101 protein-coding genes and 1 tRNA gene (2 of these 102 only partly in view) are annotated in these 114,660 nt (G+C 71.6%); 55 read left to right on the forward strand and 47 right to left on the reverse strand.

The window, feature by feature from the left end; translation table 11 throughout:
• Together F4556_RS19755 and phoP are read left to right on the forward strand one after the other, a co-directional pair.
• On the forward strand, positions 1-897 hold the 3' portion of the coding sequence (locus tag F4556_RS19755) for a sensor histidine kinase (RefSeq protein WP_184917958.1). 372 nt of this gene lie to the left of the window's left edge; 897 of the gene's 1,269 nt are visible here — the last part of the coding sequence; its start codon lies beyond the left edge, outside the window; it ends in the stop codon at positions 895-897.
• Positions 894-1,589 (forward strand): two-component system response regulator PhoP, encoded by a 696-nt coding sequence (phoP, locus tag F4556_RS19760; protein ID WP_184917961.1) that lies wholly within the window; start codon positions 894-896, stop codon positions 1,587-1,589. The genes F4556_RS19755 and phoP overlap by 4 nt, the downstream gene beginning before the upstream one ends.
• Positions 1,590-1,647: 58 nt before the next feature.
• On the opposite strand, the gene F4556_RS19765 is transcribed toward phoP, so the two are convergent.
• On the reverse strand, positions 1,648-2,334 hold the full coding sequence (locus F4556_RS19765; RefSeq protein WP_184917964.1) for a DUF461 domain-containing protein: 687 nt from the start codon (positions 2,332-2,334) through the stop codon (positions 1,648-1,650).
• 373 nt (positions 2,335-2,707) lie between these two features.
• Between F4556_RS19765 and F4556_RS19770 the strand changes: the two genes are divergently transcribed.
• The 7 genes from F4556_RS19770 (at position 2,708) to F4556_RS19800 (ending at position 9,450) form a co-directional block, all read left to right on the forward strand.
• A complete protein-coding gene (locus tag F4556_RS19770) occupies positions 2,708-3,190 on the forward strand; it encodes a CarD family transcriptional regulator (protein WP_030244332.1) in 483 nt (160 codons plus the stop codon).
• A 238-nt stretch (positions 3,191-3,428) separates the two neighbouring features.
• Positions 3,429-4,202, forward strand: a complete 774-nt coding sequence (gene ispD, locus F4556_RS19775) for a 2-C-methyl-D-erythritol 4-phosphate cytidylyltransferase (RefSeq protein ID WP_313068367.1) — start codon at positions 3,429-3,431, stop codon at positions 4,200-4,202.
• Positions 4,192-4,683: a 2-C-methyl-D-erythritol 2,4-cyclodiphosphate synthase gene (gene ispF / locus F4556_RS19780; protein WP_184917970.1), complete on the forward strand. Its 492-nt coding sequence runs from the start codon at positions 4,192-4,194 to the stop codon at positions 4,681-4,683. Before ispD ends, ispF begins: the two co-directional genes overlap by 11 nt.
• A gap of 98 nt (positions 4,684-4,781) precedes the next feature.
• Entirely contained in the window at positions 4,782-5,174 is a 393-nt protein-coding gene (locus F4556_RS19785; RefSeq protein WP_184917973.1) for a PPOX class F420-dependent oxidoreductase, read from the forward strand.
• A 72-nt stretch (positions 5,175-5,246) separates the two neighbouring features.
• Entirely contained in the window at positions 5,247-6,641 is a 1,395-nt protein-coding gene (cysS, locus tag F4556_RS19790; protein WP_184917976.1) for a cysteine--tRNA ligase, read from the forward strand.
• Between the two features lie 119 nt (positions 6,642-6,760).
• Complete coding sequence (rlmB, locus tag F4556_RS19795) at positions 6,761-7,756, forward strand: 23S rRNA (guanosine(2251)-2'-O)-methyltransferase RlmB (RefSeq protein ID WP_184917979.1); 996 nt, start codon at positions 6,761-6,763, stop codon at positions 7,754-7,756.
• A 182-nt stretch (positions 7,757-7,938) separates the two neighbouring features.
• Positions 7,939-9,450, forward strand: coding sequence for a DoxX family protein (locus tag F4556_RS19800; RefSeq protein WP_221503654.1), 1,512 nt, complete (start codon positions 7,939-7,941; stop codon positions 9,448-9,450).
• A 64-nt stretch (positions 9,451-9,514) separates the two neighbouring features.
• On the opposite strand, the gene F4556_RS19805 is transcribed toward F4556_RS19800, so the two are convergent.
• The 3 genes from F4556_RS19805 to F4556_RS19815 form a co-directional block, all read right to left on the reverse strand.
• Positions 9,515-10,261: a nucleotidyltransferase family protein gene (locus F4556_RS19805; protein ID WP_184917985.1), complete on the reverse strand. Its 747-nt coding sequence runs from the start codon at positions 10,259-10,261 to the stop codon at positions 9,515-9,517.
• A 64-nt stretch (positions 10,262-10,325) separates the two neighbouring features.
• Complete coding sequence (locus tag F4556_RS19810) at positions 10,326-10,763, reverse strand: hypothetical protein (RefSeq protein ID WP_184917988.1); 438 nt, start codon at positions 10,761-10,763, stop codon at positions 10,326-10,328.
• A 204-nt stretch (positions 10,764-10,967) separates the two neighbouring features.
• Positions 10,968-12,059, reverse strand: coding sequence for an ABC transporter ATP-binding protein (locus F4556_RS19815; RefSeq protein ID WP_184917991.1), 1,092 nt, complete (start codon positions 12,057-12,059; stop codon positions 10,968-10,970).
• Positions 12,060-12,340: 281 nt separating this feature from the next.
• Between F4556_RS19815 and F4556_RS19820 the strand changes: the two genes are divergently transcribed.
• Positions 12,341-12,414 (forward strand) — tRNA-Thr (locus F4556_RS19820).
• A gap of 98 nt (positions 12,415-12,512) precedes the next feature.
• Here the strand turns inward: F4556_RS19820 and F4556_RS19825 are convergent.
• From F4556_RS19825 to F4556_RS19835, 3 genes are all read right to left on the reverse strand, one after another.
• Positions 12,513-13,502 (reverse strand): HNH endonuclease, encoded by a 990-nt coding sequence (locus F4556_RS19825; RefSeq protein ID WP_184917994.1) that lies wholly within the window; start codon positions 13,500-13,502, stop codon positions 12,513-12,515.
• A gap of 66 nt (positions 13,503-13,568) precedes the next feature.
• The gene (locus F4556_RS19830; protein WP_184917996.1) at positions 13,569-15,167 is read right to left on the reverse strand and encodes an SNIPE associated domain-containing protein; all 1,599 of its coding nucleotides are present in this window, start codon (positions 15,165-15,167) and stop codon (positions 13,569-13,571) included.
• Positions 15,168-15,274: 107 nt separating this feature from the next.
• On the reverse strand, positions 15,275-16,903 hold the full coding sequence (locus F4556_RS19835) for a PLP-dependent aminotransferase family protein (protein ID WP_184917999.1): 1,629 nt from the start codon (positions 16,901-16,903) through the stop codon (positions 15,275-15,277).
• A gap of 112 nt (positions 16,904-17,015) precedes the next feature.
• On the opposite strand from F4556_RS19835, the gene F4556_RS19840 reads away from it, so the two are divergent.
• Positions 17,016-17,507, forward strand: coding sequence for an Lrp/AsnC family transcriptional regulator (locus F4556_RS19840; RefSeq protein WP_313068368.1), 492 nt, complete (start codon positions 17,016-17,018; stop codon positions 17,505-17,507).
• Positions 17,508-17,529: 22 nt separating this feature from the next.
• Here the strand turns inward: F4556_RS19840 and F4556_RS19845 are convergent, their stop codons facing one another.
• Both F4556_RS19845 and F4556_RS19850 read right to left on the reverse strand, forming a co-directional pair.
• Positions 17,530-18,324 carry a hypothetical protein gene (locus F4556_RS19845; RefSeq protein WP_184918004.1) on the reverse strand — a complete coding sequence of 265 codons (795 nt, stop codon included), beginning with the start codon at positions 18,322-18,324 and terminating at the stop codon, positions 17,530-17,532.
• Positions 18,321-18,830, reverse strand: coding sequence for a SigE family RNA polymerase sigma factor (locus tag F4556_RS19850; protein WP_313068369.1), 510 nt, complete (start codon positions 18,828-18,830; stop codon positions 18,321-18,323). The genes F4556_RS19845 and F4556_RS19850 overlap by 4 nt, the downstream gene beginning before the upstream one ends.
• A 193-nt stretch (positions 18,831-19,023) precedes the next feature.
• On the opposite strand from F4556_RS19850, the gene F4556_RS19855 reads away from it, so the two are divergent.
• The 6 genes from F4556_RS19855 (at position 19,024) to F4556_RS19880 (ending at position 29,569) form a co-directional block, all read left to right on the forward strand.
• The gene (locus tag F4556_RS19855; protein WP_184918010.1) at positions 19,024-20,421 is read left to right on the forward strand and encodes an extracellular solute-binding protein; all 1,398 of its coding nucleotides are present in this window, start codon (positions 19,024-19,026) and stop codon (positions 20,419-20,421) included.
• Between the two features lie 73 nt (positions 20,422-20,494).
• Positions 20,495-21,418 (forward strand): carbohydrate ABC transporter permease, encoded by a 924-nt coding sequence (locus tag F4556_RS19860; protein WP_184918013.1) that lies wholly within the window; start codon positions 20,495-20,497, stop codon positions 21,416-21,418.
• A gap of 3 nt (positions 21,419-21,421) precedes the next feature.
• Positions 21,422-22,306 carry a carbohydrate ABC transporter permease gene (locus F4556_RS19865; RefSeq protein WP_184918016.1) on the forward strand — a complete coding sequence of 295 codons (885 nt, stop codon included), beginning with the start codon at positions 21,422-21,424 and terminating at the stop codon, positions 22,304-22,306.
• A 73-nt stretch (positions 22,307-22,379) separates the two neighbouring features.
• Positions 22,380-24,005, forward strand: a complete 1,626-nt coding sequence (locus F4556_RS19870; RefSeq protein WP_184918020.1) for a glycoside hydrolase family 13 protein — start codon at positions 22,380-22,382, stop codon at positions 24,003-24,005.
• 181 nt (positions 24,006-24,186) lie between these two features.
• Positions 24,187-28,398, forward strand: a complete 4,212-nt coding sequence (locus F4556_RS19875) for a galactose-binding domain-containing protein (RefSeq protein ID WP_184924845.1) — start codon at positions 24,187-24,189, stop codon at positions 28,396-28,398.
• A 157-nt stretch (positions 28,399-28,555) separates the two neighbouring features.
• Positions 28,556-29,569 (forward strand): LacI family DNA-binding transcriptional regulator, encoded by a 1,014-nt coding sequence (locus F4556_RS19880; RefSeq protein WP_221503655.1) that lies wholly within the window; start codon positions 28,556-28,558, stop codon positions 29,567-29,569.
• Positions 29,570-29,627: 58 nt separating this feature from the next.
• Here the strand turns inward: F4556_RS19880 and F4556_RS19885 are convergent, their stop codons facing one another.
• The 4 genes from F4556_RS19885 to F4556_RS19900 all read right to left on the reverse strand — a co-directional run bounded on the left by F4556_RS19885 (position 29,628) and on the right by F4556_RS19900 (position 34,589).
• Positions 29,628-32,483 (reverse strand): discoidin domain-containing protein, encoded by a 2,856-nt coding sequence (locus F4556_RS19885; RefSeq protein WP_184918026.1) that lies wholly within the window; start codon positions 32,481-32,483, stop codon positions 29,628-29,630.
• A 132-nt stretch (positions 32,484-32,615) separates the two neighbouring features.
• Positions 32,616-33,734, reverse strand: a complete 1,119-nt coding sequence (locus F4556_RS19890) for a carboxylate-amine ligase (RefSeq protein ID WP_184918029.1) — start codon at positions 33,732-33,734, stop codon at positions 32,616-32,618.
• Between the two features lie 119 nt (positions 33,735-33,853).
• Positions 33,854-34,027: a DUF6126 family protein gene (locus tag F4556_RS19895; RefSeq protein WP_184918032.1), complete on the reverse strand. Its 174-nt coding sequence runs from the start codon at positions 34,025-34,027 to the stop codon at positions 33,854-33,856.
• A gap of 28 nt (positions 34,028-34,055) precedes the next feature.
• On the reverse strand, positions 34,056-34,589 hold the full coding sequence (locus tag F4556_RS19900; protein ID WP_184918035.1) for a DUF6197 family protein: 534 nt from the start codon (positions 34,587-34,589) through the stop codon (positions 34,056-34,058).
• 119 nt (positions 34,590-34,708) lie between these two features.
• On the opposite strand from F4556_RS19900, the gene F4556_RS19905 reads away from it, so the two are divergent.
• Complete coding sequence (locus F4556_RS19905) at positions 34,709-35,266, forward strand: methylated-DNA--[protein]-cysteine S-methyltransferase (protein WP_184918038.1); 558 nt, start codon at positions 34,709-34,711, stop codon at positions 35,264-35,266.
• 25 nt (positions 35,267-35,291) lie between these two features.
• On the opposite strand, the gene F4556_RS19910 is transcribed toward F4556_RS19905, so the two are convergent.
• Positions 35,292-36,410 carry an ATP-grasp domain-containing protein gene (locus tag F4556_RS19910; protein WP_184918041.1) on the reverse strand — a complete coding sequence of 373 codons (1,119 nt, stop codon included), beginning with the start codon at positions 36,408-36,410 and terminating at the stop codon, positions 35,292-35,294.
• Between the two features lie 438 nt (positions 36,411-36,848).
• Here F4556_RS19910 and F4556_RS19915 point away from each other — a divergent pair, with 438 nt between their 5' ends.
• Together F4556_RS19915 and F4556_RS19920 are read left to right on the forward strand one after the other, a co-directional pair.
• The gene (locus F4556_RS19915) at positions 36,849-38,288 is read left to right on the forward strand and encodes a family 2B encapsulin nanocompartment shell protein (RefSeq protein ID WP_376775794.1); all 1,440 of its coding nucleotides are present in this window, start codon (positions 36,849-36,851) and stop codon (positions 38,286-38,288) included.
• A gap of 61 nt (positions 38,289-38,349) precedes the next feature.
• A complete protein-coding gene (locus F4556_RS19920; protein ID WP_184918047.1) occupies positions 38,350-39,402 on the forward strand; it encodes a family 2 encapsulin nanocompartment cargo protein polyprenyl transferase in 1,053 nt (350 codons plus the stop codon).
• Between the two features lie 51 nt (positions 39,403-39,453).
• Here F4556_RS19920 and F4556_RS19925 read toward each other — a convergent pair whose 3' ends face one another.
• On the reverse strand, positions 39,454-40,461 hold the full coding sequence (locus F4556_RS19925) for an NAD-dependent epimerase/dehydratase family protein (RefSeq protein WP_184918050.1): 1,008 nt from the start codon (positions 40,459-40,461) through the stop codon (positions 39,454-39,456).
• Between the two features lie 168 nt (positions 40,462-40,629).
• Here F4556_RS19925 and F4556_RS19930 point away from each other — a divergent pair, with 168 nt between their 5' ends.
• The 4 genes from F4556_RS19930 (at position 40,630) to F4556_RS19945 (ending at position 44,772) form a co-directional block, all read left to right on the forward strand.
• Positions 40,630-41,988 carry a DUF1254 domain-containing protein gene (locus F4556_RS19930; protein WP_184918053.1) on the forward strand — a complete coding sequence of 453 codons (1,359 nt, stop codon included), beginning with the start codon at positions 40,630-40,632 and terminating at the stop codon, positions 41,986-41,988.
• A complete protein-coding gene (locus F4556_RS19935; RefSeq protein ID WP_184918055.1) occupies positions 41,985-43,280 on the forward strand; it encodes a DUF1254 domain-containing protein in 1,296 nt (431 codons plus the stop codon). The genes F4556_RS19930 and F4556_RS19935 overlap by 4 nt, the downstream gene beginning before the upstream one ends.
• 108 nt (positions 43,281-43,388) lie before the next feature.
• Positions 43,389-43,895, forward strand: coding sequence for a SigE family RNA polymerase sigma factor (locus F4556_RS19940; protein ID WP_184918058.1), 507 nt, complete (start codon positions 43,389-43,391; stop codon positions 43,893-43,895).
• Between the two features lie 73 nt (positions 43,896-43,968).
• Positions 43,969-44,772 (forward strand): hypothetical protein, encoded by an 804-nt coding sequence (locus tag F4556_RS19945; protein ID WP_184918061.1) that lies wholly within the window; start codon positions 43,969-43,971, stop codon positions 44,770-44,772.
• 217 nt (positions 44,773-44,989) lie between these two features.
• Here F4556_RS19945 and F4556_RS39490 read toward each other — a convergent pair whose 3' ends face one another.
• Positions 44,990-46,630 carry a BACON domain-containing protein gene (locus tag F4556_RS39490; protein WP_184918064.1) on the reverse strand — a complete coding sequence of 547 codons (1,641 nt, stop codon included), beginning with the start codon at positions 46,628-46,630 and terminating at the stop codon, positions 44,990-44,992.
• Between the two features lie 302 nt (positions 46,631-46,932).
• On the opposite strand from F4556_RS39490, the gene radA reads away from it, so the two are divergent.
• Together radA and disA are read left to right on the forward strand one after the other, a co-directional pair.
• Entirely contained in the window at positions 46,933-48,444 is a 1,512-nt protein-coding gene (gene radA / locus F4556_RS19955) for a DNA repair protein RadA (protein WP_184918067.1), read from the forward strand.
• A gap of 123 nt (positions 48,445-48,567) precedes the next feature.
• Positions 48,568-49,674: a DNA integrity scanning diadenylate cyclase DisA gene (gene disA, locus F4556_RS19960; RefSeq protein ID WP_313068370.1), complete on the forward strand. Its 1,107-nt coding sequence runs from the start codon at positions 48,568-48,570 to the stop codon at positions 49,672-49,674.
• Positions 49,675-49,729: 55 nt separating this feature from the next.
• On the opposite strand, the gene F4556_RS19965 is transcribed toward disA, so the two are convergent.
• Positions 49,730-50,347, reverse strand: coding sequence for a winged helix-turn-helix domain-containing protein (locus F4556_RS19965; protein WP_184918071.1), 618 nt, complete (start codon positions 50,345-50,347; stop codon positions 49,730-49,732).
• A gap of 120 nt (positions 50,348-50,467) precedes the next feature.
• Between F4556_RS19965 and F4556_RS19970 the strand changes: the two genes are divergently transcribed.
• Entirely contained in the window at positions 50,468-51,772 is a 1,305-nt protein-coding gene (locus tag F4556_RS19970; RefSeq protein ID WP_184918075.1) for an MFS transporter, read from the forward strand.
• A gap of 65 nt (positions 51,773-51,837) precedes the next feature.
• Here F4556_RS19970 and F4556_RS19975 read toward each other — a convergent pair whose 3' ends face one another.
• The gene (locus F4556_RS19975; RefSeq protein ID WP_184918078.1) at positions 51,838-52,689 is read right to left on the reverse strand and encodes a hypothetical protein; all 852 of its coding nucleotides are present in this window, start codon (positions 52,687-52,689) and stop codon (positions 51,838-51,840) included.
• A 69-nt stretch (positions 52,690-52,758) separates the two neighbouring features.
• A complete protein-coding gene (locus F4556_RS19980) occupies positions 52,759-53,061 on the reverse strand; it encodes an EF-hand domain-containing protein (protein ID WP_184918081.1) in 303 nt (100 codons plus the stop codon).
• A 157-nt stretch (positions 53,062-53,218) separates the two neighbouring features.
• On the opposite strand from F4556_RS19980, the gene F4556_RS19985 reads away from it, so the two are divergent.
• Positions 53,219-54,112 (forward strand): iron-sulfur binding domain-containing protein, encoded by an 894-nt coding sequence (locus F4556_RS19985; RefSeq protein WP_184918085.1) that lies wholly within the window; start codon positions 53,219-53,221, stop codon positions 54,110-54,112.
• A gap of 58 nt (positions 54,113-54,170) precedes the next feature.
• Here the strand turns inward: F4556_RS19985 and F4556_RS19990 are convergent, their stop codons facing one another.
• Positions 54,171-55,742 carry an MDR family MFS transporter gene (locus tag F4556_RS19990; protein ID WP_184918088.1) on the reverse strand — a complete coding sequence of 524 codons (1,572 nt, stop codon included), beginning with the start codon at positions 55,740-55,742 and terminating at the stop codon, positions 54,171-54,173.
• A 207-nt stretch (positions 55,743-55,949) separates the two neighbouring features.
• Between F4556_RS19990 and F4556_RS19995 the strand changes: the two genes are divergently transcribed.
• Entirely contained in the window at positions 55,950-56,570 is a 621-nt protein-coding gene (locus F4556_RS19995) for a TetR/AcrR family transcriptional regulator (RefSeq protein WP_184918091.1), read from the forward strand.
• 38 nt (positions 56,571-56,608) lie between these two features.
• On the opposite strand, the gene F4556_RS20000 is transcribed toward F4556_RS19995, so the two are convergent.
• The 5 genes from F4556_RS20000 to F4556_RS20020 all read right to left on the reverse strand — a co-directional run bounded on the left by F4556_RS20000 (position 56,609) and on the right by F4556_RS20020 (position 63,164).
• Positions 56,609-58,879, reverse strand: a complete 2,271-nt coding sequence (locus F4556_RS20000; RefSeq protein WP_184918094.1) for an MMPL family transporter — start codon at positions 58,877-58,879, stop codon at positions 56,609-56,611.
• 102 nt (positions 58,880-58,981) lie between these two features.
• Positions 58,982-59,638, reverse strand: coding sequence for a hypothetical protein (locus F4556_RS20005; protein ID WP_184918097.1), 657 nt, complete (start codon positions 59,636-59,638; stop codon positions 58,982-58,984).
• Positions 59,639-59,657: 19 nt separating this feature from the next.
• A complete protein-coding gene (locus F4556_RS20010) occupies positions 59,658-60,398 on the reverse strand; it encodes an SDR family NAD(P)-dependent oxidoreductase (protein ID WP_184918100.1) in 741 nt (246 codons plus the stop codon).
• 137 nt (positions 60,399-60,535) lie between these two features.
• Entirely contained in the window at positions 60,536-61,246 is a 711-nt protein-coding gene (locus tag F4556_RS20015; protein WP_246511050.1) for a response regulator transcription factor, read from the reverse strand.
• A gap of 379 nt (positions 61,247-61,625) precedes the next feature.
• The gene (locus tag F4556_RS20020; protein ID WP_184924851.1) at positions 61,626-63,164 is read right to left on the reverse strand and encodes an MDR family MFS transporter; all 1,539 of its coding nucleotides are present in this window, start codon (positions 63,162-63,164) and stop codon (positions 61,626-61,628) included.
• Positions 63,165-63,425: 261 nt separating this feature from the next.
• Between F4556_RS20020 and F4556_RS20025 the strand changes: the two genes are divergently transcribed.
• Positions 63,426-64,022 (forward strand): TetR/AcrR family transcriptional regulator, encoded by a 597-nt coding sequence (locus F4556_RS20025; RefSeq protein WP_184918103.1) that lies wholly within the window; start codon positions 63,426-63,428, stop codon positions 64,020-64,022.
• A gap of 44 nt (positions 64,023-64,066) precedes the next feature.
• Here the strand turns inward: F4556_RS20025 and F4556_RS20030 are convergent, their stop codons facing one another.
• A complete protein-coding gene (locus F4556_RS20030; RefSeq protein WP_184918106.1) occupies positions 64,067-65,206 on the reverse strand; it encodes an FAD-dependent oxidoreductase in 1,140 nt (379 codons plus the stop codon).
• A 388-nt stretch (positions 65,207-65,594) separates the two neighbouring features.
• Here F4556_RS20030 and F4556_RS20035 point away from each other — a divergent pair, with 388 nt between their 5' ends.
• Genes F4556_RS20035 through F4556_RS39500 form a run of 12 tightly spaced genes read left to right on the forward strand, consistent with a single transcriptional unit; the run spans position 65,595 to position 74,442 of the window.
• Positions 65,595-66,695, forward strand: a complete 1,101-nt coding sequence (locus tag F4556_RS20035) for a cytochrome P450 (RefSeq protein ID WP_184918108.1) — start codon at positions 65,595-65,597, stop codon at positions 66,693-66,695.
• A 10-nt stretch (positions 66,696-66,705) separates the two neighbouring features.
• Entirely contained in the window at positions 66,706-66,900 is a 195-nt protein-coding gene (locus F4556_RS20040; RefSeq protein WP_184918110.1) for a ferredoxin, read from the forward strand.
• Positions 66,900-67,580 (forward strand): TcmI family type II polyketide cyclase, encoded by a 681-nt coding sequence (locus F4556_RS39495; RefSeq protein WP_184918112.1) that lies wholly within the window; start codon positions 66,900-66,902, stop codon positions 67,578-67,580. The genes F4556_RS20040 and F4556_RS39495 overlap by 1 nt, the downstream gene beginning before the upstream one ends.
• Positions 67,577-68,848: a beta-ketoacyl-[acyl-carrier-protein] synthase family protein gene (locus tag F4556_RS20050; RefSeq protein ID WP_184918115.1), complete on the forward strand. Its 1,272-nt coding sequence runs from the start codon at positions 67,577-67,579 to the stop codon at positions 68,846-68,848. The genes F4556_RS39495 and F4556_RS20050 overlap by 4 nt, the downstream gene beginning before the upstream one ends.
• Positions 68,845-70,038 carry a ketosynthase chain-length factor gene (locus F4556_RS20055; RefSeq protein WP_184918117.1) on the forward strand — a complete coding sequence of 398 codons (1,194 nt, stop codon included), beginning with the start codon at positions 68,845-68,847 and terminating at the stop codon, positions 70,036-70,038. Before F4556_RS20050 ends, F4556_RS20055 begins: the two co-directional genes overlap by 4 nt.
• Before the next feature lie 49 nt (positions 70,039-70,087).
• Positions 70,088-70,351 (forward strand): acyl carrier protein, encoded by a 264-nt coding sequence (locus tag F4556_RS20060; RefSeq protein ID WP_184918119.1) that lies wholly within the window; start codon positions 70,088-70,090, stop codon positions 70,349-70,351.
• Positions 70,352-70,393: 42 nt separating this feature from the next.
• Entirely contained in the window at positions 70,394-71,179 is a 786-nt protein-coding gene (gene fabG / locus F4556_RS20065) for a 3-oxoacyl-ACP reductase FabG (protein ID WP_184918121.1), read from the forward strand.
• Between the two features lie 42 nt (positions 71,180-71,221).
• A complete protein-coding gene (locus F4556_RS20070; protein WP_184918123.1) occupies positions 71,222-72,172 on the forward strand; it encodes an aromatase/cyclase in 951 nt (316 codons plus the stop codon).
• Positions 72,169-73,068 carry an alpha/beta hydrolase gene (locus tag F4556_RS20075; protein WP_313068376.1) on the forward strand — a complete coding sequence of 300 codons (900 nt, stop codon included), beginning with the start codon at positions 72,169-72,171 and terminating at the stop codon, positions 73,066-73,068. Before F4556_RS20070 ends, F4556_RS20075 begins: the two co-directional genes overlap by 4 nt.
• Positions 73,065-73,457, forward strand: a complete 393-nt coding sequence (locus F4556_RS20080) for a lipocalin-like domain-containing protein (RefSeq protein ID WP_184918125.1) — start codon at positions 73,065-73,067, stop codon at positions 73,455-73,457. Before F4556_RS20075 ends, F4556_RS20080 begins: the two co-directional genes overlap by 4 nt.
• On the forward strand, positions 73,457-73,657 hold the full coding sequence (locus tag F4556_RS20085; RefSeq protein WP_184918127.1) for a hypothetical protein: 201 nt from the start codon (positions 73,457-73,459) through the stop codon (positions 73,655-73,657). Before F4556_RS20080 ends, F4556_RS20085 begins: the two co-directional genes overlap by 1 nt.
• Complete coding sequence (locus tag F4556_RS39500; protein ID WP_184918129.1) at positions 73,654-74,442, forward strand: 4'-phosphopantetheinyl transferase family protein; 789 nt, start codon at positions 73,654-73,656, stop codon at positions 74,440-74,442. Before F4556_RS20085 ends, F4556_RS39500 begins: the two co-directional genes overlap by 4 nt.
• 344 nt (positions 74,443-74,786) lie before the next feature.
• Here the strand turns inward: F4556_RS39500 and F4556_RS20095 are convergent, their stop codons facing one another.
• The gene (locus F4556_RS20095; protein ID WP_184918131.1) at positions 74,787-75,557 is read right to left on the reverse strand and encodes a M23 family metallopeptidase; all 771 of its coding nucleotides are present in this window, start codon (positions 75,555-75,557) and stop codon (positions 74,787-74,789) included.
• A 423-nt stretch (positions 75,558-75,980) separates the two neighbouring features.
• Here F4556_RS20095 and F4556_RS20100 point away from each other — a divergent pair, with 423 nt between their 5' ends.
• The 4 genes from F4556_RS20100 to F4556_RS20115 are packed head-to-tail and all read left to right on the forward strand — an operon-like array spanning position 75,981 to position 80,829.
• Entirely contained in the window at positions 75,981-77,531 is a 1,551-nt protein-coding gene (locus tag F4556_RS20100) for an aldehyde dehydrogenase family protein (protein ID WP_184918133.1), read from the forward strand.
• Positions 77,532-77,572: 41 nt separating this feature from the next.
• On the forward strand, positions 77,573-78,688 hold the full coding sequence (locus tag F4556_RS20105) for a threonine aldolase family protein (protein WP_184918135.1): 1,116 nt from the start codon (positions 77,573-77,575) through the stop codon (positions 78,686-78,688).
• 54 nt (positions 78,689-78,742) lie between these two features.
• Complete coding sequence (locus tag F4556_RS20110; protein WP_184918137.1) at positions 78,743-79,435, forward strand: response regulator transcription factor; 693 nt, start codon at positions 78,743-78,745, stop codon at positions 79,433-79,435.
• Entirely contained in the window at positions 79,432-80,829 is a 1,398-nt protein-coding gene (locus F4556_RS20115; RefSeq protein WP_184918139.1) for a sensor histidine kinase, read from the forward strand. The genes F4556_RS20110 and F4556_RS20115 overlap by 4 nt, the downstream gene beginning before the upstream one ends.
• Here the strand turns inward: F4556_RS20115 and F4556_RS20120 are convergent.
• A complete protein-coding gene (locus F4556_RS20120) occupies positions 80,792-81,286 on the reverse strand; it encodes an SgcJ/EcaC family oxidoreductase (RefSeq protein WP_184918148.1) in 495 nt (164 codons plus the stop codon). The genes F4556_RS20115 and F4556_RS20120 overlap by 38 nt on opposite strands.
• A gap of 147 nt (positions 81,287-81,433) precedes the next feature.
• Here F4556_RS20120 and F4556_RS20125 point away from each other — a divergent pair, with 147 nt between their 5' ends.
• Together F4556_RS20125 and F4556_RS20130 are read left to right on the forward strand one after the other, a co-directional pair.
• Complete coding sequence (locus tag F4556_RS20125; RefSeq protein WP_313068379.1) at positions 81,434-81,742, forward strand: trypco2 family protein; 309 nt, start codon at positions 81,434-81,436, stop codon at positions 81,740-81,742.
• A 2-nt stretch (positions 81,743-81,744) separates the two neighbouring features.
• Complete coding sequence (locus F4556_RS20130) at positions 81,745-84,708, forward strand: NACHT domain-containing protein (RefSeq protein WP_184918150.1); 2,964 nt, start codon at positions 81,745-81,747, stop codon at positions 84,706-84,708.
• Positions 84,709-84,779: 71 nt separating this feature from the next.
• On the opposite strand, the gene F4556_RS20135 is transcribed toward F4556_RS20130, so the two are convergent.
• Together F4556_RS20135 and F4556_RS20140 are read right to left on the reverse strand one after the other, a co-directional pair.
• On the reverse strand, positions 84,780-87,065 hold the full coding sequence (locus tag F4556_RS20135) for an immune inhibitor A domain-containing protein (protein WP_184924861.1): 2,286 nt from the start codon (positions 87,063-87,065) through the stop codon (positions 84,780-84,782).
• 441 nt (positions 87,066-87,506) lie between these two features.
• Positions 87,507-90,023, reverse strand: a complete 2,517-nt coding sequence (locus F4556_RS20140) for an ATP-dependent Clp protease ATP-binding subunit (protein WP_184918152.1) — start codon at positions 90,021-90,023, stop codon at positions 87,507-87,509.
• A gap of 451 nt (positions 90,024-90,474) precedes the next feature.
• Between F4556_RS20140 and F4556_RS20145 the strand changes: the two genes are divergently transcribed.
• The gene (locus F4556_RS20145) at positions 90,475-90,936 is read left to right on the forward strand and encodes a hypothetical protein (RefSeq protein WP_184918154.1); all 462 of its coding nucleotides are present in this window, start codon (positions 90,475-90,477) and stop codon (positions 90,934-90,936) included.
• A gap of 7 nt (positions 90,937-90,943) precedes the next feature.
• Here F4556_RS20145 and F4556_RS20150 read toward each other — a convergent pair whose 3' ends face one another.
• From F4556_RS20150 to F4556_RS20215, 14 genes are all read right to left on the reverse strand, one after another.
• On the reverse strand, positions 90,944-91,294 hold the full coding sequence (locus F4556_RS20150; RefSeq protein WP_184918156.1) for a histone-like nucleoid-structuring protein Lsr2: 351 nt from the start codon (positions 91,292-91,294) through the stop codon (positions 90,944-90,946).
• Between the two features lie 114 nt (positions 91,295-91,408).
• Complete coding sequence (locus F4556_RS20155) at positions 91,409-91,936, reverse strand: amino-acid N-acetyltransferase (protein WP_184918158.1); 528 nt, start codon at positions 91,934-91,936, stop codon at positions 91,409-91,411.
• Positions 91,937-91,954: 18 nt separating this feature from the next.
• Positions 91,955-92,359 (reverse strand): BlaI/MecI/CopY family transcriptional regulator, encoded by a 405-nt coding sequence (locus tag F4556_RS20160; RefSeq protein WP_184918160.1) that lies wholly within the window; start codon positions 92,357-92,359, stop codon positions 91,955-91,957.
• A 102-nt stretch (positions 92,360-92,461) separates the two neighbouring features.
• Positions 92,462-92,611, reverse strand: a complete 150-nt coding sequence (locus F4556_RS20165; protein WP_184918162.1) for a hypothetical protein — start codon at positions 92,609-92,611, stop codon at positions 92,462-92,464.
• 4 nt (positions 92,612-92,615) lie between these two features.
• Entirely contained in the window at positions 92,616-94,187 is a 1,572-nt protein-coding gene (gene lysX, locus F4556_RS20170; RefSeq protein WP_184918164.1) for a bifunctional lysylphosphatidylglycerol synthetase/lysine--tRNA ligase LysX, read from the reverse strand.
• Between the two features lie 95 nt (positions 94,188-94,282).
• Positions 94,283-94,975 (reverse strand): hypothetical protein, encoded by a 693-nt coding sequence (locus F4556_RS20175; RefSeq protein ID WP_184918166.1) that lies wholly within the window; start codon positions 94,973-94,975, stop codon positions 94,283-94,285.
• A 113-nt stretch (positions 94,976-95,088) separates the two neighbouring features.
• A complete protein-coding gene (locus F4556_RS20180) occupies positions 95,089-95,883 on the reverse strand; it encodes a type III pantothenate kinase (RefSeq protein ID WP_184918168.1) in 795 nt (264 codons plus the stop codon).
• Positions 95,884-95,908: 25 nt separating this feature from the next.
• Positions 95,909-96,883 carry a carboxylating nicotinate-nucleotide diphosphorylase gene (gene nadC / locus F4556_RS20185; RefSeq protein WP_184918170.1) on the reverse strand — a complete coding sequence of 325 codons (975 nt, stop codon included), beginning with the start codon at positions 96,881-96,883 and terminating at the stop codon, positions 95,909-95,911.
• Between the two features lie 105 nt (positions 96,884-96,988).
• Complete coding sequence (locus F4556_RS20190; RefSeq protein WP_184918173.1) at positions 96,989-98,641, reverse strand: L-aspartate oxidase; 1,653 nt, start codon at positions 98,639-98,641, stop codon at positions 96,989-96,991.
• 13 nt (positions 98,642-98,654) lie between these two features.
• Positions 98,655-99,104, reverse strand: a complete 450-nt coding sequence (panD, locus tag F4556_RS20195; RefSeq protein ID WP_184918174.1) for an aspartate 1-decarboxylase — start codon at positions 99,102-99,104, stop codon at positions 98,655-98,657.
• Between the two features lie 47 nt (positions 99,105-99,151).
• Positions 99,152-100,051 carry a pantoate--beta-alanine ligase gene (gene panC, locus F4556_RS20200; protein ID WP_184918176.1) on the reverse strand — a complete coding sequence of 300 codons (900 nt, stop codon included), beginning with the start codon at positions 100,049-100,051 and terminating at the stop codon, positions 99,152-99,154.
• The gene (locus F4556_RS20205) at positions 100,051-100,998 is read right to left on the reverse strand and encodes a Rossmann-like and DUF2520 domain-containing protein (protein ID WP_376775730.1); all 948 of its coding nucleotides are present in this window, start codon (positions 100,996-100,998) and stop codon (positions 100,051-100,053) included. The genes panC and F4556_RS20205 overlap by 1 nt, the downstream gene beginning before the upstream one ends.
• An 84-nt stretch (positions 100,999-101,082) precedes the next feature.
• A complete protein-coding gene (locus F4556_RS20210) occupies positions 101,083-101,772 on the reverse strand; it encodes a response regulator (RefSeq protein WP_184918177.1) in 690 nt (229 codons plus the stop codon).
• 10 nt (positions 101,773-101,782) lie between these two features.
• Positions 101,783-102,976, reverse strand: coding sequence for a sensor histidine kinase (locus F4556_RS20215; protein WP_184918179.1), 1,194 nt, complete (start codon positions 102,974-102,976; stop codon positions 101,783-101,785).
• 105 nt (positions 102,977-103,081) lie between these two features.
• Here F4556_RS20215 and F4556_RS20220 point away from each other — a divergent pair, with 105 nt between their 5' ends.
• Together F4556_RS20220 and F4556_RS20225 are read left to right on the forward strand one after the other, a co-directional pair.
• On the forward strand, positions 103,082-104,086 hold the full coding sequence (locus F4556_RS20220) for an SAM-dependent methyltransferase (protein WP_184918181.1): 1,005 nt from the start codon (positions 103,082-103,084) through the stop codon (positions 104,084-104,086).
• Positions 104,083-105,246 (forward strand): NADH-quinone oxidoreductase subunit D, encoded by a 1,164-nt coding sequence (locus tag F4556_RS20225; RefSeq protein ID WP_184918184.1) that lies wholly within the window; start codon positions 104,083-104,085, stop codon positions 105,244-105,246. The genes F4556_RS20220 and F4556_RS20225 overlap by 4 nt, the downstream gene beginning before the upstream one ends.
• A 40-nt stretch (positions 105,247-105,286) precedes the next feature.
• Here F4556_RS20225 and F4556_RS20230 read toward each other — a convergent pair whose 3' ends face one another.
• Together F4556_RS20230 and F4556_RS20235 are read right to left on the reverse strand one after the other, a co-directional pair.
• The gene (locus F4556_RS20230) at positions 105,287-107,728 is read right to left on the reverse strand and encodes a NosD domain-containing protein (RefSeq protein ID WP_184918186.1); all 2,442 of its coding nucleotides are present in this window, start codon (positions 107,726-107,728) and stop codon (positions 105,287-105,289) included.
• 50 nt (positions 107,729-107,778) lie between these two features.
• A complete protein-coding gene (locus F4556_RS20235) occupies positions 107,779-108,570 on the reverse strand; it encodes a DUF3109 family protein (protein WP_376775795.1) in 792 nt (263 codons plus the stop codon).
• 226 nt (positions 108,571-108,796) lie between these two features.
• On the opposite strand from F4556_RS20235, the gene F4556_RS20240 reads away from it, so the two are divergent.
• The 3 genes from F4556_RS20240 to F4556_RS20250 all read left to right on the forward strand — a co-directional run bounded on the left by F4556_RS20240 (position 108,797) and on the right by F4556_RS20250 (position 113,530).
• Entirely contained in the window at positions 108,797-109,144 is a 348-nt protein-coding gene (locus tag F4556_RS20240) for a hypothetical protein (RefSeq protein WP_184918188.1), read from the forward strand.
• 91 nt (positions 109,145-109,235) lie between these two features.
• Entirely contained in the window at positions 109,236-112,253 is a 3,018-nt protein-coding gene (locus tag F4556_RS20245; RefSeq protein ID WP_184918190.1) for a toxin glutamine deamidase domain-containing protein, read from the forward strand.
• Entirely contained in the window at positions 112,250-113,530 is a 1,281-nt protein-coding gene (locus F4556_RS20250; protein WP_184918192.1) for an SUKH-4 family immunity protein, read from the forward strand. The genes F4556_RS20245 and F4556_RS20250 overlap by 4 nt, the downstream gene beginning before the upstream one ends.
• 142 nt (positions 113,531-113,672) lie before the next feature.
• Here F4556_RS20250 and F4556_RS20255 read toward each other — a convergent pair whose 3' ends face one another.
• Entirely contained in the window at positions 113,673-114,425 is a 753-nt protein-coding gene (locus F4556_RS20255) for an alpha/beta fold hydrolase (RefSeq protein ID WP_184918195.1), read from the reverse strand.
• A gap of 128 nt (positions 114,426-114,553) precedes the next feature.
• Here F4556_RS20255 and F4556_RS20260 point away from each other — a divergent pair, with 128 nt between their 5' ends.
• On the forward strand, positions 114,554-114,660 hold the 5' portion of the coding sequence (locus F4556_RS20260) for a Ppx/GppA family phosphatase (RefSeq protein ID WP_184918198.1). 850 nt of this gene lie beyond the right edge of the window; the window shows 107 of its 957 coding nt (coding positions 1-107); the start codon lies at positions 114,554-114,556; its stop codon lies off the right edge, out of view.

Consider the following 114,660-nt stretch of genomic DNA (forward strand, 5'->3'; position numbering starts at 1 on the left):
CCCAGGCCGGGCGCGGCCCGGGCCACCGACCCGCTGGCGGTCTCCGTCCGGGTCGCCCCGCTCGGCTCCCGGCTGGTCCTGGTGCTGGTCGAGGACCTCACCGAGCGCCGCCGGATCGAGGCGGTCCGGCGGGACTTCGTGGCCAACGTCTCGCACGAGCTGAAGACCCCGGTCGGCGCGCTCTCACTGCTCTCCGAGGCGGTCGCGGACGCGTCCGACGACCCGGAGGCGGTGCAGCGCTTCGCCGGCCGGATGCAGATCGAGGCCACCAGGCTGGCCAGCCTGGTGCAGGAGATCATCGACCTGTCCCGGGTCCAGGACGACCAGCTGATGGTCGACCCGGAGCCGGTCCCGGTGGACACCCTGATCGCCGAGGCGATCGACCGCTGCCGCCAGCCCGCCGCCGCCAAGCAGATCCACATCGCGGCGGGCGGCATCGGCGGCCTCTACCTGCACGGCAACCGCGGCCAGCTGGCCGCCGCGCTGGGCAACCTGGTGGAGAACGCGGTCAACTACAGCCCGCCCCGAACCCGGGTGGCGATCGCCACCCGGCGGATCTCCAGCGCCGCCGCCCTCGGTGAGGCGGACGGCGAGCTGATCGAGATCTCGGTGACCGACCAGGGCATCGGCATCTCCGAGAAGGACCGCGAGCGGATCTTCGAACGCTTCTACCGCGTCGACCCGGCCCGCTCCCGCGCCACCGGCGGAACCGGCCTCGGCCTCTCCATCGTCAAGCACGTGGCGGCCTCCCACGGCGGCACCGTGTCGGTGTGGAGCGTCGAGGGCCAGGGTTCCACCTTCACCGTCCGACTTCCCGCCGGTCAGGCTCCGGCGGCGAGCCAGCAGAGCCCAACCACTCTCCCCAACCCCCTTCCTGCCCCGGAGGCCCGATCGTGACCCGAGTACTGGTGGTCGAGGACGAGGAGTCGTTCAGCGACGCCCTGTCGTACATGCTCCGCAAGGAGGGCTTCGAGGTGGCCATCGCCGCCACCGGCCCCGACGCGCTGGAGCAGTTCGAACGCAACGGCGCCGACCTGGTGCTGCTCGACCTGATGCTCCCCGGCCTGCCCGGTACGGAGGTCTGCCGTCAGCTCCGGGTCCGCTCCAACGTCCCGGTGATCATGGTCACCGCCAAGGACAGCGAGATCGACAAGGTGGTCGGCCTGGAGATAGGTGCCGACGACTACGTGACCAAGCCCTACTCCACCCGCGAGCTGGTCGCCCGGATCCGCGCGGTGCTCCGCCGCCGTGGTGAGGACGGCAACGGCGGTGCGGACGGCGGCGGCCCCGGCGCGCTGGAGGCCGGCCCGGTCCGGATGGACGTGGACCGGCACGTGGTCACGGTGGACGGCGCCAAGGTCGACCTGCCGCTCAAGGAGTTCGACCTGCTGGAGATGCTGCTCCGGAACGCCGGCCGGGTGCTCACCCGGATGCAGCTGATCGACCGGGTCTGGGGCGCCGACTACGTCGGTGACACCAAGACCCTGGACGTCCACGTGAAGCGCCTGCGGGCCAAGATCGAGCCGGACCCGGGTGCCCCGCGCTACCTGGTGACGGTCCGTGGCCTGGGCTACAAGTTCGAGCCGTAAACCGACGTACCGAAGGCCCCCGCTCGCACCGAGTGGGGGCCTTCGGCATGACGCGGTGTCAGTGCGAGGCAGCCGCGGTGGTCGACGCCGAGGCACCGGCGGACGGCGACGCCGAGCCGGAGGCGCCGGCCGAAGCCGAAGCCGAAGCCGAAGCGGAGGCCGAAGCGGAGGCCGAAGCGGACGGCGAGGCCGAGGCCGACCCGGAGGCGGACGGGGTCGCCCCGTGGTTGGCGGTCGGGCCGAAGTCCTCGTACAGGCCCTTGGCCGGGTGCACCTGGGCCTCGGTGGAGACCTTGCCGGCCTTCGCGAACGAGAACGAGGCGGGGGTGAAGCCACCCACCTCCAGCTTGGCCGAGGTGACCTTGGCGACCGGCTGGCCCTCGCCGCCGATCAGCACGGCACCGCCGGCCGGGATGACGATCTCGGACAGCGTGGCGCCCTTGGCGTCCGCGAAGGTCGCCGCGACGCCCTCGCCGACGGTGATCGACTGCAGGGTCTCGGCCTTGTCGCCGGCGTTGCTGATGTTCACCGTGAGCTGGGCCGGACCGGCGTGCTCGGAGCTGGACCCGGCCGCGGTCACCACCACGATGTTGTTGAGCTTGAGGTTCTCCCCGATCGACGTCGCGGCGTTGTCCGGCTTGATCTGCAGGGTGTCCGGGGAGTTCCCGGCGGCACAGGCGGACAGCGGGAGGATCGCGGCGAGGGCGATCGCGGCGATCGCGCCGCGTCGAAGGCTGCGGCTCACGGCGGCGGCATCTCCTTGGAATCTCGGGTCGGTGGTCAGGGTCAGATTACCGACCGCGATTGTCCGGTCCTCACGGGGTGGCCCCGTGTCGCGGGTGGAGTCCCGGCGAGGATGGTCGGCGAGGCCCGCCGGGGGCCGCGACCGCGTATACGGCAAAAACCCATGATCCAATCATGGTTTCGGGAGTGTTGCCAGAGGTTTCGTCAGGTGTGTATACCGCCTCCGACCTGCGGGAAGGCCCCGTCGAACACCGGTCGCAGCACGCCGGAGGGGCCCTTGTCAAGCCCCGAGACCGGCTCTGACCTGCGAAAACGCCCTTCGGGTGGGCCGAGAACCATGTTATTCTGGTAAGCCACGGAAGGGGCCCTGTCACATGACGTTCAAGGTTGGCGACACGGTGGTCTACCCCCATCACGGGGCTGCGCTGATCGAGGCCATCGAGATTCGCCAGATCAAAGGTGTGGACAAGACCTACCTGGTGCTGAAGGTGCAGCAGGGAGACTTGACGCTGCGCGTGCCCGCGGAGAACGCGGAGTTCGTCGGTGTGCGCGACGTAGTCGGTCAGGAAGGCCTGGACCGGGTGTTCGAGGTGCTGCGGGCACCGTACACCGAGGAGCCGACCAACTGGTCGCGCCGGTACAAGGCGAACCTCGAGAAGCTCGCCTCCGGCGATGTGATCAAGGTGGCCGAGGTCGTCCGCGACCTGTGGCGTCGCGAGCGTGAGCGCGGTCTCTCGGCCGGAGAGAAGCGGATGCTCGCCAAGGCGCGCCAGATCCTGGTCAGCGAGCTCGCACTCGCGGAGAACACCAACGAGGACAAGGCGGAGACGCTGCTCGACGAGGTCCTGGCCTCGTAGTACAGCCCCCCGCATGTCGAAGCGCCCGATGCCGGTGCGTCACCATGGTCACGTACGTGACCCGGGTGGTCACCCGGCACCTCGGGCGCTTCGGCGTACCCGGGCGCCGGTGGCGTACCCGGGCGGTGGTCCGAACGGCCTGACGGAGCCCGGTGCTTTCGGAAGGGACCGAGGCACCGCCGGGTGTTCGCCAGGGCCATACCCATCGCGCCGAAGGCGCGAAACCTGACCGCGAAACTTGGAAGAACCGGCACAGCGCCGAAGGAGCGAAACCCTGAACGGCACAGCAGCAGTCGCAGCAGCCGTGGTCCCCGCCGCCGGGCGGGGCGAGCGGCTCGGCCCCGGAGCCCCGAAGGCCCTGCGCGAGCTCGGCGGGGTGCCCCTGCTGGTGCACGCGGTCCGGGCGCTGGCGCGCAGCCGGGCGGTCGGCCTGGTGGTGGTGGCGGCCCCGGCGGAAGGGGTGGCCGAGGTGATCGCCCTGCTGGACAGCCACGGGCTGGACGGCAAGGACATCCGGGTGGTGGCCGGGGGTGACACCCGGCAGGAGTCGGTCCGGCTCGGCCTGGCCGCGATCCCGGCCGAGGTCGGCATCGTGCTGGTGCACGACGCCGCCCGGCCGCTGGTCCCGGTCGAGGTGGTGGACGCGGTCGCCGCGGCCGTCCGGGCCGGGGCCGAGGCGGTGGTGCCGGCGGTGCCGCTGGCCGACACCGTGAAGCTGGTCGAGCCGCAGAGCGGTGGCCGCCCGGAGCCGGTGCTGGACACGCCCGACCGTTCGGCGCTGCGGGCGGTTCAGACGCCGCAGGGCTTCCGTCGGGACGTGCTGGCCGCCGCGCACGAGCGCGCGCTCACCGAGCCGGTGGCGGTGACCGACGACGCCGGTCTGGTGGAGCGGTTCGGCGGCCGGGTGGTCGTGGTGCCGGGCCACGAGGAGGCGTTCAAGGTGACCCGCCCGCTGGACCTGGTGCTGGCCGAGGCCGTACTCGCCCGGAGGAGGGCCTCCGATGGCTTCTGACGCTCCGCTGATCCCGCTGGTCGGGATCGGCACCGACGTGCACGCCTTCGAGGTCGGCCGCCCGCTCCGGGTGGCCGGGCTTGACTGGCCGGACGCCGAGTTCGGGCTGGCCGGGCACTCCGACGCGGACGTGGCGGCGCACGCCGCCTGCGACGCGCTGTTCTCGGCGGCCGGGGTGGGCGACCTGGGCGCGCACTTCGGCACCGACCGCCCCGAGTGGTCAGGCGCCTCCGGCGTCACACTGCTCGCCGAGGCGGCCCGGATCGTCCGGGCGGCGGGCTTCGAGATCGGCAACGTCGCGGTCCAGGTGATCGGCGTCCGCCCGAAGATCGGCAAGCGCCGGGCCGAGGCGCAGGCCGCGCTCTCGGCGGCGGTCGGCGCGCCGGTCTCGGTCTCCGGCACCACCACCGACGGCCTGGGCCTGACCGGCCGGGCCGAGGGACTGGCGGCGATCGCCACCGCGCTGGTGTACCGGGCTTAGCCCGTTCGGTGGCCTGACGGGTGTTCAGTTCCCGTGGGTGACGCCCGGTTCACTAGCGTGGCCGGTGAAACCGGGCGTACCGACGGAAGGGGCCCCGCATGGCCGTCCAGCTCTCCGACCAGGCCAAGGCGCTGTTCGACGCCAAGTCCTTCGTCACCGTCTCGACCGTCCAGCCGGACGGCAGCCCGCAGTCCTCGGTGGTCTGGATCAAGCGGGACGGTGACGACGTGCTGTTCTCCACCGTCGAGGGCCGTCGCAAGCACCTCAACATGGTCCGGGACCCGCGGATCAGCCTGCTCGTCAACCCGCCGGACCACCCGTACCGCTACCTGGAACTGCGCGGCGAGGTGACCATGACCAGGGAGGGCGGCCGGGAGCTGATCGACGAGCTGTGCCGGAAGTACCTCGGCCACGACTACCGCAACGACGGCCCGGAGGACATCCGGGTGGTGGTCCGGCTGTCGCCCCGCAAGGCGGTCGGCAACGCCTGAACCCGGCGCAGTTGACGTCCGCGTGGGCGAAAGGTGGCGGGGCACCCCCCGCCGCCCACTACGCTTGACGCTGTGAGCCTTCGCCTGTACGACACCAGCACCCGCCAGGTACGCGACTTCGTCCCGCTTGTACCGGGCTGTGTCTCCATGTACCTGTGTGGCGCGACCGTCCAGGCGCCCCCGCACATCGGACACATCCGGTCCAACCTCAACTTCGACGTGATGCGCCGGTGGTTCGGCTACCGCGGCTACCAGGTCACCTTCGTCCGCAACGTCACGGACATCGACGACAAGGTGATCCAGAAGGAGCGCGAGCTCGGCACCCCGTGGTGGCAGATCGCGTACACCAACGAGCGTGCCTTCAACGAGGGTTACGCGGCCCTGGGCTGCCTGCCGCCGTCGGCGGAGCCGCGGGCCACCGGCCACGTGCCCGAGATGATCGAGATGATGCAGACGCTCATCACGAAGGGCCACGCCTACGAGTCCGAGGGCAACGTCTACTTCGCGGTGACCACGTACCCCGAGTACCTGGCGCTCTCCAACCAGGAGCTGGACAACCTCCGGCAGCCGGAGAGCACCGGCGAGACCGGCAAGCGGGACCCGCGCGACTTCGCGATGTGGAAGCGGTCCAAGGAGGGTGAGCCCAGCTGGGAGACCCCGTGGGGCCGCGGCCGTCCCGGCTGGCACCTGGAGTGCTCGGCGATGGCGCACAAGTACCTGGGCAAGGCCTTCGACATCCACGGCGGCGGGCTCGACCTGATCTTCCCGCACCACGAGAACGAGATCGCCCAGTCGAAGGCGTTCGGCGACGACTTCGCCAACTTCTGGGTGCACAACGCCTGGGTCACCATGAGCGGCGAGAAGATGTCGAAGTCGCTCGGCAACTCGGTGCTGATCTCCGAGATGCTCCAGCGCTGGCGTCCGATCGTGCTCCGGTACTACCTGGCCGGGCCGCACTACCGCTCGATGATCGAGTACAGCGAGGAGTCGATCCGGGAGGCCGAGACCGGTTTCGGCCGGATCGAGGGCTTCATCCAGCGGGTGATCGAGCGCTGCGGTCCGGTGGACGCGGCGCCCGAGGTGCCGCTGGCCTTCGCCGAGGCGATGGACGACGACCTCGGTGTGCCGCAGGCGCTGGCCGTCGTGCACACCGCCGTCCGCCAGGGCAACAGTGCCCTGACCGCGGACGACAAGGAGAACGCGGTGGCGCGGCTGGCCGAGGTCCGTGCGATGCTCGGTGTACTGGGTCTCGACCCGCTCGACGACCACTGGGCCGGCGCCGAACGCGGCGACGACCTGCACGGGGTGGTCGACTCGCTGGTCCAGCTGGTGCTGGAGCAGCGGCAGGCCGCCCGGGGCCGCAAGGACTTCGCGACCGCGGACGCGATCCGCGACCAGCTCGTGCTGGCGGGTCTGTCCATCGAGGACGGACCGACCGGCTCACGCTGGACGCTCAACAACCAGTAACCCCGCTCACCGGGGTGAGGGTGGGCCGTACCGGACCGGTACGGCCCATCCGCATGACGCAGAGCATGCCGTCGGCGGTCGCCGCCGGGGCGTGCGAGACAGACAAGGGAAGTACAGCCATGGCCGGCAACAGCCAGCGCAGGAACCGACGCAACCCCGACTCGAAGAAGGGCGCGAGTGTCGGCACCGGCGGGCACAGCCGGAAGGCGCTCCAGGGCAAGGGCCCGACCCCGCCCGCCTCGGCCCGCAAGGGTCACATCAAGCAGCGGCAGGCCAACGCCGCCGTGAAGCGCGAGATGGACGCCAAGTCGCGGGCCGGCATGCGCCGGGCCGGCGCGAGCGGCCGTGGCGGCCGTGGCGGTTCGGGCGCGGCCGAGCTGGTCTTCGGCCGTAACTCGGTGGTCGAGGCGCTGCGCGGCGGGGTGCCCGCCACCGCGCTGTACGTGCTGCAGTTCATCGACACCGACGACCGGGTGCGCGAGGCGCTGCAAGCCGCCACCGAGCGCGGTGTGCCGCTGATGGAGGCGCCGCGCGTCCAGCTCGACAACATGACCGGTGGGATGAACCACCAGGGCATGGTGCTCCAGGTCCCGCCGTACGAGTACGCGCACCCGGAGGACCTGCTGGCGGACGCCGCCGACAACGGCGAGGACCCGCTGGTGATCGCGCTGGACGGGGTCACCGACTCCCGCAACCTGGGCGCCGTGGTCCGTTCCGCCGCCGCCTTCGGGGCGCACGGCGTGGTGATCCCGGAGCGCCGGGCCGCCGGCATGACCGCCGGGGCGTGGAAGACCTCCTCGGGCGCCGCAGCGCGACTGCCCGTGGCGCGCGCCACCAACATGACCCGCGCGCTGGAGGCGTACCAGAAGGCCGGTCTGCTGGTGGTCGGCCTGGCGGCCGACGGCGAGGCTGAGATCGGCGATCTGGCGGCGCTCACCGGCCCGGTCGTGATCGTGGCCGGCAGCGAGGGCAAGGGCCTCTCCCGGCTGGTCTCGGAGACCTGTGACATCCGAGTGCGGATCCCGATGCCGGGTGCGACCGAGTCGCTGAACGCCGGTGTCGCGGCGGGCATCGTGCTCTACGAGGCGGCCCGGCTGCGGGCCAAGGGCGCCTGAAACACCGGAACCTGACGCTCATTTGTCGTAGTGAACCGATCGGGCCTGGTCAGGCCCGGTCGGTTTACTCATGATCACTTCAATCGGCGTCAGGAATCCACCCGGGAGAGTGTCCTAACCGGCCGTCACCCGGTTAGACGGGTGTGGACACCAGAACACCTCGGCGCCCTGCCCCGGGCGGCATGGCGGGAATAGATGCCGGCCCCGGCCTCAACACGGTCAAGGTGCCGTCCGACCCGGCTCGGCTCAGCAGTACCCAGGCCAGCTTCCGGGTCCGGCTGGCCGCCCCGGTGGCCCCGCTGATCGACGCCCCGGCGGGCGCGGCCTTCGGCGACCCGTACTCGATGGCGGCCTTCACCCCACGGCCGATGGTCACCCCCCAGGTCGTGGTCGGCGGCGTGCCGGTCCCGGCGCTGGCCGGTGCGGCCGGCGCGGTGGTGGCTGGTGCCGCCCCGGGCCGGCGCAAGGGGCGGGTCACCGCCGTCACCTGGACGGGCCAGGCGGCCCCCGGCGACCTGGCGGCCACCCAGCTGCTGGAGGCGGTCCGGCTCAACACCGTGCCGGCCCCGGCCGGGCCGGTCGGCGGCGAGGCCACCGAGCAGCTCCGGGCGTACCGGCAGAGCCCGGCCAGGCCGCCGGAGCCGGAGCCGGTGGAGAGCTGGGCCCCGGCGGGCGAACTGCCCGAGGTCTCGGCGACCGGCGCCGACTCCCGGCACGCCTGGTACCCGGGCCGCAAGGTCGACCTCGGCCTGGTGCTGCTGCCGCTGCGGATCGTGCTCGGCTCGCTCTCGGTCTACGCCGGGTTCAGCAAGCTCTGCGACCCGGTGTACTTCGACGGCGGCGACCGCGGCTCGATGATGCGCTGGCTCGCCTCGCTGCACCCGTGGGGGGTCGCGCAGCCGCTGCTGGACTTCGCGATGGCCCACCCGGTGGGCTCCGGGCTCGCGGTCGCGTTCATCCAGATCGTGGTCGGCGTGCTGTCGATCCTCGGGCTCTGGCAGCGGGCCGCGGCCGGCATGGCGATGGCGCTCTCGGCCGCGCTGCTGTTCACGGTCAGCTGGCGGGCGGTGCCGGTCTACGACACCCCCGACCTGATCTTCCTGGCCGCCTGGAGCCCGCTGCTGATCGCCGGGGCACCGTTCGGCTCGCTGGACGGCCGGATCGCGCTGGAGGCCTGGCGCCGGTACGGCTCCTCGGCCCCGGCCGCGCTGCGGCGGCGGATCCTGCGCCGCAGCGGCGTGGTGACCGCCGTGGTGGTCGGGCTGACCCTGCTGCTCGGCTCCATGCTCGGCGCGGCGGTCCGTACCGGCGGCCGTACCGACCCGGCCCCGGCCAAGCCGCCGACCGACTTCGGTTCGCCGATGTGGCCCGGCAACGGCCCCTCGCCGACGCCGGCCCCGGCCGGTCCGGCGCCGAAGACCCCCGCACCGACCCCGACCCCCTCGCCCAGCAAGAGCGGCAGCGGCAAGCCCCGCTCGACCAAGTCGGAGTCCGGGTCGGTCGCCCCGGTGCCGTCGGGCAAGGGCAGCACCGCCGGTACCGGTTCCGGCGGAAGCGCCGGCGCGGGCGGGACCGCGCCCAGGCCGGCCAGCAGCAGCAGTTCGAGCGGGCTGCTGGGCGGGGTGCTCGGCGCTCCGCTGCTGGTCGGGATGGGCTCGGGCTCGGGCTCGGGCCCGGCCGGGGTGGACGCCTGAGCTGAACACGCGGAAGCGCGGTGGGCCGGTTGGTACGGTCCACCGCGCTTCTGGTTTTCCTTCGTCAGGATGCCGTCGCCGCCAGCTCCTTGGCCGCCTCGGTGAGGTCCTTCGCGGTGTCGATCGCCCGCCAGTAGCACCCCTGCGGCAGCTGGTAGCCCGCCAGCCGCTTGCTGCGGGCGAGTTGGGGGAAAGTGGTGCGCTCGTGGTCGCCGACGTCCGGCAGCAGCTCCTGGAAGCCCGGCGCGAAGACGTACAGCCCGGCGTTGATCAGGAAGGGCGAGGGCGGCGCCTCGATGAAGTCCAGCACGTTGCCGAACTGGTCGGTCTCCACCGCGCCCCACGGGATCCGCGGCCGGGCCAGCGCGAGCGTCGCGACGGCGTCCCGCTCGTGGTGGAAGGCGGCCATGTCGCGCAGGCTGAACCTGGTCCAGATGTCGCCGTTGGTGGCGTACCAGGGTTCGGCGGGCCGGGGGAGCGCCTTGGCCGCGTGCTTCAGGCCGCCGCCGCGGCCGAGCGGGACGGTCTCCACCACGGTGCTGACGGCGAGCGGCAGGTCGGCCTGGTCGAGCCACTCCTGGAGCACCTCGGCGAGGTGCCCGCAGGAGATCACCACATCGGTCACCCCCTCGGCGGCGAGCCAGCCGAGCTGGTGGCCGAGGATGGGCATCCCGGTACCCGGGATCTCGACCAGCGGCTTGGGCCGGTCGTCGGTGTACGGGCGCAGCCGCGAACCCTGCCCGCCCGCCAGGATGACGGCCTGGGTCACGGCGGGGGAGTGCGGGTGCGATGCGGTCGAGTCAGCGGTCATGACAGCACTCTAGGGCGGCCGGCGTGACCGTACGGGCCGCGGGCCGCGCGGCCCGCGGTGGGGCTTAGCCGACCACGCCCGCCGCGAACGAGCCGTCGCAGACCGGGCGGGCGAACGAGCGGGCCCGCTGCGCGTCGCCCTGGTACTTGCGCACGGCGGCCTTGCCGAGGTCGGCGGCCAGCGTGCTGCAGTACGGGGTGAGCGCGGGCTTCTCCCGCATGGTGCGCTCCAGCAGGTCGAGCGCGGTGCCCGGGTTGTGGGTGCGCAGCTCGTCCATCAGGTCGACCCGGAGGGCGTCCTGCGGGGCCATGCCCTGCGTGTTGGTGGCGGTGGCGGTGCGGCCGATGGTGCCGTCTCCACTGGAGGCGGCCACCACCTGCTGGTCGAGGCCGGTCGGTGGCGCCCAGGGGACGCGGGTGACGGCGAGCGTCCCGGTGGTCACCAGGATCACGGGCAGGGTCAGGGCAACGGTCTGGCCGATGCGGCGCACGAGCTGCTTCACGGTCAGGAGCGTAGCGGTGTGTGGGGTCGAGGTCGCCCTCCGTTACCCCAATGAGTGACGCGTGTCCTGTTTCGTCCCGCCGTCCGGTTGACGCACGGCGCACGGACGACCGAACCCCCGACCGGTGAGGCCCCGGTCGGGGGTTCGTGATGTCGACAAGTCGTCAGACGCTCAATGGGCGCCGACGGGTCGTCAGACTGGTTGTCAGGCGCTCAGGCGGGCACCGGTGGTGGTGTTGAAGACGTGGGTCTCGCCGCCGGTCGGGACCACGTGGATGGTCTCGCCCTTCGCCGGGATCTGGCGGCCGTGCACGCGCACGACGATGTCCTTGTCGTCGCCACCGATCTTGGTGGTGCCGTAGACGAAGCCGTCCGCGCCGAGCTCCTCGACCACGTTCACGGTCACCGCGACGCCCTCGATGCCGCCCGCCGGGACGATCTCGAAGTGCTCCGGACGGATGCCGACGGTCACGCTCTTGTCGGTGCCGGCGCCGGCCAGCTCGTCACGGGAGATGTTGATGACCGAGCCGCCGAACTTCACGCCGCCGTCCACCAGCGGGACGTCGACCAGGTTCATCGCGGGCGAGCCGATGAAGCCGGCCACGAAGAGGTTGGCCGGGCGGTCGTACATGTTGCGCGGGCTGTCGACCTGCTGCAGCAGACCGTCCTTGAGCACCGCGACGCGGTCGCCCATGGTCATGGCCTCGACCTGGTCGTGGGTCACGTAGACGGTGGTGATGCCCAGGCGGCGCTGGAGCGACGCGATCTGGGTACGGGTCGAGACGCGGAGCTTGGCGTCCAGGTTCGAGAGCGGCTCGTCCATCAGGAAGACCTGCGGCTCGCGGACGATCGCGCGGCCCATCGCGACACGCTGACGCTGACCACCGGAGAGCGCCTTCGGCTTGCGGTCCAGGTAGTCGGTCAGGTCGAGGATCTTCGCGGCCTCCTCGACCTTGGCGCGGATCTCGGCCTTGTTCACGCCGGCGATCTTGAGCGCGAAGCCCATGTTGTCCGCGACGGTCATGTGCGGGTAGAGCGCGTAGTTCTGGAACACCATCGCGATGTCCCGGTCCTTCGGCGGCAGGTGGGTGACGTCGCGGTCGCCGATGCGGATCGCACCGCCGTTGACGTCCTCCAGGCCCGCGAGCATCCGGAGGCTGGTGGACTTGCCACAGCCGGAGGGGCCGACCAGGACGAGGAACTCGCCGTCCTCGACGTGCAGCTCCAGGGCGTCCACGGCGGGCTTGGTGCCGCCGGGGTACAGCCGGGTCGCCTTGTCGAACGTGACAGAAGCCATGGTTCTTGCACTCCTTCACCGGCAGGAACGTGCCGGACGATCCGAGTAAAGGTTGGGTTGTCGTCCGCCGCCCCGGTCAGTGGTCTGAACCACCACCGCGACGACTTCTCGCGACGGTACCCGGCGGATCGTCGGATTGTCAGCCCTCCGGGCGGCCGATTTCGGCATCAGTCCGATCACGGGCCTGTAGTTCGGTGATCGATATCCCTCCCCATCAGGGCACCCCCGCCCGGTACACTGCCCACTGGTGCCGCCGTGGCCTCGCCGCGGACGGTCACCGCGCCTCCTTAGCTCAGTTGGCCAGAGCACCGCTCTTGTAAAGCGGGGGTCGTCGGTTCGAACCCGACAGGGGGCTCCGGATTCGAAGCGTCGCGAGACGCCCGAAGGGCCAGCTCCCCGGGGTGACCCCGGGGAGCTGGCCCTTCGTCGTTGCTCGAGCGGTGATGGCTGTGACTATGGACGCTGGCGGGCCATCAGGGCTCGAAGCTCCTGTGGCGTAGGCCATGGCGCGCGGCGGTGGACCATGCGGTGGCAGTTCGCGCAGATCAGAGCCAGGTCTGAGAGCTTCGTACGCCCTTCTCCTGCTTCATGCAGGGGGACTACATGGTGGCACTCGATGTATCCCATGCCGCGGTCGCCGTATGCGCGTTGGAAGTCGAAGTCGCAGACTTCGCAGGCGAGTCGGGAACCCTGGCCAAGCACTGCGTTGATCTTCCGTTGGCGAAGCCCACGGTTGCGCTCACGGGCGAAGTGCTTGCGGACCAAGAGGCGGCCCTCTGGAGCGTCGAACTCGTCGGCTTCCTCGTCGGCTGGCGGCAGCTCTCGCAGTTCCCCGCTCAGGATGCCTGCTCGGACGAGTTCCGCGGCGGCGGCCATCTCGAGCGGGCTGTCCAGGAAGGCTTTGAGGACCGCAACGTCCCTCGCGCCGCCGTTGGTGGGCTTACCTGTGTAGTCCGGATGGTGAGTGGCGATGTCGAAGGTCTTGCGCGCTACGCCGTTGTTGTTGCGGAAGGTGTCGTTCCGGGAGGATAGATCGTGGATTGGCATGAGTTGAAGCAACTCAGAAACCTCGATCACGCGCGGGTCTGTCGCACCCAGCCCCTTCCAGCCGTTGTCTGCCGTGATGGCGCAAGCCAGCAGGATCTCGTCCCAGACCCAGTCGGGGTTTCGGATTGACTTCACCTCAAATCCGGCCCGCTTAAGCCACGCCACGGCTTCCTGGAGGCCGCCATGAAAGGCGTGCGGTCCTAGGGCCTGGCCGTACTCGTATCGGTGGGCTACCCCGGCAATCGCCTTCGAGTCATACTCCTTGGCGTCATGGACGAGAAGGTAGTCCCGAGCCGGACGGTAACCGTATGTGGTCAGGAAGGTCTCCTGGCCCACGCGGTCGTATTCATCGATGGCTTTGAGGACTGACTCGCGCGTGAACTCTCCCTTACGCATGTTGCCCAGCATAGGAGTTGGCCCGAAGGGCAGCGGCAGGCACTGCGCCAGAGGCGAGGCCGCGTCCTAGGCCGCGCCGCTCGCTCTCCACTCGGGGGCATCGGCCTCCTCGTGGAACTCCAGCAGGTGCTCGCCGGCGAAGCGTTCCAGGGCGGTGCGGACTTCGGCGGGGGTGACGTAGAAGAACTCTCGGCGCAGGTTGATGCGGTTCACCCTGCTGGCATCGAACTCCTGGTGCAGGCGGCGTTCTAGGCCCACGGCATCCGCGCTGAAGATCAGCGCGTGTACGTCGAAGCGGAACGGGACCGATGCGTCGCCCAGCTCGTTCACCCGGTCCATGGGTTCCAGCCGCCGGGTCATCCCGATCTTCACCATGTGCTCGCCGAAGGCGCCGATGTTGGAGATCACATAGACGTAGCCGGCCCGGATGTTCGCCTCCCGGTAGTCGACGGCCTGGAGGGCAGCGTCGATCTCGGCGAGTTTGGACTCTAGGTCGTCGATGGATGCCGGATTCGCCAGTGCACCGGAGGCACGTAGTCGCTGGAGGGCGCTCAGGTGGTGGCTGCGCTCCTTGTCCAGCCGGGCCCGCTCGCGTTCGATCTCGCGGTTCAGTGCCTCCTCCTCGCGCTGCTGTGCGCGCAACTCCCGGCGGTACTCTTTCTCCGCCTCCTGCTTGGCGAGGTAGTCAGCCGTCAGCTCCAACTCGCGTACCCGCAGGCGGTGGTACGGGTCGCTGATCCGGATCTGCATGGTCGCGCCGAGCCGGGCGATGGTCTGCCGGGACTTCTCCAGCCGGTCGACCAGGGACTCCAGCCGGTGCGGGCGCATGCTCCGTACTGCGTAGTCGACTTCAGCGTTGTATGCACGCAGCAGCAGCTTGGAGAAGTCCCGCACCATCTTGCGGCCCTCGGCGACGGACCCGTTGACCTGCCAGTTGGTGGCGGACAGCACGGCCTGTCCGCTCCGTGCCATCGTGCTGACGGAGTCCTTCAGGTCCGCGAGCACGGCTTTGTACGCGACCGCGTCCTCCAGCCGGTGCCGATACGCGTAGATCCCGACTTCCTGAAGCATCGCCACATCTTCCGTGAGGACGATGCCCTGCCGTGCGTGCCGGAGTTGTCGTTCGGCCTGTTCGGCCTCCCGCAGCGCCTCGTCCCGCTGGTGCCGTGCTGAGGCCAGTTCCGAACCGAGCTGCTCCGAGGCCCTTTCGGTCTTCTCCAGCAGCAGATCGTCCTGACAGGCTGCGTCGGCTGCCCATGCCGCTCGTTCCAGCGCGGTTTGCTCGCTCAGCCGCTGATGAACGGATCGGAGCCTCTCGGTCTCGGCTGCCAGCTGGACGGCGTCGAGTCCCCAGAGCCGGGTCAGTTGGGCCTGCAGGCTCTCCACCTCCGCCGTCAGCCGGGCGTTCTCGGTGCGCACCTGCTCGGCGTCGGCTTCGGCCTGCCTACGGCGCCGCCCGAACGGGTTGCCGGCTGCACCCGTCGCAGCTGGAGGCTCGCTGGGACGGGACGCAGATGCGGCCTCCGAGCCATCGGGGAGTTCCGTCCACCACTTCCAGCCAGGGGGTGCCGGAGGCAGTGCCGGGTCGGGTTGCCACCCCTGTGGAGGTACCCACCCGGGTGGTGGCTGCGGCCACGACGGCGGTGGATTGAAGCGGTAGGCCATGACACGCACCCTTCGGGAAGGGGCAGGGGATCGGAACATGTCCGCCACTTACATGATGCGTGTCCCGGGCAGATCCGGGCAGTTCGGAGGGGACTGTGGCCGGTCGGTCAGCCTTCCGCGGACGCGGCGCCGAGGATGACCCGGTCGTGGGCCAGGTCGTGGAGGAGGGCGTCGAGCTTGGGGCGGTCGACGGAGGACATCAGGAAGACGTGGGCGTAGCTGCGGCGGGTGGATTCGTCGCCGGGGGTGGTGAGGACGTCCTGGGAGGAGAGGGACCACTTCTCTACCAGGGCGGGGCTGGGGGTGCGGAAGCGGACGGTGATGGCGCCCGGGGTGCGGGCGGGCCAAAGGGTGAGGTTGTGGGAGAGCTCCAGGGCGTGGAGTTGGTGTTCCAGGTAGGCGGCGAGGTGTTGGGCTCGGCGGATGCGGTCTATCTGGTCCTGGTGGGAGTGGCGGGAGAGGTGGTCCCAGAGGATCAGGGGGGAGAAGCCGTTGCGTGAGCCGGCGAAGGTGGTGTCGGGGGCGCCGGTGTAGTCGGGTTGGGACGGCGGGGTGATCTGGTACTTGACCTTGGTCATGTAGATGCCGCAGGGCCAGGGGGCGCCGGGCCACTTGTGGCCGCTCATGGCGATGGAGGAGACCATGTCGAGGTCGCCGTGCTCGCGGGTGGGGAGGGTGAGGCCGAAGTCGAACTCGGGGAGGTCGGTGTCGGGGGTCCAGCCGTGGGTGGGGTCCGCGGTGGCCATCCGGACGAACGGGGCGTAGCCGGCGCCGAGGGCGCCGTCGACGTGGATCCAGAAGCGGCGGCGCAGGTCGGTCAGGGGTTCGCCGGTGTGCGGGTCGCGGCCGTGGGTGACCTGACCCTGGATCAGGCCGTGGCGTTCGAAGACCGGGAGCAGGCGTTCGCAGGCGGTGCGGACGTCGTCGTGGGCGCCCTTGAAGGTGCTGCCGAGGTTCAGGCTGATGAAGATCGGGTGGCCCTTGGCGGCGAAGAACTCGACCAGGACGACCAGGGCGTCGATGTCGATCTCGCCGGTGCCGTCCCAGGAGTGGCCGGAGGGGCCGCTGCGGGAGGGGACTTCGGTGGGCCAGTCCCGGTCGAGCGGGCACTCGCCGGGGTACTGCTCGGTGCCCACCGCGTGGAAGGTGTCGACGCCCAGGACGCGGACCGCCTTGGCGAAGGAATAGTGAGTGTCCTCGGAGTAGAACGCCACCGGGTGGCGGGAGTTGGGGTTGACGGGGGCAGGTGGGAGGGAGGAGGTGGAAGGCTGGATGAGTTCTTTGCCGGTCAGGTAGTCGCGGGCGTTCCAGAGCGCGTACATGTTGCCCTCGGTCGAGCCCATGGAGAGGACGTAGCCCCAGTACGACTCCGGGTCGGCCGGGTCGTGCGGTCCGTTCGCGTGCCAGAGGGCGGCGTAGTAGTCGAGCACCGCACGTTCGACGACCTTGGTGTTCGGCTTGTAGCCGCCGCTCTGGAACGGGTCGCCGAGGTTGTTGATGTTGTGCTGCATGAACCGGCCGAGGTCGAAGGCGCAGCCGCCCATCTCCTGGGTGGCCTGGTAGCCGAGCAGGTTGCGGCGCTTCCTGGTCAGGTAGCCGTCCAGCCGGTCGAGGGCGCGCAGGCGCTGTCCGTCGCTCAGGCCGGCGGTGGGCAGGGCGAAGTCGGCGGAGTCCGGCTCCTCGGTCGGGGCCTGGGCGGGGAGGAGGGCGGGTCCGTCGAGGAGGGTTCGGCTCATGGGAGCTCAGGATGGAACCTGTGACGGTGACGGGGGAAGCCGTCCGAACAAGATTCGGAATCAGCCGCCGAAACCTTGTGGATCGTCGGAACGGTGGGCGAACCTGTGCGCTGTGCCGAACTATTCTCACGCCCACCGGGCGCCCCTCGACGACGTGGACCGCGCCATCCTGCGGATCCTGGTCGACAACGCCCGCACGCCGAACAACGCGCTCGCCGAGGCGGTGGGGATAGCCCCGTCGACCTGTCTGGCCCGGGTGCGGGCGCTGCGCGAGCGTGGGGTGATCCGCGGGTTCCGGGCGGAGATCGCGCCCGCCGCGATCGGGCTGCCGTTGCAGGCGATGATCTCGGTCCGGCTCCGGGCGCACACCCGGGAGCAGAACGAGAGTTTCCGCGACACGGCTCCCGACATGCCGGGTGTGGTGGCGGTGTTCCACATGGCCGGTTCGGACGACTACCTGCTGCATGTCGCGCTCGCGCACCCCGACGCGCTGCGCGACTTCGTGGTGGACCACCTCACCACCCACCCGGCGGTGGCCCAGACCCGGACCAACCTGATCTTCGAGCAGATCGCCGGCCGCCGGCACCTGACGCCGGAGCTGTGAGGCGAGGGCCGGAAGGCGAGGGTCAGGAGGCGGCGGGCAGGGCGGCCGCCACCTGGCCCCAGACCGGGTCGAGGGCGAGGGCGGACAGCTGCGCCCCGGTCAGCAGCGGCGGGTTCGGGTAGGGCGTCTTCCGGTCGGACCCCGGGCCCGGGATGTTGCCGGCACTGATCAGCACCAGGGTCCCGTCGGGTCGTAGCAGGGTGGCCTGCCAGTCCTGTTCGCCACCTGCGGCTCGGGGGGGCAGGTAGAGCGTCAGGAAGGCACCGTCGGGCTGCGTGGTGACGGTGCATCCCGGGATGTCGCACGGGGCGGGACGTACCGTCCCGTCCGCTGACGGGCGCGTGCGGCCGACCTCGATCCTGACGGTGCCCGTGCCGGTGCCGTCCGACGCGGTGTAGGCGGCCGTCAACTGCTTGAAGGGGAACCCCGAAGTACGGTCGAGCTGCCAGGGGTTGCTCAGCTGCAGGTTGGTGGGCAGCTTCGAGCGGAGCAGTTCCAGGAGCTGGGCCGTACTCGCCGGCACCGGAGGTGTGGCGGTGGTCGCCACAACCGACGGCGCGGCCGACGGCGTGGCCGGTGCGCTCCGGGCGGCCGAGGGCGGGGGTGGCTGGACCGTGGTGCCGGGGACGAGGGCGAGGGTCGCCGCGCAGACCAGGGCGAGGCCGCCCGCTCCGGCGGCGGTGCCGGTGAGGGTCCGCAGGCGTCGGGCGCGTCGGCCGCGGCGCAGCAGCTGCGCCAACGGTACGGGCCCGGTGGGCACCTGACGGTCCGTCAGGGCGTGCAGGGCGTGCGACATCCGTCCGTCGTCCTCGGTCACGGCGTGGTCTCCTGGTTCGCTAGCAGGGTGGTGCGCAGCCGGGCCATCGCCCGGGCGTTCTGGCTCTTCACGGTGCCGACCGAGCAGCCCAGGGCGGCGGCGGTGGCCTTCTCCGACAGGTCCTCGAAGTGACGCAGGACGACCACGGCGCGCTGGCGTTCGGGCAGTGCGCGCAGGGCGAGCTGGAGTTCGTCCAGCTCGTCGATCCGGCCGCCGAGCGGGTCCACGGGCCGGGCGGCGCTCTCGGGCAGGTCGGCGGTGAGCAGTTCCCGCCGCCGCCGGCGCCACCAGCTGACGTGGTTGTTGGCCAGCATCCGCCGCAGGTAGGCGTGCGGATCGTCGGTGGCTGCCCGGCGCCAGCGGACGTAGAGCTTGACCAGGCAGTCCTGGAGCAGCTCTTCGGCGCGGTGCCGGTCGCCTGTCAGCAGTGTCGCGGTGCGCAGGTGTCGGTGCCAGGCGGCCTCGACGAAGTCCGCGTACGCGGCGTCCTCGGTTTCTCGACTCACGAGGGACAGACGCGCGAGCGGTGGTGAAAGGTTGTCGGGCTCACCTACGGCAGAATGCAGTCGTCTTTTTGCGAAATCCTGTCGACATCTTGTGGTCATCTGTCGAGCAGTGGTTAAGTGACGGAGCCGCCGGGAGAAGCACTCAGCACTGCGGCACCCAACCCACCCATGCCCGCAGAAGGGTTCCTCCGTCATGAGCAGAACTGGGCTCGTCCGTAGATCCGTCGTTGTCGCCGTGGCCGCCGGGATGAGCATGTCCCTTGCCGCCTGCGGCAGTTCGGGTGGTACGGGCGGAGGTGACGGGGCAGCGAAGGGCAGCGGGTCGGCGACGCTGGACCCGGCGGCGAAGGTGACCGTCAGCGTGGACTGCCAGCCGCCGGTGACCAAGGCGGCGGAGCGCAAGCAGTGGGACCAGGACGTCGCGGCGTTCGGCAAGCTGTACCCGAACGTGACGATCAAGAGCAAGGACGCCTCGCCCTGCGAGGAGGCGGCGCCGTTCACCGCCCAGCTCAAGGGCAAGACGCAGACCGACGTCTTCTACACCTACTTCACCGACCTCAACCAGGTGCTGGACGCGGACGGTGCCGAGGACATCAGCGCGTACGTCAACGAGACCACCGTCCCGGCGCTGAAGGACATCGACCCGTCGGTACTGGCCACCCTCAAGGACGGCGGCAAGCTCTACGGCCTGCCGACCTCGAACTACAAGATGGGCCTGCTGTACAACCGCAAGCTGTTCAAGCAGGCGGGCCTCGACCCGGAGAAGCCGCCGGCCACCTGGGCGGAGATCCGGGAGTCGGCGAAGAAGATCGCGGCGCTCGGCAACGGGGTGAACGGGTACGGCGAGTACAGCGCGACCAACCAGGGCGGCTGGCACTACACGGCCGAACTGTACGGCCTGGGCGGCAAGATGGTGAGCGACGACGGCAAGAAGGCCGCGTTCAACACGGCCGAGGGCAAGCAGGTCCTGCAGAACCTGTACGACATGCGCTGGACCGACAACACCATGGGCGCCGCGCAGAGCCTCAAGTGGCCCGACCTGATGACCCAGATGGCGGCCGACAAGCTCGGCATGTACGTCGGCGCGCCGGACGACATCACGTACATGGTGCAGACGCTCAAGGGCGACTACGAGGCGTACGGCATGGGGCCGATGCCCGGGGCCAAGGCGGCGCTGCTCGGCGGCAACGACTACATGTTCAAGAAGGGGTCCAGCCCGGACCAGATCAAGGCGGGCATCGCCTGGATCAACTTCAAGTACCTGACCCTCGGCAAGGGCCAGTTCGACTACGCGCGGACCAAGACCGACGGGCTGCCGGTCGGCCTGCCGCAGCCGTTCTTCTTCACCGGCGCGAGCCTGGCAGCGGACAACAAGGCGAAGGCAGCCAGCGCCACCGTGCCGGTGCAGAACTACGCGCCGTACCTGGCCGTCGCGGTGCCCGGCAAGACCGAGCCGGCCAACGCGCAGCAGATCTACAAGGTGCTGGACAACCCGGTCTCGGCGGTGCTGACGGACAGGAACGCCGACGTCGCCAAGCTGCTCGCCGACGCGGAGACCCAGGTCAACCAGGTGCTGGCCAGCCTCCAGTAGCGGACCCCGGGGGCCGGCCGCCGGGCCGGCCCCCGCCGGGGGAGTACCGACGATCCAGCGGGAGAACGAAGCGATGGCAGCGATCAGTGTCGCCGGGAAGGCGGCCAGACCCACCACCCACGAAGGAAGGCTGTGGCGGAAGGTCCGTCAGAACCTCACCGCGCACGGCTTCCTGTTCGGCGCCCTGCTCTGCTTCGGCTTCTTCACCTGGTACCCGATGGTCCGTGAAGTGGTGATGAGCTTCCAGAAGACCAAGCGGGGGAAGACCAGTTGGGTCGGGCTGGACAACATCGACCAGCTGCTCCAGGACCCGGCGTTCTGGCAGGCCTGGCGGAACACCCTGCTGTTCACGCTGCTGGCGCTGGTGCTCGGCTTCGCGGTGCCGTTCTTCGTCGCCGTGCTGCTGAACGAGCTCCGGCACGCCAAGTCGTACCTGCGGATCCTGGTGTACCTGCCGGTGATGATGCCGCCGGTCGCCTCGGTGCTGCTCTTCAAGTACTTCTACGACCCGGACTTCGGGCTGTTCAACAGCATCCTGCGCGCTCTGCACCTGCCCACCTCGGCCTGGCTCAACTCGCCGGACACCGCGATGCTCTCGGTGGTGATCGCGTCCACCTGGATGAACATGGGCGGCGCCACGCTGATCTACCTGGCGGCCCTGCAGGGCATCCCCGGTGAGCTGTACGAGGCGGCCGAGCTGGACGGGGCCGGCCTGTGGCGCCGGGTCTGGCACGTCACCATCCCGCAGACCCGGCTGATCCTCTCGCTGCTGTTGCTGCTCCAAGTGGTCGCCACCATGCAGGTGTTCGTCGAACCCTTCCTGCTGACCGGCGGCAACGGGCCGCAGGGGTCCACCACCACGGTGGTCTACCTCGTCTACCAGTACGCCTTCAACTTCAACAACTACGGCGCCGCCTCGGCGCTCGGCCTGATCATGCTCGTCGTGCTGGCCGGATTCTCCGCCCTGTACGTGCGCCTGTCCCGGAAGGCTGACTAGACCATGGACGAGCCGCTGACCCGGACGCTGATCTCGCAGACCCAACTCGACCGTCCGCGCGGCAGGTTGCTGTACCGGACCGTGCTGGTGCTGACCGTGGCCGGCTTCACCGTGGTCTTCCTCGGGCCGCTGTACTGGCTGGTGACCGGTGGGCTGAAGTCCACCGCCGAGGTGATCCAGAACCCGCCGACGTTGTTCCCGGCCGAGCTGCACCCCGACACCTACGCCACCGCCTGGCGCCAACTCGGCATGGGGCGGCTGCTGTTCAACACGCTGTACTACGCCTTCGGGGCGCTCGCCCTCCAGCTGTTGTTCGACGTGGCGGCGGCGTACGCGCTGTCCAAGCTGCGGCCGGTGCTGGGGAACCTGATCCTCGGCATGATGCTGGCGACCCTGATGATCCCGGCGGCGGTGCTGATCGTGCCGCAGTACCTGACCGTGCTCGATCTGCCGCTGCTGCACGTCAACCTGGTCAACACGCCGTGGGCGATCTGGCTGCCGACGGTGGCGAACGCCTTCAACATCTTCCTGCTGAAGCGGTTCTTCGACTCCATCCCGGAGGACCTGATGGCGGCGGCCGCGATCGACGGGGCCTCCCCGTTCCGGGCGCTGTGCTCGATCGTGCTGCCGATGTCGCGGCCGATCCTCGGGGTGGTGTCGATCTTCGCGGTGGTCAACGTCTGGAAGGACTTCCTCTGGCCGATGCTGGTCCAGCCGGATCCGGCCAACCAGACGCTCAACATCGGCATCAAGTCGCTCTCGATGGGCGTGCCGCAGAACGTGATCATCGCCGCGCTGGCGATCGCCTCGGTGCCGACCGTGGTCTTCTTCCTGATCTTCCAACGCAACATCATGTCCGGGCTCACCTCCGGCGGACTGAAGGGCTGAGCCCGACTGAAGGGCTGAGACCGCAGGGCCGACCGGAGCCGAGCACGGGCGCCGACCCGAAAGGACCCCCACCGTGGGACAGCAATCCCGGCTCCCCTCCGAGCACCCGGACTGGTGGCGCGACGCGGCGATCTACCAGGTGTACCCGCGCAGCTTCGCCGACGGCGACGGTGACGGCACCGGAGACCTGGCCGGGGTCCGCGCCCGACTGCCCTATCTGGCCGAACTCGGCATCGACGCGGTCTGGTTCAACCCCTGGTACCCCTCGCCGATGGCCGACGGCGGCTACGACGTGGCCGACTACCGGGGCGTCGACCCGCTGTTCGGCACCCTGGACGAGGCCGAGAAGCTGATCGCCGAGGCGCTCGGCCTCGGCATCCGTACCGTGGTGGACATCGTCCCCAACCACGTGTCGGACCAACATCCGTGGTTCCGGCGGGCGTTGGCGGCGGCGCCGGGCAGTCCGGAGCGCGAGCTGTTCCACTTCAGGCCCGGCCGGGGGGAGAGCGGCGAGCTGCCGCCGAACGACTGGGTGTCGGAGTTCGGCGGCTGCCCGTGGACCAGGCTGCCGGACGGCGAGTGGTACCTGCACCTGTTCGCCACCCAGCAGCCCGACCTCAACTGGGCGCACCCGCTGGTGCGTTCGGAGCACGAGGAGATCCTCCGGTTCTGGTTCGACCGGGGCGCGGCGGGGGTGCGGATCGACTCGGCCGCGCTGCTGGCCAAGGACCCGGCGCTGCCGGACTTCGTCAAGGGCCGCGACCCGCACCCGTTCACCGACCGGGAGGAGCTGCACGGCATCTACCGCTCCTGGCGGGCGATCGCGGACGAGTACCCGGGCGAGCGGATCCTGGTCGGCGAGGTCTGGCTGCCGGACGCCGAACGGTTCGCCCGCTACCTGCGGCCGGACGAGCTGCACACCGCGTTCAACTTCGACTTCCTGGCCCGCCCCTGGGAGGCCCGCGCCCTGCGCGAGTCGATCGACGGCACGCTCGCCCTGCACGCCCCGGTCGGCGCCCCGGCCACCTGGGTGCTGTGCAACCACGACGTGACCCGGACGGTGACCAGGTACGGCCGCCGGGACACCCGCTTCGACTTCGCCAGCAAGACCTTCGGCACCCCCACCGACCCCGGGCTCGGCCGCCGCCGGGCCCGCGCGGCGGCCCTGCTCTCACTGGCCCTGCCCGGTGCGGTCTACCTGTACCAGGGCGAGGAGCTCGGCCTGCCCGAGGTCGAGGACCTGCCGCTGGACCGGCTGCAGGACCCGATGCACCTGCGCTCCGGCGGCACCGACCCCGGCCGGGACGGCTGCCGGGTGCCGCTCCCCTGGTCGGGCGACCGACCCCCGTACGGGTTCAGCCAGGCTCCGGCCGAGCCCTGGCTCCCGCAGCCGGCCGACTGGGCCGACCTCACGGTCGAGGCCCAGTCGGCCCGGGCTGACTCGATGCTCACCCTCTACCGCACCGCGCTCGGGCTGCGCCGGGCCGAAGTGGCGCTGCGCGGCGACAAGTTCGAGTGGCTGCGCAGCCCGTCGGAGGTGCTCGCGTTCCGGCGCGGGACCGACTTCCGGTGCGTGGTCAACTTCGGGCCCGAGCCCGTCCTGCTGCCCCCGGGGCAGCCGGTCCTGCTGGCCAGCGGGCCGCTCACCGAAGGCGGGCTGCTGCCCGCCGACACCGCCGTCTGGCTGCGCAGCCACTGAGGGGACCGCTGATGGCCCGGTCGCCACCCGCCCGGCAAGGTTCCCCCACTCCTCACCCCCACTCCTCACCCCCACCCATCGTTCGGACGACGAGACAGAGGAAACCGTGAGAACCCGAGCTCCGATCCCCCGGCTGGTGGCCACCGCGGCCACCATCAGCCTGCTCGCCCTGGCGGGCCCGATGCTGCCCACCACCGCCTCGGCGGCCGGTGGCCCCAACCTGGCGGCCGGCAAGGCCGTCGCGGCCAGCAGCTCCACCGGCGGCCAGGCCGTCGGCAACATCAACGACGGCAACCAGTCCACCTACTGGGAGAGCAGCAACGGCAGCCTCCCGCAGTGGGTCCAGGTCGACCTGGGCACCGCCGCCAGCGTGGACGAGGTGGTGCTCAAGCTGCCCGCCGCCTGGGGCAGCCGCACCGAGACCCTGGCCGTCCAGGGCAGCGCGGACGGCACCAGTTTCAGCACCCTGACCAACTCGGCGGGCTACAGCTTCGATCCGGGTGCCGCGAACACCGTGAAGATCGGCTTCCCGGCCGCCACCACCCGGTTCGTCCGGCTGGCGATCAGCGCCAACACCGGCTGGCCCGCCGCCCAGATCTCCGAGCTCGAGGTGCACGGCGCGACCGGCACCAGCGCCAACCTGGCCCAGGGCCGCAACCTCACCGCGAGCAGCTACAGCCAGACCTACACCGCGAACAACGCCAACGACGGCTCCCAGTCGAGCTACTGGGAGAGCGCCAACAACGCGCTGCCGCAGTGGATCCAGCTCGACCTGGGCGCCTCGGTCGCGGTGAACAAGCTGGTGCTCAAGCTCCCGGCGGGCTGGGAGAAGCGCACCCAGACGCTCGCGGTCCAGGGCAGCTCCAACGGCACCGACTTCACCGACCTGGCCACCTCCACCGGCTACGTCTTCGATCCGGCCACCGGCAACGCCGTGACCGTCGACTTCGGCACCGCGACCACCCGGTACATCCGGCTGAACGTCACCGCCAACACGGCCTGGCCGGCCGCCCAGCTGGCCGAGCTGGAGGCGTACGGGCCGACCACCGGGGACACCCAGGCGCCGTCCGCGCCCGCCAACCTGGCATACGGTCAGCCGAGTTCGGGTCAGATCAAGCTGACCTGGGACGCCGCCACCGACAACACGGGTGTCACCGGCTACGACATCTTCGCCAACGGCGAGCTGCTCACCAGCGTCGGCGGCAACGTGCTGGCCTACACCGACACCCGGCCCGACAGTGCCACCGTGTCGTACTTCGTCCGGGCCAAGGACGCGGCGGGCAACCAGTCCGGGAACAGCAACACCGTCACCCGTACCGGCGCGACCGGGGACACCCAGGCGCCGTCCGTGCCCGCCAACCTGGCGTACGGTCAGCCGAGTTCGGGTCAGATCAAGCTGACCTGGAACGCCGCCACCGACAACGTGGGTGTCACCGGCTACGACGTGTACGCCAACGGGGTGCTGCGGACCAGTGTCGGCGGCAGTGTGCTGACGTACACCGACAGCCAGCCGGACAGCGCCACCGTCTCGTACTACGTCAAGGCAAAGGACGCGGCGGGCAACCAGTCGGCGAGCAGCAACACCGTGCTGCGCAGCGGCAGCACCGGCGGCACCAACCTGGCGGCGGGCAAGGCGATCACCGCCTCCTCCTCGGTCTTCACCTTCGTCGCGGCCAACGCCAACGACAACGACACCGCCACCTACTGGGAGGCCAACGGGCAGCCCGGCACGCTGACGGTGCAGCTCGGTTCGAACGCCGCGGTGGACTCCGTGGTGGTCAAGCTCAACCCGGCCGCGGCCTGGGGCGCGCGGACCCAGACCATCGAGGTGCTCGGCCGTGACCAGGGCGCGAGTGGGGTCTCCAGCCTGGTGGCCGCGAAGAGCTACTCGTTCGACCCGGCCTCCGGCAACACGGTGGCCATCCCGGTCGGTGCCACCGCGGCCGACGTCCAGCTGCGGATCACCGCCAACTCCGGTGCGGGCGGCGGCCAGGTGGCCGAGTTCCAGGTGATCGGCACCCCGGCGCCGAACCCGGACCTCACCGTCACCGGCACCACCGCCACCCCGGCCAACCCGGTGGAGACCGACGCCGTCACGCTGGCCGCCACCGTCAAGAACGTCGGCACGCTGCCCTCGGCCGCCACCGCCGTGGACCTGTTCCTCGGGTCGACCAAGGTCGGCACCGCGCAGGTCGGCGCGCTGGCCGCCGGTGCCACCGGCACCGTCTCGGTCAACGCCGGGGCGCAGAACGCCGGCAGCTACCAGGTGAGCGCCAAGGTCGACCCGGCCAACACCGTGGTCGAGCGGGACGAGACCAACAACAGCTACACCGCCCCGGCCGCCCTGGTGGTCAGTCAGGTCGCCAGCTCGGACCTGGTGGCGGCCCCGGTCAGCTGGTCGCCCGGCAACCCGGCCACTGGCAACGCCGTCACCTTCTCGGTGGCACTGAAGAACCAGGGCACGGTGGCCTCGGCCGCGGGTGCGCACGGCATCACGCTCACCGTGGCGGACCAGAGCGGTGCGGTGGTCAAGACACTGACCGGCTCCTACACCGGCGCGATCGCGGCCGGTGCCACCACCGCCCCGGTCGGCCTGGGCAGTTGGACGGCGGGCAACGGCAAGTACACCGTGCAGACGGTGATCGCCAACGACGCCAACGAACTGCCGGTCAAGCAGGCCAACAACACCAGCAGCCAGTCGCTGTTCGTCGGCCGCGGCGCCAACATGCCGTACGACACGTACGAGGCCGAGGACGGCGTGCTGGCCGTCGGCGCCTCGCTGGTCGGCCCGAACCGGACCGTCGGCGACCTGGCCGGCGAGGCCAGCGGCCGTCGTGCGGTGACGCTCAACTCCACCGGTGCCTCGGTCGAGTTCACCACCAAGGCGCCGACCAACACCCTGGTCACCCGGTTCTCCATCCCGGACGCGGCGGGCGGCGACGGGATCAACTCGACGCTGAGCGTGTACGTCAACGGCAGTTTCCTGAAGACCATCGACCTGACCTCCAAGTACGCCTGGCTGTACGGGAGTGAGACCGGTCCGGGCAACTCGCCCGGCGCGGGCGGCCCGCGGCACATCTACGACGAGGCGAACGTGCTGCTCGGCACCACCGTCCCGGCGGGCAGCAAGATCAAGCTGCAGAAGGACGCGGGCAACACCTCGCAGTACGCGATCGACTTCGTCAGCCTGGAGCAGGCCACCGCGACCCCGAACCCGGACCCGGCGCACTACACCGTCCCGGCCGGCTTCACCCACCAGGACGTGCAGAACGCCCTGGACAAGGTCCGGATGGACACCACCGGCACGCTGGTCGGCGTCTACCTGCCGACCGGTGACTACCAGACCGCCGGCAAGTTCCAGGTCTACGGCAAGGCCGTCAAGGTGATCGGTGCGGGCCCCTGGTTCACCCGGTTCCACGCCCCGGACACCCAGTCCAACACCGACGTCGGCTTCCGCTCCGAGGCCAGCGCCAACGGCTCGACCTTCGCGGGCTTCGCCTACTTCGGCAACTACACCTCGCGGATCGACGGCCCCGGCAAGGTCTTCGACTTCTCCAACGTGGCCAACACGGTGATCGACAACATCTGGGTCGAGCACATGGTCTGCCTGTACTGGGGCGCCAACACCGATTCGATGGTGATCAAGAACTCCCGGATCCGGGACACCTTCGCCGACGGCATCAACATGACCAACGGCAGCACGGACAACCTGATCAGCAACAACGAGGCCCGGGCCACCGGGGACGACTCCTTCGCGCTGTTCTCCGCGATCGACGCGGGCGGGGCGGACGAGAAGAACAACGTCTTCGAGAACCTGACCTCGATCCTCACCTGGCGGGCGGCCGGTGTGGCGGTGTACGGCGGGTACGCCAACACCTTCCGCAACATCCACATCGCCGACACCCTGGTCTACTCGGGCATCACCATCAGCTCACTGGACTTCGGGTACCCGATGAACGGCTTCGGGACCGACCCGACCAACCTGCAGAACATCTCCATCGTCCGGGCGGGTGGCCACTTCTGGGGCTCGCAGACCTTCCCCGGCATCTGGGTCTTCTCGGCCTCGAAGGTGTTCCAGGGCATCCGGGTGAGCGACGTGGACATCGTCGACCCGACCTACCACGGCATCATGTTCCAGACGAACTACGTGGGCGGTCAGCCGCAGTTCCCGGTCAAGGACACCGTGTTCACCAACGTCTCGATCAGCGGGGCGCAGAAGAGCGGTGACGCGTACGACGCCAAGTCGGGCTTCGGGATCTGGGTCAACGAGGCGGCCGAGGCCGGTCAGGGCCCGGCGGTCGGCAGCGCGGTCTTCAACAACCTGCGGCTGAGCGGGAACTTCCAGAACATCCGGAACACCACCTCCACCTTCACCCTGACCGTCAACCCGTAACCCCGTAACACCCACCGAGAGCGGTGCCGCCGGGAGTCCTGACCTCCCGGCGGCACTTTCGGCTGCCCGGGAAAGGACCGTGATGTCCGGAAAGAGCATGTCGCCCACCGCGCAAGAAAGCGCAAAAACCTTGCGTCCGAAGACGTACACTCGCGGCATGACACGACGACTTGCCCAGGTGGCGCAGAAGGTCGGGGTCAGCGAGGCCACGGTCAGCCGGGTGCTGAACGAGAAGCCCGGCGTCTCCGAGGCGACCAGGGCGGCGGTGCTGACGGCGCTGGACGTGCTCGGCTACGAGCGGCCCACCCAACTCCGCGGTGAGCGGGCCCGGTTGGTCGGCATGGTGATGCCGGAGCTGCAGAACCCGATCTTCCCGGCCTTCGCCGAGGTGGTCGGCGGCGCGCTGGCCGGCCAGGGGTTCACCCCGGTGCTCTGCACCCAGACCGCGGGCGGCGTCTCCGAGGCCGACTACGTGGACCTGCTGCTCTCCCAGCAGGTCTCCGGGGTGGTCTTCTTCGGCGGTCTCTACGCCCAGGCGGACGCGGCCCACGAGCACTACGAGCGGCTGGCCGAGCGCAGCCTGCCCACCGTGCTGCTGAACGCGGCCATCGACGGCCTGGACTTCGCCCGGGTCTCCTGCGACGACGCGGTGGCGGTGGAGCAGTCCATCGGCCACCTGCGGCAGTTGGGGCACCGGAAGATCGGCCTGGTGCTCGGCCCGAGCGACCACGTGCCGTCCCAGCGCAAGCTGGCGGCGGCCCGGGTGGCGGCCGCCAAGGCCGGCCTGGAGCTGCCGGACCAGCACGTGGAGCGGGCGCTGTTCACCCTGGAGGGCGGCCAGGCGGCCACCACCAGGCTGCTCCGGCAGGAGGTGACCGGCATCATCTGCGCGAGCGACCCGCTGGCGCTGGGGGCGGTCCGGGCGGTCCGCCGGGCCGGGCTCTCGGTGCCGGACGACGTGTCGGTGATCGGGTACGACGACTCGTCCTTCATGAACTGCACCGACCCGCCGCTGACCACCGTGCGGCAGCCGATCGAGGCGATGGGCCGGGCGGCGGTGGACCTGCTGGCCGGGGAGATCGGCGGCGCCAAGATCACCCACGACGAGCTGCTGTTCGAGCCCGAGCTGGTGGTGCGCGGCTCGACCGCGCCGCCGCGCTCGCGCGGCTGACCGCACGTCGGAAAGCCCTGACACCCGAGGGGGTGTCAGGGCTTTCGCGCTCGGTGGGTCAGGAGGCGTACGCCTGGAGGTCGGAGAGTTGGGCGGCGGGCCAGCCGGTGTTGCCGGTGAAGGTCAGCCGCAGGTGGCGGGCGGCGGCGCCGGGGAAGCTGACCGTGACGGTGTTGCCGGTGGCCGGGTCGAAGCCGTAGCCCGCCGAAGCCTTCACGGTGGTCCAGCTGCTGCCGTCGGTGCTGGTGAGCACCGAGAGCGTCTCGGTCCGCGCGCCCCACCCGGCCGGCAGTCGGAGCACCAGGCGGCCCACGGTGGACTGGCTGCCGAGGTCGGCGCTCAGCGACTGCGGGAAGGCGTTGTTGGCGCTCTCCCAGTAGCTGTTCGGGTCACCGTCGTTGGCCCGGGACGGGACGTAGACGTCCACGCTGCTGGTCGCGGTGAGGGTCCGGCCCGCGAGCAGGTTCGGGTTGGCGGGCGGGGTGCTCGGGGGAGTGGTGGTGGGCGGGGTGGTCGGGGTGCCGCCGGTGAGTACGGTCAGCTCGGAGAGCTGGGCGGCGGGCCAGCCGGTGTTGCCGGTGACCGTGACGCGGATCCAACGGGCGCTGGTGGAAGGGAAGTTGACGGTGGCGGTGTTGCCGGAGGCCGGGTCGAGCAGGACGCCCCGCGAGGAGGCCAGCTCGGTGAAGGTGGTGCCGTCGGTGGAGCCCGTGACGCTCAGGGTCTCGGTCCTGGCCTCCCAGCCGGCCGGCAGCCTGAGCTGGACGCCGTTCACGTTGGCGGCGGTGCAGCGGTCGACCGTGAGCGACTGCGGGAAGGCGTTGTTGGCGCTCTCCCAGTAGCTGGCCGCGTTGCCGTCGATCGCGTTGGCCGCGCCGTAGTTCTGGTTGCTGCTGGTCGCGGTCGCGCTCGGCGCGCAGACCGGCGGCGTGGAGGTCGAGGGGGACGGACTGGGCGACGGGGACGGGGAGTCGGAGGGTGAAGGGGAAGGCGAGGGCGAGGGCGGAGTGCCGTTGGACGGCCGCCCGCCGTAGGTGAACTTCGGGTCGGGCCAGACACCCGAGCAGGTCGAGCCCGACCAGCCGGAATTGCCGCCGCCGTCGGTGATCACGAAGCCGGTGCCGACGCAGTTGTGGGTCGGGGTGGCGGACTGCGCGATGTTCTTCGCCGTCACGTTGGTGAACTTCATGCTCGCGTTGGCCTGCGCCTGGATCGCGTAGGTGCCCGCGCCGTCGATGTTCACGTTGGTGAAGCTGATCCCGCCGGCCGCGCCCTCGATGGTCTGGATCGCCTCGTACGAGCTGTCCAGGATGTCGCTGTCGGTGATGTTGATGGCCGCGCCGCTGATCGCCTCGTTGAGGCCGCTGAACCAGACCGCGCCGACCCCGAAGTTCCAGTTGTAGTCGCTGTTTCCGGTCCGGATCAGGGTGTTCCGGGCGGCGGTGATGGTGCCCGCGACGGCGGTGCCGTAGCCCGAACTGACGCCCGGGTAGCGGTTGGCGATGTGCAGGCCGCCGCCGTTGCTGATGGTGTCCGCCATCACGTTGTCCGAGATGGTGAAGTCCTTGCCGCCGTACGTGACGACGTTGTTGGCCAGGATCGGCAGCACGACCGTGTTGTGGGTGAAGCTGTCGCCCACGTTCGGCACCCGCTCCGGCCAGGAGGCCAGGCCGTCGTCACCGGTGTTGCGGACGAAGGTGTTGGTGACGGACGAGTTGGTGACGCCGGTGTGGAAGTTCACGCCGTCGGCGGTCTGGTCCAGGATCCGGCTGTTGCGGATGGTGAAGCGGTCCATCGGGCCGTCCATCCAGGCGGCCACCTTGGTGTGCTGGATCCACAGGTTGTCGACCACCGAGTTGCTCATCGCGCCGCCGATGGCGTTCACCTGGTCGTCGTCGATCCGCTCCTGGATGTCCCCGATGATGGCGAAGTCTTTGAGCGTGACGTTCCGGCTCGGGCCGTTCGCCTCATGCGGTCGCACCGCGCCGCCGTAGCCGCCGCCGGGTACGTACTTGCCGTAGATGCCGGCCGCCCGGTTCCGGTTCACCGGGTCGCGCCCGCCGAGCACGCTGTACCAGGGCCCGGCCCCGGCCAGCGTGACGCCGTCCACCACCACGTGGTCGTAGAGGGTGAAGTTCCCCTGCGGGATGAAGACCGTCTTCCCCTGCGCCTGACCGGCGTTGACCGCCGCCTGGAACTTCGCGGTCGAGTCGGTGGCCCCGCTCGGGTCGGCGCCGAAGTCCGTCACCACGTCAAGTGCCCCGGCGGGCTTGGCTATCGGGGCGGCGACCTGCTCGAAGTCGGCCAGGTCGACGGTGAAGCTGGGCGACTGCGCGGTGGAGGAGACCTGAAGCCGGACCTTCGCCCCGGCGGGCAGGGTGGAGCCGAACATGGTCCGGGTCTCGTCGTAGAAGTGGTGCGGATTGGTGTCGCCGGGGTTGTTGTTGAACGGGTAACCCCCGTAGTACCAGCCGTACTTGGAGGTGACCGGCAGGTCCTTCAGCTTCGACCCGTTGACCAGCAGGTCGATCGAGGCGGTCCGCCCCTTGCCGTCGGCGGTGTCCGGCAGGCTGTACCGGAAGCTCATCGCGTTGGCGGGCGCGGTGAGGGTGAACTCCACGTACTGGCCGGTGGAGTTGAGCGTGACGGCCTGTCGACCGGAGGCCTCCGAGGGGAGGGTGCCGTAGCGCCGCTCGGGGCCGATCACGGTGCCGTTGGTGGCCGCGTACTCGGCCTCCTGCTCCTTGAACGGCACGGTGGCACCCCGGCCGGTGACGTCCAGCGGGGACAGGGTCGGTACGGCGGCGGCGTGTGCGGACTGGGCGGTCAGGCCGAGCAGGGCGGCGGAGCTCAGTGCGGCGGCCGTCAGCACGGCGAGCGGGGCGCGCAGGCGGCGGAGCGGGGGTGGCTGCATGGGGGGATGCACTTCCTTGCTGGTCGCGTGGGTGGAACGGCCGAGCGTTGGAGAGACTAGGCGCGACGGTGCATGAAGTCCATGTAAATGTGCAAAATTTCGACAGCTATCACGCAAGTACGTCGGATCGGGTCAGTGCTGCGGCAGGGTGACCGCGTCGACCACGTCCCGCAGGTCGTACCGGCGGCGGTAGGCCGTGCGCTGCCGCTCGGCGCCGCCGCCGTGCTTGCGCAGCTCCGTCCACAGCCTGTGGACGGTCGTGGTGTCCCCGGCGGCGGCCAGGCCGGGGGCGGTCCGGCGGAGCAGGCGGTCGACCAGCTCGTGGGCGGGGGCGGGGGCGCCGGTGGTCAGGTCGACCCCGGCGCCGGTCAGGCCGTCCCGGGCGGCCCGCCAGTGCGCGGCCCGGAGCAGCGAGTCGGGCACCTGCGGGGGCCGGACGCCCCGGACGGCCTCGGCCAGCAGGACGGTGGCCAGCGCCCGGGCCAGCCCGGCCAGCAGGACGACCACCCCGGGGTCGGTGCTCACGTCGCAGACCCGGATCTCCACGGTCGGGAAGCGCTCGGAGGGCCGGGCGTGCCAGTAGGCCATCCGCCGGTCGAGCAGCAGGCCGGAGTCGACCAGCCGGTCCAGCAGTGCGTCGTACTCGGCGGCGTCGGCGAGCAGCGGGGTCGGCCCGGCGCCCGGGAACTGCGCCCAGCGCAGGGTGCGCCAGCCCGCGTACCCGGTGTCCCGGCCGTCGTGGAAGGGCGAGTTGGCGGCGATCGCCTGCAAAATCGGCAGCCACGGCCGGAGGTGGTTGGTCAGCTGGACGGCGCTCTCCCGGTCCGGCACCCCGAGGTGGATGTGGCACCCGGCCACGCCCGCGCCCTGGTCACCGTGGACCAGCGGCCCGTACTCGGCGACCATCAGCCGGTACCGGTCCTGGTCGCTGACGTCGAGTCGGGTGGCGGAGGGGATCACCATGGTGCCGGAGGCCACCGCCCGGCAGTCCGCCTGGTCGGCCGCGGCGGCGACGCCCGCGCGCAGCCGGAGCAGCTCGTCGCGCAGCTGGTCCAGGGTGTGCACCGGTACGGTCCGGGTCTCCACCATGGTCGGGAACAGCTCGCAGCCGACCTGGTCGCCGAGCAGCTCGGTGGCGGTCTTCAGGACCGTCGGTGCCGCGCCGACGGCCGACCGGCTGTACCGGTCGGCGAGCAGGAACTCCTCCTCGACCCCGATGGTCGGCAGCTGGCCCGCACCGGACTCCGACATCGCCCACCGTCCCGTTCCCGTGGTTCCGCCTGTCGCTGGGCAGTCTGCCCGGCCGTCGGTGAACGAACCACGGGACACGCCTGCCCGATCGGGTGGAGCAACGACGGACAAGCCCGAGCTCAGTGGCGGTTGCCCAGCGCGAAGAGCAGGATCACGAACCCGGCGAAGAGGTGCGTGCCGGCGATGTAGATGGACGCCCGGACCAGCATCTGGCGGCGCCTGCTCTTCTCGTCCCGGACGGCGCTGCTCCGAACGGCTCCGGTCCCGGCATCGCTCCGAACGGCCTCGGTCATCGTCGGGCTCCTTCGGGTCGCGGCCGGGTCAGATCCCGAGTGTACGGGCGCGCGCGGCGGCCCGGTCGAGCACTCGGTGGACGTCCGCCTGCCGGGTGGCCGGGTCGTCGTTGTACTCGTCGGGGGAGCTGACGGGGTGTCCGCCCGCGTGCAGCACCTCCATCACCTGGATCCGGGCCCGGCGGGCGTCCGCCGGGGAGCCGAAGCCGTGGGCCAGTACGGCGGCCTGGGCGCCGAGCAGGCAGACCCGGCCCTCGGCGTCCCACATGGTGCCCTGCACCCAGCCGGCCGCGGCCAGGTACCGGGAGGTCAGGGTGAGGTGCCCGGCGATGCCGACCCGGGTGGGCGCGGGCGGCCTGCGCAGCAGGCGGTCCAGCAGGGTCGCGGCCGGCGGCCGGTACTCCGCGTACCAGGGCTGCCTGACGCTGCCGAGCGGGCAGACGTACGGCAGCTCGGGGCGGGCCGGGGAGGAGGCGAGGTAGGCCTCGATCTCGGCGACCAGGTCGGAGCTGTCGACGGTGAGCAGGGGCGGGAGAATTAACGGCTTATGGGGTGATTTCACCCTTTCTTGATACCGGACGTTCCGGCGGCGCGCCGGGGCCGACTCGCGGGGCGTTCCCGGCGCGGCGGAAATCGGGAATCCGGCGGTCGGCCGTGGGTGGGCGCGGGTAGCGTGCTGGTATGTCGATCTCCTGGGTGACCGTGCCGACGCCGCTGCCGAGCGGGCCGCTGCGGCTGGCCGTCACCGAGCAGGGAGTGGCGGCGGTCTCGTACCACGGGGACGCGATCGGGGGCGTGCCCGGCCGGGTGGGCATACCGGAGTGCGTGGACGAGAGCCGGGCCGGGCTGGTGCGGGCCCGGCTGGCGGAGTACTTCGAGGGCCGGCGGACCGAGCTGGGGCTGCCGATCGACTGGCGGTTCACCACCGGGCCGCACCGCACCGTGCTGCAGACCCTGACCGCCCAGGCCGGCTACGGGCAGACCCTCACCTACGGCGAACTCGGCGCCCGCAGCGGGGTGTTCGAGGACTTCACGGACGGCGGATGGACCGCCGCCCGGACGGTGGGGAAGATGATGGGCGCCAACCCACTCTGCCTGCTGGTGCCCTGCCACCGGGTGGTCGCCTCGGACGGTCTCGGCGGCTTCGGCGGCGGGCCGCGCGGCCTGGAGATCAAGCGCTGGCTGCTCACCCTGGAGGGCGTGCTGCCGCCCACGCTGGACTGGAACGGCCCCGGCTGACCCCGGGGCCCCGGCGTAGGACCGGTCAGACCAGGGCGGCCAGCGGCTTCGGCTGGTGCAGGGTCTCCGCCCGGTGCACGGCCACCACTGCCTGCTGCGGGGCCACCGGCTGGTGCAGCGCGGCCGCCAGCGGCGGCAGCACCGGCTGGATGCCGGCCACCAACGCGTAGTCCTCGCCGAGCAGTTCGTCGGCCGGCGGCAGTACGGGCAGCCGGCCGAGCGCCAGCTGCAGGGCGGCCAGCGGCAGGTTGAGCCCGCACAGCCGCAGCTGGTGCAGACCACCGGACGGCCGGGTGTTGATGTCCAGCAGCACCGGTACGCCCCGGTGGTGGCGGAACTGCACGTTGGAGAGGTACGCCATCCCGAAGGTCTCGATCAGCCGCCGGGTCGGCTCCAGGTACACCGGGTCGACGGTGAAGCTCCGGCGGCGGCTGCTCTTGGTGCGGCCGACGGCGGCCAGCAGCCGGCCGTCCGGGTCGGCCAGGCAGTCCACCGAGACCTCGGGGCCCTCCAGGTAGGGCATCACCAGCAGGTCGACCGGCCCGGGGGCGGCGGCGATCGCCTCGGCCAGCTGGCCGAGCTGCACGCTCCCGCTGGGCCAGCCGGCCAGCAGCCCCAGGTGGAACGGCTCCCGGGTGATGGTGCGGAAGCCCTCGCCGCCCGCGCCGCTGGCCGGCTTGAGGCAGGGCTGATCCCCGGCGTACTCCAACTCCTCCACCGCGCGCAGAAGTTCGTCGGCGGTCCGGACGTGGTGCCAGCTCGGCACCGGCAGTCCGGCGGCCGCCATCGCGACGTAGCCGTCCACCTTGCTCTCGAAGGTGGCGATCGCCTGGGCGGGCGGGCAGATCAGCGCGGTGCCGAGGGCGGCGAACTCGGCGCCGCGCCGGGCGATCGCGAGCTGGTGCAGCCGGGGGAGGAAGACGTCGATCCGGTGCCGGTCGCAGAAGTCGAGGGCGAACTCGACGTACGCCTCGGCGGACAGCCCGTCCGGCTCCAGCAGACCGTGGTCGGCGGCCGCCAGCACGGGGGAGTCGGCGTCCACGTGGGTGGCGTAGACCTCCACCGGCGCCGTCCGCAGCAGGTCGATGAAGAAGACGTTCTCGGCGTAGGTGCGGTTCAGCCAGACACGGGTGGGGGCGATCACGGGGGTCTCCCAGGGAAAAAGGGCAGCAAAAGGCGTGGGAGGGCGGCTGGCAGAGGATGGCCGACCGGCCTTGGCTGCGCCCTTGAAGTGGCACCTTAGCGCTCTCGGCCGAACGGATGAACGGGGGGTGGCGGCCGATCCGCGGCGCCGATCGGGGGGATCCCCGACGCTCCGTCAACTCACCTGAAAGGCCGCCAAGTTGACCTGGCGGTCGACAGGTTTCCGGGATGTGAATTCTTCGACGGCCGGAGTGCGACGGCGTACGCCATGCACAAAAACGGCGCCTTCGGAGCGCGAACGTCCGAACAGTCACTGATTCGGGTGAGCCCGGTGGCATTTGTCGATCAGCTGAGCCCGCCCGGCCGTCACCATGAACCACGCAACGCGATCAGTCCATCGTGCCCGCATCGTGCTCGCGGAGAGGCCCCCTCGATGTCCATCACCACCAATGTCGGTATCCCCCACCAGGGTGGGGAGCCACCGGCCGGGGTCGGCGTGCACCCGCACCCGGCGGCCCAGCGGCAGAGCCTCGGCACCGAGGCCGCCCGACAACTGGCGACCACCACCAAGTCCGCCCCGCAGATGCAGGAGATCACCGACCGCTGGCTGCTCAAGGCGCTGCCCTGGGTCGAGGTCGCGGGCGGTGCCTACCGGGTGAACCGGCGGCTGAGCCACGCCGTCGGTCAGGGCCGGGTGGCCTTCGAGCAGACCGGCTCCGAGGTCCGGGTGGTGGCGCCGACGCTCCGGGAGATCCCGCTGCTCCGCGACTTCCCGGACGACCGGCTGCTGGTCGAGCTGGCGGGCCGGTTCACCGCCCGTACGGTCGCCCCCGGCGAGCTGCTGGCGGAGGCCGGGCAGCCGGTCGACCAGGTCTTCCTGATCGCCCACGGCAAGCTCGACCGGCTGGGCACCGGCAAGTACGGCGAGACCACGCTGCTCGGGATGGTGGCCGACGGCGACCAGCTGGGCGACGAGGCCCTGCGGCAGCCCGATGCGCTCTGGCCGTACGCGGTCCGGGCCGCCACGGCGGGCACCGTGCTGGCGCTGCCTCGGGCGGCCTTCCAGGAGCTGACCGAGCGGTCCCCCGCGCTGCGCGAGCAGATCGAGCGGTACGCGGCGGGCACCCGGCACGCCGTCAACAAGTACGGCGAGGCGGAGATCGAGCTGTCCGCCGGGCACCGGGGCGAGGTCGGGCTGCCGGGCACCTTCGTGGACTACGAGCTCCGGCCGCGCGAGTACGAGCTGAGCCTGGCGCAGACCGTGCTCCGGGTGCACACCCGGGTCGCCGACCTCTACAACGAGCCGATGAACCAGACCGAGCACCAGCTCCGGCTGACCGTCGAGGCACTGCGCGAGCGCCAGGAGTACGAGCTCGTCAACAACCCCGAGTTCGGCCTGCTGGCGACCGCCGCGTACGAGCAGCGGATCTCCACCCACTCCGGGCCGCCGACCCCGGACGACATGGACGACCTGCTCAGCCGACGCAAGAGCACCCGGTACTACCTGGCGCACCCGAGGGCGATCGCCGCGATCGGCCGGGAGGCCGGCAAGCGCGGCCTCTACCCGGAGACGGTCGAGCTGGACGGTAAGCGGCTCACCGCCTGGCGTGGGGTGCCGATCCTGCCCTGCGACAAGATCCCGATCAGCAAGGGGCAGACCACCTCGATCCTGGCGATGCGCACCGGGGAGGACAACCAGGGGGTGATCGGGCTCCGGCAGACTGGTCTGCCGGACGAGTACGAGCCCGGGCTCTCGGTGCGGTTCATGGGGATCGACGAGAAGGCGATCACCTCCTACCTGGTGAGCACCTACTACTCCGCCGCGGTGCTGGTGCCGAACGCGGTCGGTGTGCTCGAGAACGTCGACATCGCGTCCTAGGGCCGCGGTACCGAGCTGCGGGCGGTCCGCGCGCAGCCACTTCTTCTGGGGGAGGACGTACATGGGGATCTTCGCGATCGAGCGGGAGAGCCGCGAGGGGGTCGAGGCCATCGAGGTGCTGGCCCGCTCCCGGGCGGTGGTGGATCCGGTGCTGCGGGCGGCCGTCGAGTCGCTGCCCGCCGCGATGCGGCGGGTCTCGGGGTACCACTTCGGCTGGTGGGAGGCGGACGGCACGGACTCGACCGCCGGTTCGGGCAAGGCGATCCGCCCGGCCCTGGTGCTGGCGGCGGCCCAGGCGGTCGGGGCCGCCCGGCCCGCCGTCGCGGTCCGGGCGGCGGCCGCCGTCGAGCTGGTGCACAACTTCACCCTGCTGCACGACGACGTGATCGACCGGGACGACACCCGGCGCCACCGCCCCACCGCCTGGCGGGTGTTCGGCGCCACCGAGGCGATCCTGGCGGGCGACGCGATGCACTCGCTGGCCCTGCGGGTGCTCGCGGAGGACGAGCACCCGGCCGCCGCGGTGGCGGTCCGTCGGCTGGCCGACTGCGTGGTCGAGCTCTGCGAGGGCCAGCAGGCGGACTGCGCCTTCGAGCGGCGCGACGACGTCTCGCTGGCCGAGTGCCTGGCGATGGCCGAGGCCAAGACCGGTGCCCTGCTCGGCGCCGCCTGCGCGATCGGCGCGCTCTACGGCGGTGCCGGGGAGCAGGCGGCGGACGCGCTGGACGCGTTCGGCCGGGAGATCGGGCTGGCCTTCCAGCTGATCGACGACCTGATCGGCATCTGGGGCGACCCGGCGGTCACCGGCAAGCCGGTCGGCGCCGACCTGGCCGCCAGGAAGAAGTCCCTGCCGGTGGTCTTCGCGCTCGCCGCCGACCGCCCAGGCAGTGCCCGATTGGCCGAACTCTACGCACTGGACCGCCCGTTGACCGCCACCGAGCTGCACGAGGCGGCCGCCGCGGTGGACCAGGCCGGCGGCCGGGCCTGGGCGCAGAGCGAGTCCTGCGAGCGGATGGCATCCGCGATCGCCCACCTCGCGGACGCCGTCCCCGACCCGTCGGCGGCCGACGACCTGCTGGCGCTGGCGGAGCTGGTCACCCGACGGGCGTACTGAGCACCTCTCGGGCGGCACCGCCGTGGTCTGGCGGTGCCGCCCGCTGTCGGCTCAGCCCAGCTTGGCCAGCAGCTGCTGCTCCTTCGCCCGGTCGATCCCGAGCGGGGTGGTGCCCTGCCGGTAGGGGTCGGCGGCCGGGCCGCGCTGCTGGATCCAGGCCCAGGTGTCGGCGACCGTCTCGGCCAGCGGGCGGGTACGCAGTCCGGCCGCCGCGGCTTTCGCGGAGTCGGTGGCCCAGATGCCCGACCACTCGGCCGAGGACGGACTCCAGAGCGGCAGTTCGACCCACGGCATCACCTCCGCCTCCGCGAGCAACTCGTCCGGCGCCCAGACCAGTTCGGCCCTGCTGCCGGTGACCGCCACGCAGGCTTCGAGCATCCCGCGCATGGTGCTGGTGCCGGGCAGCGCGGTGGTGACGTACCGTCCGGCGTCGCCCCGCTCCAGCAGGTCGAGCCCGAAGGCGGCGAAGTCCCGGGCGTCGATCAGCTGGAGCTTGCGCTCCGGGTCGCCGCCCGCGAGCACCCGGCCCCCCTCGGCGATCCGCTCCAGCCACCAGGGCAGCCGGCCCACGTTCTCGTACGGGCCGATCAGCAGGCCGCAGTTGAGGATCAGCGACCGCTCGGGCCCGAACGCCTCCAGCACCGCGCGCTCGCAGCCGGCCTTGAGGTGGTTGCCGGGCGGCTGGTCGGCCGGGGTGTCGGCGGGGCAGGGCTGGGTGGCGGAGTTCTCGTCGACCGGCAGCGCGGGCCAGTCGGTGAAGGCGTGCACGGAGGAGACGAAGGTGTAGTGGTCGGTGTGGTCGCGCAGCGTCCGGGCGGCCAGCGCGACCGCGTACGGCTGCTGCCCGGCGCTGTCCACCACGGCGTCCCAGCGGCGGCCCTCGACCAGCCGGGCCAGGTCCTCGGGGGAGTTGCGGTCGCCCCGGACGGCTTCGACGCCGGGCTGGTCGGGGCCGGAGAGGCCGCGGTTGAAGGTGGTGACCCGATGGCCACGCCGCAGGGCTTCGGACACGTAGGCGCGGCCGAGGAAGGAGGAGCCGCCGATCACGAGGAGGTTCATACCGTCAGCCTGCGCCCGTCGGGCGGTGGCCGGAAGCGGGGTTCGCCCTGGGCAAAGCCGGTTCGCCGAGAGCTGACGCTCCGTCCGACATGCCGGTCGGTCGTGGGCGGCATAGCATCCGTTCCGTACGGTTCATGACGGTATGTCCGACCTGGGGAGCGCGACGGCATGGGTAACCCGGCACTGGTGGATCCGGCGACGGTGCGCAGGACGGCGGCGGAGGGCTGGATCTGGGGATTCAGCCTGCTGGAGAACTACCGCACCATGTACCCGCAGGCCATCGACGAGGCGGACCCCCGGTACGTGGGCGGCTTCGGCGTCTTCCGGCACTACCCGAAGCCCTTCACCCCCGCCAACACCGACGTGGTGACCCCGAACAACGACACCCCCTACTCCTGGGCCTGGCTCGACCTGCGGGCCGAGCCGTGGGTGATCGAGGTCCCGGCGATGAACCGCTACTACGTGATCCCGGTGCACGAGCTGGACACCCCGTACGTCGGCTTCGTCGGCTCCCGGACCACCGGCCAGGAGGCCGGCCGTTACCTGGTCACCGGCCCCCGGCACCACGACGTCCCGGCGGACGGCTTCGACGGGGTGCTGCGCGCCGACACCGAGCTGGTCGGCATCCTCGGCCGCACCTACCTGGCCGGCCCGGAGGACGTACCCGAGCTGGAGCGGATCCAGGGCAGGTACCGGCTGCTGCCGCTCAGCGCGGACCGGGGCACCGAGCCGCCGCCGGCCCCGCACGAGCCGGTCTGGCCGGTCTGGCGGGAGGAGATCCGGGACACCCTGGAGTTCTTCGTCCTGCTGGACTTCCTGCTCGGCTTCTTCCCGCCCCGGCCGGCCGGCAGCGCCTTCCCCGCCGAACAGGACCTGCGCCGCCGACTGGCCGAACTCGGCATCGGTGTCGGCGACTTCGAGCCCGCCACGCTGACCGCCGAACTGCGCGAGTCGATCGCCCAGGGCATCGCGGACGGCCGGGCCGAGCTGGAGCGGGCCGCCGCCGGGACCGTAGGTTCTACCGGCCTGTTCGGCACCCGGGCCGAGCTGGGGGAGGACTTCCTCGCCCGCGCGGTCGGCGCCCACATGGGCCTGTACGGCCTGCCGTCCGCCGAGGCCTGGTACGGCGGCTGGGCGGCGGACAGCGAGGGCAACCGCCCGCCCGACGCCTCGGAACGCGACTACGTGCTGCGCTTCCCGCCCGGCAAGCTGCCGCCGGCCCGGTTCTTCTGGTCCGCCACCATGTACCGGCTGCCCGAGCGGCTGCTGGTGGACAACCCGCTGCAGCGGTACTCGATCGGTGACCGGACCCCCGGTCTGGTCTACGACCCGGACGGCGGCCTGACCCTGCACGTCCGGCACAAGCGCCCGGCCGACGCCGACCACAACGCCAACTGGCTGCCCGCTCCCGACGGCCCGTTCACCGTCGTGATCCGGCTCTACGGCCCCGATCAGGCCGTCCTGGACGGCAGTTGGACCCTCCCCGTCCTCGCCCTGCGCGGGCCGGAGGAGGAGGACCAGGCGTGACCGCGGCCGACCCGGAGGCCCTCGCCGCGGCGGCCTACGTCTACGGCTCACCGCTGGTCAGCGGCCTCACCACGGTCGACCGGTGCGCGCGGCAGGGCCTGGGCGGCCTGACCGGCACCGGGTACAACCGCTTCGGCCACGCCGACCGGGCCGTCGCGGCCGGTTCGGTGAACGCCGCCGCCGTCTGCTCGATCGCCCAACTCGACCTCTCCGGAGGCCCGTTGGTGCTCGACGTGCCGGACACCGGCGGTGCCTACCTGGTGCTCCAGTTCGTCGACGCCTGGACCAACAACTTCGCCTACCTGGGCCGCCGGGCCACCGGCACCGGCGCGCAGCGCCGCCTGCTGGTGCCCCCGCACTGGCACGGCACCCCCGAACCGGGCCTCCAGGTCATCGAGTGCCCGACCACGGTCGCCACCGTGATCGGCCGCACCGCCTGCGAAGGACCGGCCGACCTGCCCCGGGTCCGCGCCCTGCAGGCCGGGCTGACCCTCAGCCCGCTGGAGCCCGGCGGGGTGTACGCGGGCCTGCCCGAACCCGACCCCGAGGTGCCGGAGGAGTTCCACTTCCTGGAGCAACTCCGGCTCTGGGCAGCGCAGTTCCCGCCCGCCGTGCCCGACGTCGAGTATCAGCAGCGGTTCGCCCCGCTCGGTCTGCTGGACGCGGGCGTCTCGCCCTACCGCAACCCCGCCCCCACCTGGGCCGCCGCGCTGGCCGCCGGCCTGGCCGAAGGCCGCCGCCTGGTCGAGCAGGCCGGCCGCCCCGACCCCGACCGGCCGGGCGGCGAGTGGACGCTGAACCTGCATCTCTTCGACTACAACCTGGACCACCTCGGCCCCGGCACCCTCGACGACCCGCAGTGGCGGATCCCCGACCGCCGGGCCGCCCACCTGACCCGCGCGGTCGCCGCCCGCGCCGCACTCTGGGGCAGCCACGCCTACGAGGTGGTGCAGGCGACCACCTCCCAGGACGCCGACGGCAGGCCGCTCACCGGCGCCCGCTCGTACACGCTGCGCTTCGAGGAACCGCCACCGGTGGACGCCTGCTGGTCGCTCACCCTGGACGACGCCACCGGCCACCGCTCGATCGGCGACCGCACTCCGGGCCTGGTGTACGCACCGGACGGCTCGCTCACCCTGCTGCTCCAGTACGAGCGGCCGGACGACGCCGACCACAGCGCCAACTGGCTGCCCGTCCCGGCGGGGGAGTTCCGCGCGGTGATCCGGCTCCACCAGCCGGGCGCCGCCGTGCTGGACGGCACGTACCGGCTGCCGCCGCTGCGACCGCACTGAAAGGCCCCGCTGAAAGAAAGTGCTCCTGCGGCGCGACATCCTGGCAGCTCACGTAGTCATGAGGGGTATGCACGGGGATCGCGGAACAAGGGAACAGGCGGGCACCGAGTGAAATCAGCACAGGAGGATGAGTACCTGGAGTTCGTGGCTGAGCGGGCAAAGGCGCTGTACCGCTCGGCGTACGTCCTCGCGGCCGGTGATGTGCACCTCGCCGAGGACCTGGTCCAGGAGACCCTCAGCCGGGTGTACGTGCACTGGAACCGGGTGGCCGGTGCGGACAGCCCGGCGGCCTACGCCCAGACGGTGCTGGTCCGCACCTTCCTCAGCCTGCGGCGTCGGCGCAGCACCGGCGAGCGTCCGATCGGGAACCTGCCCGACGACGCGGCGTCCGGCCCGGACACCGCACTGCGGCTGACCCTGCTGGACGCGCTCGGCCAACTGCCGCCCCGCGACCGGGCGGTGCTGCTGCTGCGCTACTGGGAGGACCGCAGCATCGAGGAGACCGCCCGGATGCTCAAGCTGAGCAAGAGCGCGGTCCGCTCCCAGGGCACCCGGGCGCTCGCCAGGGTGCGCGCTCTGCTCGGTGACAGCCTGTCCGACCTGGTTCCGCACTGAGCATCCGTGCCCGCAGGTCAAACCGCTCACACGTCCTCATCAGCGACCGAAAAACCGAAAAGGTGACACCAGCATGCCGTTCGAAGCAGATTTCGCCCATGCCGTGAACCGCACGACCGACTCCCTCGAACCCGACCTCACCGCGCTCCTGGGCGGAGCCGTCCAGCGCGGACGGAGCCGTCGGCGTCGGCGCAGCGCCGGCGTCATCGCCGGGGTCGGCACCTGCGCCGCGGTCGCGGCGGCCGCCCTGGCGATCCCCGGCACGTCCGTCGGGACCCACCTTGGTGGCTCCGACATGGAGATGGTGGCGCTGGCGATGCCCCGGTCCGCGATCAGTGGCGACCAGATGACCGCGGCCCTGCAGAAGACGTTCCCCGGGGGCCGGTTCAGCCAGGTGACCGGGCAGAGCAACAACCCCTCGGATCCGCGCGGCGGGCTGGTCGCCAACGGCGGACTGGTCCTCGACGACGGTCAGGGCGCCGCGTTCGTCGGTGTCTCGACCGTGCGGCTCAAGCTGCCGCTCAAGGACGGCGACGGGCTGAACTGCGAGCGGACGCCCGCGCGTCCCGCAGGTGACACCTGCGCGATGAGCGAGCTGCCGAGCAGCGCCGCGATCCCGGGCGGTGCCGTCGTGATGTTCGAGCAGAGCGCGGCCAAGCAGCCGGCCACCGCCGACACCGCCCGCCGCTGGACGGTGACGGTGACGGTGAAGTCGACCGGCGGGCAGCTCCAGCTGGTGGAGTGGAACAGCACCGGCGGGGGCAGCGGCGCCGACACGCCGAAGCCGACCCGGGTCGCTCCGCCGCTCTCCGAGCAGCAGGTGGTGGCCGCGCTCACCGGCGAGGTCTGGGCGCCGATCCTCGGTGCCGTCGCCTGACGTGCCGTCGGGTGACGTGGCGTTGTCTGACGTGGCGTCGGGCGACCGACGGCGCTTCTAACGTGAGGGATGGTGCGGCGGCCGGGCCGCCGCGGTAGGCCGGTGCGGGGGCCGACGTGGCACCCCCCGCCGTCGGGCGCCGGGGCGACCGCCCGGGATGCCCGGGGTGCGGTACCTCATCGCGTACTCCCCGGGGCGTCGGCCCGCGATCGGCCCGTCACGGGGACGCGGGCGTGCTCGGCCCGGTGCTCGGCGTGGTGCTCGGCGTCGGGGAGTGGCCGGGGGTGTCGCCCGGCGTGGGCGTGGGGCTGCCGCTCGGCGGCGCGCTCGGTGTGGGAGAGCCCGTACCACTCGGAGTCGGTGACGGCCTCGAGGTCGGTGTCCGCTCCGGTTCCGGGGTGCCGGGACCGGTCGGTGCGGGCGAGGAGGCCGGCGGCTGGGTGGGGATGCCCCGGTCGGACGGGCCGCCCTCCAGGGTGACCACGGCCTGGGACGGGGGCAGCGCGATCCGGGCCCGCCACTGGTGGTCCGGCGCCCGGGACTGATCGACCGTCACGGTGACGGTGATCCGCTGGGCCGGGGCCAGGGTGCCGGAGTCGCGGCTCAGCCGGAGCCAGTCGACGTCCAGTTCGGCGTGCCAGCGGATCGTGGTGCCACCGGAGTTGACCAGGGTGATCACCGTGCGCTCGCCGAACTCCTGCGCCTCGACCGTCAGCTGTCCGGGGCCGGCCGGCGGCTGGGCGGGAGCCTCCGGCCGGGGCGTGGCGTTGCCCAGCCGGGTGGCCCCGTGCCCCGGAACCGGGACAGCCGGACCCAGGACGGACGGCAGCAACGTTTCTGCGCCCATGGTGACCGAACCGGCCAGCTCAAGACCGTGCTCCGAGCCGACCGGCGTCACCGGTACCTCCCGGACCGACGGCCCGGCGGACGGCCGCGCGGGTGTCTCCACCCGCACCGAGGAGACCGCCGCCGTCCCCGCCGTACCCTCGCCGCCCCGGTGCGCACCCCAGAGCGCCACCACCGGAGCCGTCAGCACCGCCGCCAGCACGCCCGTGGTCACCACCCGCTGACGCACCGCCAGACCACCCAGCCGACTCGGCGCCCGGTGGCGGGGGAAACCCCGCTGGTCGAACCGGAGCGCACCCTCCTCGGGACCGGCCGGCCGCCGGGACACCATCCGGGCCCGCAGCTCCTCCGGCGCGGGCAGCAACGGCAGCCCGGGCAGCGCCGCCAGGCCCCGGCCCAGCTCGCCGGAGACCCGCTCCGCCGTGCCCCGGCAGGTCGGGCAGTCCACCACGTGCCGCACCAGCTCGCGGCGCAGCGCCGGACCGAGCACCCACTCCCGCCAGCTCTCCGCCCCGGCCCCGCCCAGCTCGGCCAGCACCGGGCAGCTGCCCACCCCGAGCACCAGCAGCGCGACCCTGGTCCGCCACACCTCCGCCTCGGCGGCGGCCAGCAACTCGTCGCCCGCCGCCCTGGACAGCCCCAGCACGGCCGCCACCTCGTCCGGCCCGAGCCGGTGACGCACCGCCAGCTCCAACGCCTCGCGCTGCTCCGGCGGCGTCCCGGCCGCCTCCGGCCAGGCCAGCGACGCCAGCTCCGCCCGGTGCTCCGGCCCCGGCGCCACCAGGCCCTCGGCCAGCCGCCGCAGACAGCAGTGCCGCGCCAGCGAGTACAGCCAGGCCCGGCGCAGCGCGGGATCGGCCAGCCGCTCGCCGTGCCGCAGCGCGAGGTCGCGCACCTCGCGGACCGCCGCGACGGTGGCGTCGTGCTCGCACAGGACGGAGAGACAGTACGTGAACAGCCCGTCGGCGTACTGGTCGTAGGCCGCCGCCGTGGACGTGGGGGAAGTCGTCACCCGTCCGACGCTAGGCACCGCGCTGCGGCCCGGGGCCGATTCGGGCCCCTTGTACTTCTTTCGGGTAACAACACCACCCGACCGAGAACCTTTTGCAGAGGCCTCAGCCGGAGCTGACCAGGGGCTCGGGGAACTGCGACGCCGACCCTTGCAAGGTGATCGTGCGTAGGTGGTCAGGCACTTTCGTATGTGACCCCGGCGTCAGATCTCCTCGCAGTTCCCCGAGCCCCTGGATAGTGCAACCGGGCGCCCTGCAGAAGGCGCAGCCCTCACTGTCGGTGCCAGCCGCTACGGTGTGCCCCATGGCTGCCCGCACCAAGACCACCGCCAAGCCCCGCCCGGCATACCGTTGCACCGAGTGCGGCAACCAGCTGCCCAAGTGGGTCGGCCGCTGCCCCGAGTGCAACGCCTGGGGCACCGTGGAGGAGTACGGCGCCGTCCCGATCCGGACCACCGCCGCAGGCCCGGTCAGCACGCCGGCGAAGCCGATCGGCCAGATCGACGGCAAGGTCGCCACCGCCCGTACCACCGGTGTCCCCGAGCTCGACCGGGTGCTCGGCGGTGGCCTGGTGCCCGGCGCGGTGGTGCTGCTCGCGGGTGAGCCCGGTGTCGGCAAGTCGACCCTGCTGCTGGACGTGGCGGCCAAGGCGGCCAGCGACCAGCACCGCACCCTGTACGTGACCGGTGAGGAGTCGGCCAGCCAGGTCAGGCTGCGCGCCGACCGGATCAACGCGCTCTCCGACCACCTCTACCTGGCCGCCGAGTCGGACCTCGGTGCGGTGCTCGGGCACATCGAGGCCGTCAACCCCGGTCTGCTGATCCTGGACTCGGTGCAGACCATCGCCTCCGCCGAGCTGGACGGCGCGCCCGGCGGCCCGGCCCAGGTCCGCGAGGTGGCGGGTGCGCTGATCCGGGCGTCCAAGGACCGCGGCATGGCGACGCTGCTGGTCGGCCACGTCACCAAGGACGGTTCGATCGCCGGGCCCCGGCTGCTGGAGCACCTGGTCGACGTGGTGCTGAGCTTCGAGGGCGACCGGCACGCTCGGCTGCGGATCATCCGCGGCATCAAGAACCGCTACGGCGCCACCGACGAGGTCGGCTGCTTCGAGCTGCACGACGAGGGCATCGTCGGCCTGGCCGATCCGTCCGGGCTGTTCCTGACCCGGCGTGACAAGCCCGTCCCGGGGACGTGTCTGACGGTCACCCTGGAGGGCCGCCGTCCGCTGGTGGCCGAGGTGCAGGCGCTGATGGTGGATTCGCAGATCCCGTCCCCGCGCCGGACCACCTCCGGTCTGGAGTCGCCCCGGATCGCGATGATCCTGGCGGTGGTGGAGCGGCACGGCGGCGTGAAGCTCGGCAAGCAGGACATCTACACCGCGACGGTCGGCGGCGTGAAGCTCACCGAGCCGTCCGCCGACCTGGCGATCGCGCTCGCGGTGGCCAGCTCCTCCTCCGACACCCCGCTGCCGAACGGCCTGGTGGCGATCGGTGAGGTCGGCCTGGCGGGCGAGGTCCGCCGGGTGACGGGCGTTCAGCGGCGGCTCGCCGAGGCGCACCGGCTGGGCTTCACGCACGCCCTGGTCCCGCCGGATCCGGGCAAGGTCCCGCGCGGCATGAAGGTGGTCGAGGTGGCCGACATCGGGGAGGCACTGCGGGCCATCCCGGGCCGCCGCAAGGCCGCCGCGAAGCCCCGTACGGAGGCCGCCGGAGGGCCGCCCGCGCCCCGTCCCGCACCGGTCGCGGCACCCGTCGTGGCCTACCCGGAGGAGCTCATGGAGGGCTGGGAACCGGTCGACTCGGACGAACTCAACTGACCCAGACCTCCTTATTGCCGAACGCCGTTAGACTTTCCCCTGTTTAATCGGCATGAAGTGCAGTAATGAGAGACAGACCGTCGGGCACCACGCCACACGGTCCGGGTCGACCGGAGGAGTCACGTGGCAGCCAACGACCGGGCGGACAAGTCCTCCCGCGAGGAGGCCCTACTGCGGGCTTCCCTCACTGCCATCGCGCCGGGCACGGGTCTGCGCGACGGTCTGGAGCGGGTGCTCCGGGCCAACACCGGCGGACTGATCGTGCTCGGCTTCGACAAGACGGTGGACTCCATCTCCACCGGCGGCTTCGTGCTGGACGTCGAGTTCACCGCCACCCGCCTGCGCGAACTGTGCAAGCTGGACGGCGCGGTGGTCCTGGACAAGGACATCACCAAGATCCTCCGGGCCGGCGTGCACCTGATGCCCGACTCGACCATCCCCACCGACGAGACCGGCACCCGGCACCGCACCGCCGAGCGGGTCAACCGGCAGACCGGCTTCCCGGTGGTCGCGGTCTCGCACTCGATGCGGCTGATCGCGATGTACGTGAACGGGACCCGCCGGGTGCTGGAGGACTCCACCACCGTGCTCTCCCGGGCCAACCAGGCACTGGCCACCCTGGAGCGCTACAAGCTCCGCCTCGACGAGGTGGCCGGCACCCTCTCCGCGCTGGAGATCGAGGACCTGGTCACCGTCCGGGACGTCACCGCGGTCGCCCAGCGACTGGAGATGGTCCGGCTGATCGCGGCCGAGATCGCCGGCTACGTGCTCGAACTCGGTACCGACGGCCGCCTGCTCTCGCTCCAGCTGGACGAGCTGATCGCGGGCGTCGAACCCGAACGCGAACTGGTCGCCCGGGACTACTTCCCCGAGCGGGCCGCCAAGCGCGGCAAGACCGTCCCCGAGGTGCTGGCCGACCTGGAGGCGCTCACCCACGCCGAGCTGCTCGACCTGCAGACGGTCGCCAAGGCCTTCGGCTACCCCGGCACGCCGGAGTCGCTGGACTCGGCGGTCTCGCCGCGCGGCTACCGCCTGCTGGCCAAGGTGCCCCGACTGCCCAACACGGTGATCGAGCGGCTGGTCGAGCACTTCGGCGGCCTGCAGAAGCTGCTGGCCGCCAGCATCGACGACCTGCAGACGGTCGAGGGCGTCGGCGAGACCCGGGCCCGCTCGGTCCGGGAGGGGCTCTCCCGGCTCGCAGAATCGTCCATCCTGGAGCGCTACGTCTGACCCGGTGTCCGACCCGCGCGTGGCCGTTCCGCTGCCCGCCGGACCGACCCCGGGTTCAGCTCTCGGTGGGGTCGGCCGGCTTCACCGCGTAGAGCAGGCTGAGCAGCGTGACGTCCACGGCGTCCGGGTCGGTGCTGTCGCCCTCGGCTGCCAACTCGTCGAGGATGCCGCCGAGCTGGTTGCGCAGCCGGACCACCCGCTCGGGGCGCAGGCGCAGCGTGAAGTGGCTGAACATCGCGGGTGAGGCGGGCTTGCCGGGCGCGGTGCTCGGCAGGTCGAGCCGGTCCGCCAGGTAGTGGTTCCGGAAGTCGGCGCGGACCAGGTCGAGCGCGGCGAGCAGCGGGCCGATCGCCTCCTGCCGGTCGATGCTGCCGTCGGCGAAGACCGCGCCGGAGAGGCGCAGTGACTTCTGAGCCGGGCGGTAGCGGCTCTCGGTGATGCCGGAGACCACCCGGGTCCCGGCCACCATGATCAACTCGGTCTGCTCGAGCTGCTTGATGTGCCGGTAGAGCTTGGTCGGCGGTTCGTCGAGCGCGGCGGCGATCTCCTTGACCGTCAGCGGCTGCGGGTCGCGCTGCATCAGCGCGCCGATGATCGACAGCCGCATGGGGTCGGCCAGGGCCTTCAGCGTTGCCAGGTCGCTGACTTCACGCTCACTCAGTTGCTCATCCACTGGTTCATTAACCCATGAACGTCAACGCTTGCGCAAACAATCACCCTTCTGCAACCATTCACTCAAGCGTGAATGGTTGCAGAAGGGTGACCGTGCACGTTCGGGTGAACGGGGTGGGGCATGACCACGCAGCAGCTGGTGGACCAGGTCGAGGAGCACGAGGCGGCACCGGCCGCCGAGCGCCACGACGTCCCGCTGCGCCGCAACTGGCGCTACCAGGCGATGTGGAGCGGAGCCGCCGCCTCGATGCTCGGCACGATGGTCGCCGACACCGCCTACCCGCTCCTGCTGCTGGCGATGACCGGTTCCCCGCTGCTCGCCGGAGCGTTCGGCGCGGTCCAGTTCACGGCCTCGCTGCTGTTCGGCCTGCACGGCGGCGCCCTCGCCGACCGCCGCGACCGCCGGGTGATCCTGATCGCTGCCGACGCCGTCCGGGTGCTGGCCACCCTCTCCGTCCCGGCCGCGCTCTGGCTGGACTGCTTCACCGTCTGGCACGCCCTGCTGGTCGCCGCCTTGATCGGCGCCACCACCGCCTACGCGGGCCCGGTCCGGACGCTGGCGGTGCGTTCGCTGGTGCCGGGCCACCAGCTCCGGCAGGCGCTCACCCAGGACGAGGTGCGGGTCAACGGCGCGGTGCTGCTCGGCCCGCCGCTGGCCGGGCTGCTGCTCGGCCTCGGCCGGGCCGTCCCGTTCCTCGCCACCGCCCTCGCCTCGCTCTACTCGCTCGCCACCGCCTGCCTGGTCCGGTTCGACGGCCGCCCGGCCGCAGCGGCAGGCGACGGTGAGAAAAACGAGGCCCGGGAGAACGGCGGCGCACTCGAGGGCCTCCGTCAGCTGTGGGGCAACCCGGTGATGCGGGCGATCGTCGGCGTGGTCGGCGTGATCAACCTGATCGGCGCCGCGACGCTGCTGCCGCTTATGGTCCTGCTCCGGGACGGCGGCACCTCGACCACCGGTACCGGCCTGGTGCTGGCGGGCGAGGCGGTCGGCGGACTGCTCGGCGCCCTGCTGGTCCGTCCGCTGCACCGTCACCTGCGCCCCGGGCGGCTGCTGCTGGCCGTCGCCTGGGCCGTGGTCCCGCTGCTGCTGACCCCCGCCCTGGTCAGCGGTCCGGTCGCGCTCTTCCTGATGCTGCTGGTGGTCTCGCTCGGTGTGCCCGCGCTGCGGGTGATGGTGGACCTGCTGATCTTCCAGCAGGTTCCGGACGCCCTGCGCGGCCGGGTGATCGCCGCGACCATGACGCTGTTCATGCTCGGCGTGCCGCTGGGCAGCTTCGCCAGTGGGCTGCTGCTCGACCACCTCCGGCCGGTCGTCGTCCTCCAGCTGCTGACCGCCCTGCTCGCCGTCGCCCTGCTGCCCGCCACCTTCAACCGCCCCCTGCGGCAGGCACTCTGGCCCGCCCAGGCCACCGCCACCGCTCAGTAGAACCCCGACGCCCGCCCGCCCCTACGTAGGGGCGGGCGGGCGTCGGTACGGGCGCTGACGGTGGGTCAGTCCTCCAGGCGGATCGAGGTGCGGGCCGAGACCGGGCCGCCGGCCGGGCCGTTGAGGGTGGCCTGGACGAGGTAGCGGCCGATCGGCGCCGGGGTGGTGTCCGGGGTGGCGCACTGGGGCTTGCTGCGGCCGCGCTCCCAGGTGAAGGTCTCGGTCAGGCCGCTGCCCGCGCCGAGCTGGACCCAGGTGTCCTGACGGTCCGTCGGGCAGTCGCCGGAGGACCAGACCCGCTCGTTGGACTCGGCCAGCGTGACGGCCACCGTGGAGGCCGTCCGGCCGAGGTTGACCCTGCACGTGCCGGTTGAGGTGTTCCGTACGGTGAGCGAGAGCCGGGGCTTGTCCTTGGCCTTGTAGGCGTCCTGACTGCCCGCCAGCTCCAGCGAGACCTGGGACGCGGTGCAGACCGGGAGGGCCATCACCTCGGCGGTGTTCACCGGAGGGGGAGTGCTGCCGCCGCCGGTGGTGCCGCCCGCGCCGCCGGTCGTACCGCCGGCAGAGGTGCCGGCAGTGCCGGACGTGCCTGACGTGCCGGAGGCCCCCGTGCCGCCCGTGGTCAGGCTGACCTCGCCGCCGCCGGAGCCGGAGACCCCGCCGGTGGCGGTCGAGCCGCCGCTGCCGCCCGGGCGGGTGGTGATCGCCGGTCCGGTGGGGTCGGCGCCCGGGGTGATCGACTGGGCCGGGGCGGGCTGGGCCACCTTGCCCTGGCCGGATTTCCCGTCGCCGCCGGGGCCCGTGACCAGCCAGAGGACCAGCGCGAGGAGGGCTGCCACGGCTACGAGCACGACGACGCGCCGTCGCCAGTAGATCGAGGCCGGCAGCGGTCCCACGGGTTGACGCAGAGAAGGCACGCGCAAACTCTACGAGACCCGGCGGACCCGATGGTGCATCAACACCGCTGCTGCGCCGGTTCCTTCACATCATCCGTGTTTTGCTCCGGACGGGGGAGCGGCGGCGGAGCAGCGGGCGGGCGGCCGGGGAGCGGGGAGGCCCGCGGCACGGGCCACCCCCGGGAATCCCTGGCGGATGAAGTCCCTGAACTCGTCGTAGCTGATCTCCTGGTCATTGTCCGCGTCGGCGAACGCGAAGGTCTGCGCCGCGTTGGCGTCGCTCACCGCCGGGTTCTCCTGAAGGTGGGACTTCAGCTCGGAGGCGGTGATGAACCCGTCCCCATCAGCGTCGATCTCGTTGGACTGGCGGCGGGCGTGCTCTTCCGTGGCCATTCCTCGCTCCTTTGCGAGGTGCCGAATTCGGACAGGAGAAATCATGGAACCGGCCGGTATCCGTTTGTCCACGCTCCGCAAATTATCAATTTGTTGTTATTGATCAACTATTCCCCTGGACGGAGCAGGGCGGCCCGCATGGCAGGATGGACGCGCCATGGCTGCCACTCCCGTGACCCCCGCCCCGCTGCTGCACTCGACCGTGCTCGACTGGTACGAGTCCAACGCCCGTGACCTTCCCTGGCGCACCCCGGAGGCTTCGCCCTGGGCCGTGATGGTCAGTGAGTTCATGCTCCAGCAGACCCCGGTGAAGCGGGTGCTGCCCGCGTACGCCGCCTGGCTGGAGCGCTGGCCCACCCCGGCCGACCTGGCCGCGGACGCGCCGGGTGAGGCGGTCCGGATGTGGGGCAGGCTCGGTTATCCGCGCCGGGCGCTGCGGCTGCACGCCGCCGCCGTCGCGATCACCCGGGAGCACGGTGGCCGGGTCCCGGACGACCACGCCGCGCTGCTCGCGCTGCCGGGCGTCGGCGAGTACACCGCCGCCGCCGTGGCCTCGTTCGCCTTCCGCCAGCGCCACGTGGTGCTGGACACCAACGTCCGCCGGGTGTTCGCCCGCGCGGTCGACGGCGTGGAGTACCCGGCGCAGGCCACCACGGCCGCCGAGCGCCGGACCGCGACCGGCCTGCTGCCCGCCGACACCGGGACCGCCGCCGCCTGGGCGGTCGGCGTGATGGAGCTCGGCGCGCTGGTCTGCACCGCGCGCAGCCCCGACTGCGGCGGCTGCCCGCTGCGCCGGCACTGCGCCTGGCAGGCGGCGGGCTGCCCGCCGTACCAGGGCCCGCCCCGCCGGGGGCAGACGTACGAGGGGACGGACCGTCAGGTTCGGGGCAAGTTGCTCGCCGTCCTGCGGGACGCGCACGGCGAGGTGCCGCAGGCCCGGCTGGACGCGGTCTGGCCGGACCAGGTCCAGCGGGCCAGGGCGCTCGACGGCCTGGTCGCGGACGGGCTGGTGGAGCCGGTCGCCCAGGGCGTGTACCGGCTCCCGCAGTAGAAACGTCGGATGCCCGGGCCGCCCCACGAAAGGGGCGGCCCGGGCATCCGACGTGACGTCAGACCGCAGCGGCCTCGAGCGACTTCTCGGCGGGCTCGTCGCCCGCCCCGCGCAGCGGGGTCTCCCGCATGAACAGTGCGGCGGCCACGGCGACCAGGCTGATCACCGCGCCCCAGAGGAAGACGGTGTGCATGCCGTTGGAGACGGCGTGGTGGTACGCGTCCTGGAACTTCGCGGGCAGGGCGCGCAGCGCGTCCGGACCCAGCTGGCCGTGTCCGCCGGGGACCTGCGCACCGGAGGCGGCCATGGTCGAGGTGACCTGGTTGTTGAACAGGGCGCCGAACAGGGCGACGCCGAACGAGCCGCCGATGGTGCGGAACAGGGTGGCGGTGGAGCTGGCCACGCCCATGTCCTTGAGCTCGACGCTGTTCTGCGCGACCAGCATGGTGATCTGCATCAGGAAGCCCATGCCGGCGCCGAGCACCACCATGTAGCAGGCCGAGGTGAACTGGCTGGTGTCGGTGCCCAGGGTGGAGAGCAGCAGCGAGCCGCCGGCCATCACGGCGGTACCGATGATCGGGAAGACCCGGTACTTGCCGGTCTTGGTGACGATCCCGCCGACCACCAGCGAGACGACCAGCATGCCGAACATCATCGGCATCAGCAGCAGCCCGGAGTTGGTCGCCGAGGCGCCCTGCACGGTCTGCTGGTAGAGCGGCAGGAAGGTGACGGCGCCGAACATCGCGAAGCCGACGATGAAGCCGATCACCGAGACCAGCGCGAAGTTCCGGTTGCGGAATAGGCCGAGCGGCAGCATCGGCTCCTCGGCCTGCTGCTCGACGTAGCAGAAGCCGATCAGCGAGGCGGCCGCGAGCGCGGTCAGGCCGAGGATCTGCTTCGAGCCCCAGGCGTACTCCTGGCCGCCCCAGGTGGTGATCAGGACCAGCGAGGTGATGCCGACGGTGAGCAGGATCGCGCCGAGGTAGTCGATCTTCGCGGTGGAGCGGACCTTGGGCAGCTTGAGCGTCACCACGATGAAGGCGAGCGCGACGACACCGAGCGGCAGGTTGATGTAGAAGGTCCAGTGCCAGCTCAGGTGGTCGGTGATGAAGCCGCCGACCAGCGGGCCGCCGATGGTGGCCAGCGCCATCACAGCGGCGAACATGCCCTGGTACTTGCCGCGGTCCCGCGGCAGCACCAGCGCGCCCATGATCGACATCACGCCGACCATCAGACCGCCCGCGCCCAGGCCCTGGATCGCGCGGAAGGCGATCAGCTGGGTCATGGTCTGCGAGAGCCCGGAGAGCGCCGAGCCGAGCAGGAAGATCCCGATCGAGATCAGGAAGGTGCCCTTGCGGCCGTACAGGTCGCCGAGCTTGCCCCAGATCGGGGTGGAGGCGGCGGTGGCCAGGGTGTACGAGGTGACCACCCAGGAGAGGTGCTCGGCGCCGCCGAGGTCTCCGACGATGGTGGGCATCGCGGTGCCCACGATCAGGTTGTCCAGCATCGCCAGGAGCATGGCGACCACCAGACCGATCATCACCAGCCGGATCTCGCGCGGGCTGCGCGGCGTCGGATCGGCCTCCGGCACCTCGGCCGCCGCCGGGGTGTCGACCTGCTGTTTCGGCATGCTTCTGTCTCCCGCTGCGGGTACCGGTGGCTAACTTACTTGCCGACCGGCTAGTGAATGGACCAGTGGCACGGTAAGTTGTCCGTATGCTGGGCGTCAAGCCGATTACTCGCGTACGAGCCCGGCGGCAGGGAGAATGCGGGACCGGAGACCCGGGACACCGCAGTCTCACCCCCCGATCGCAGTCCTGAGGCAGGCCGCCAACCCATGAGCACCACGCAGACCCCCCGTACCGACACCAGGGCGCGGATCATCGACGTGGCGCTGACGCTGTTCGCCGAGCAGGGGTATGAGAAGACCTCGCTGCGCGAGATCGCGGACCGGCTCGGGGTCACCAAGGCCGCGCTGTACTACCACTTCAAGACCAAGGACGACATCGTCCACGGCATCGTGGAGAGCATGGCCGCGCCGATCGACGAGGCGATCGCCTGGGGCGAGGGCCGGTCCTGGTCGCCGGAGCTGCGGGACGAGCTGGTCCGCCGGTTCGCCGCCGGGATGGCCGAGCGGGCGCCGCTGCTGCGGTTCTTCCACGAGAACCAGCCCTCGCTGCGGGACTCCCCGGCCGGGCTGCAGTTCAAGGCCCGGATGTTCGCGATGATCCGGCTGGTGCACGGTCCGGACGCGAGCTTCCAGAACCGGCTGCGGGCCGCGATGTCGCTGTTCTCGATCAACACCGCGCTCTTCCTGCTCAAGCACGACCAGGAGGGCGGGCACGGCCCGGAGGACGGGCCCTGCGCGGGCCACGGCCCGGCCGCCACGCTGGCGGAGGCGACCGACGCGGCCCTGGAGGTCGCGCTGGAGATCGCCGGCCTGATCGACCCGGCCTGACCCCTGCTCCAGGGCGAAGCAGGGGTCCAGCCGTGGCGCTACCGCCGGCTGTGCCGGCCGCCCGCGCCCTCGGCGGGCGATCCGCCGACGCCGATCAGATCCGCGGTCTCCGGTTCGCCGAGGCCCTCGCCCGCGCGGAGCGGGGACGGCAGACCGGCCCCCTCCACGTCGACGTTCGGCAGCAGCCGCCCCAGCCAGCCGGGCAGCCACCAGGCCTTGTCGCCGAGCAGCGCGAGCACCGCCGGCACGATCGTCATGCGCACCAGGAAGGCGTCGAAGAAGACGGAGATGCCGAGCCCGAAGCCGATCATCTTCACCATCTGCTCGCTGGAGCCGATGAAGCCCGAGAAGACCGAGATCATGATGACGGCAGCCGCGGTGACCACCCTGGCGCCGTGCCGGAAGCCGGTGACGATCGCCTGCGCGGGGGCCTCCCCGCCGACGTACGCCTCGCGCATCCGGGTCACCAGGAAGACCTCGTAGTCCATCGCGAGGCCGAAGACCAGGCCCACCATGAAGATCGGCATCATCGACATGATCGGGCCCGGCTGCTCCACGCCGAAGACCGCGGCGAGCCAGCCCCACTGGAAGACCGCCACGACGGCGCCGAGCGCGGCGAGCACCGACAGCAGGAAGCCGAGCGCCGCCTTCAGTGGGACCAGGATCGAGCGGAAGACGATCACCAGGAGCAGGAACGCCAGCCCGACCACCAGGGCCAGGTACGGCACCAGCGCGTCGTTCAGCTTCTGCGAGAAGTCGATGTTCATGGCGGTGGCGCCGGAGATCATCAGCTCGGCACCGGTGTCGGCCTTGATGCCCTTGCCCTTGGCGCGGATCGCCTGGACGACCTCCTCGGTGTCCACCGAGCTCGGCTTGTACTGGGAGACGACGGTGAGCAGCGCCGTGTCACCGGCATCGTTGAACATCGCCGGGGAGACCTTCGCGACCCCGGCCGTGCTCCGCACCCGCTCCGCGACGCCGTCCACCGAGGCCTTCGGATCGGCTGCGTGGCTGACGTCCACAACCGCGATCAGCGGGCCGTTGAAACCCGGGCCGAAACCCTCCGAGAGCAGGTCGTAGGCCTTGCGCTGGGTGCTTCCGGCGGGCTGGGAGGCGCCGTCGGGCAGGCCGAGTTCGAGTGAGGCGACCGGGATGGCGGTCGCGCCGAGCCCGAGGACCGCGGCGAGCAGGACCGCCACCGGGTGGCGCAGCACGAACCCCGCCCAGCGGGTGCCCGCGTTCGGCTTCGTGGACCCGGCCGTCGCGCCGCCCGGCTGCGCGTTCTCCCGCCGGGCCCGGCGGCCGTACACGCGCTTGCCGACGTAGCCGAGCAGCGCCGGGATCATGGTGAGCGCGATCAGGACCGCGATCGCGACGGTGCCGGCCGCCGAGCCGCCCATCTTGGTGAGCATCGGCAGGTTGACGACGGCCAGGCCGGCCAGCGCGATCACCACGGTGAGGCCGGCGAAGACCACGGCCGACCCGGCGGCGCCGACGGCCCGGCCCATCGCCTCCTCCCGTTCCCAGCCGTCGGCGAGTTCGGAGCGGTAACGGGAGACGATGAACAGCGCGTAGTCGATGCCGACCGCCAGGCCGATCATCATGGCCAGCGTCGAGCTGTCGGTCCCCAGGTCGAGCGCCTTGGCGAGGGCGGTGACGGAGCAGACCCCGATGCCGACCCCGATGAGCGCGGTGAGCAGCGGCAGCCCGGCGGCCACCAGGGAACCGAAGGTGACGACGAGGACCACGGCCGCCATCGCGATGCCGATGAACTCGGTGCCCCCGGCCTCCGGATCCGCCTGGAGCGCGTCGCCGCCGAGCTCGACGGTGAGCCCGGAGGCCCGCGCCCGGGCGACCGTCTCCTGCAGGGCGTCGCGGTCGGCGTCCTTCAGCTCCGGCGGGGAGACCTTGTAGTCGACCGAGGTGTAGGCGATCGTGCCGTCCTCGCTGACGGTCTTCTCGGTGAACGGGTCGGAGGCCGAATCGACCTGCGGCGAGCTGGACTTGAGCTCGGCGACGGTCTTCTCGATCTTCTCCTTGGTGCCGGCGTCGCGCACCGTGCCGCCGGCCCCGGCCTTGAAGACGACCCGGGCGGTGGCACCGTCCGCGTTCATGCCGGGGAAGCGCTGGTCGAGCAGGTCGAACGCCTTCTGCGCTTCGGTGCCGGGGATCGAGAACGAACTGTCCACGGCGGTCGGTGCGTTGGCAGCCGCCACGCCCGCGAGGACGAGCAGCGCCACCCAGAGGAGAGTGACGAAGTGACGTCGTCGGTAGGAGAATTTGCCGAGTCGATAGAGGAATGTGGCCACGGAGGCGTACTTCCGTTCAGGTTGTGGGCTTGTTGGGAAGCCGGGCATCGCGGGGCACGGACGCGCGGCACGGTCGTGGCTCGCCCGGTATCTGGCGGGTGGTCAGTTCGCCTGGGGCCGATGGGCGTTCGGGACGCCCGGCAGCTGACGCGCGGCCCGGCGCAGTTCCCTGCTGGCGATGGCGTCGTCCGCGCTGTCGCCCGGTCGCCGCAGTGCCCGCCACTCGGCGGGGTGGAGCTCCGGCGCGTGGCGCAGCCGGTGGTGGTCGTGGTGGGGGGCCGAGGCCAGGCAGGAGCACCGGCCGTCCCCCGATGTGTAGACGGCGGCGAAGTCGTCGTCCCAGTCGCACCGGGCGAGCCGGCCCGCCCGGTCCGGGTGGAGGACGAGCCTGCCGTGCCCGTCCCGGTGGCGCAGTTCCACCCGGTCGGGCCGGTCCTCGGTGAGCCGGAGGCCGGGCACTCCGGCCAGCCGTTCGTCGGAGCCGGCGGTCAGCACCGCCGGGCACAGCCGGTGGAGCAGGTGGCCGAGCAGCGACGGCTCGACGACCAGGTGCAGGCAGGCGGGCCCGGCCGTCGCGGAGCGGAGCCCGAAGGCGCCGCCGCCCAGGGGCCCGAGGTCCGTGACGCATTCCAGCAGGCAGTCCATGAGGTGGCGCTCCAAGCGGAGTTGGCCTCGGCACTCGGCGGTCGCCGCTCCCCGGTCGTGCAGGAGCGCGGTGCGGTAGGCGCCGATGACACGCTGCTCGAACCAGATCGTCATCGGACCGCGGGCCCCCCGGTCACAGGCTGATGCCGCCGTCGATGGTGATGGTGGCGCCGGTGATGAACGCCGCCTCGTCGCTCGCCAGGAAGGCGATCAGCGCCGCCACCTCGGCCGGCTCGCCGTACCGGCCGAGGGCGGTCAGCGGCAGCAGGGGTACGTCCATCGGCCCCTCCTCGTCGAGCATCGCGGTTCTGATCGGACCGGGCGAGATCAGGTTGACCGTGGTGCCCTTGGGGCCGAAGTCGCGCGCGAGCCCCTTGGTCATGCCGATCAGCGCCGACTTCGTCATGCCGTACAGGGCGCCGCCGGGCTGCGGGTACCAGTGCGCCCCGACGCTGCCGATGTTGACGATCCGTCCGCCCTCGCCGAGATGCGGTTCCGCGGCGCGGGCGCCGAGGAAGGCGGCCCGCAGGTTCACGGCGAGGATGCGGTCCACCTCCTGCTCCGAGATGTCCTTCAGCGGACCGCCCAGCAGGATCCCGGCGTTGTTGACCAGGATGTCCAGCCGGCCGTACTCCGTGACGGTCCGTTCGACGGCGGCGGCGACGGCCACGGGGTCACCCGCGTCGGCGCGTACCGCCGTCGCCCTGCGCCCGGTGGCCTCGATCCGCCGCGCCACCTCCGCGGCGTCGTCGGCGGAGCTCGCGTAGGTCAGCACCACGTCGGCACCGTCCTGTGCGAGCCGTTCGGCGGTGGCGGCGCCGATGCCCCGGCTGGCCCCGGTGACCAGGGCCACCTTTCCGGTCAGGTCGGCCATTTCATTTCCCTTCGACGATTTCCCGTTTTCGCGAGCACGCTATCGACCCCGGGGCTTTCAGGTCCATTGTTTCGGTGCATGGTCCGCGAAATCCTTACGTGAATATCCGGAGTCGCCCGCAAGGGCGCGGCGGCCGGTCAGGCCATCATGAATCCGACCCCGCGTACGGTGATGATCCAGTCATTCCGGCCGAGTTTGGTCCGGATGCTGCTGACGTGGGTGTCGATGGTTCTTCTGGACCACGAGGCGCCCCAGACCTGCCGCATTATCGTCTCCCGGGAAAGCACGGTGCCGGGGTGGGAAGCCAGCAGATGCAGGAGTTCGAACTCCTTTTTGGTCGTCTTGATCGTCCGGTCCTTCAGCGTCACCTCGCGCCGGCCGGTGTCGATTCGCAGGCAGCCGTGTTCGATGACACGTTCCGCATTCCGGCCGACCCGGACCCGGCGCATCACCGCGTCGATCCGGGCGGCCAGCTCGTGGGATCCGCACGGCTTGACCACGTAGTCGTCCGCGCCGGCCCGCAGTCCGAGGACGGCGTCCCGTTCGGCCCCGCGGGCCGTGATGGCGATGATTGGTGTGTCCGAGGCGGCCCGGATCATCCGGCAGATCTCCAGTCCGTCCCGGTCGGCCAGATCGAGGCCGAGCAGGACCAGGTCGACCTCCCGGAAGGCGTCGAGCGCCTCCCGTCCGGTGGAGACGGCGCTCACCTTGCACCCGTAGAAGCTCAGACCCTGTTCGAAAATCTCCCTGTCCCGGCTGTCGCTCTCGACGACGAGCACGCGCCACGTGATGTCCGCGCCGATGTCATCGATCGTCTCTGTCATTGGCTGAATGAAGCCATTGCGCATGTTTATGGCACCCCCGATGCCTACATGTTCAACACTGTGACGGGCGCGAGCCGCGGCACAATGGTTTTAATCAGAAACTTCTCTGTGGTGCGCTCCTGTTTCGCGCGCGAGCCCCGTTGTTCGCGCGCGGTGGTCATTTTACTCGGCGTCGATTATTTCTTGATTCGACGTTTAAGGAGACTGTCTGCATCCTCACATACGCTCTGGCGGTGATCAACGTGCGCCAGTGGATTGGCCGGAAACAGACTCCCCTTCGCGGGCCCTTGCGTGCTTGCGGGATGATGTGGGTCACAGTCGGCGGGTCAAATGAATTTCTTTGGCGGGGTGGTCGCCAGGCGATGGAGGTGGGGCTCCGGCCGCCCGGTGGCCACCCCCGGGATCACGCCGCGGGCCGTCCCGGCGGCGCCGTCGCCGCCGTGGCCGGCGCCCCGGCCTGGGCGCCCACCGACGCCGCGCCGGCCGGGCCCGTGCCCGGACCTCCGCCCGGTGCCCCGCCGGGCTTCCCGCGCAGCGGGACCTCCTTGACGGCGAGCGCCGCGAGGAAGGCCGCGGCGCAGATGACGGCGGCGACCAGGAAGATGTGCTGGGTGCCCTCGGCGACCGCGCCCAGGTAGGCGTCCCGGGCGCCGGCCGGCAGGCCGGCCAGGGCGGAGGCGCTGAGCTCCAGGTCGGAGTTGCCCGTGCCGGAGCCGGGCAGGTGGTTCTCCAGGGCCCGGGTGAACAGGGAGCCGAACACGGCCACGCCCAGCGAGCCGCCGATGGTCCGGAAGAGGGTGACGCCCGCCGAGGCGACGCCCATGTCCTTCATCTCGACGCTGTTCTGCGCGATGGTCGTGGTCATCTGCATCAGGAAGCCCAGTCCGACGCCGACCAGGACCATGTAGAGGCTGGTCACCAGGCGGGAGGTGTCGGTGTCCATGGTCGACAGCAGGAACAGGCCGACGGCCAGGCAGGCCGACCCCACGATCGGGAAGATCTTGTACTTGCCGGTCCGGGACATCACCTTGCCGACGATGTTGGACACCAGGGCGATCGGCGCCACCATCGGCAGCAGCAGCAGACCGGAACTGGTCGCGTCCGCGCCCTGCACGCTCTGCTGGAACAGCGGCAGGTAGAGGGTCGCGCCGAACATGGCCGCGCCGGCGGCACAGACCATGACCGAGGCCATCTTGTAGTTGCCGGTCGCGAACACCCGCAGCGGCAGCACCGGTTCGGGTGCGCGCCGCTGTGAGGCGACGAAGGCGAACAGGCCGACGACCGCGGTCACGAACAGCCCGATGATCTGCCACGAGCCCCAGGCGTAGGTGGTGCCGGCCCAGGTCGCGGCCAGCACCACGGAGCTGATGGTGATGGTCATCAGGACGATGCCGAGCCAGTCGATCTTCGCCTTGCTCCGCTGCCGGGGCAGCTTCAGCATCACCTGGCACCAGACGAAGGTGACCAGGCCGAGGGGCAGGTTCACGTAGAACGCCCAGCGCCACCCGAGGTGACCGGTGATCAGACCGCCGAGCAGCGGCCCGCCGACCGTGCCCACGGCCATCACGGTGGCGGTCATGCCCTGGTAGCGGCCGCGCTCGCGCGGTGCGACCAGCGAACCGATCAGGGCGAAGGCCAGCGAGGCCAGGCCACCGGCGCCGAGGCCCTGGATCACCCGGAAGGCGATCAGCTGCGACATGGACTGGGCGGCGCCGGAGGCGACCGAACCGACCAGGAAGACCGCGATCGCCGTGAGGTAGGCGTGCTTGCGCCCGTACAGGTCACCACACTTGCCCCAGACGGGCGTGGAGACGGCGGTGGCGAGCGCGTACGCGGTGACCACCCAGGAGATGTGGTCCAGGCCGCCGAGGTCGCCGACGATCGTCAGCATCGAGGTGCTGACGATGGTGTTGTCGAGCATGGCCAGCAGCATGCCGAGCATCACGCCGAGCAGGGTCCAGCGGATGTTGGCCGGCGTGGCGGCCGGCTCCGAGGGGGGTGCGCCGACCGGAGGGGTCGGGGATGACGTAGACACGACAGACGTCCTTTCGGTGGCGCCGAAGGTGTGCGGAAGGGAGGGGAGCGCGATGAGGTGGGGAGTGGCGGTGTCCGGCCACTCGTGCCCCACCAGAACAGCACACTCGATTCAAAAGTGCAACGAGGCAATGTTTTGAGTGAGGCACCTAGGAGGTACGATCCAGTCATGACCGACACAGTGATGGGCCGCCGTGAGCGGAAGAAGGCAGCCACCCGCCAGGCGCTGGCCGATGCGGCGCTGGAGCTGTTCCTGGAGCGCGGGTACGACAAGGTCGGGGTGAAGGACATCGCGGACGCCGCCGACGTCTCCACCACGACCCTCTTCAAGCACTTCGCAGGCAAGGAGGCGCTGGTCTTCGACGAGGACGCCGCGAACGAGGCGGTGCTGGTGGGCGCGGTGCGCAACCGCGCGCCTGGTCAGTCGATCCCCGCGGCCCTGCACCAGGTGATCCTGCATCTCCGGAGCGATGCCGAGCCGGACGATCCGCGCGTCATCGCCTTCCTCGAACTGGTCAACTCCACCCAGGCGTTGCGCGAGTACGCGCACAAGATGTGGATGCGGCACCAGGTCGCGGTCGCGCACGCCATCGCCGAGGAGGTCGGCGCCCCCGCCGACGATCCGCGGTGCGCGGCGCTGGCGCTGTTCGCGCTGGAGGCGCCCAGCCTGCTGGAAGGGCGCGACGGCGACACCCAGGAGGTCCTGGGCGGTGCCTTCGAGCTGCTGGAGCGGGGCTGGTCCGGCCTGTTCGGCCCGGACGCCTGAGCTCCGAACCGGCTTTCCGAGCCGGGTGCCTGACGCCCCGTCGGCTACGGGACGGGTGACGTCATGAGGGCGCGCAGCCGCCGCGCCGCGCCCTCGGCGGCCGAGGCGGCGCGCGAGCGCATCTCGTACTCGTAGACCAGCACGGCCGTGTCGTCGCCGGCCGCGGCCGCCAGGACGGCCCGGGCCAGGTCCGCGCCGTCGCGCAGCGCCAGATCCGCTCCCCGGTCGAACGGCTGGATCGGATGGGCCGCCTCCCCGACCAGGGTCACCCCGGAGACGTGCCGCCACGCGGGCGGTCCCGGCAGGGCGTACACCGGACGGACCACCAGGCCCCCGTCGCTCTTCCGGAGGGCGTACAGCAGCCGCTCGTCCCAGCCGTCGAAGACCTCCAGCAGCCGGCTGCGCAACACGGCCTGGTTCCGGGCCGCCAGGCCGCAGGAGATCCACCAGCTCTCGGGGGCGCGGAAGACGGCGTGCAGGCCGACGCTGCCGGCGCCGTCCCGTTGGGCGAGCAGGACGCGGTCGGTGTCCCGTGCGACCAGGGTGCCGGCGCCCACCAGCCAGGCGAGGTCGACGTGGCGGGTGTCGACCGTGTCGTAGCCGGCCTCGACCGACATGACGCCCGTGTAGCCGGGCGTGGCGCGGCAGAGCAGTGCCCGCACCCGGGACCAGGCGCCGTCGGCGCCGACCACCAGGTCGTAGTCCTCCCGGCGGCCGTCGCCGAAGTGCAGCCGCCAGCGGCCGCCGCTGCGCTCGGTGAGGTCGACGACGAAGTGCCGCCAGGACACCGTCCGGACATCGAGGGACTCCAGCAGGAGCGCCCGGAGCCGCCCGCGGTCGATCACCGCGTCCCGGTCCGCCGACCACTCCTCGGCCGGTTGCGGGTCGGTGGGCGGCGGATCGTGGTGCAGTAACGCGGCGGTGTAGGGGTCGAAGACCCGCAACTCCCGTCCGGCGGGCCGGCAGGCCGCGCGGAACCGGCCGGTCAGCCGGGCCGCCGCGAGTGCGGCCTGCCCCAGGTCGGCGCGGAGCTGGACGCTGCCCCGGTGCGGCCGCGCGCCGTGTTCGGGGTCCCGTTCGAAGACCGACACGGACATCCCGTGCGCCTGCAGCACGCGTGCGCAGGCCAGCCCCCCCAAGCCCGAGCCGACGATCGCGATCCGCGGGTACCCGGCCGACTGCACGGGGCGTCCCCTTTCGAAGCTGGTAGTCCGACGGTCTCACAAAACCACACTCGCTACGCAAGTGCAATGACTCCACTTTCTGTTCCGCTGCACCGATGCGGCGGGAGAGCGGTGCCTGACGCGTTCTGCGCGAAGAGTTGACACTTCCTGGACACTCCGGCAGGGGTGCCACCCCTATGTTTTCGGTGACGCCCGATAACGAGCAGGTTCCCACCGAGAGGGACTATTCGTGAGCCAGACTCCCACTGTCGACAATGTGAACGACGCGCTCGGAAATGCCGCCGACGCGGTCGACCTTCCGACGTATCCGGTAACCCGGACATGCCCTTATTCGGCACCTCCCGTCTACGAGGAGGTCCGAAACGGCGAGCGCCCCAAGAAGGTGCGCATGCAGGACGGAAACCCGGCCTGGATGCTCACCCGCTACGAGGACGTCCGCTCGGTCCTCGCCGACCCCCGGTTCAGCGCGGACCGGCTCGCCCCCGGATTCCCGATCCTGGCCCCCGGCCAGCGCGAGGGCCTCTCCCGGCAGCCGAAGTTCATGCTGAGCATGGACGGCAAGGAGCACAACGACGCCCGGCGGCCGGTGATCAGCGAGTTCTCCGTGCGCAGGGTCGCCACCATGCGGCCGCGCATCCAGCAGATCGTCGACGAGGCGATCGACGAGCTGCTGAAGCAGCCGCAGCCCGCCGACCTGGTGAAGTGGATCGGCCACCCGGTGCCGGCCATGATGGTCGCGGAACTCGTCGGGGCCCCGCTGGAGCAGCAGCCCTATTTCCGTGACCTCACCTCCAGGATTCTGGCGAAGGGCGTCACCTGGGAAGAGCGCTTCGAGATTTCCAAGACGCTGCGGAAATTCATGGACGAGCTCATTCAGAGCAAGGCCGAGAATCCCGGTGACGACCTGCTGAGCCGTCAGATCATCCAGCAGCGGGAAGAGCACGGCGAGGTCAATTTCGAGGGCCTTTCCGCGCTCGCGCACCTGCTGCTGTTCGCCGGCCACGACTCCAGCGCAGGACTGATCTCGCTCGGCGTCTACACCTTCCTCACCAACCCCGAGCAGCGCGCGGCGGTCATGGCGGAGCCGAAGGAGCGCATCCCGCTGGCCATCGAGGAGATGCTGCGCTTCTACTCGATCACCGACATCGGCGCGGCCCGGGTGGCGCTGGAGGACGTCGAGATCGGCGGGGTGACGATCCGGGCCGGCGAGGGCGTGATCGCCTCCGTCTACGCCGCCAACCACGACCCCGAGGTCTTCGAGAACCCGGGCGAGCTGGACCTGCTGCGCGGCGACCGGCACCACGTCGCCTTCGGCTACGGCCCGCACCAGTGCCTGGCGCAGAACCTGTCACGCCTGGAGCTGGAGATCGTCTTCGAGACCCTCTTCCGCCGCATCCCCACGCTGCGGCTCGCGGTCGACGTGGACGAACTCCCGTTCAAGTACGACTCGGTGGTCTTCGGACTGCACGCGCTCCCCGTCACCTGGTGAGGGGCGGGTCATGCGGATAACGACACACGCCGAGCGCTGCGTCGGCTCCGGCCAGTGCGTGCTCACCGAACCCGCGGTGTTCTCGCAGGACGACGACGGCGTCGTCACGCTGCTCACCGACCGGCCCGAAGGCCCGGCCGCGGAGGGGGCGCGCAAGGCGGTGTTCGTCTGCCCCACCAGGTCCCTTTCCCTCATGGAGGATTGATGCGCACGACCGTGACTCTGACCAGGACGGCCCCCGAGTCGGAGCAGGACATCACGGGAGCGTTCGCCAGGTTCGACGCCTCTCCGGCGCCCGCCTCGCTGGGCACGCTGCGACGCCAACTGTTCGGCTACCACGACCTGTTGGTCCACATCCAGGACTTCGCGTCCGAGCAGCCGGCCGTACCGGGCATCGAGCTGAAGGCCGACCCCGACTTCGGCCGGCTGACCGAGGACCTCGCCCCGCTGCTCTCCGCGTACGAGGAGGGCGCCGAACTCGCGCCGCTGGACGCGATGGCGACCCGCTTCTACGCCTGGCAGGGCAAGCCGGTCGCGGCCGGGGAGGTGCTGCACAGCACGGTCATCGTGAACCGGATGGACCCGGTGGTGATCCCCGAGGTGTCGCGGCTGTTCGCCGAGCTCGACGCCACCGACTTCCCGCACCACATGGGCACCCGCCGCCGGCAGCTGTTCAACCTCGGCGGCGTCTACTTCCACATCCAGGACTTCGTGCTGGCCGACGGGTACGCGCTGATCGACCAGGCGTGGAAGGAGGCCGACCCCCGGTTCATCAAGATCTGCCGCGAGCTGGAGCCCCTGGTCAAGGTGTACGACCCGGCCACCTGGCGCTCCACCGCCGACCAGGTCGGCACCCGCTTCTACCGCTGGGAGGCATCGGCATGAGCGCCAGGCGCGTGGTCATCACCGGGATGGAGGTGCTCGCCCCCGGCGGTGTCGGCACCGAGGCCTTCTGGAGCCTGCTGAGCGAAGGCCGTACGGCCACCAGGACGATCACCTTCTTCGACCCCACCCAGTTCCGCTCCCGGGTCGCCGCGGAGATCGACTTCGATCCCTACGCGCACGGCCTGACCCCGCAGGAGGTCCGGCGGATGGACCGGGCCGCGCAGTTCGCCCTGGTCGCGGCGCGCGGGGCACTCGCCGACAGCGGCCTGGAGACCGGCGCGCTCGACCCGTACCGGATCGGCGTCACCATCGGCAGCGCCGTCGGCGCCACGATGAGCCTGGACCAGGACTACCGCACCGTCAGCGACGGCGGCCGGCTCGACCTGGTCGACCATGGCTACGCCGACCCGTTCTTCTACAACCACTTCGTGCCGAGCTCGTTCGCGGCCGAGGTGGCCCGCTCGGTAGGCGCCCAGGGCCCGGTCAGCGTGGTGTCGGCCGGCTGCACGTCCGGGCTCGACTCGGTCGGCTACGCCGTCGAGCTGATCCGCGAGGGCTCGGCCGACGTGGTGATCACCGGTGCGAGCGACGCACCGATCTCGCCGATCACGATGGCCTGCTTCGACGCGATCAAGGCGACCACGCCGCGGTACGACGACCCGGCGCACGCCTCCCGCCCGTTCGACGGCACCCGCAACGGGTTCGTGCTCGGCGAGGGCTCGGCGGTCTTCGTCCTGGAGGAGCTGGAGAGCGCACGGCGCCGCGGGGCCCGGATCTACGCCGAGATCGCGGGGTACGCGACCCGCAGCAACGCGTACCACATGACCGGTCTGCGCCCCGACGGCGCGGAGATGGCGCAGGCCATCACCGCGGCCCTGGACGAGGCCCGGATGGACCCCACGGCCATCGACTACATCAACGCGCACGGCTCGGGCACCAAGCAGAACGACCGGCACGAGACCGCCGCGTTCAAGCGCAGCCTGGGCGAGCACGCCTACCGCACGCCGGTGAGCTCCATCAAGTCCATGGTCGGGCACTCGCTGGGCGCGATCGGCTCGATCGAGATCGCCGCCTCCGTACTGGCGATCCGTCACAACACCGTCCCGCCGACGGCGAACCTGCACACCCCCGACCCCGAGTGCGACCTGGACTACGTGCCGCTGACCGCTCGCGAGCAGGTGGTCGACACCGTCCTCACGGTCGGCAGCGGCTTCGGCGGATTCCAGAGCGCCATGGTGCTGACCCAACCGGAAAGGAGCGTCGCGTGACGGCCTCAGTGGTGGTGACCGGACTGGGCGTGACCGCGCCCAACGGGCTCGGTGCGCGGGACTTCTGGAACGCGACGCTGGCCGGCAAGAGCGCCATCGGACCGCTCACCCACTTCGACGCCTCGCCCTACCCGGCGAAGCTCGCCGGGGAGATCACCGGCTTCACGGCCGAGGACCACCTGCCGAGCCGGCTGATGCCGCAGACGGACCGGGTGACCCGGCTCTCCCTGATCGCCGCGGACTGGGCGCTGGCGGACGCGCGGGTGCGGCCGGCCGAGCTGCCCGAGTTCGACATGGGTGTGATCACCGCCAGCTCGGCGGGCGGATTCGAGTTCAGCCAGCGCGAGTTGAAGAACCTCTGGAGCCAGGGCGGCCAGTACGTCAGCGCCTACCAGTCCTTCGCCTGGTTCTACGCGGTCAACACCGGCCAGATCTCGATCCGCAACGGCATGAAGGGCCCCAGCGGCGTGGTCGTCACCGACCAGTCCGGCGGCCTGGACGCGGTGGCCCAGGCCCGTCGCCAGATCCGCAAGGGCACCCGGCTGGTGGTGGCCGGCGCGGTGGACGCGCTGCTCTGCTCCTGGGGCTGGGTGGGTCTGCACACCAGCGGCCGGCTCAGCACCGCCACCGAGCCCACCAACGCCTACCTCCCGTTCGACGACCGGGCCGGCGGCCATGTGGCCGGTGAGGGCGGCGCGCTGCTCATCCTGGAGTCGGCGGAGTCGGCGCGGGCCCGCGACGCCAAGGTGTACGGCGAGATCGCCGGGTACGCCGCCACCTTCGACGGGCAGGAACCCGGGCTGCGCAAGGCCGTCGAACTCGCCCTGGCCGACGCCCGGTTGGCGCCTTCCGAGGTGGACGTGGTGTTCGCCGACGCGGCGGCCGATCCCGAGCTCGACCGGATCGAGGCCGAGACGCTGGTCGCGGTTTTCGGCGAGCGCGGCGTCCCGGTCACCGCCCCCAAGACCATGACCGGCCGCCTGTACGCGGGCGGCGCCGCACTGGACCTGGCCACCGCCTTCCTCGCCCTGGAGGACGGCGTGATCCCGCCGACCGTCCACGTCGAGGCGGCCGAGCGCTTCGGCCTCGACCTGGTCGTCTCCCAGCCGCGCCCGGCCGCCCTGCGCACCGCGCTGGTCCTGGCCCGGGGTCACGGCGGCTTCAACTCCGCCATGGTCGTGCGTGCCTGATCAGCCATCAGTCCCCGCCCCCACATCCCCTCAAGAAAGCGGAACCCCCATGTCCCAGACCTTCACGCTCGACGACCTCAAGCGGATCCTGCTCGAAGGCTCCGGCGCCCCCGAGGGCACCGGCCTCAGCGGGGACATCCTCGACACCGAGTTCAGCGACATCGGCTACGACTCGCTCGCCCTGCTGGAGACCGCAGGCCGGGTCGAGCGCGAGTACGGCATCGAGCTGGACGAGGCCGTCGTTGGCGACGCCAGCACCCCGCGCGCCTTCCTCGACGCCGTCTCCGCGCACCTGATGACCCCGGCCGCCTGAACCTCGGCCCACACCGCGGACATCCCGCAGAGAAGAGAAGTCATGACACAGCAGGAGCGTCGGGTCGTCCTGGTGACCGGTGCCACCAGCGGAATCGGTCTGGCCGTCACCCGGCTGCTGGCCGGCCAGGGCCACCAGGTCTTCATCGGGTCGCGCACCGAGGACAAGGTCCTCACCACCGTCAAGCAGCTCCGGGAGGAGGGGCTCGACGTCGACGGCGTCGTCCTCGACGTACGGTCCCGGGACTCGATCGGCGCGTACGTCCAGGCCGCCGTCGACCGGTTCGGCCCGGTGGACGTGCTCGTCAACAACGCGGGGATCAGCGGCGGCGGGGTGACCGCCGACATCACCGACGAGCTGTGGGACAACCTGATCGAGACCAACCTCAACAGCGTGTTCCGGCTGACCCGCGAGGTGCTGACCACCGGCGGGCTGCGGCACCGGAGTTGGGGCCGCATCATCAACATCGCCTCGACCGCGGGCAAGCAGGGCGTCGTGCTGGGCGCTCCGTACTCCGCCTCCAAGCACGGCGTCGTCGGCTTCACCAAGGCCCTCGGCAACGAGCTGGCGCCCACCGGCATCACGGTCAACGCCGTCTGCCCCGGCTACGTCGAGACGCCGATGGCCGAGCGCGTGCGGCAGAACTACAGCCGGCTGTCCGGTGCCACCGAGGAGGCGGTGCTGGAGAAGTTCCAGGCCAAGATCCCGCTGGGCCGCTACTCGACCCCCGAGGAGGTGGCCGGTCTGGTCGGCTACCTGGTCTCCGACACGGCGGCCGCCATCACCTCGCAGGCCCTGAACGTCTGCGGTGGCCTCGGCAACTTCTGAGCCGCCCAGACCCGTCCTTCCCCGAGCTCCGAGGAGTCCAACATGCCGTCCGAGCTGCACGAGTCCGGACACGAGATCAAGATCTCGGCTCCGGCCGAGACCGTCTACCGCCTGCTGGCGGAGGCGGACGACTGGCCCCGGGTGTTCCCCCCGAGCATCTACGTCGACCACCTGGAGCGCGGCGAGCGGGAGGAGCGGATCCGGATCTGGGCGACCGCGGGCGACACCGTCAAGAACTGGACGTCGCACCGCACCCTGGACCCGGAGCAGCTCCGGATCCGGTTCCGGCAGGAGGTCAGCACGCCCCCGGTGGCCGCGATGGGCGGTGCCTGGCACATCGAGGCGCTGCCGTCGGGGGAGACGCTGGTCCGGCTCGACCACGACTACCGGGCCGTCGACGCCGACAGCCTCGGCTGGCTCGACGACGTGGTGGACCGCAACTCCCGCACCGAGCTGGACTCGCTGAAGGCGATCGCCGAGGCGGCCGGCGCCGTGGACGAGCTGACCTGCTCGTTCGAGGACACCGTGCACATCGCCGGCGCCGCCCGGGACGTGTACGAGTTCATCTACCGGGCGGACCTGTGGACCGAGCGGCTGCCGCACGTCCTCGCGGTGCGCCTCGACGAGCCGGCGGAGCACCTGCAGACCCTGGAGATGGACACCCGCTCCAAGGACGGCGGCTTCCACACCACGAAGTCGCACCGGGTGGGGCTGCCGCCGTACCGGATCGCGTACAAGCAGGTCACCCTGCCCGCGCTGATCACCCTGCACACGGGGTACTGGACGATCACCCCGACCGACGACGGCGTCACGGCCTCCTCCCAGCACACCTTCACGGTCGACACCGGGAAGATCGCCGGGATCCTGGGAGCGGACAAGACCGTCCAGGACGCGATCGACTTCGTCCGCACCGCGCTCAGCACCAACAGCCTGGCGACGCTCGGCATCGCCAAGGCGTACGCGGAAGGGCTCGCCGGGGGCGACCGGCCGTGACAGTGGCGCAGCTGGCCGGCCCCGAGGCGGCGGCCGAGGCTCGGAGCATCACCCTGGACGCGGGCGGGATCACCCTCTCCGCCCTGCTCACCCGCCCCGCCCAGTCCCCGTGCCGGGCGATGGTGGTCGCCCTGCACGGGGCGGGGATGAGTGCGGCGTACTTCCGCGGACCGGCCCATCCGGAGACCTCGTTCCTCTCCCTCGCCGCGGACCTCGGCTTCGCGGCGGTGGCCGTGGACCGGCCCGGCTACGGGCACTCGGCCGGGCAGCTGCCCGAAGGTCAGGGGATCGCGGACCAGGCGGCCACCCTGGCGGCGGCCCTGCGCGGTCTGGCGGCCCGGTACGACACCGGTGCCGGGATCTTCCTGCTCGCCCACTCCTTCGGCGGCAAGGCGGCGCTGCGGATCGCGGCGGACGGGGCGGTGCCGGGGCTGCTGGGCCTCGACATCTCCGGCTGCGGCGAGGAGTACGCGGCGCCGCCCGTCGCGGAGACCCCGCGCGGCGGCCGGAACTGGCGCCTCAACTGGGGGCCGCTGCGCCTCTACCCGCCGGGGACCTTCCAGGCCGGCGGCGCGGTCGTGGCGCCCGTGCCGTCGCGCGAGCTCGCGGACGCCGTCCGCTGGCAGGAGGAGTTCGCCGGGCTGGCGGGGCGGATCCGGGTGCCGGTCCGGTTCACCTTCGCCGAGCACGAGTCGTGGTGGCGCCACGACCAGCAGGCCGTGGCCCGGCTGCGGTCCCGGCTGAGCGCGTCACCCCGGGTCGTGATCGACCACCAACCCGACGCGGGCCACAACATCAGCCTCGGCTGGACGGCCCGCGCGTACCACCTGAGGACGCTCGGCTTCGTGGAGGAGTGCGCGGCCCGCAGGGCAGCCGGAAAGGAGCACCGAACATGACACAGGACATCGTCGGGGTGTGGCACCTGGAGGCCTTCCACGACCTGGACGAGGCCGGGCGGCCCGTGGGCGAAGGCCCGCTGGGCCCCTCGCCCGAGGGAATGCTGGTTTACACGGCCGACGGCCACGTCTCGGTGAGCATGATGCCGACGACACCGGGGCCCGGCCCGTCCTACATGGGGTACGCGGGTGAGTGGTGGGTGGCCGACGGCGAGGTCGTGCACCGGATCCGGATCTCCTCGCGGGCCGACTGGGTCGGCGTCGAGCAGACCCGGGACGCCCGGCTCGACGGCGACCTGCTCACCGTCCGGGCCACCCGGGAGGTCGACGCGCGGCAGCAGCGTCGGGTGCTCGTGTGGCGCCGGGCCGGGCAGTCCGGAGCGGCTTGATGGGTACCCCGGTGCACACGGCGGTCCCGTCCGCCGAGGGTGACGAGCACCCGTTGGTGGCGGCCCTGAGCATCTTCGCCCCCGGTGCCCTGCGGGTGCTCGGCGGTGCCGGGTCCGCCCGCGAGCCGGCCGAGTGGCCGACTCCGCTGCCGGGGCGGCAGGTGGCCCGTCGGCGCACCCGGCTGAGGGCGACCAGGTGACACCGGGTCGGTCGCGGACCAGGTTCCTCGCCCACGACCTGGACACCCCCGGGGCCGAGGAGCTCGCAGCGGCGGTCTTCCGGGTGCTGCCCGCGGCCGAGCGCGAGCGGGTCCTGCGGCTGCACCTGCCGTCGGACCGGACCCGGTCGACGATCGCCCGGTGGCTGGCCCGCCGGGCCGCCGCCGACCTGGTCGGCGAGCCGTGGACGGCGCTGCGGCTGGCCCGCCACGCCGACGGACGCCCTCGGGTTGAGGACCGTCCCGAGCTGTCGCTGAGCATCGCGCACAGCGGCCGGTACGCGATGGCGGCCGTGGCGGTGGGCGCGCTGGTCGGGATCGACACCGAGCAGGTCTCGCGGGTGGCGGCGCTGCCCGACAGCTTCTTCCTCACCCCTGCCGAGTCGGCGGCACTGCCGCCGGCCGCGGAGGGGCCGGAGCACCGGGCGGCCCTGTGGGTGCTGAAGGAGGCGGCCGTGAAGCTCACGGGCGAGGGTCTGCGCGGCGGTCTGCGGCGGATCGGCTTCGAGCCGCGCGGGGAGTGCCTGCCCTACGTCGCCCGGACGACGTACACCACGGCGGAGTTCAGGGCTCTCCGGCTGCCCGGTGGATATGTTGCGGCGGTGGGGGTTTCCTCGGGCACCCCGCCCCACCGACCGGAGTTCGTCGGCGCCGCCCGTGGAACAGGCCCGGCGACAGAGAGGACCGACTGCCCGTGGACGACCGAGCCCACCAGCACAGCGAGGGAACACCCGAGGACGGCCCCGGTGACGGCCGGCCGGCGCTGACCGCCGAGGAGCGGGCGCAGGGCCACGACGAGGAGCTGGAGCCCCACATCTGGCTCAGCGTCAACTGACCGGTCCCTCCTCACCCCAGAGACCCCCGACGGCCGGCGTGCTGTCGCCTGCCGGACAACCTCCGCCGTGGCGACGCCCCCCGGCACGGACCAGGGAAGGCGCCGAAGCGCCGAGGCGGACCCCCGGCCTCCGCGCGGAGCGACACCCTGGGCACGGCGACGCACGCCGCCGTCGGGACGGAACGGATCAGGCGGATGGGCCGTCACCCGCCGCCGACTCCGCACACACGAGGGCCCCGTCCGGTCGGACGGGGCCCTCGTCGCGGTGACGCGGGATCAGAAGGTGACGCCGCGCGCCGAGAGGAAGGCGATCGGGTCGATCACGGCGCCGTACTTGTTGGCGCTGCGGATCTCGAAGTGCAGGTGCGGTCCGGTGGAGTTGCCGGTGGTGCCCGCCTTGCCGATCTGCTGACCCGCCGTCACGGTCTGCCCGGCGTGCACCGAGAGCGCGGACAGGTGGGCGTACTCGGCGAAGTGGCCGTCCGAGAGCCGGAGCACCACCTCGTTGCCGTACGCGCCGTCGTACCCGGCCGAGACCACGGTGGCGTCGCCGACCGCGAGCAGCGGGGTGCCGACGGACACCGCGAAGTCCACGCCGGTGTGATAGCCGGCGGCGTACTCGGGGTTCTTCACGCCGTACGGGTTGCTGATCCGCTCGCCGGGCGTCGGCGCGGACCAGGCCGGGGCGACGACGGGCGCCTGGGTGGGCGCGGGTGCGGCCTCCGGGGCCGGTGCGGGGGCGGGGGCCGGCTCCGGTGCCGGGGCGGGCGCCAGGTTGTCCGCGACGGCCACCGCGTCCTGCGAGGAGCCGGAGCCGGGCAGCTCGTACGGGGTCGGCGCGGCCACCTGCACTATGGCGGCCTGCTGGGGGCTGCCGAAGGCGGCGGAGGTGAAGGCCGAGCTGCCCGGGGTGGTCGGCAGCACGGTCTGCGCGGCGGCGGTCGCGGGGAGCAGCAGGGCGCCGCCCGCCAGCGTCAGGGCACCGCTCCAGGCCACTACCGTCCGGCGTTCCCGCACCCAGGCGGTGACGCGGTGAAGGGAAGACATCGGGCGACGACACCTCGTAGGTCGGGAACAGGGGGACCAGTCAGATGTAAACGGTCACCGCGGGTGCCCCAAAATGGTGTGACGTACTACGGCGTGTAGTCAGTACGGGCCAGGAACTTCCGGCGATCGGAGTAATGATCTTCCGACCGGCGCACCCAATCGGGCGAAACGGGCATTCCGCCCCGTCGACCGGGATCTACTACCCGGCCTCGTATCCGCCGCCGAGGGTGTGACGAGCCCCACCGGAGGGCCTGGTCTACCCGCCCTCGCCGGGCCGCAATCGTGAGCCGGGTCACACCCCGATCCCCACCCCTGTCCGCGGCGCTTCCGCTGTCCAGTTCGTGCGCCGCCGTGCCAGGCTGATCGGCGTCCGCAGTACGCCCTGCCCCGAGCCACCCCGTCCCCCCTACCGGAGGAACTCCGATGGCGGCACCACAGCTCAAGCCCGGCACGTCCTGGACCGAGACCTACGCCCGCTGCGTCCGGGCCGCGCCGGAGGCCTTCACCCCCGACCGGCTGCTCAACCTGGTGCGCGGCGAGTGGCGCGCCGTCGGCACGCCGGGCGAGCACAGCACGCCGCTGGACGGCACCGCGATCCCCGGCCCGCCCCGGATCGGCCCCGAGGAGGCCGAGGCCGCCGTCGCGTTCGCGATCGAGCAGCACGCCGCCTGGTCCCGGGTGCCGCTGGACGAGCGGAAGGCCCGGGTGGCCGCCGCCGTCGACGGCCTGGCCGAGCAGCGCGACCTGCTGGCCCTGCTGCTGGTCTGGGAGATCGGCAAGCCCTGGCGGCTGGCCTGCGCGGACGTGGACCGGGCGCTCGACGGGGTGCGCTGGTACCTGGAGCAGATCGACCGGCAGCTGGCCGGCCGTACCCCGCTGCCGGGCCCGGTCTCCAACATCGCCAGCTGGAACTACCCGATGAGCGTCCAGGTGCACGCCGAACTGGTGCAGCTGCTGGCGGGCAACGCGGTGGTGGCCAAAACCCCCTCCCAGGGTGGTTTCCACTGCCTCACCCTCGCGCACGCGGTGATGCACCGGGCCGGGCTACCGGTCACCCTGCTCTCTGGCATGGGCGGGCAGATCGGCGACGCGCTGATCCGCTCGGCCGGTCTGGGCGCGCTGGCCTTCGTCGGCGGCCGGGCCAACGGCCGCAAGGCCGCCACCACGCTGGCCGACCTGAACCGCCGTCACTTCCTGGAGCAGGAGGGCCTGAACGCCTGGGGCGTCTGGGACTACAGCGACTGGCCGGCGCTCGGCGCGCACCTGAAGAAGGGCTTCGAGTACGCCAAGCAGCGCTGTACCGCGTACCCGCGCTACGTGGTGCAGCGGTCGCTGTTCCCGGCCTTCCTGGAGACCTACCTCGGCGTGCTGGACGAGCTCCGGTTCGGCCACCCGCTGGCCGTCGCCGACCCGGCCGACCCGCTGCCCGACCTCGACTTCGGCCCGGTGATCCACGCCGCCAAGGCGGCCGAGCTGCGCGGCCACTTCGACGCCGCGGTGGCGGCCAGGGCGGTCCCGCTGCGCCGGGGCAGCCTGGCGGACGGCCTCTTCCTGCCCGGCCAGTCGCTGGACGCCTACCTGGCCCCGGCGGCCGTGCTCGACCCGCCCGCCAGCTGGGCGCTGCACCACTCCGAGCCGTTCGGCCCGCTGGACTCGATCGTGCTGGTCGACACCGAGGCCGAGCTGCTGGCCGCGATGAACGCGGGCAACGGCTCGCTGGTCGCCTCGCTGGCCACCGACGACCCCGCCTTCGCCGACCGGGTCGGGCCCGATCTGCTGGCCTTCAAGGTCGGCATCAACAAGCCGCGCAGCCGGGGCGACCGGGACGAGGTGTTCGGCGGGCTCGGCGCCTCCTGGAAGGGCGCCTTCGTCGGCGGCGACCTGCTGGTCCAGGCCGTGACGTACGGGAAGGAAGGGATCGACGAGAAGCTGTACGGCAACTTCCCGTCGTACTCGCTCTACCCGCCGCGCTAATAGGCTGGAGGGCGCGCCCGACGTGGGGCAGGATCGTTCGCATGACCGAATCTGAGCTCACCACACGCGAGCGACGCTTCAACGCCTTCCACCGCTGCGGTCGGCTGCTCTTCGGCAGCCGGCCGCAGTCGGTCCGCGACCGGCTGGCCACCCTGACCGCCGACGCGGAGCTGGCCGGCTACGACCTGGACCGGGCGCAGGACATCTACGGCGACGGGGTGATCCGGGCCCTGGAGGAGCAGGTGGCCGACCTGCTCGGCAAGCCGGACGCCGCCTTCTTCCCCACCGGCACGATGGCCCAGCAGGTCGCGCTCAGATACTGGGCCGACCGCAGCGGCAGCCGGACGGTGGCGATGCACCCGCTGTCGCACCCTGAGCAGTGGGAGCGCCGGGCCTACCAGCGCCTCGGCGGGCTCACCTCGGTCTGGCCGACCGAGCAGCCCCGGGTGCCCACCCCCGAGGAACTCCGGGACTGCGAGGAGAAGTTCGGCACCCTGATGCTCGAACTCCCGCTCCGGGACGCCGGGTTCATCCTGCCCAGCTGGGACGAGCTGGTCGCGGCGGTCTCCGCGGTGGAGGGTGTGTACGTCCACCTGGACGGGGCCCGGATCTGGGAGTCGGTCTACCACCTGGGCCACTCGCTGCCGGAGATCGCCGCCCTCGGCGACTCGATCTACGTCTCGTTCTACAAGACCCTGGAGGGCATCAGCGGGGCCGCGCTGGCCGGCTCGGCCGAGTTCGTCCGGGAGGCCAAGGTCTGGCGCCACCGGTACGGCGGCTCGCTCTTCCAGCAGTGGCCGGTCGCGCTCAGCGCGCTGGCCGGGCTGGAGCGGATCCTGCCCGAGCTGGAGTCGTACGTCGACCACGCCAAGGTGGTGGCCGAGACGCTGCGCAAGGTGCCCGGCGCGCGGGTGAACCCGGAGGTGCCGCACACCCACCAGTTCCAGCTCTGGCTGCCGTACGGCGCCGAGCAGTTGACCGAGGCCAACCTGCGGATGGCCGAGGAGCGAGGCGTCGGCCTGTTCGGCTGGTGGGACGAGCCGGGGCCGGTGCCCGGGCACTCGATGACCGAGGTCACGGTCTCGGCCGCCGCGCTGGAGTGGACGCCGGAGGAGATCGAGGAGGCGATGGCGGCCTTCCTGGAACTGCTGCGCTGACCGGCCCTTGGTCCGCTCCGGACGGTCCGCGCACCGGCGGTTAGGGTTCGCTACGTGCGTGTACTGCTGGTGGAGGACGACGGGCCGGTCGCCGAGTCGCTGCGGCGCGGCCTGATCAGGTACGGCTTCGAGGTGGAGTGGGTGACCACCGGGCAGGCGGCGCTGACCGTGTCGGTGCCGCCCGACCTGGTGCTGCTCGACCTCGGGCTGCCCGATACCGACGGGCTGGACGTGTGCCGGGCGCTGCGGGCCGGGGGCGACGTACCGATCATCGTGATCAGCGCCCGCAGCGACGAGACGGACCGGGTGGTCGGGCTGGAGATCGGCGCCGACGACTACGTCTCCAAGCCGTTCGGGGTGCGCGAGGTGATCGCCCGGATCAGGGCGGTGATGCGCCGGGTGCAGCCCAAGCAGGCCCCGAGCGGCCCCGACCGGTACGGGCCGCTGCTCACCGTCGACCGCAAGGCGGCCCGGGTCCGGCTGGCCGGGGCCGAGGTGGCGCTCACCCCGAAGGAGTACGACCTGCTGGCCTTCCTCACCGAGGAGCCCGGCGCGCTGATGTCCCGGGAGCAGATCATGGAGGCGGTCTGGGACGCCAACTGGTTCGGGCCGACCAAGACGCTGGACGTCCATGTGGCGGCGCTGCGCCGGAAGTTGGCCGAGGCGGTGCTGATCGAGGCGGTGCGCGGGGTCGGCTTCCGGCTGGTGGTCCGGGAGCAGCCTCCGCAGCCGGGACAGCCGGAGTGATCCGTCGGCTGATCGTCAGCTACGTGCTGCTGGTGGCGGTCGCGCTGGCCGCGTTCACCGTACCGGTGGCCTTCACCCTGACCGCCCAACTGCGCGGGGACACCGAGGAGTCGGTGCACCGGGAGGCCACCACGATGGCGCTGCTGCTGGGCGACGGCGAGGGGGACGCCCCGGCCCGGCAGGCGCTGGACCGGCTGGCGGGCGCGTACGCGGACGAGACCCCCGGCACGGTCGAGGTGGTCACCGCCGGGGCCGGGCGGCCGGCCGACCCGGCGCTGATCCTGGCCCTCGGGGAGGGCCGCAGCACCGTCGACTGGGGGTCGCGGCTGGTCTGGGGTCCCGAGCTGGTGGTCACCGTGCCCGCCCGCTCGCAGACCGTACCGGGCCGGATCGTCGGGGCGGTGCAGATCCGGTACGCGACGGCCGGCCTGACCGACCGGCTCTGGCGGATCTGGGGGTTCCGGGCCGTGCTGGCCGCCGGGGTGCTGGCGGTGGCGGCGGGGCTGGGCGCCATCGTGGCGCGCAGGCTGACCCGGCCGCTGCGCCAACTCAACGACATGGCCAGCCGGTTCAGCAACGGCGACCTGACGGCACGGTCCCCGGTCACCGGCCCCGAGGAGACCAGGACGCTGGCCCTGACGCTCAATCAGGGCGCCGAGCGGCTGGACACCCTGGTCGCCTCACAGCGGATCTTCGTCGCCGACGCCTCGCACCAACTGCGCACCCCGCTCACCGCGTTGCGGCTCTCGCTGGACAACATCGCGGACGGCGTGGACGACGAGTCGGTCCGCGAGGACGTCGAGTCGGCCACCGCCGAGGTGGTCCGGATGAGCCGGCTGGTGAGCGGCCTGCTGGTGCTGGCCCGGGCCGAGGCGAAGGTCTCCGCGCCCGAGCCGCTGGCGCTGCGCGAGCTGGTCGGCGAGCGGCTGGGCGTCTGGCGCCCGGCCGCCGAGGAGCGCGGGGTGACCATCGTGCTGACCGGGGACGCCGACGAGCGGCTGCGGGTGCTGGCGGGCCCGGGCAACCTCGACCAGGTGCTGGACAACGTGCTCTCCAACGCCCTGGAGGTCTCGCCGGACGGGGGCACCATCACCGTCCGGCTGGAGGCACCGGCCGGCGCGGGGGAGGAGGCGGTGCTGGAGATCCTGGACCGGGGCCCCGGGATGTCCGCCGCCGAGCAGGCCCGCGCGTTCGACCGGTTCTGGCGCGGCCAGGGCCTGACCGGCCGTTCCGGCTCGGGCCTCGGGCTCGCCATCGTCCGCCAGCTGGTGACGGACGACGGCGGCACGGTCGCCCTGCGGGACGCGCCCGGCGGCGGGCTGTGCGTCCGGATCGGCCTGCGGGTGGCGCTGCGGCTCAGCCCTCGGCCGGCAGCACCGAGGAGTGGTGGTTGACGATCAGCCACTTGCCGCCGCGCTTCTCGTACTCGTAGCTGTAGCGCGCCTCGACCGGCTTGGTCTCGCCGGTCTTCGGGTCGGTGAGGTGGAAGCGGTAGAGGCCGGCGTCGATCGCCGAGTCCTGGTCCAGGATGTTGATCACCGAGCGGATCTTCTCGCCCTTCGGCTTCTTCAGCAGGAAGTGCTCGAAGTAGTCGGCTATCTCCGCGTGGTTGGTGCGGATCCTCGGCGAGGCGGTGGGCAGCAGTACCGCGTCCTCCGCGTACCGGTCGGCGACCCGCTCCGGATCACCGGTCTGCAGGGCGGCGTTCCACTGGTCGAACAGGGCGGCGATCTCCCGCTCGGTGACCCTGCCGCGCTTGCCCTCGCCGGCCTGGGCGACCCCGACGGTGACTGTGCCGACCGCGGCCACGGCGACGGCGATGACGGCCAGGGTGGTGGTCCGACGCTTCATCAGAACTCCTGTTCGGCTTGGTGTTCGGTGTCTCCACCTTTCCGGTCGGTCGGTTAACGGCCGTACAACGGACGTCCAGGAGAGGGGCAAGGAGCTGCCAAGGCTGTTCTAGGCTCTTCGGACTGGTCATCTTCTTCAGGGGGCGCTGTGGACACGGGAATTGAGCTGGCCGACGCGATCGAGGTGGTCCGCGAACAGCTGGCCGAGGCGGTGGCCCGGGGCGAGGGGGAGGCGATCCGGTTCGGGGTCGACTCGGTGGTGGTGGAGTTCGGCGTCGAGCTCAAGCGGGACGCCAAGGTCAAGGGCGGCGTGAAGGCCTGGGTCTTCAGCGCCGACACCGAAGCGGGCATCGCCCGCCAGCGCACCCACCGGATCACCGTGACCCTCACCCCGAAGGGCCCTGACGGCTCCGTGGAGGTCGGCAACGACGACCTCGGCAGCCGGGGCGGGTTCTGACCGTGCCGAGCCGGGTGGCGGCCGTCCGCGGCCTCTCGCAGGGCACCGGGTATCTGCTCGGCCGGCGGCTGGTGCTGACGGCGGATCACGTGACCCGGGGCGCGGACGCCGAAGTGGCCGTGCCGGGCGGCGTGGGATGGGTCCGGTGTCCGGTGCTCTGGCGGAACCCCGAACTGGACGCGACGCTCCTGCTCGCCGAATCCGATCTGGTGAACGGTGAGTTGGAGCCGGTTCGGTGGGGACGGGTGGACCGGCACGAGCCGGTGGCCGGGTGCCACCTGGCCGGCTTCCCGGCGGCGGAACGCGACACCGAGGGGCGGCTGGAGAGCACCCAGGTGATCGGCTCGCTGCTGCCGGATGCCGGGCTGCTCAAGGGCAGCCAGGTGTTCGCTGCCCAGCAGGTCCCGCCGGTGGCCACCGCGGGCTCGCCATGGGCGGGGATGTCCGGGGCGGTGGTGCTATTCCAGGAGCGACTGCTCGGGCTGGTCCTGCGCGACCACAACCCCGGCGCCTGGGGCAGTTCGCAACTCGATGTGCTGCCCGCCGCCGCATTGCTGGCGGCGCCCGGCTTCGCCTTCCACCTGAGCGACCAACTCGGCGGACCGCCGAGGCTGGAGGGAATCTCGGCCCAGGAGATCGCCGACACCGACTTCGAGCGCGAGTACGCCGAGTCGATCCAGGCGGACTACGGCCGGATCCGGATCTTCGGCCTGAGCAAGGCCCACGGCCAGGGCCGCCGGGGCTGGGGGCTGGACGCGGGGTACCTGACGCTGCAGGCCATCGAGCTGGCGGAGCGCGGGCGGCGGCCGTCCGGTTCGCTCGACGGCCGGCAGGGGCCGCAGCAGGTGCCCGAGATGCTGCGCGGCAAGCGGCGGGTGCTGCTGCGCGGGCAGGCCGGCTCCGGGAAGACCACCCTGGTCCAGTGGCTGGCCACCGGCGCAGTCGCGGGCACGCTGGGGGAGGAGCTGGCGGAGCTGAACCACCGGGTGCCGCTGGTGCTGCAGGTACGGAAGCTCGCCCGGCAGGGAAACTTCAACCCAATGCCCGAGCAACTCGTCGCCCTGGACGGCCGGTTGTGTGCCGAGCAGAAGCCGATCGGCTGGGTCGGCCGGGTGCTGAGCGGCGACCGGGGGATGCTCCTGGTGGACGGACTGGACGAGGTGTCGGAGGCCCAACGGCGGCAGATCCTGGAGTGGTTGGAGCGACTACTGGACCGCTACCCGAAGGTCTGGACGCTGGCCACGGTCCGCCCCTCGGCGGTCGAGCCTGGCTGGCTGACCCACCTGGACTTCCAGGAGCTGGCGCTCAGCCCGATGGGGGAGGAGCACCGACGCCGGTTCATCGGACGCTGGCACGGGGCGATCCTCGCCGAGGTCACCGCGGGCACCCACACGCCCCAGGAACTGGCTCGCTGGCGCCAGGAGTTGACCGACCTGGAGAGCGGGCTGATGCGGACGCTGGAGCAGTCGGACGACCTGGCCCAGATCACCGACAGTCCGCTGCTGTGTGCGATGGTCTGCGCTCTGAACCGGGAGTCCGACGGTGCGCTGCCCAGCCACCGGATGGAGATCTACCGGGACGCGCTGTCGATGCTGCTGGTTAAGCGCGACGACGCCAAACAGGTCACCGCCATCGAGAAGTTGAAGCCGTCCGAGTCGGAGCAGCTGGCTCTGCTGCGGCGGATCGCGCACTGGTTGGTGCGCAACAACCAGGTGGAGGGCGAGCGCGCCACGGCGATCCGGCAGATCGACGCCGCACTGGCTAGCCTCCCGGCCCTGGCCAGGCAGGGCGACGCCGAGCAGGTGTACACCCATCTGCTGAACCGCAGCGGACTGCTGGCCGAGACCAGCACGGACACCTTCCAGTTCATCCACCGCACCTTCCAGGACTACCTGGCCGCCCTGGAGTTCCGCGAACAGGGCGACTTCGGCCTGCTCACGGCGATGGCCAGGGAGGAGAGCTGGCAGGACGTGATCCGGATGACGGTGGGTCACGCCGGCCCCCGGGAACGGGCCGAGCTGCTCCGTCGCCTGATCGAGGCGGGCGACCGAGCCGAGGAGCTGGGTGCACTGGGGAGCCATCTGACCGCCGGGCAATGCCTGCCCTATGCCCAGGAGCTCGACGGAGAGGTCAGGGCTGCTGTGCTGGGTCGACTGCACGGCCACCTGTCCCGTCAGCCGGGGCTGCTGGTGCCCGGGGTGTGGAGGCTGGTCGGTGAGGACCTGGTCGGGGTGTTGCGGCAGCTGCTCGCCGAAGGGGTCGGCCTGGACGAGGCCCAAGTGGTCCGCACGGTCGGACCGCTGGGGACCGCCGACGCACTGGCGCTGCTGGGCGAGCTGGTCACCGCCGGTGTGCCGGTCGTCGGTGAGGTCATGGACCAGTGGTCGAACTTCGACCACGCCGACTTCGTGAGCTCGGTGCTCGATCACATCGACCCGGCAGAAGAGGTGCTGCAGGCCGAAACGTCGGCCCAGCTCGTGACGCTCGCCGAGCGGCGGGCACCAAGGGTCCTCATTACGGGGGAGGGCGTCGATCTCACGCCGATCACCACGTGGCCGGAGTTGACGGAGCTTCAGATCGGCAGCACAGGCCACGACCTGAGCGTGATCGTCGGCACCTCGATCCGGACCCTCCACTGCTACAGCTGGGAGCCGGACCCAGGGATCTGGCAGGTCGTCGGTGGTATCACTCGGCTGTGCGTCGTCGCAGACCAGCTGACCCTCGTCCCGAGCGGGATGTCGTTCCCGCAGGTGAAAGAGCTGTGGTTGCTCGGCTATGTCGAGCAGCTGACCGACATCAAGACCTTCCCCTGGCTGCGCGAGTTGACTCTCTTCCCGGTCGGTCCGAGCCTGGACCTCCGGAAGCTCCGGCACCACGCCGAGCTCTTCGTGCATGTCCAGGCTGGCTCGGATGTGCAGATCCAAGGCCGCGAGTACTTCGAACCCGACCGGCTCTTCGTCAGCTGAACGCAATTCGGCCCCGCCGGGATCACTCCCGGCGGGGCCGAAGTCACGTACTCACCAAGTCAGTCGACGGCTCACTTGCCGGGGCTGACCAGGACCAGGGTCTCGAGCTTGTTCCAGCTCTCGTAGAGGACCGAGATCGCGGTGTTGGTGTTGGGCACCTGGACGCTGCTGTACTTGTTCTCCTCGGACCAGTACTTGTTCTTCGCGTCGTTGAACGAGCTGACGCCCCGCGAGGACGGGATGGTGGTCAGCACGTCGGCCTTGTGGAGCTTCAGGCCGTCGGTGCGCTCGAACCCGAAGGTCGAGTCGTAGCCCTGAAGGCGCGGGCGGAGCAGCGTGCCGTCGGCCCACTTGAGGGTCTCGGGGTGCGAGTCCACCGGCAGGATCAGGCCCTGGCCCGGGTGGTTGGTGACGTTGTTGTCGCTCTGCGACTTGTCCCACAGCCAGATCAGGAGGCCGTTCTGGTTGGCGTAGTGCTCCACCCAGTCGGGCTTGGCGGCCGAACCGAAGACGTACGGGCCGGTCTTGAGGGTCTCGTCGTACGAGACGTACTGACGGTTCTCGACCAGGTAGTGCTGGTCGTAGTCCTTCGAGAACTTGCCGCTGAACCGGGTGAAGCCGGCCGAGGCCCAGCCGTTGTCGCCGTTCTCCACGTTGTCGGTGAAGATCGGGGCACCGTTCGCGCTGACCACGATGTTGTCGAGGGCCAGGCCCTTGAGGTGCACGCCACCGTCGGTGGTGTAGTGGAAGCGGACCTTGACGGCCTTGCCGGCGTAGGCGTCCAGCGAGTAGGACAGGTCGCCCCACTTGCCGTCCGAGCTACCGGTCAGACCGGCCTTGCCGGCCGGGTCGGCCGGGATGGCGGTGCCGTTGAACGTGCCGTTGAGGGCGGTCCAGTTGGCGCCACCGTCGGTCGAGACCTCGGCGTAGCCGTAGTCGTAGTCCTGCTCGATGTCGTACCAGCCCTTGGCCGACAGGCTGGCCGAGGTCTTGCCGGTCAGGTCGACGTCGCGGGTCAGCGAGACGTTCAGGTCGTCGGCGCTGCCGCCCCACCACTCGCCGGCACCCTCGAACGGGGTGTTGATCTCGGTGGTGACGGTCTTCTTGGGCAGGTCGACCACCAGCGCCTGCGGGCGCTTGGTGTTGTACTCCGCCGGGCCGAGCAGGTGCGCGGAGTACTTGCCCGCGGCGCCCTTCTCGTACTTGAGCCAGCCGAGCTGCAGCTTGCTCCAGGCGTCGAGGTCGGCCGGCTTGTTGCCGATGCTTTCCTTGCCGGTGCCCAGCCAGGAACCCGACGACATCAGCGACCAGAAGCCGACCGAGTTGTCGATCCCGCTGCCCGAGGTGTCGTACAGGTCCGGCAGACCGAGGTCGTGGCCGTACTCGTGCGCGAACACACCGAGGCCACCGTTCTCGGCCTGCATGGTGTAGTCACCGGCCCAGATGCCGGTGCCGCCGACCGGGGTGCCACCCAGCTTGTTGGAAGCCGGGCCGGCCTGGCCGGCCAGGCTGCCGTAGACGTACGAGCGGTGGGCCCAGAGCGCGTCGGTGCCCTGGACGCCGCCACCGGCGGACTGGTCCTCACCGGCGTGCACGATCTGGAAGTGGTCGATGTAACCGTCGGGCTCGTTGAAGTTGCCGTCGTGGTCGTAGTCGTACCGGTCCCACTGGTCGTACTGGGCGATCTGCGCCTTGATCTGCTCGTCCGTCTGGCCCTTGGCCTTCTGGTCGGCGACCCAGGCGTTGATGCCGTCACGGATCAGGTCCTGGGCGTTGTTGCAGACGTGCTGCTTGCAGTAGTCCGAGCCGTAACGGGCCTCGTTCCACGGCACCTTGACCCAGTCGGTGACCTGACCGTCGACCGAGTAACGGCCGGAGGACTGACGCTCGTAGTAGGTCTTGAGCGAGTCCTTGGTGGTGCTGAAGTACATGTCCTGGTAGTGCTCGCGGTTGTAGTCCGCGCGCCAGTCCGTGGAGTTGTCCTTCGTCCGGTCCGGCTGCGCGATCTGGTTGCGCAGCGGGCCGGGCTGGCCACCGTACTTCACCGTGCCGTCGGGCAGCTTGGTGGTGTTGTCCACCTGGTCGCTGAACTCGACCAGGATGGTGAAGATCTTGTCCGTGCGCTCGCGGGCGAGCTCGACGAACTTGTCGCGGCCCAGCTTGATGCTGGTGCTGCCGCCGTGGGTCTCGACCTTCGCGTTACCGCTCAGCAGCTGCTCGACGGCGGCCTTCTGCTGGGCCTCCATCTTGCCGCTCAGCGGGCCCGGCAGGTTGTGGTCGTCGTGCGAGTTCAGCACGGCGTCGGCCGGGTCGTTCGTGACCGTGACCGGCGCGGCGGTAGCCGTAGCCGGCAGCATTCCCGCGCCGAGAGCGGCGATTACCGCAACGGCAGCGGTCGCCGCAGCGGCCTTCTTGGATATCTTCAACGTGGTGACGTCCTCCCCATACCGGCCGAGCTCTTGGCCCCGCCGGTGAACCAATGAAAGACAGGTGGACGACATTTGATCCAAGGGTGAGCAAAAAAGAAAGACCTTGACCATGACATGGCCACGGCGCTATGCTCCGCCGCTCCTATCGCCTGATCATCCGTCAAATGTCGGGACAGAACCGCGCGCTGGGCGCCTCCATCGCATCCGAACCACCATGACCATCCGTCGAACGGCGGGGAGTACCGTGCGGTTCATCACAGGAATTGTGACCTGGAGATGAACGGGGCGGGCACAGCGAAAGGGCCCCCGCCCTGGCGCTATGGCCAGTGCGGGGGCCCTTTTCGGAGCCGGCGTCGTTCTCCGGTGCTGTTACTTGGTCAGATCGGGACCGGCCGAGGCGACCGCCGCGGGAGAGTCCGCCACCGGCGACTTCTCCTCGCCGCGGAAGGTGAACTTGGCTTCCTTGCCCTCACCCTCGACCCCGACGACCACGATGTGGCCGGCCCGCAGCTCGCCGAAGAGGATCTTCTCCGACAGGTGGTCCTCGATCTCGCGCTGGATGGTGCGACGCAGCGGACGCGCACCCAGCAGCGGGTCGTAACCACGCTTGGCCAGCAGCTTCTTGGCGTCGATGCTGAGCTCGAGACCCATGTCGCGGTCCTTGAGCCGGCCGTCCACCTTGTCGATCATCAGGTCGACGATCTGGATGATGTCTTCCTCGGACAGCTGGTGGAAGACCACGATGTCGTCGACACGGTTCAGGAACTCGGGCCGGAAGTGCTGCTTGAGCTCCTCGCTGACCTTTGCCTTCATCCGCTCGTACCCGGTGGTGGCGTCACCCGTGGCCGCGAAGCCGAGGTTGAAGCCCTTGGAGATGTCCCGGGTGCCGAGGTTGGTCGTCATGATGATGACGGTGTTCTTGAAGTCGACAACTCGACCCTGGGAATCGGTCAGTCGACCGTCCTCCAGGATCTGCAGCAGCGAGTTGAAGATGTCCGGGTGGGCCTTCTCGACCTCGTCGAAGAGCACGACCGAGAACGGCTTGCGGCGCACCTTCTCGGTGAGCTGGCCGCCCTCCTCGTACCCGACGTAGCCGGGGGGCGAGCCGAACAGCCGCGAGACGGTGTGCTTCTCGCTGAACTCCGACATGTCGAGGGAGATCAGCGCGTCCTCGTCGCCGAACAGGAACTGCGCCAGCGTCTTGGAGAGCTCGGTCTTACCGACACCGGACGGACCGGCGAAGATGAACGAACCGCCGGGACGCTTCGGGTCCTTGAGGCCCGCACGGGTACGCCGGATCGCCTTCGAGAGCGCCTTGATGGCGTCCGTCTGGCCGATGACGCGCTTGTGCAGCTCGTCCTCCATGCGCAGCAGCCGCGAGGACTCCTCCTCGGTGAGCTTGAAGACCGGGATGCCGGTGGCGGTGGCCAGGACCTCCGCGATCAGCTCCTCGTCCACCTCGGCGACGACGTCCATGTCGCCGGCCTTCCACTCCTTCTCCCGCTTCGCCTTCGCGGTGAGGAGCTGCTTCTCGTCGTCGCGCAGCGAGGCGGCCTTCTCGAAGTCCTGCGCGTCGATCGCGCTCTCCTTCTCCCGGCGCACGTCGGCGATCTTCTCGTCGAACTCGCGCAGGTCCGGCGGCGCGGTCATCCGGCGGATGCGCATCCGGGAACCGGCCTCGTCGATCAGGTCGATCGCCTTGTCCGGCAGGAAGCGGTCCGAGATGTAGCGGTCGGCCAGGGTGGCGGCGGCGACCAGCGCGGCATCGGTGATGGACACCCGGTGGTGCGCCTCGTAGCGGTCGCGCAGACCCTTGAGGATCTCGATGGTGTGCGGCAGCGACGGCTCCGCGACCTGGATCGGCTGGAAGCGGCGCTCCAGCGCGGCGTCCTTCTCCAGGTGCTTGCGGTACTCGTCGAGCGTGGTGGCACCGATGGTCTGGAGCTCACCGCGGGCCAGCATCGGCTTCAGGATCGAGGCCGCGTCGATCGCACCCTCGGCGGCGCCCGCGCCGACCAGGGTGTGCAGCTCGTCGATGAACAGGATGATGTCGCCGCGGGTGCGGATCTCCTTGAGCACCTTCTTCAGGCGCTCCTCGAAGTCACCGCGGTAGCGGGAGCCCGCGACCAGCGCGCCGAGGTCGAGCGTGTAGAGCTGCTTGTCCTTCAGCGTCTCCGGGACCTCACCCTTGACGATCGCCTGGGCCAGGCCCTCGACCACGGCGGTCTTGCCGACGCCGGGCTCACCGATCAGCACGGGGTTGTTCTTGGTGCGGCGGGACAGCACCTGCATGACCCGCTCGATCTCCTTCTCGCGCCCGATCACCGGGTCGAGCTTGGCCTCGCGGGCGGCCTGGGTGAGGTTGCGCCCGAACTGGTCCAGGACCAGCGAGGTGGAGGGGGTGCCCTCGGCGGGGCCGCCGGCCGTGGCCGACTCCTTGCCGGTGCCCTGGTAACCGGAGAGCAGCTGGATGACCTGCTGACGCACCCGGTTGAGGTCGGCACCCAGCTTCACCAGGACCTGGGCGGCGACGCCCTCGCCCTCGCGGATGAGGCCGAGCAGGATGTGCTCGGTGCCGATGTAGTTGTGGCCGAGCTGAAGGGCCTCGCGGAGCGACAGCTCCAGGACCTTCTTCGCCCGAGGTGTGAAGGGAATGTGGCCGGACGGGGCCTGCTGGCCCTGACCGATGATCTCTTCGACCTGCTGGCGGACGGCCTCAAGAGAGATCCCGAGGCTCTCCAGGGCCTTGGCGGCGACACCCTCGCCCTCGTGGATCAGGCCCAGGAGGATGTGCTCGGTGCCGATGTAGTTGTGGTTGAGCATCCGGGCTTCTTCCTGAGCCAGGACGACAACCCGCCGCGCGCGGTCGGTGAACCTCTCGAACATCGTTTATCGCTCCTCAGAGCGGTCGGGCAGTTCGGGGACTGTCCCCGCCCTGTCCTTCCGCATGCTAGTCCCGCTCAGCGGCGCGGCTCACGGATCAACTCCACCTGCGTGGAGCCTTTCATGCTGCGCGACCAGCCGACACCATTCCCAACCTGATGCTGGGAGACGGTGTTCCCACAGCAGGGCCTGATGCACCCGATACCGCTACGCCATCGGCGAACAACGCCCACCGAGGACTCGGACAGCTGGTCTCGCGATCTGCTCGGCCGGGGCCTTCGGCCCCACCCACCTGCATTCATACCCGGTATTCCGGCGAGTTTCGCGCAGTTTCCCCGGTGGCGGTGTTCGCCTGGCGAGAAGTCCACCGTGGCTGACGGTGGATCAGACCGGGCGCGCGGCCGTTCAGGTGGTGGCCGCGTGACCGCTTCGCCCCTCCAGCGTTGCACAGCCCATGACGGTTCCGTCGAGCCGGACCGGGCTCCGCCCCGTCCCGCTCACCGCGCTGCTGGACTCCGACCGGGTCGAGGTGCGCCGCCCGGTCGGGCTGGCGTCGCTCGCCCGGCTGGACCGCCTGGGGCGGCCTTCGGGGCCGGTGGTGGCCCGGGGTGACCGGGTCGCCTTCCTGCTGGCGCCGGACACCGCGGAGGCGGTGCCGGAGCTGCTGCACTGGCTGGGCTGGGGCGCCGAGCTGAGGCTCGGCCTCACCGCCCGGGCGGCCGAACCGGCCCGGGTGCCACGGCCGCGGGGCGCGGAGGAGGCTCCTCCACGCCCCGATGACCGGTCGGCGGTCTGGCTGCGTCCGGCCGGTACCGGCACCGGACTGGACCTGCGCTCGCCCGATCTGCTGCGACTGCTCGACTGCCTGGCCGATGCCTGCGCCCGTGACCTGATGGGGCTGGCACCGGCCCGCTGACCCCGGGTCAGGACGGGTTGGCCGCCTCGTACGCCTCGCGCACGTTGCTCGGGACGCGGCCGCGGTCGTTGACCTCGAACCCGTTCTCCTTGGCCCACGCGCGGATCTTCGCGGTGTCCGGCGCACCCGCCGCCGGGCGGCCCGCGCCGCGGGCGGTGCCCCGACGGGCCCCGGCCAGCCGGCCGCTCTGCTTGCGGCCCTTGTCGACGTACGGGGCCAGCAGCCCGCGCAGCTTGTCCGCGTTCGCGCTCTTCAGGTCGATCTCGTAGGCCACGCCGTCCAGGGCGAACGTCACGGTCTCGTCCGCCGAGCCGCCGTCGAGATCGTCTTCAAGAATGACCTGCACCCTCTGTGCCACGGGCTTCCCTTTCCGCTAAACGACCCATTGCCTAGAGAAAGGAAAGCGTCTTTTCCGTGAAAACACAAACCCCTGGCTGCTCCGAAGGTGTCGGCCGAGGTGTTCCCCCGGTGTTCAGAGCCGCAGCAGCATCCTTGAGTTGCCCAGCGTGTTGGGCTTCACCCGCTCCAGGTCGAGGAACTCCGCGACACCTTCGTCGTACGAACGTAGAAGCTCCTCATAGACATCCGTAGCGATCGCCGCCGGGTCTGACGTATCATCATCGGTTTCGCCGATCTCGACGAAACCGTGTTTCGCGAAGAACGGGACCTCGAACGTCAAGCAGAAAATCCGACGGACACCCAGCCAGCGGGCGGTGTGCACCAGCTTGTCCAGCAGCAGGTGGCCGACGCCCAGGCCACGGCAGGACGGGTCGACGGCCAGCGTGCGGACCTCGGCCAGGTCTTCCCACATCACGTGCAGTGCGCCGCAGGCGACCACCAGGCCGGTGTCGTCGCGTTCGGCGACCCAGAACTCCTGTACGGATTCGAACAGTGTCACGGTGGGCTTGTCGAGCAGAATGCCGTCCCGCGAGTAGCCGTCGATGAGCCGCCGCACTGCACGCACATCGCTGGTCCGCGCCCGGCGGATGGTGACCTCCATGGCGGGACGCTATCGTGCTCAGGTGCTTCCGGTCTCCCCGGTATCGACTTCGCTATCGGCGGGCGCCGGCGCGGTGACCCGGAGGGCGTCCCGGAGTGCCTCGCGTTGCTCGGGGGACATCAGCCCGAAGAAGTGGACCAGTGCCGCGGCCGGATTGTCACTGGTGGCCCAGGCATCGTTCATGAGGGCCGCGGTGTATGCCTCGCGGGACGAGACCGGCTCATAAACATAGGCGCGACCGACCTGCTCGCGCCGGAGCCAGCCCTTTCTGAAGAGCTTGTCGAGCACCGTCATGACGGTGGTGTACGCGATTTCACGTTCCGACTGCAGATCCTGCAGAACCTCGCGAACCGTGACCGGGCGGTTCCACTGCCAGACCCTGGTCATGATGTCGTTCTCGAGTTCTCCGAGTTGGCGCACCATAGTCCGGCCAGGATAGGGAGTGTTCCGGACAAAATTTGCTGTTTCGGCGCAAACCGGCGCGCCGCCACCCCCAAGGAGTGACGGCGCGTCAGCGGGTTCGCGCTATTCGGCGTTCCGGGTCGCCAGCAGATCGGCCGCGGCGTCCTCCTTGGCGCGCTGGGCGCCGCCCTGGGAGCGGATGATCGCCCGCACCAGGAAGCCGAAGCCGATCGCCATCACCAGCGGGGGCACGATCGCACTGATGTAGTCCACCAGGTCACTCCTCTTCGGAATCTGCGGAATCTTCGGCACCGGCCTCGGCCTTGGCGGCCTTGACGGTCGGCTTCACGATCGGGAAGAGCACCGTCTCACGGATGTTCTTGCCGGTCAGCAGCATGATCAGGCGGTCCACCCCGAGGCCGAGGCCACCGGTCGGCGGCATCGCGTACTCCAGCGCGCGGAGGAAGTCCTCGTCCACCTGCATCGCCTCGACGTCGCCGCCGGCCGCCAGCAGCGACTGCGCGGTCAGCCGGGCCCGCTGCTCGACCGGGTCGACCAGCTCGGAGTAGGCGGTGCCGATCTCGGTGCCGAAGATGACCAGGTCCCACTTCTCGGCCACGCCCGGGAGCGAGCGGTGCTGACGGGTCAGCGGGGAGACCTCGGTCGGGTAGTCCTTGATGAAGGTCGGCTTGATCGCGTGGTGCTCGAGCAGCCGCTCGACCATCTCCAGCACGATCTGGCCGTGGCCCCACTCCTTCTCGTACGGGATGCCGGCCTTGTCGGCCAGCTCGCGCAGCTCGGCCACACCGGTCTCCGGGGTGACCTCGGTGCCCAGGTGCGCGGAGATGCCGGGGTAGACGCTGACCTCGGCCCACGGCTCGGCCAGGTCGATCTCGTGCTCCGCGCCGTCCGGGCCGATGCCGCGCACCACGGTGGTGCCGAGCGCGTCCCGGGCCGCGTTCACGATGGTGGCCCGGATCAGCTCGGCCTGGGTGTCGTAGTCGCCGTACGCCTCGTACGACTCCAGCGAGGTGAACTCCGGGTTGTGGGTGGAGTCCGCGCCCTCGTTCCGGAAGTTGCGGTTGATCTCGAAGACCTTCTCGGCGCCGCCGACCACCAGGCGCTTGAGGTACAGCTCCGGGGCGATCCGCAGGAAGAGGTCGATGTCGTACGCGTTGATGTGGGTGGTGAACGGGCGGGCGTTGGCGCCGCCGTGCACCGGCTGCAGCATCGGGGTCTCCACCTCGATGTAGCCGCGCTCCTCGTAGGTGCGGCGGATCGAGCGGACCACCTTGCTGCGCAGGTAGAGGATCTCCCGCGCCTCCGGGTTCACGATCAGGTCCACGTAGCGCTGGCGGACCCGGGCCTCCGGGTCGGTCAGGCCCTTGTGCTTGTCCGGCAGCGGGCGCAGGCACTTGGCGGTCAGCTCCCAGCGGTCCACCAGGACCGAGAGCTCGCCGCGCTTGGAGGTGATCACCTCGCCCTCGACGCCCACCTGGTCGCCGAGGTCGATGTCGGCCTTCCAGGCCGCCAGCCGCTCCGGGCCCAGCTTGTCCAGGGAGAACATCACCTGGAGGTCGCCCGAGCCGTCCCGCAGGGTGGCGAAGCAGAGCTTGCCGCCGGTCCGGGCCAGCACCACGCGCCCGGTCACGCCGGCCCGCTCGCCGGTGGTGACGTCCGGCTCCAGGTCGGGGTGCTTGGCCCGCAGGTCGGCGATGGTGGTGGTGCGCGGGAAGCCGACCGGGTACGGGTCGACGCCGGCCGCCCGGAGCCGGTCCAGCTTCTCGCGCCGGACGCGCATCTGCTCGGGAAGGTCGTCGGTCGCGGGGATGCTGTTCTGATCGCTCACCCCACCAGGGTATCGACCACTTACCACTGGATTTGGCAGTGGGCTCGGCGAAACGGCGGTGTGCCGTCGTTCGCCGAGCCCACGGTGGTGGCCGGTCAGCCGGTGGCGAGTTCCAGGTCCTCCTGGGACGGGGCCGGGGTGCTGGGCTCGGTGTGCGCGCGGCGGCCGAAGAGTTCGGCGGGCGTGGGCATCCGGCGGGGCTGCGGGCGGGCGTCGGCGGGGTTCTTCGGGGCCACGGCGGGGTCTGTCATCGGGAACCGTCCTCCAGCTGGATCGAGGGGGCCGCCGCTGGGGGGTGCGGCGGGGCTTGGTACGGCCGTCAGGTGCCGTTGGCCGGTGCTGAGGGCGAGGCGTTCGCGGACGTCGGCCTCGGCGATGGCGTGACAGCGGCCCGCCAGCCGGGACCTGCGGGAGCGTTCGCCGCTCCCGCAGGGCAGCCGGGTGAGGGCGCGGAGGGCGGTGAGGTCCTCGGCGTTCGGGAGGTAGCCGTCGGTGATGGCCTCCTCCAGACGTTCCAGGTAGCCGGAGACGCTGCCGGGCAGCGCGGCCCGGTAGCGGGACAGGTCGGCGAGCAGGAACGAGCGCAGCCGCCCGCCCTCCTGCACGGCCTCGTCCACGGCTTCGGCGAGGCGCAGGGCCTCCTGGACGTCCTCGGCCCACAACTCGCCCGACGGGGTCGGGTAGGGCATGTGGACCGGGTACAGCGCTTGGGCGAGGGCACGGCGCAGCACGCGGACTTCGTCGGCGCTGAAGGCCATGCCGCCGCGCGATCCGTGTGGCGTCGGCATGCCATGACAGTACGTGGCGTACGTCCGATTTATGGCGATTGGCGACGCACTTGTCCCGATTGGCGTATCTGCGGGTGAAATGACGACCCGTCCGGCGGGGTGCCGGGTCGGGGTCAGGCGGTGGCCGGCTTGTTGCGCTCGTAGACCAGCCGGAGGCCGATCAGGGTGAGCCAGGGCTCGTGCACGTCGATGCTGCCCGCCTCGCCCAGGACCAGCGGGGCCAGGCCGCCGGTGGCGATCACCTGGACGTCGTCCGGGTCCTTGGCGAGCTCCTTGGCCATCCGCTCGACCAGCCCGTCGACCTGCCCGGCGAAGCCGTACAGGATGCCGGACTGCATGCCCTCGACGGTGTTCTTGCCGATCACGTTCCGGGGCCGGGCCAGCTCGATCTTGCGCAGCTGGGCGCCCCGGACCCCGAGCGCCTCGACCGAGATCTCGATGCCGGGGGCGATCGCGCCGCCGACGTAGTCGCCGCGCTCGTTGATCGCGTCGAAGGTGGTCGCGGTGCCGAAGTCGACCACGATGCACGGGCCGCCGTAGAGGTGGTTGGCGGCCAGCGCGTTGACGATCCGGTCGGCGCCGACCTCCTTGGGGTTGTCCATCAGGACGTGCACCCCGGTCTTCACCCCCGGCTCCACGATCACCGCGGGCACGTCGCCGTAGTAACGGCGGGTCACCTCGCGGAGCTCGTGGAGCACGGCGGGCACGGAGGAGCAGATCGCCAGACCCTCGATCCGGTCCTCGGCCGAGACGATCGGGTGAGAGCCCATCAGGCCCTGCATCAGCACCGCGAGTTCGTCGGCGGTACGGCGCGGGTCGGTGGAGATCCGCCAGTGCTCCACGATCTCCTCGCCGTCGAACAGGCCGAGCGTGGTCTGGGTGTTGCCGACGTCGATGGTGAGGAGCACGGGGAGGGCCTTCTGCTAGGTGTGGTCAGGAAGAGCGGAGGTCCAGGCCGATGTCCAGGATCGGCGAGGAGTGGGTGAGCGCGCCGACGGCCAGGTAGTCGACCCCAGTCTGGGCGACCTCGTGCGCGGTGGCCAGGGTCAGCCCGCCCGAAGCCTCCAGCTTGGCCCGGCCGTTGACCAGTTCGACGGCCTGCTGCAGCTCGGCGACGGTGAAGTTGTCGAGCAGGATCAGGTCGGCGCCCGCCTCCAGCACCGGCGGGATCTGGTCGAGGCGGTCCACCTCGATCTCCACCGGCAGCTCCGGGTACGCGGCCCGGACGGCGCGGAACGCCTCGGCGACACCGCCCGCCGCGACCACGTGGTTGTCCTTCACCAGCGCGGCGTCCGAGAGCGACATCCGGTGGTTGCTGCCGCCGCCCGCGCGGACCGCGAACTTCTCCAGCGAGCGCAGGCCCGGCGTGGTCTTGCGGGTGTCCCTGACCTGCGCCTTGGTGCCCTCCAGGGCGTCCGCCCAGGCGCGGGTCGCGGTGGCGATCCCGGACAGCCGGCAGAGCAGGTTCAGCGCGCTGCGCTCGGCGGTGAGCAGGTCGCGGGTACGGCTGCGGACCGAGAGCAGCACCTGGCCGGCCTCCACCCGGTCGCCGTCCTCGACGTGCCGCTCGACCTCGAACTCCTCCTCGCAGACCAGCGAGACCACGGCCTCGGCGATCCGCAGACCGGCCACCACGCCGGCCTGACGGGCCGTGAAGTCCGCGGTGGCGACCGCGTCGGCCGGGACGGTGGCGACCGAGGTGACGTCCTCGCCGCCGGCCAGGTCCTCGGCCAGCGCGAGGGTCGCGATGTCTTCCACCTCGACCGGGTCGAGGCCGGCCGCCTCCAGCATCTCCGCGAGCGCCGGGTCCAGGCCGGTCTCGTACGCCTCGCCGTCGCCGCAGCCGCAGCCGTCGCCACAGCCGGCGACCTGGTCGGCGAGCGGGAGTTCCTCGTGGGTGTGGGACATCGTGGTGCTCCTATGGCAGGTGGTTCGGAAGGTAGGGGCTCGGGGAACGGCGAGGAGATCTGGCGTGCGGGTCAAACTGCAAAGTGCCTGACCACCTACGCACGATCACCCTTTTACGAGGTCGGCGTCGCCGTTCCCCGAGCCCCTGACGGGGCTGATGATGTGCCTCAGCCACACTGCGTCGTCGCGGTCGGGGAAGTCCTCGCGCCAGTGGCAGCCGCGGGTCTCCTCGCGTTGGGCCGCCGCGGCGACCAGGGCGGTGGCGACCGAGTGGAGGTTGGTGGCCTCCCAGCTCTCGACGGCCGGGTCGGCGGACTTCTCGTCGGCGGTGAGGCGGGCCAGGCCGGCGGTGGTGGCGGCCATCGAGGCGGCCGAGCGGAGCACGCCCGCGCCGGTGGACATCAGGTGCTGGATGTCCGCGCGGGCCTCGGGGGCGAGCAGCGGGACGGCCTTGGCGGCCCGGGCGCCGGCCACGTCGACCGAGCGCTCGGGGAGCTGCCCGGCCCTGTGACGGGCGGTCAGGTCGGCGGCGATCCGTTCGGCGAAGACCAGGCCCTCCAGCAGGGAGTTGGAGGCCAGCCGGTTGGCGCCGTGCACGCCGGTGCAGGCCACCTCGCCGCAGGCGTACAGGCCGGGCACGGTGGTGCGGCCGAGCAGGTCGGTGCGGACGCCGCCGGAGGCGTAGTGCGCGGCGGGGGCGACCGGGATCAGCTCGGTGACCGGGTCGATGCCGTGCGAGCGGCAGGAGGCCAGGATGGTCGGGAAGCGCTCGGCCCACATCTCGGCGCCGAAGTGCCGTCCGTCCAGGTACATGTGCTCGGTGCCGAGCTCCTGCATCCGCCGGGTGATCGCCTTGGCGACGATGTCCCGGGGGGCCAGCTCGGCCAGCTCGTGCTGCCCGACCATGAAGCGGACCCCGTCGGCGTCCACCAGGTGGGCGCCCTCGCCGCGGACCGCCTCGGAGACCAGCGGCTGCTGGCCCTCGGCCTCGGCGCCGAGCCAGAGCACGGTCGGGTGGAACTGGACGAACTCCAGGTCGGTCACCTCGGCCCCGGCGCGCAGCGCGAGCGCGACGCCGTCGCCGGTGGAGACCGCCGGGTTGGTGGTGGCCGAGAAGATCTGGCCCATGCCGCCGGTGGCCAGCACCACGGCGCGGGCCCGGATCGCGCCGACGCCGTCCCGCTGGCCCTCGCCCATCACGTGCAGGGTGAGCCCGGCGGCGTGGCCGTCGGCGTCGGTGAGCAGGTCCAACACCAGGGCGTGCTCGATGAGTTCGAGCCCGGGGTCGGAGCGGACGGCGGAGACCAGGGCGCGCGATATCTCCGCCCCGGTGGCGTCGCCGCCGGCGTGCGCGATCCGGCGGCGGTGGTGGCCGCCCTCCCGGGTGAGCAGGATCTCGCCCTCGGCGTCCAGGTCGAAGGCGGCGCCGGTGGCGATCAAGTGCCGTACGGCGTCCGGGCCTTCGGTGACCAGGGTGCGGACGGCCGCCTCGTCGCAGAGCCCGGCGCCGGCCACCAGGGTGTCGGCCAGGTGCTGTTCGGGGGTGTCGCCCTCGCCCAGGGCGGCGGCGATGCCGCCCTGGGCCCAGCGGGTCGAGCCGTCGTCGAGCATCGCCTTGGTGACCACCATGGCCCGCAGGCCGGCCTTGCGGACGTTGAGGGCGACGGTGAGCCCGGCCACCCCGGAGCCGACCACGACCACGTCCGTGGTGCTGGTCCAGCCGGGGGCCGGGGCGGTGAGGCGGTGCGAGACGGTCATGTCCTGTTGCTCCTTAGCGCGCGGCCGAGGGCGCCGCGTTGTGCCCGTCACCGTACGCCTGGTCCCCGCGCAGCAGCCCGCTGCCCTCGGGGGCCTCGGCGGCGTCGGTGCCGTAGCCGGTGATCCGGTTCTCGCCGTCCACGAAGACCACCCGGGGCACGTAGCCCTTGGCCTCGGCGGTCTCCATCTGGCCGTAGGCGATCAGGATGACCAGGTCGCCGGGGTGGACCAGCCGGGCGGCGGCGCCGTTGATGCCGATCACGCCGGAGCCGCGCGGGCCCGCGATCGTGTACGTCTCCAGCCGGGCGCCGTTGTTGATGTCGACTATGTGGACCAGCTCCCCGGGGAGCAGGTCGGCGGCGTCGAGCAGGTCCTCGTCCACCGTGACCGAGCCGACGTAGTGCAGGTCGGCCTGGGTCACGGTGGCCCGGTGGATCTTGGACTTGAGCATGGTGCGGAGCATTGGGTCACGCCTCCTGTGAGTGCATGCCTAGGAAACTGCTTGCCGGACTAGCGAACGATGATGCGGACGTTGTCGATCAGGCGGGTCGAGCCCACCTTCGCGGCGACGGCCAGCACCGCCTCACCCTGGAAGTCGTCGGCGGCCTCGGTGAAGTCGTCCGGGTCGATCAGGGCGAGGTAGTCAAGGGTGACACCCTCGGCGCCGTCCAGGGCGGCCGAGGCGGCGGCGCGGACGGCCTTCGGGCCCTGCGCGGCCACGTCGCGGCCGGCGAACAGCGCCTTGGAGAGGGCGAGGGCCTGCTCCCGCTCGGTCTCCGAGAGGAAGCGGTTGCGGGAGGAGAGCGCCAGGCCGTCGGCCTCGCGGACGGTCGGGACGCCGATCACCTCGACGTCGAAGTCCAGGTCGGCGACCATCCGCTGGATGACCGCGAGCTGCTGGGCGTCCTTCTCGCCGAAGAACGCGAAGTCCGGGTCGGTGATGTGCAGCAGCTTCGCCACCACGGTCAGCACCCCGTCGAAGTGGCCCGGGCGGGTGGCGCCCTCGAACCGCTCGCCCATCGGGCCGCCGGAGACCCGCACCTGCGGGGTCCCGTTCGGGTAGACCTCCTCGGGCAGCGGGGCGAACACCACGTCCGCGCCGTTCTCCTCGGCGAGGCGGACGTCGGCGGCCAGCGTGCGCGGGTAGCGGTCCAGGTCCTCGCCGGCGCCGAACTGGAGGGGGTTCACGAAGACCGTGACGGCGACCCGGCCGTCCTGGCCGACCTGCTTGCGGGCGGCCCGGATCAGCGCGGCGTGGCCTTCGTGCAGTGCGCCCATGGTCATCACCACCGCGTTGTCCACCGGCTGCTCGTCCGGCCAGAAGGCGGGCTCGAAGTCGGCGATCGTGTGGGTCAGCTCGGCCTTGCGCACCTTGGGCGCCTTGCTCGGCTGCTGCTTGCCACGGGCCATCAGATGTTCTCCTCGTTGAGTACGTCCAGCAGCGCAGCCGCCGACTCTTCGTCGAGCGATCCGGAGCGGACCGCCCGCTGCGCCGTGGCGCGGGCCATCGCGCGGTACGCCTGCCCGATGTCGGGGGCTACCGTACCGAGCTGGTGCAGGTGGCGCCGGAGCGTCCCGGCGTCGCCCCGGGCGACCGGTCCGGTGAGGGCCGCGTCGCCGGAGCGCAGGCTGTTGTCCAGGGCCGCGCCGAGCAGCGGACCGAGCAGCCGGCCCGGCTCGGCCACGCCCGCCGTCCGGAGCAGTTCACTGGCCTGGGCGACCAGGGTGACCAGGTGGTTCGCGCCGTGCGCGAGGGCCGTGTGGTAGAGCGGCCGCACCTCCTCGGGCACCCACTCGGGCTCGCCGCCCATCTCCACCACCAGCGCCTCGGCGACCGGCCGCAGCTCCTGAGGGGCCGTCACCCCGAAGGGGCAGCCCGCCAGTCGGGCCAGGTCGACGGAGGTGCCGGTGAAGGTCATCGCCGGGTGCAGCGCCAGCGGCAGCGCCCCGGCCCTGGTGGCGGGCGCCAGCACCGCCACGCCGTGCGCCCCCGAGGTGTGCACGATCAGCTGCCCGGGCCGGATCGCCCCGGTGCTCGCCAGCCCGGTCACCAGGTCGGCCAGCGCGTCGTCCGGGACGGTGAGCAGCACCAGGTCGGCCGCCGCCAGCACCTGCGGCGGGCTGACCAGCTTCACCCCGGGCAGCAGTGCCTCGGCCCGGCGCCGGGAGGTCGCCGACACCCCGGACGCGGCCACCACCCGGTGCCCGGCCAGCTGGAGCGCGGCCCCCAGCGCGGGGCCGACCCGGCCGGTGCCGACCACGCCGACCGCCAGCCGCGCGGGCCGGTTGCCGGGGTCGGCGGGATCACCGAACGGATCGGCCAGGGCCCCGAATTCGGCCTCGTCGAAGGTGCTCACGGCTCGCCGTCGTCCTTACTTCCGTTCCAGTCCTCTGCAGGTACCGGACGTACCGCGCCATTCTACGGCCGTGCGGTGTCGCGGCTACTCCCCGGCGCCCGCGCGGACCAGCCCGGCCTCGTAGGCGAGCACCACGGCCTGCACCCGGTCGCGGAGGTTGAGCTTGGCCAGGATGCGGCCGACGTGGGTCTTGACGGTGGCCTCGGAGAGCGTGAGCTTGCCCGCGATCTCGCCGTTCGACAGGCCCTGGGAGACCAGCAGGAAGACCTCGCGCTCGCGGTCGGTGAGCGGGGCCAGCACCGGGGAGCCCGGGGTGGAGCGCGGGACGGGCAGCACCTCGGCGAAGCGGTCGATCATCCGGCGGGTGGTGGTGGGGGCGACCACGGCGTCCCCGGCGTGCACCGAGCGGATCGCGGCGACCAGCTCGACCGGCGGGACGTCCTTGAGCAGGAAGCCGCTGGCGCCCGCCTTGAGCGCGGCGAAGGCGTACTCGTCCAGGTCGAAGGTGGTCAGGATGAGCACGTGCGGGGCGTCCGGGCGGGGGGAGCCGTCCTCGGTCAGGCAGATCCGGCGGGTGGCCTGGACGCCGTCCAGCCGGGGCATCCGGACGTCCATCAGGATCACGTCGACCTCGGTGTGCTCCAGCACCTGGAGGGCCTGCTGACCGTCCCCGGCCTCGGCGGTGATCTCGATGTCGCCCTGGGACTGGAGGATCATCCGGAAGCCGGTGCGGAGCAGTTCCTGATCGTCGACGAGCATCACCCTGATGGTCACGGAGCAGTCCTTACTTGATCGTCTTGAGGGGAAGTACCGCGCGGATCCGGAAGCCCCCGCCGGGCCGGGGCCCGATGTCGAGGCTCCCGCTGACCATGCCGACCCGCTCCCGCATGCCGATCAGACCATGCCCGGGGCCGTCGCTACCACCGACCACGAGCTGGTCGTCGGTGGAGCCCCGGCCGTCGTCCTCGATCAGCACCTCGAGCTCCCGGTCGCGGAAGTCCACCGCGACCCGGGCCCGGACGTCCGGGCCGCCGTGCTTGCGGACGTTGGTGAGCGCCTCCTGGACGATCCGGTACACCGTCAGTTCGACGCCGCGGGGCAGCTCCTGCGGGTCCCCCGCGCTGTCGAAGTCGACCGGCAGGCCGGCCGTGCGGACCTGGTCGAGCAGCTCGGGCAGCTCGGCGACGCCGGGCTGCGGGACGTACTCCTCGGCGGTGTCGGTGGTGCGCAGCACGCCGAGCAGCCGGCGCATCTCGACCAGCGCCTGACGCCCCGTCGAGGCGATGGTGCCGAGCGCCTCCTTGGCCTGCTGCGGGGAGTTGTCCAGCACGTAGGCGGCGCCGTCGGCCTGAACGATCATCACCGAGACGTTGTGCGCCACCACGTCGTGCAACTCACGGGCGATCCGGGCCCGCTCCGCCGCGACCGCGATCTTGGCCTGGGCGCCCCGCTCGCGCTCCAGCCGGGCGGCCCGGTCCTCCAGCTCGGTCAGGTACGCCCGGCGGACCCGGGTGAGCCGGCCCCAGGCCCAGCACAGCACGAAGGGGGTGGACATCAGCACGGAGAAGAAGATCACCTGCGGGGCACCCTGGGTCGCGGCGCCGACCTCGTGGAACCGCGCCAGCGTCAGCGGCCCGGCCGCCAGCCCGGCCACCAGGGCCAGCCGCGAGGTCCAGACCGCGCCGTAGGCCGCGCCGGTGTACGCGAACACCAGGTAGCCGATGCTCTCCACGCCGGGGTTGACGTGACCCGCCAGCTGGCCGAGGCCGAGCACCACCGCGGCGACCGTGGTCGCGTTCGGGTGCTGCCGGCGCCACACCATCATCCCGCCGACCAGACCGGCCAGGACGTAGGAGGCCTGCTCCCGCCAGCCCGACTGGTTGCCGGTGCTGAGCAGGGCGAAGGAGGCGAGCAGCAGCGCCCAGGCGGAGTCGACCACCATGGGGTGACGGCGGAACCAGGCGTTGAGTCGGTGCACAGCTCAAGCCTAGGCACCCCCGGACAGTGGAAAGGTCCGCCGGGAGAGCGATCCCTCCTACTCCGCAGGGTGGAGAGCCGACGTGACGCCGGTAACGTCCGGGGCATGAGTTGGATGCGGTGGCGGACCGCCATGGAGCAGGCGCTGTACGGGACCGACGGTGGGTTCTACCGCAGGCCGGAGGGCCCGGCGGGGCACTTCCGGACCTCGGTGCACGCCTCCCCGAGGTACGCCGGAGCGGTCACCCGCCTCCTGACGGAGGTGGATGTCGCGCTCGGCCACCCCGAGGAACTGGCCCTGGTGGACGTCGGGGCCGGCCGGGGCGAGCTGCTGGCCGGCGTGCTGGCGGCGGTCGGCCCGGAGCTGGCCGGGCGGCTGCGCCCGTACGCGGTGGAGCTGGCCGACCGGCCGGCCGGGCTGCCGGAGCCGGTGGTGTGGACGGACCGGCTGCCTGACGGGGTGTCGGGTCTGCTGTTCGCCAACGAGTGGCTGGACAACGTGCCGCTGGACAGCGCGGAGCGGGACGAGCAGGGGGACCTGCGGTACCTGGAGGTGGCGCCGGACGGGACGGAGCGGCTCGGCGGTCCGGTGGACGGGGCGGACGCCGACTGGGCCGCGCGGTGGTGGCCGGAGGGGCCCCGGGTCGAGCTCGGCGGTCCCCGGGACGCGGCCTGGGCGGCGGCGGTCGGGTCGCTGGAGCGCGGGCTCGCGGTGGCGGTGGACTACGCCCACACCCGCGCCGACCGGCCGCTGTTCGAGACCCTGACCGGCTTCCGGGACGGCCGGGAGGTCCGTCCGGTTCCTGACGGTTCGTGCGATCTCACCGCGCACGTGGCACTGGACGCGGTGGCCGTCCGCGGTGTCCACAGCCTGTGGACGACCCAGCGCGAGGCGCTCCGGGCGCTCGGGGTGGACGGCGCCCGGCCGCCGCTCGCGCTGGCGTCCAGCGACCCGGTGGCGTACCTGCGCGCGCTCGGCGGCGCGGGTGAGGGGGCGGAACTGACCGACCCGGCCGGGCTCGGCGGTTTCGGCTGGCTGGCCCAGGCTGTCCGGATGCCGGTACCGGAGAGCCTCGGGGGGCTGTCGGGATGGCAGACTCTCACCCCATGAGGGAGACCACGGTCGGCGTCGGCGCGGGTGCGGAGAATCTTGTCGGGGAGCTGGGCACCAGTGACATGGTGCTCAACATCGGCCCGCAGCACCCTTCCACGCACGGTGTGCTGCGGCTGAAGCTGGTGCTGGACGGCGAGCGGATCGTGGCCGCCGAGCCGGTGATCGGCTATATGCACCGCGGCGCCGAGAAGCTCTTCGAGGCCCGCGACTACCGCCAGATCATCATGCTGGCGAACCGGCACGACTGGCTGTCCGCCTTCTCCAACGAGCTGGGCGTGGTGCTCGCGGTCGAGCGGATGCTCGGCATGGAGGTGCCCGAGCGCGCGGTCTGGATCCGCACCATGCTGGCCGAGCTGAACCGGGTGCTCAACCACCTGATGTTCCTCGGCTCGTACCCGCTGGAGCTCGGCGGGATCACCCCGGTCTTCCACGCCTTCCACGGCCGCGAGGAGCTCCAGCACGTGCTGGAGGAGGCCAGCGGCGGCCGGATGCACTACATGTTCAACCGGGTCGGCGGCCTGAAGGAGGACCTGCCGGCCGGCTGGCTCGGCCGGGTCAGGGCGGCGGTCGCCTCGGTCCGCTCGCAGCTGCCGGTCTTCGAGAACCTGGTCCTCGGCAACGAGATCTTCCGGGCCAGGACCGCCGACGTCGGGGTGCTCTCCGCCGAGCAGGTGAAGGCGTACGGCGCCAGCGGCCCGATCGCCCGCGCCAGCGGCGTCGACTTCGACCTCCGCCGGGACGAGCCCTACCTGGCGTACGGCGAGCTGCAGGACGTGCTCCGGGTGGTCACCCGCCAGGAGGGCGACTGCCTGGCCCGCTTCGAGTGCCTGCTCGAACAGACCGTCAACTCGCTGGCCCTGGCGGACGCCTGCCTCGACCGGCTGGCCGAGCTGGCCCCCGGGCCGGTCAACCTGCGGCTGCCCAAGGTGCTCAAGGCCCCCGAGGGCACCACCTACGCCTGGACCGAGAACCCGCTCGGCATCAACGGCTACTACCTGGTCTCCCGCGGCGACAAGACCCCGTGGCGGCTCAAGCTCCGCTCGGCCTCGTACAACAACATCCAGACGCTGACCGAGCTGCTGCCCGGGACGCTGGTCGCGGACATGGTGGCGATCCTGGGCTCGATGTTCTTCGTGGTCGGCGACATCGACAAGTGACCGGCTCCGTCCCGGCATTGGGGCGGAGCCGGTCACGGCGTCAGTGCGCGGGCGGCGCGAAGTAGCCGTTGAGGTCGACGATCAGGTCGACCGGGGCCGAGCTGCCGTTGAAGAACGAATTCTCGGTGTCGGACACCCCGGCCACCACGTGGTTGGCGACGGTCTGCCCGGTCGTCCAGTTGAGGTTGGACGCGGTGGGCGGCTCGGTGCCGTACGGATGGACCGTCAGGAAGCCGCCGGCCCGGCCGTTGGTGACGGTGACGTTGAGCGAGACGGCGGTGGCGTCGATGTAGCCGACCGTCTGGGTGCGCAGCGCCGTCCGGCCGGCCACCGGCGCGGCCGGCTCCCAGTCGCCGGGGCCGCTCCTGAACCACGCGTACCGGGTGTCGAGCAGCCGGCCCGGCGTCAGCGCGTGGTACATCCCCTTGCCGGTGACGGTGTAGTAGCCGGTGACGTCGGCGATGACGTGGGCCGACCGGCCCGCCACGAAGAGCGAGACCTTGCCGTCCTTGACCGGGACGGTCACCAGGTTGGGCACGGTCTGGCCGGTCACCCAGTTGAGGTTGGAGGCGGTCGGGCGGGCCTGCCCGTGCGGATAGGCCGTCAGATACCCGCCGCTGGTGGGCTCGGTGACGGTGATGTTCAGGGTGACGGCGGAGAGCCCGTAGGACGGGATGCCGTTGACCCCGGCGATCGCCACCTCCCGGGTGGAGCCGTCGGTCATCGGTGCGCCGCCGCGGGTGTCCAGCAGCCGGGCCGGGGCGACCGGGGTGAAGCCGCTGCCGGTGGTGCTGTAGTAGCCGAGCAGGTCGGCCACCACCTGCACGGTGCCCGAACCGCCGTTGTGGAAGGCCACCTTGCCGTCCTTGACCTTGACGGTGACCAGGTTGGGCACGGTCTGGCCGGCCGTCCAGTTGAGGCTGGAGGTGGCGGGCAGGGCGTCACCGTTCGGATAGACCGTCAGGTGCCCGCCGCTGGTGGGCTCGGTGACCGTGACGTTCATTGTGACGGCGGTGACCCGGTCGGCCGGGACGTCGTTCGCGCCGGTCACCGGGAGCACCAGGGTGCCGCCGGGGGCGACCGCGCCGGCGGCCGCGCCTGTGCCGGTCCGGGTGTCCAACACCCGTACCGGGCCGACCGGTTGGTACTTGGTGCCGAAGTCGGTCAGCTCGCGGGCGCCCCGGTCGCGGCGCCGGGAGCCGGTGCCTTCGTCGGGCGCCCAGGGGTCGTCCACCGCAGGGCGACCGGACAGGTCGAGTGCGGTCGCCCCGCGAGCGGTCTCGTCCGCGGAGTCGGTCACCGGCGAGTTGAGCTCGCCCGAGTCGCTCGCCAGGTCGGTGACGCCGATCACGTCGTGGTCGCCCTGGCCGGCGTTGGCCGCCGCGAAGGCGGACACGCTGTCGTAGGCGGTGCCCGCCCACTGGTAGGCCGGGCTGCCGTCCCGGGAGTCCAGCACGTTGTACGAGACCTTGGTGCCCTGGGCCGCCGTCTGGCCCACCCGCAGGGTGGTCCGGGTGGCGGCCTGGTCGCAGATCGGGTTGAGGTGGTTGTCCGTCTCGTCGGTGGAGAGCACGTTGTTGGCGACCGTGCTGCCGGTGGACGCGCCGGTCAGTACGACGGCGTCCTGGCAGTGCGCCGAGACGGTGTTGCCGACGATGGCCGTCCCGGTGGCGCCGTCGGCGACGATGGCGGGCCAGTGCGCACCCCAGACGGAGTTGGTGGCGATCACGGTGTCCCGGACGCCGGGACTCAGCCGGATGAACGGCGAGAGATCGCTGGTCCAGTTGCGCGCGACCGTCACCCGGGTCGCCCCACCGGTGACGGTGACCGCCGAGGGCTGCTCGCCCTGCCAGCGGCCGCCGCTCAGCGAACTGCCGGTCACCGCAAGGTCGGAGCCGCCGTCGACCAGGACCGCGCCCTGCTCGCCGCCGATCTTCAGGCCGCTGACCCGGACGTACTGGACGCCGGAGAGGACCAGGCCGTGCTCTCCGGCCCCGCCGTACACCGAGGCCTCGGACGGGCCGTCCGGTCGGAACGGGGCTGTCGTCCCGGCGAAGGTGATCGGCGCCTGGGCCGTACCGGACCGGGTCAGCGTGACCTGCCCCGGGTAGTCGCCGGGCCCGATGTGGACGGTCTGCCCGGGCTCCACCGCCGCGGCGGCGGCCGAGACGGTGCAGTACGGCGTGGCCCGGGTGCCGCTGCCCGCGTCCGAACAGCCCGCCGTCGCGGCGTTGTCGACGTACAGGTCGGTGGGCGCCGCGAGGGCGGGCGCGGTGCCGAGGGCGGGCAGCCCGAGGGCGCCGAGAAGCAGGGCCCCGGACAGGGCCCGTATGCGGGTGCTGATGATGTCCTCCGAGTGATCGGCGCAGCCCCGACCGGGCTCGCACCGCTGGTGGTTCCCCCATGGGCGGCTGTCGGGCCCGCCCCTGACCACGGCGCGGGCCGCCCCAGTCGGCTCGAACCGCCCCGGCGGCCCGGTCACCCGGCCCGCTGGACGTCATCAACGTACCGTCGCGCGGGCGGAGGTGGAACCTATCGAATGCCGCCGGGGTCGGCCGGGTGCGGGGCCACCGTGAGGCCGCCCTTGATGCGCTGCTCGCAGAGTTCGGCGAGGACCGCGTAGCCCGCCGGGCCCATCAGCTCGGTGAGTTCGGGGCGGTAGCTGACGTAGACCGGGTCGGGGCCGTCGTGGGCGTCGGGGCTGCCGGTGCACCACCAGTGCAGGTCGTGGCCGCCCGGGCCCCAGCCGCGGCGGTCGTACTCGCCGATGGTGACCTGGAGGTAGCGGGTGTCGTCGGGGCGGTCGATCCAGTCGTAGGTGCGGCGGACCGGGAGCTGCCAGCAGACGTCCGGCTTGGTCTCCAGCGGCTCCTTGCCCTCCTTGAGGGCGAGGGTGTGCAGCGAGCAGCCCGCGCCGCCGGGGAAGCCGGGGCTGTTCAGGAAGAGGCAGGCGCCGTTGACCCGGCGGGTCTGGCGGTCGCCGTCCTCGTCGAGCATGGTGATGCCGCCGTCGACCTTGATCCGGCCCTTGGCGTCGGTGCCGTGCGCGTGGTTCTCCCAGATCTCCGGGGTCAGCCGGGCGGCGTGGCCGATCACCCGCTGCTCGTCGTCCTCGTCGGAGTAGTGCGCGCCGAGCGTGCAGCAGCCGTCCGACTCGCCCCGGCCCGGGCGGATGCCCTGGCAGCCGCGGCCGAAGATGCAGTTCCAGCGCGAGGTGAGCCAGGTCAGGTCGCAGCGGAAGACCTGCTCCTCGTCGCCGGGGTCGGCGAACTCGACCCAGGCGCGGGCGAAGTCCAACGGGACCTCGGGCCGCATGGTGGGCATCGCGAGATCGATCGTGCCGCTCTTCTTGTCCTTGGACTTCTTGCTGGTCTTCTTGCTGTCTGCTGCCACCGGTCAAGGGTATGGCCTGGCGCCGTGGTCCCCTGGTGACGGCCCCGGCGGTCGGTGAAGTTGCGGTGAGAAACCCGCACGGGCCCTGCGACGGCGGCCCGCCCTGGCCCTAGGATGGCGGCCAGGTATCTGCTGGGGGCGCTGGGGGAGTGGGCGGATGAGCAACGGTGGCGCGGGCGAGTTCCTGATCAAGCCATGGGAAGTACGCGGTGAGGGGCGGGAGTTCGAGAAGATCTCGAACGACTTCGCCCGGGCCGCGCAGGGCCTGGAGCAGGGCCTGACCGGACTCGGCACGCCCTGGGGCGGTGACGAGCCGGGCAGTGGCTTCGGCACGGAGTACACCGAGGCGCAGGGCATGCTGCTGGCCGGGCTGAACGGACTGGCCGACCGCCTCGGCAAGATCGGCACCGGACTGCACACGATGGCCGAGTCGGTCGACCGGGCCGACGGTGAGGTGAGCGCCGATCTGGCGAAGGTGGACGCGGGCAGACCGCCGGTCGTCTGACGCCCCGTCGGGAACCACGGCGGCCCGTCCGCACGTGTTGCTGTCCGTCGCCTTGCTGTCCGTCCCCGCAGAACCCGGAAGGAGGGGCCTGGTGTCCCGAAGCGTGCCCGAGGAACTCGTCCCCGTACTGGCCAGGTTGGGCCATGAGTGGCCGCAGGCCGACGAAGAGGGCCTGCGTCGCGCGGCCGGTGTGTGGCGGGAGTTCGGCTCCGAGGCGGAGCAGCTCAGCCGCCGGGGCGGGGACTCCGCGCAGCGCGTCACCGGCGAGAACTCCGGGAGTTCGGTGGAGGCGTTCGCCGCGCACTGGCGCGGCTTCGCTGGCGGTGGCCGGGGCAGCCTGGACGACGCGCAGACCGCGGCCGGGCTGGTCGCCGCGGCCTTCGACCGGGCGGCCGGCGCGGTGGACTCGTGCAAGGCCGAGATCATCTCCGCGCTGACCGAGCTGGCCGAGGAGATCAAGCTCGCCCAGAAAGTGGAGGCGGTGGCGCACGCCGCGCTCGGCGCGATCGGCGGAGCGGTGGCCGACGTGGTGGTCGGGGCCGGCGAGCTGGTCGCGGTCGAGCTGGCCAAGCACAAGGTCGGCAACCTGCTGGAGGAGCTCGGCCGGGAGATGAAGGAGGGCCTTCAGCAGGCGCTGAAGGAGCCCGCCGTCACCACGCTGGAGCGGATCGCGCAGGCCGACGGGTACGCACCCGCCCGCACCGCCGGAGCGGCCGGAGCGGCCGCCGGAGCGCTGCTCGGCGGCCGGGCGGTGGCCAAGGTCAGGGCGCTGTCGGCGGCCGTCGACCGGCAGGGCCGGCTGGTGACCGACGCCCAGGGCAAGCCGGTGCTGGTCGACGAGCAGGGCAAGCAGGTGCACGGCGTCGAGGGCGTCACGGTCGCCAAGGACGCACAGGGCCGGCCGGTGGTCGGCGAGGACGGCAAGGTCCTGGTGGTCGGCCAGGACGGCAAGCCGGTGGTCGGCCTGGCGGTCGGCGCGGACGGCAAGCCGCTGGGCGACGGCCACGGCGGGCTGGCGCTGGTCGGGGCGGGCGGCCTGATCGCCGCAGCCGGGGTCTCGGTCGCGCTCGGCCACGACGGCAAGCCGCTGCTCGGCACCGACGGCGAGGTCGTGGTGCTGGACCAGAGCGGCGCGCCGGTCCGGGGCACGGACGGCCACGTCGCCAAGGTGGACGCCAACGGCCAGCTGGTCACCGACGCCCAGGGGCGTCCGGTGATGGTGGACGATCACGGCGACACGGTCCGCGGCCCGGCGAAGCCGGCGGCGGGCGTCGGGGTGCACGTCGGCGGGGTCGGGCTCGACCTCCAGGTCGGCCCGGGCGGCGTGGACGCGGACATCGAGCTCAAGGAGCACAGCGCCAACCACAAGGGCTCGCACGGCCAGGTCGAGGTGCAGGCAGGGCCGCTGTCGGCCTCGGTGCAGGCCGAGACGCCGCTGAGCGGCAATGGTTACGACAGCGGCAATGGTTACGGCAACGGCAATGGTCACGGCGGCGGCAACGGTCACGGCGGCGGCAACGGTCACGCCAACGGCAATGGTTACGGCAACGGTAATGGTCATGGCCACAACGCCGGTTGGGGCAACAGCGAGTACGGCGGCGGGTCGTCGAACCGCTCGGAGCCCAGCCAGTCCGGCGGCTACGGCCCGCAGCGCCCGACCGTCTCGGTGGACTACGACTACGGCGGCTACGACCCGGCCCCGGCCGCTCCGGTGCACCACGGACCGGCCTCGGTCCGGACCGACTCGGTGGCGGTCGCCCCGTCGCCGGTGAACACCGGCCCGGTCTTCGGTGACGGTTCGTCGGCCCCGGTCGGCGTCGGCCGTGGGCACGGTGCCGAGGCGCCGATACCGGGTGGTGGAGGCGGTTCGTCCTCCGGGCTCGGCCCGGTCGCCGGCGGCGCTCCCGGCGCCCCGGCGGGTACGCCGCCGATGACGCCCCCGCCGGTGACCGCCACCCCGGGCGCCTCGGGTGGCCCGGTGGCCGCGGCGCCGTCGGCCCCGGTGGCGTCGGGTACGCCCGGTGCGGCCGGTACCCCCGGTGCCACGGGCGGTGCGGCGGGCGGCCAGGCGGGCGCGGTCGGTGCGGTCGGCGCCGTGGGTGCCCATCCGCAGACCGGTCCGGTCCGTTCGGTCGGTGCGCCGCCGGCGGTCGGCCTGGTGCCCAACCCGCTTCCCGTGCAGTCCGGTTCGGCCGGCGCGGTCGCGATCGGACCGGTGCCGCTGCGCGCCTTCGAGGTCCCGCCGGAGACCCGTCGCCGGGACGGCGAGAGCCTGGCCAGCCCGGAGCAGGCCGCCCCGATCGCCGCGATGTTCCTGATCGCCCACTCGTACCGCCGCACCGCCCCCGAGCAGCCGGCCGAGCGCCAGCGCGCCCGGATCATCGCGGACGGCCGCCCGTACGGGGCAGCCGGCGGCCTGGGCCCGGTCGACCCGGCGCACCAGGCCGAGGTCGAGCGCCGGGTGCCGCGGGACGCCGAGGGCCTGCCCTCGGTCCACCCGGACCCGCTCTTCGGCGACTGGCCGGAGGCGCTGAACGGCGGCGGCTTCCGCGAGCCGGGCCGGGCCAACAACGGGATCGACCTGGCGCTGTCCGCGCTGGACAGCTACCTCGGCAACACCACCTGCGGGGCGCCCCGGCTGCCCGACGGCCCGGCCGGCGAGTTCGGCGGACGGGACCGCGCCGAGCGCGAACTCGGCACCCAGTTCAAGGACTTGGGATACGGTTCGGACGCCCTCGGGCAGCTCGCCGAGGTGCTCAAGCGGGGTGGCTCCGGCACCCAGGCGGTGCTGCTCACCCTGGACGAGTACGGCCGCTCGCACACCTGGAACGCGTTCGTCTCCGGTGCCACCCTCACCTACCTGGACCCGCAGACCGGCTACCGTTCGGCCGCCCCGCTGCACCCGGCGGACCAGGGCCTGTGGGCGATCGCGCTGGAGGCCTCCGGGCGTCCGATGGACCTCTCGGCCCTGCAACCGTCCATCCCGGTGGTCGAGTTGACCCCGGCGCCGGCGCCCGACCCGCTGACCAAGCCGGAGCCGGAGCAGCCCGCCCCGCCGCGTTCGCGGCTGACCATCCACCGCACCGCCGCCAGGAGCTCCCGTCGATGACCACCCTCGCGCAGGCCCTCGACACCGCCCACCGCTGGGTCAACGGCGAGCTGGCCCAGGAGAGCCAACGGGCGCTCAGGGCCCATGAGTTCGAGCTCGGCTGGGTGGTCTGGCCGGAGCCCGCCCCGGTCCGGGTCGACCCGTTGACCGGTGACCGGCGGGCCCCGGAGGAGCTCGGCGCTGCCTGCGCGGTGGTCGACCGGACCACCGGCGAGCTCACCGTCTGGCCCTCGGTGCCCGTCCCACAGGTGGTCCAGCTCTACCGCGACCGGATCGGCGCGGGCGGCTACGACCCCGCCCTGCCGCCCACCACCGGACCGGGCTGCCGGGCCCAACTCGGCTACCGGGACGCCCTCGGCGAGGAACGCACCCTGGTGCTGCGCTCCGCCGCCGGCCGCCCGCACCCGGCCCTGCGGGCCTGGCAGCAGCTCGCCGAACAGGGCGTCCCGCCGGAGGACGTGCTCTCGGTGCACACCGACCTGCGGCCCGCCATGCTGCCCGGCGGATATGTCGCCGCCGCGCTGCTCGCCGCCCTCCCGACGGCCCGGCACAGCCACGACCTGGCCTACGGCCCGCGCTACGACGGCCGGGCCCGCGCGGTCCGCTCGGCGGGCCCGGCCAACCCCCGGCCGAACCGGGTGCCCTTCCCGGGCAACGTGCCGCCCGCCCAGCCGGAGGCCGAAGCGGCCCTGACCGCCCGGCTGGCCGCCCAGTTCGGCCCGCAGGGCGTCCGCCGCTTCGACCCGTCCCACACCGCGGCCGCCGACCTGCCCGAGGCGGTGGCCCGCCCGCTCCAGCAGACCGGCCTGCCGGTCGCGGTCGAGGGCTTCTTCACGCTGCACCACCCGGTCTCCGACGGCATCGCGGACGGCACCCCGGACGCCCCCGTCCTGCCGGACCTGGCCGGCCACCTCGCCGCCCACGGCCTGGGCGGCCGGGCCACCGAACAGGCCCGCCGCGAACTGCTCGGCCAGCTGCTGATCGGTACCGACGGCTGGGCCCTGCTCACCGTCGACACCGCCCAGGGCCGGATCCGCGCGGTCGACCCCGAGACGGCCGCCACCCGCTACGTGAACGCCGACCTGACCGCCTTCGTCCGCTCGCTGGCCCTGCTCGCCGACCGGCTGCCCAAGCTCCGCGACCTCCACCCGCTGGCGGCGGGCCAGGCCGTCGCCGAACTCCAGTGGTCCCTGGCGGGGCTGGACCGGACGGTCTTCAACGACCCCGAGAACTGGTGGTCCGTCATCATCGAGCAGCTCTGGCACGGGATTCTCTAGATCAGAGCTTCGGCAGACAGGGGCTCGGGGAACTGCGACGCCAACCTCTGGAGCGTTCAACGTGCGTGTGTGGTCAGGCACTTTCGCAGTGACCCGCACGCCGGATCTCCTCGCAGTTCCCCGAGCCCCTGGACAGTGCAACTCACTCCCGGAGGAACGCCTCCAGAGTGGTCGCCAGCGCGACCGGGATCTCGTACATCGGGTAGTGCCCCGAGTTGGGCAGCAGTTCGAGGTCGCCGTTCGGGTAGTGGGTGAGCCAGGTCGAGCGGTACAGCTCGGGGTTCAGGGCCAGGTCGTGTTCGCCGACGAAGACCCGGGCCGGGAGCGGGAGTCCGGCCACCTTGGGGGCGAGGTCGACGGTGGTCCAGTCGGTCAGGTAGGAGGCGAAGGCCTCCGGCCGGGAGTCGTTCACGGACTGGGCGGTCATCCGGTCCAGCCAGACCCCGGTGGCCCGGTTGCCGGTGACCAGGTCGAGGATGGCGCGACGGTTCTCGGGGTGCGCGGCCGCGCCGTGGAACAGGTCGAAGGCGTCCCCCAGCGGGTAGGGCCCGGCCGGTACGGGGGTCAGCCCGGCCAGCCGTTGCACCCGGTCGGGGGCGAGGGCCAGCACCTGCTGGGCCGCCTTGCCGCCCATCGAGTGCCCGACCAGCGAGAAGCGGTCCCAGCCCAGTTGGTCGGCGAGGGCGAGGGCGTCGCCGGCGATCTCGGCCAGGGTGTACTCGCCCGGGACGTCGGCCCGCTCGCCGTAGCCCCGGTAGTCCAGGAAGGCGTAGCTGAAGGTCTCGCCGTCCAGGTAGTCCAGGAACGGCCCCCACCCGGCACTGGTGCCGAACCAGTCGTGCAGCACGATGACCCGCTGCGCGCCTTCGCCGACCAGTCGATGAGTGATCGTCATATCTTGCTCCTCGAAACAGAGTTGGAGCAGGAAGCTACCCCGGGTGCTTCGGGTGATGCCCGGGGCGGCCGGGACGGAGTGGTGTTATCCGGCCACCCGCGGGGTCGGATCGCGTAGCGTGGCCCGTTATGCGACTCGGTGTACTCGACGTAGGTTCCAACACCGTCCACTTCCTCGTGGTGGACGCGCACCCCGGTGCTGCCCCGCTGCCCGCGTACTCGCACAAGGCGGAGCT

Source organism: Kitasatospora gansuensis, from assembly GCF_014203705.1.
GTDB lineage: Bacteria > Actinomycetota > Actinomycetes > Streptomycetales > Streptomycetaceae > Kitasatospora > Kitasatospora gansuensis.

What these genes read in the sequence shown, in the direction of transcription:
- F4556_RS19770 (WP_030244332.1), top strand. Translation starts at nt 2,708, where the DNA reads ATGACGTTCAAGGTTGGCGACACGGTGGTCTACCCCCATCACGGGGCT.
- ispF (WP_184917970.1), top strand. Translation starts at nt 4,192, where the DNA reads ATGGCTTCTGACGCTCCGCTGATCCCGCTGGTCGGGATCGGCACCGAC.
- F4556_RS19785 (WP_184917973.1), top strand. Translation starts at nt 4,782, where the DNA reads ATGGCCGTCCAGCTCTCCGACCAGGCCAAGGCGCTGTTCGACGCCAAG.
- rlmB (WP_184917979.1), top strand. Translation starts at nt 6,761, where the DNA reads ATGGCCGGCAACAGCCAGCGCAGGAACCGACGCAACCCCGACTCGAAG.
- F4556_RS19800 (WP_221503654.1), top strand. Translation starts at nt 7,939, where the DNA reads ATGGCGGGAATAGATGCCGGCCCCGGCCTCAACACGGTCAAGGTGCCG.
- F4556_RS19805 (WP_184917985.1), bottom strand. Translation starts at nt 10,261, where the DNA reads ATGACCGCTGACTCGACCGCATCGCACCCGCACTCCCCCGCCGTGACC.
- F4556_RS19815 (WP_184917991.1), bottom strand. Translation starts at nt 12,059, where the DNA reads ATGGCTTCTGTCACGTTCGACAAGGCGACCCGGCTGTACCCCGGCGGC.
- F4556_RS19825 (WP_184917994.1), bottom strand. Translation starts at nt 13,502, where the DNA reads ATGCGTAAGGGAGAGTTCACGCGCGAGTCAGTCCTCAAAGCCATCGAT.
- F4556_RS19830 (WP_184917996.1), bottom strand. Translation starts at nt 15,167, where the DNA reads ATGGCCTACCGCTTCAATCCACCGCCGTCGTGGCCGCAGCCACCACCC.
- F4556_RS19835 (WP_184917999.1), bottom strand. Translation starts at nt 16,903, where the DNA reads ATGAGCCGAACCCTCCTCGACGGACCCGCCCTCCTCCCCGCCCAGGCC.
- F4556_RS19855 (WP_184918010.1), top strand. Translation starts at nt 19,024, where the DNA reads ATGAGCAGAACTGGGCTCGTCCGTAGATCCGTCGTTGTCGCCGTGGCC.
- F4556_RS19860 (WP_184918013.1), top strand. Translation starts at nt 20,495, where the DNA reads ATGGCAGCGATCAGTGTCGCCGGGAAGGCGGCCAGACCCACCACCCAC.
- F4556_RS19865 (WP_184918016.1), top strand. Translation starts at nt 21,422, where the DNA reads ATGGACGAGCCGCTGACCCGGACGCTGATCTCGCAGACCCAACTCGAC.
- F4556_RS19875 (WP_184924845.1), top strand. Translation starts at nt 24,187, where the DNA reads ATGCTGCCCACCACCGCCTCGGCGGCCGGTGGCCCCAACCTGGCGGCC.
- F4556_RS19880 (WP_221503655.1), top strand. Translation starts at nt 28,556, where the DNA reads ATGACACGACGACTTGCCCAGGTGGCGCAGAAGGTCGGGGTCAGCGAG.
- F4556_RS19885 (WP_184918026.1), bottom strand. Translation starts at nt 32,483, where the DNA reads ATGCAGCCACCCCCGCTCCGCCGCCTGCGCGCCCCGCTCGCCGTGCTG.
- F4556_RS19890 (WP_184918029.1), bottom strand. Translation starts at nt 33,734, where the DNA reads ATGTCGGAGTCCGGTGCGGGCCAGCTGCCGACCATCGGGGTCGAGGAG.
- F4556_RS19895 (WP_184918032.1), bottom strand. Translation starts at nt 34,027, where the DNA reads ATGACCGAGGCCGTTCGGAGCGATGCCGGGACCGGAGCCGTTCGGAGC.
- F4556_RS19905 (WP_184918038.1), top strand. Translation starts at nt 34,709, where the DNA reads ATGTCGATCTCCTGGGTGACCGTGCCGACGCCGCTGCCGAGCGGGCCG.
- F4556_RS19920 (WP_184918047.1), top strand. Translation starts at nt 38,350, where the DNA reads ATGGGGATCTTCGCGATCGAGCGGGAGAGCCGCGAGGGGGTCGAGGCC.
- F4556_RS19925 (WP_184918050.1), bottom strand. Translation starts at nt 40,461, where the DNA reads ATGAACCTCCTCGTGATCGGCGGCTCCTCCTTCCTCGGCCGCGCCTAC.
- F4556_RS19930 (WP_184918053.1), top strand. Translation starts at nt 40,630, where the DNA reads ATGGGTAACCCGGCACTGGTGGATCCGGCGACGGTGCGCAGGACGGCG.
- F4556_RS19945 (WP_184918061.1), top strand. Translation starts at nt 43,969, where the DNA reads ATGCCGTTCGAAGCAGATTTCGCCCATGCCGTGAACCGCACGACCGAC.
- radA (WP_184918067.1), top strand. Translation starts at nt 46,933, where the DNA reads ATGGCTGCCCGCACCAAGACCACCGCCAAGCCCCGCCCGGCATACCGT.
- F4556_RS19970 (WP_184918075.1), top strand. Translation starts at nt 50,468, where the DNA reads ATGACCACGCAGCAGCTGGTGGACCAGGTCGAGGAGCACGAGGCGGCA.
- F4556_RS19980 (WP_184918081.1), bottom strand. Translation starts at nt 53,061, where the DNA reads ATGGCCACGGAAGAGCACGCCCGCCGCCAGTCCAACGAGATCGACGCT.
- F4556_RS19985 (WP_184918085.1), top strand. Translation starts at nt 53,219, where the DNA reads ATGGCTGCCACTCCCGTGACCCCCGCCCCGCTGCTGCACTCGACCGTG.
- F4556_RS19990 (WP_184918088.1), bottom strand. Translation starts at nt 55,742, where the DNA reads ATGCCGAAACAGCAGGTCGACACCCCGGCGGCGGCCGAGGTGCCGGAG.
- F4556_RS19995 (WP_184918091.1), top strand. Translation starts at nt 55,950, where the DNA reads ATGAGCACCACGCAGACCCCCCGTACCGACACCAGGGCGCGGATCATC.
- F4556_RS20005 (WP_184918097.1), bottom strand. Translation starts at nt 59,638, where the DNA reads ATGACGATCTGGTTCGAGCAGCGTGTCATCGGCGCCTACCGCACCGCG.
- F4556_RS20010 (WP_184918100.1), bottom strand. Translation starts at nt 60,398, where the DNA reads ATGGCCGACCTGACCGGAAAGGTGGCCCTGGTCACCGGGGCCAGCCGG.
- F4556_RS20015 (WP_246511050.1), bottom strand. Translation starts at nt 61,246, where the DNA reads ATGCGCAATGGCTTCATTCAGCCAATGACAGAGACGATCGATGACATC.
- F4556_RS20020 (WP_184924851.1), bottom strand. Translation starts at nt 63,164, where the DNA reads ATGCTCGGCATGCTGCTGGCCATGCTCGACAACACCATCGTCAGCACC.
- F4556_RS20025 (WP_184918103.1), top strand. Translation starts at nt 63,426, where the DNA reads ATGACCGACACAGTGATGGGCCGCCGTGAGCGGAAGAAGGCAGCCACC.
- F4556_RS20035 (WP_184918108.1), top strand. Translation starts at nt 65,595, where the DNA reads ATGCAGGACGGAAACCCGGCCTGGATGCTCACCCGCTACGAGGACGTC.
- F4556_RS20040 (WP_184918110.1), top strand. Translation starts at nt 66,706, where the DNA reads ATGCGGATAACGACACACGCCGAGCGCTGCGTCGGCTCCGGCCAGTGC.
- F4556_RS39495 (WP_184918112.1), top strand. Translation starts at nt 66,900, where the DNA reads ATGCGCACGACCGTGACTCTGACCAGGACGGCCCCCGAGTCGGAGCAG.
- F4556_RS20050 (WP_184918115.1), top strand. Translation starts at nt 67,577, where the DNA reads ATGAGCGCCAGGCGCGTGGTCATCACCGGGATGGAGGTGCTCGCCCCC.
- F4556_RS20060 (WP_184918119.1), top strand. Translation starts at nt 70,088, where the DNA reads ATGTCCCAGACCTTCACGCTCGACGACCTCAAGCGGATCCTGCTCGAA.
- fabG (WP_184918121.1), top strand. Translation starts at nt 70,394, where the DNA reads ATGACACAGCAGGAGCGTCGGGTCGTCCTGGTGACCGGTGCCACCAGC.
- F4556_RS20070 (WP_184918123.1), top strand. Translation starts at nt 71,222, where the DNA reads ATGCCGTCCGAGCTGCACGAGTCCGGACACGAGATCAAGATCTCGGCT.
- F4556_RS20080 (WP_184918125.1), top strand. Translation starts at nt 73,065, where the DNA reads ATGACACAGGACATCGTCGGGGTGTGGCACCTGGAGGCCTTCCACGAC.
- F4556_RS20085 (WP_184918127.1), top strand. Translation starts at nt 73,457, where the DNA reads ATGGGTACCCCGGTGCACACGGCGGTCCCGTCCGCCGAGGGTGACGAG.
- F4556_RS20095 (WP_184918131.1), bottom strand. Translation starts at nt 75,557, where the DNA reads ATGTCTTCCCTTCACCGCGTCACCGCCTGGGTGCGGGAACGCCGGACG.
- F4556_RS20100 (WP_184918133.1), top strand. Translation starts at nt 75,981, where the DNA reads ATGGCGGCACCACAGCTCAAGCCCGGCACGTCCTGGACCGAGACCTAC.
- F4556_RS20105 (WP_184918135.1), top strand. Translation starts at nt 77,573, where the DNA reads ATGACCGAATCTGAGCTCACCACACGCGAGCGACGCTTCAACGCCTTC.
- F4556_RS20120 (WP_184918148.1), bottom strand. Translation starts at nt 81,286, where the DNA reads ATGAAGCGTCGGACCACCACCCTGGCCGTCATCGCCGTCGCCGTGGCC.
- F4556_RS20135 (WP_184924861.1), bottom strand. Translation starts at nt 87,065, where the DNA reads ATGCTGCCGGCTACGGCTACCGCCGCGCCGGTCACGGTCACGAACGAC.
- F4556_RS20140 (WP_184918152.1), bottom strand. Translation starts at nt 90,023, where the DNA reads ATGTTCGAGAGGTTCACCGACCGCGCGCGGCGGGTTGTCGTCCTGGCT.
- F4556_RS20145 (WP_184918154.1), top strand. Translation starts at nt 90,475, where the DNA reads ATGACGGTTCCGTCGAGCCGGACCGGGCTCCGCCCCGTCCCGCTCACC.
- F4556_RS20155 (WP_184918158.1), bottom strand. Translation starts at nt 91,936, where the DNA reads ATGGAGGTCACCATCCGCCGGGCGCGGACCAGCGATGTGCGTGCAGTG.
- F4556_RS20160 (WP_184918160.1), bottom strand. Translation starts at nt 92,359, where the DNA reads ATGGTGCGCCAACTCGGAGAACTCGAGAACGACATCATGACCAGGGTC.
- F4556_RS20175 (WP_184918166.1), bottom strand. Translation starts at nt 94,975, where the DNA reads ATGCCGACGCCACACGGATCGCGCGGCGGCATGGCCTTCAGCGCCGAC.
- nadC (WP_184918170.1), bottom strand. Translation starts at nt 96,883, where the DNA reads ATGTCCCACACCCACGAGGAACTCCCGCTCGCCGACCAGGTCGCCGGC.
- F4556_RS20190 (WP_184918173.1), bottom strand. Translation starts at nt 98,641, where the DNA reads ATGACCGTCTCGCACCGCCTCACCGCCCCGGCCCCCGGCTGGACCAGC.
- panD (WP_184918174.1), bottom strand. Translation starts at nt 99,104, where the DNA reads ATGCTCCGCACCATGCTCAAGTCCAAGATCCACCGGGCCACCGTGACC.
- panC (WP_184918176.1), bottom strand. Translation starts at nt 100,051, where the DNA reads ATGGCCCGTGGCAAGCAGCAGCCGAGCAAGGCGCCCAAGGTGCGCAAG.
- F4556_RS20220 (WP_184918181.1), top strand. Translation starts at nt 103,082, where the DNA reads ATGAGTTGGATGCGGTGGCGGACCGCCATGGAGCAGGCGCTGTACGGG.
- F4556_RS20225 (WP_184918184.1), top strand. Translation starts at nt 104,083, where the DNA reads ATGAGGGAGACCACGGTCGGCGTCGGCGCGGGTGCGGAGAATCTTGTC.
- F4556_RS20235 (WP_376775795.1), bottom strand. Translation starts at nt 108,570, where the DNA reads ATGCCCACCATGCGGCCCGAGGTCCCGTTGGACTTCGCCCGCGCCTGG.
- F4556_RS20240 (WP_184918188.1), top strand. Translation starts at nt 108,797, where the DNA reads ATGAGCAACGGTGGCGCGGGCGAGTTCCTGATCAAGCCATGGGAAGTA.
- F4556_RS20250 (WP_184918192.1), top strand. Translation starts at nt 112,250, where the DNA reads ATGACCACCCTCGCGCAGGCCCTCGACACCGCCCACCGCTGGGTCAAC.
- F4556_RS20255 (WP_184918195.1), bottom strand. Translation starts at nt 114,425, where the DNA reads ATGACGATCACTCATCGACTGGTCGGCGAAGGCGCGCAGCGGGTCATC.